The sequence below is a fragment of the Sulfurimonas sp. genome, from assembly GCF_028713515.1.
Lineage (GTDB): Bacteria > Campylobacterota > Campylobacteria > Campylobacterales > Sulfurimonadaceae > Sulfurimonas.
Window position 1 is genome coordinate 171,350 of record NZ_JAQTOD010000002.1, and the last position, 114,142, is coordinate 285,491.

Sequence of the window (114,142 nt, forward strand, 5' to 3'; positions counted from 1 at the left end):
ACTTTTTTGTATAACTTGTATATCCTCAGCAGCTGCTAGTCTTGTGTTAAAAGGCGACACATCTGGTGTAGACACCTCTTCACTTGCCGTTGCAAATGTGTTTAAAAACAGTAGTGCAATTGTAACTGTTAAAAAATATTTCATTTTCTATCCTTATTTATTCAAAAATCCCATTGATTTTTCACTGTCAAAAGAGGCATCTTTCTCTTTTTGTATCTCTAATTTAAAATCATCCAAAGTAAAAAGAGGATTTTTTCTAACTGCCACCCTATATGCTGTGTTTTTTATAACCAAATTTATCTGTCCGCCAGTTAGGGCGTAAGTTGCTAGCTCATCAACACTAAAATTCTCTTCAAACGGCGCATTAACTGGAAGCATCTTTTTCCAAAGTGAGAGCCTCTGCTCTTGATTTGGTTTTTTAAACTCTATCTTGTAATTAAAACGGCGTGAAAAAGCTTTATCTATGTTTTCAAGCAAGTTTGTCGTAGCTATCAAAACGCCTTTAAACTTCTCAATCTGTTCTAAGAAAATATTTTGCATCTGGTTGTGCATCTGATCGGCTCCAGAGGTAACACCGCTTGAGCGAGCGCCTAAAAATTGGTCCGCTTCATTTAGCAAAAGTATAGGTTCTGACTTTGTTTTCTCACACAAATCGCTAAAAGTATCAAATATTTTACGAACATTTTTCTCACTCTCGCCGACATACATCGACAAAATCTTTGAACAGTCAAACGCCAGAACTTCTCTTTTTAGAGATTTTGCAAGCGAATACGCCGTCATAGTTTTACCAGTTCCAGCGGCACCATAAAAGATAATTCTCGCGTCAATACCGCTTTTTTTATCCTTGATGCCCCAGTGAGCAAGTCGGTTAATAACCTCTTTATCAAGCTGTTTCATAAGGTTACCCAGCGTCTCTTGTGTCTCTTTTGCCAAAACAACATCTGTGAGTGAAGTTTCAGGCTCCACAAGCTCAAAAATATCCTGCTCTTGGATAAGTGTATTTAATTTTATACGACGAACTTTTTTATTTTTTTGCGGATGGATTATGCTGTGAAGAACCTCATCAACTATATAAAAAGCTCTTGAAATGCCACCAAAAGGGTTTAGCATCTCTTCATAATCAATTATCCCATCATTTATAAGATTTGAGCCATCCTCTAAAAGTGAACGATTTTTGATTCGCTCATACTCATCAAGCGAAATTAGCTCTATAAGCGAGTTCATATCGCGAAGAGAGGCATCTGTGGCGCTATACTCCTCGCGAAGAAGTGCCAAAAATATAACCTGCTCTTTTGTGCTCATCTTTTTTTGCTTGAAAAATTTATCCAAAACAAGCTTTCCAGTCGTTTGTGCCACGCGCTCTTCTATCCTCTTTTCAAGGAGTTGAAGTTTTTGCTGCATCCTATCAATTCCTAAAGAATGTTCATGAACATTTTGACGAATCGCACTCATTTTTTGATATAAATCAATACGAAGAAACTGATCTTGAAGATACTCTAAATGGTCAGAATATGGCTTAATATCCTGAAGTTCACTCTCTGAAGAACCGTCTTGCAAAATCTTTAAAAGAGATGGGGAAAGCGCAACAGAACTGTTTAAAAGCTCGAGCGGTGTTACTTCCGAAATCTTGATAGGATTAAAACTCTGCTGATGAATCCAACCAAGCTCTAAAAGAATCTTAAACTCTTGAAGATGCTTAACAAAAGCATAATTTTTATCCCCATAAAGCTCTTTTAAAAGCTCAAAAATCAGTACATCATCATCACCACTCATATATCTCTTAACCAAAGCTTGAAGCAATAATGCCTCTGATTTGCTACATTTCAACTGAGCAAAAATAGTAGATTTCTCTACATCTTTTGCCTCTAAAAAATTTATTAATATTTCCAAAACTATATCTCTCTTTTTTATTTCTCAAACGAATAAAGTAACTCTATCTCATCTTTCCAAATTGTCTCATCAATCGTCTCTAGTATAAGCGGAATGTCATTCATTCTATCATCATTCATGATAAATTTAAATGCATCAAGGCCTATTTCACCTTTGCCTAATGAGTTGTGTCTATCCACATGAGACTCAAATTTTGCTTTTGAATCATTTATATGCATCCCCATAAGGTACTTAAACCCAACAATTTTATCAAACTCACTCCAAGTTGCGTCGTATGTTTCTCTTGTTCTTATATCGTAACCAGCGCTAAACATGTGGCAAGTGTCGATGCAGACTCCAACACGGCTTTTGTCCTCTATCTTATCTATGATTTGTGCTAGATGCTCAAACTTAAAGCCAAGGTTACTGCCCTGTCCTGCGGTGTTTTCAATAACTAAGCTAACTCCACTTGTTTTATCAAGCGTAGTGTTCATGGCATCGGCGATTTTAGCCAAACACTCATCTACACTGATTTTTTTAAGATGGCTTCCTGGGTGAAAGTTAAGTCTATCAAGCCCCAAAAGAGAACATCTTTGAACCTCATCTAAAAAAGCTTCCATAGATTTTTCCCTTCCCTCACTCTCAGGATGCCCTAGATTTATAAGGTACGAATCATGAGGGAGTATATGCTTTGACAATATACCACTATGCAACAGCATCTCTTTAAACTTATCAATAGTCTCACTATCAAGTTCTTTGGCGCTCCACTGTCTCTGGTTTTTAGTAAAAAATGCAAACGCTTTTGCACCGATTGCCTCCGCGTTTGCTATGGCATTAAAAACTCCACCACTCGCACTTGTGTGTGCTCCAACAAATTTAGCGCTCATTCAGATCCTTTATTTGAAAAATTATACTGTTCTTTTTGTCTTTAAAATAGACTCCATTTAAGTCCACCCTGTATGTTATCTCAACGCCACTCTCAGCTATAACTTGCTCAAATCCACCATCTTTTTTCTGGATATTTTTTCCACCATAAATAGGCTGAGATAAGATTATATTTTGCAAAATATCTAATGGGTAGTTTTTGTTTAGATACTCTTCGTTAAATGCACCCTTACTCATACATCCGCTATTTGTGCAAATCACATGATTTAGCGTAAAAGTCTGAATACTCTTACCAGCAATAAAAAGTTCAAGTTCTATCTTGTTTTTGCTACTTCGCACATATCCAACATCAGAAAATTTAATCTTAGGTGATTTTATAGTGATGATTTTTGTCTTAGTAATCTCGTAGTTTTTGGTGCTACATGAAGTAAAGAGAAGAGCAAAGATTAATAAAATATATTTCATAGCCGAATTATAGCAATTATATTCTTGACAATTTGTCATACTTTTTAGAGTTTTTTTAAATTTTATCTACAATCACTTTATGAAAATACATATAGATATAGATTGCTTTTTCGTTAGTGCTACTCGCATAAAAGAGCCTTCTCTTGAGGGCAAGGCTGTGGCTATTGGTGGGCGGAGTGATACGAAGATATTTGATAGTGAATCAAAAAATCAGAGTGTAAATTTTGAGAACTCTGGCTCTTTTGTGCCTACTTTTTATAAGGCTTATGAAGAGAGAGACGATATAGACGCTTTTAAAGACGCTGATGGGCGAGTGCGAGGCATACTTACAACTTCTAGTTATGAAGCCAGAAAGTATGGCGTAAAAACAGCTATGAGCATAAGAGAAGCGCTAACTCTCTGCCCTCATCTCATTATAAAAGCGCCAAATATGTCGCTTTACCAACAACTCTCACATGAGCTCCACGAGTTTTTACAAACTAAAATTCCGCTAGTTGAACAAGCTAGTATTGATGAGTTCTATGGGGATTTGAGCGGTTGGGTTGAGGACTCTGATGTGCCTAGTTTTATAGCTGCGCTAAGGGATGAGATAAAGAGTGTTACTAAACTCCCAGTTTCCATAGGTGCCTCAAAAACCCGCTACATAGCAAAACTCGCTACAACCCACGCAAAACCTTATGGATGCAAGGTTATTTTTGAAAATGATCTGAAAGGTTTTATAGAGAAGATTCCAGTTGGAGCATTTGCAGGAATTGGCAAAAGCATGAAAGAGAAACTCCATAGCGCGCAAATCCATACACTTGGGGAACTCAGCAGAAGAAGAGGAACTCTGGAGTCGTGGGGACCTTATGCAAAAGAGCTTTATCTTAGAGTTAAGGGACAGAGCGATGATGAAATCTCAACCAAACATATACGAAAATCCATAGGCATATCAAGAACATTCGACCCACTGTTTGAACGAACTGAACTTAGAAGAAGAGTCCATGTGCTCGCTCGTCATCTTAATTATGCTATTTTGAGGCTCAAAGTAATCCCAACTATTTTTAGTCTCTCCTTAAATTATGAGATGTGCCAAAAATCACATAAAAACATCTCTCTTTGCGAAGTTTTTACAGAGAAAAAATTTGACTCATTATGTCTAAAGCTCTTCAGCGACGCTGATATACATAAACGCCTTCATGTTATTCGCATAAGTATAAACTGCTCAAGTTTTACAAGAGAGTCAAGAAAAGAGCTCTCCCTTATTGGTTTTGAAGATGATCAAAAAATGCACAGGCTAACTAAAGAGTCTCAAAAAGTTAGAGAAAAGTATGGCATCGACATGTTAAAGTGGGGGAGTGAATTGTAATAAATAATGGTAGAATATAATTATGTTAAAGCAAACTCTTCTTAAGCAATTTCGCTCATTTTACTTTAAAAATCCTATCGACGATATGGAAAATCTCATTGAATATTTTTCTGTATTTGGTGGTTTGGATTGGACGATTAACACTAGTGAACCGATTGAGCAACTGATAAAAGAGCATATTTTACATAACTTTGACTCTCTTAGTATAAAGATAGATGAGATAATACTAAAAAAGAGAGAGAACAGAGCGTTGCTTAGAGCTTTTGCAGTTGGAAACAGAGAGATATTTTCCGCTTTCAACAGAGCTGGACTTAATAACGCAAATGGTGGAAGTGCCCTTAACTATCTGCAAGAAAAAGGGATTTTACAGATTGAGTACTCAAGAGAAGAGCCTGCTAGAAGCCTAAACCCACATGGCAAACTAAAAAGAGAGGTTGCAAGACATAGGATCTCACATAAAGTTCTCTTTTGTATCCCATTTGTAAGATTTTGGTTCTATTTTATCTATCCTCACACAAAAGAGATAGCGGTTGGTAAATATGATAATTTTTTAAGAGAATTTAAACTGCAACAGTACAGTTATGCGAGTCTAATTTTTGAAGAGCTCTCAGAGATTTTACTAAACTACCACCTAAGGGATTCACAAATCCTTAGTAGCGGTAGTTATTGGGATGCAAATATCGAGATAGATATACTCACGATAACTGCTGATGAGAAGATATATGTTGCAGAGTGCAAGTGGCGAAACCATCAAGTAACCAAAGTAGAGTGGCTGAAACTACTTCAAAAATGCGAACAACTAGGCATCAAGCCAACGCAAATCATTCTTTTTTCAAGAAGTGGTTTCTCCAAGGAGCTGGCGCAAAATCAAGGAAGCGAGCTTGCACTCTATGATGCAAAGGATTTTATAGCTCTTTTAAAAAATATAAAAGAGGAAGAACTTATAGAAGATCAGTTTTTTAACTAACTACTCTAAGCGCTTCGTATGCCTCTTGTAAAAGCTGGAATTTTTGTGTGTAGTGTTTTATCATATATGGCTCTTCATGAATAATTTTATCTGGATGATAAACTTTAACTAGCTTTTTATAACTCTTCTTTATCGCATCTTGACTAGCCCCTATTGGGCACTCAAGAAGCGCATAAAAAGAGTTTTTTTTATCCTCTTCGTCCTCTTCAAAGTAATCTTTAAAACTATATTTAGTAAATTCGCTATAGAGTTTACTCATAAAATGATTATCATAACTATATTGGATTTGATAGTGCAGAATATGCCGTTTATCTAAAGCTCTTTCTAGTCTGGCCTTTGAGTTAAAGTCTGAGACATCAACGACCAAAGAGATGTCAGTTCCTCTTTCAATATATAGATTGAGTTGCGAGCGAAGGTAGTTGATAACCCAAGAATTAGGGGAGTTTAGGGTGATTAGAACTGTATCTTTATCGTACGCATAAAGATTTACTTTAACAATCTCTGGCTCTTCAAGTCTGTTTAGTTCAATCCTTATAGGTTGATTTCCAAATTTAAGCATTGAGCGCAAAAAGAACTCATGAGAGAAGTCATGCTGGGCTGCGTGGTATTGGCTCAGTTGGTTTATAAACTCTTCTCTTGCACCCTGAAGCGTCTCATTTCTAAAAACAAGTACCGCCCTTGGCAAAAATAGCATACCTCTTGAGTGATGGTTTAAAAAGCTCTTCATCCAGATCGTATTTAAAGCATAAAAGTCCGTAGTTATAACAATGAGATTGTTTCGTAATACAATTTTCATATATCTCTAACCTTGAGTTTTTTTTAATTTAAAGCAAGATTAGTTCCAGTTGGTTATTTACAGATAACCCCATAAGCATCTGGGCGTCTATCTCTTATAAGTCCCCAATAATGCCTCTGTTTTTGGTTCTCTTGTATATTGATGTCCGCATAAATAATCTCTTCTTTATCTCTTGATGCTTCTGCAATTTTTGCACCCGCATAATCCGTTATAAAAGATGAACCATAAAAATTAAGACTACAAGAAGCGCCTTTTTCCTCGCCGTATCTATTTGCAACCACAACTGGAACAGTATTTGTAGCCGCATGACCCATCTGAACCCTCTGCCAATGCTCTTTAGAGTCAAGATGAATCTCTGGCTCACTTCCAATCGCAGTAGGATAAAAAATAATTTCCGCTCCCATGAGTGTCAAAGCCCTCGCAGTTTCACAAAACCACTGATCCCAACAGATGCCAACACCAATTTTAGCATAAGCAGTATCGTAAACTTTAAAACCGCTATCTCCAGGCTTAAAGTAGAACTTTTCCTCATATCCAGGACCGTCTGGAATGTGAGTTTTGCGATAGTTATCCATAACCGAGCCATCAGTATCTGCGACAACTAAAGAGTTAAAATAACCCTCTTCACTCTTCTCAAAATAACTGATAAGCAAAACAATTTTTAGCTCCTTTGCTAAAGTTGAAAATCTCTCTATAAGCCTATTTCCATCTCGTGGAGCCGCCCATGAAAAATATTTCTCATCCATATCTTTACAAAAATATAACCCTTCAAAAAGCTCAGGTAAAAGCACTATTTGAGCGCCATTTTTCGATGCTTCTCTTACTAATCTCTCAGCTTTGTTTATATTCTCATCTTTGTTTTCACTCATGCTCATCTGAATTGCGCTAACTTTAACCATCTGTTGCCTTATCTGTTTTTTTCGTATTTTACTCTAATAATGTACCGCGAGCCAAATAGTCTGTGTATCTGGCTTCGTCCATGAAACTCTATGTTTTTTATGTGCCAAAATATTTAAATAATCTCCCGCCATTAACCTAATATCGCTCTCATCTTGAAATGAAATAACGGCTTCACCTTTGAGTAAAATCACCCACTCATCGCTGTTTTGGTCATACCATTGAGATTCTGGCGTAGTGTGCCCAAAAGAGACAATTCTCTCGATTTTTACTCCGCCTTTAGAGGCGAGTTCTTCAAATAACTCATCTTGTAAAGTCGCTGGAATCAACTCAAATATATTTAATTTACTCATAAAAACAGGCACTCACATATCCAACAACTCTCTTCTCATCGCCACTTGCATCAGCGCTAGTTCTATAATCAAGAATATGTGATTTCATTTTTAGTTTTTTTGCACTCAGTAAAACTGCCTCAATACCGATTTCTCCGCAAGCTTCACAGCCGTTATGGAGCATTTTTATATCCAACTGTTCTATGGCTGACAAGCAGATATTATCAAGTTTGTTGGCATCTTCAAGAGTGTAAAAATGACTTAAATCCGTACTTATGATGACTCCAAAATCTTCTTGTTCTAAGATAAACTCTATAATTTTAGAGAGTTCACTGGCGTCCATACGAGAGTAAACGAGTTCAACAATCTGCACATCCGCGATGTAATGTTTTATAAACGGAAACTGAACTTCCGTGCTATGTTCAAAATGTGCGCCACTTACACAGCCAAGAGAAAATCTATCTTGAAGCTTTTGCGCCATATTTTTGTCCGCTTTAATATCTCCAAATGGAGTCTCATAAGAGTCAAAATCACACAACGAAATGCCAAGAAATGCAACTCTGTGCGATGGTCCGATAACAACAAATTTTTTAACACCACTTTTTTGCAAAACTCTATACGCCACATTTGCCGTATATCCTGAGTAAATATAACCAGCATGAGGAGCTATAACAACCCTACTTTTGATTTTTACTAAAGTGCTATCTTCATCATACGACGCACTAAAATGCTCAAAATATCTCAGTAGCTCTGCACTCTCTTCCGGATAAAAACTACCAGCCACACTTGTTTTTCGCTTCATGTTCGTACTCCTTAAGTTGTAAAACTACAGAGAAAGTATCTCATCAAAATTTTTCTCTATGGCATTAACACGGTATCTATAGATGGTTGGATGCTCTGCATAAATAGATGGATTTGCGCCAGCTTTTAAACTTAGGTGCTCTAAAAACAGCTCAGGAGTCGGGAGTTGTTCCCAAACTTGAGGCAAAAAAGTTCCTTGATGCACACCATGTTTTAGTATCAGTCCATCAACTTTCGGTGTTACTTTTTTGACTAAATCATAAAAATTATCATACTCTAAAACTTCAGGATTACTCAAAACAGAGACTTCGAGTCCAATATGCGAGAGTTCATCTGCGCTTAAAGGTCTAAATCTAGGATCACTAAATGCCGCAGAGAGCGCGTTATAAATGATATCATCAAACAGTCTTCTATGCGCGACAACAGAGCCTATACATCCACGCAGACTATTATCGTATTTCAGCGTCACAAAAGCAGCGCCATTCTCGCTTAGAAATGGATAATCTTTTAAAACGCTATCACTATCAAAATTATAAGAGTCATCAAACTCACCCATTATCGCACTTTTTGCAACTCTTAGCACTATAGCATCTAACATAAAGTACCTCTTTTATGAAAATATTTTTAGAAAACTATTTAAGCTTTTGTAAAACTAAAAGAATTAAGCAAACAATTCTGCAGCTAAGCGAAACCTTAATGAGAGTGTTTTTTAGTTTTGCAAGAATATTATAGATTTTTGAATATAAGAGATTGCTTTTTATAACTCCAACAAAACAGTATCTCGTCTTGTTATTTCAAACTTTTTACATCCGCTCTCAAAAGCACCACTCTCGCCAATTACGATGCACTTATGCTTAGCCCTTGTGATTGCGGTGTAGATTAGTTTTGTATTGTGCATAATGAAGTGCGTAAAACTCATCGGCATCACAACTATATCGTACTCCATGCCTTGGACTTTATGGATGGTTAGCGCGTACGAGAGCATCAGATGTGATTTTAGCTCCTCAAACTCATAAACAACAACGACATCTTCATTTGGATAAAAGACGAACGCTTGTTCATCATCTTCATCTATCTTAAACAGAAGTCCGCTCATCCCGTTAAATATGCGTCTTTGTGCCGAATCTTCGCCATTTTTGTAGCCCTCCGCACTCCATGAGTTCATGTTTTCATTTTTTGTATGAACAACTTTATCCATCAGCCTAAACTCCGAGTCACCATTTTTTACAAACTTTTTTGGGTTTGGATTGAAGTACTCTTGCAGTATTGTGTTTAGATTGTTTGAACCGAGTGTACCATTTTTCATAGGCGTAATGACTTGAAAGTAGTTTAAATACTCTTTTATCTCTCTGTTTTTCAGCCTATATCTCGCTTTTTCTATATGTTCTAAGACTTTATGGAGCATTTCTGCAACAATTGCTTCAGAGTTAGCTTCCCTTAAATCTCTAAGCTCATCATTCGAGAGCTGGTTTTTCAAATAGTGATAATTTTCTATATTTACATCAATAAACTCAAAATCCTCATAAGCTTTTCTATACTCTGGCACTTGCGCTATTCGTATGTCATTTGCAATCAGAGTTATCGCCTTATCTTCACTTTGCCTGTAAATTTTTGTGAGCTTTACAGTTGGACAAAGATCTAGAGTTAAAACATCGCTAAGTACATTTCCGGCACCAATTGGAGGGAGTTGTGCATCGTCACCAACTATTATAAGTATGGCATTTTTGTCTATTTTTACCGCCAATTTTGCAAAGAGAGTTGAGTTAATCATCGAAGCTTCATCAATCAAAACAACGGCGTATGGGAACTTATCTCTATCTTCAAACTTAACCAAAAGTGACTGGATAGTAGCACTCTCAAAACCCGTTGTATCCGCAATCCTTTGAGATGCGATGCCACTTAGTGCGCACGCTATTATCTCTTTGTCATCATATTTTGTACTTAAAAGTGTTAGGATGCTCTTTGAGGTTGTGCTTTTTCCAGTTCCTGCGTATCCAACCAAAAAAAGTATTGAAGTGCCATTGTTAATTGCAACAACCGCCTCTTTTTGCTCATCACCAAGAAGAAGTTTGTTTGTCTTTAAGAACTCATCCAGATTCTCTACAAATCCGCCACTGTCTCTCTTTGCTCTTGTTTTAAAATCATCATATAAAAATTTCTCAGCATTATAGAGTCTTGCTGGAGAAACTCTGTCGTTTTTCATCAAAACGATGCTTTGGTTGGCAACCATTTCAATTAAAATAGACTCATAAATATGCGTTTTATCACTAAAAGTTAAAAGCTCGTCAAGCTCATGAAAAAGCACACTCTTTTTAACACAAGAGTTTCCCTGTTGCTCGCAATAACTAAGTAGAACAAAATCCATAGCAGAAGCTATGCGGTTTTCATCCTCTTTTTTAACTCCCATCTTTAGAGCCAATTCGTCAGCCCTTTTAAAACCAATCTGCTTAATTGAGGTTAAAATATATGGATTGTTTTTTATCTTAGCACAGGGATCTTCAACATCTCTCATGGCGGTTGCAATGGTCGTTAAAAGCGCGGCAGAGACATCATAAGGAGCTAGAAACTCCCCTATATTTCTCATAGAGCGAAACTTTTTCCATGATGACTGAATCTGTTTAAGCTTTTTCTCTTTGATACCTTTAAACTCTAAAAGTTTTTCTATATCATTGTCGAGTATTTCAACTAACTTTTCATTGCCAAAATGCTCAATAAGATCAGTTGTTAGTTTTTTTGTAAACCCTTTTACAATGCGGTTGAGGAAGAAAAAAAGTTGATTTTGATTTACTTTTATATGTTCAAACTTAAACGATTTGCCATACTTTTTATGCTCTTCCCAACGCCCTTTTAGCGTTATGGCTGAATCCATCAAATGAGAAACACTGCTCTCAAAGTAAGTTCCGCTGATTTTATCACCACTCTTTAGTACAGCTATAAAAAATCCATTCTCTTCAAAGAGAATTTTATCAATCTGACCTATAAGAGTTTCGTCTGTTTGCTTGTTGCTCAACTGTGATTTCCTAAAATAGAGAAATATTTTGGCTTTAATTTGTAGAATTTAGTTGATTAATTTTTAAGGGGAGTCTTTATGATTTTGAGAAAAGCCATAAAAATATGGCTATAACTTAGAAGATTATTTTCTTCTAAGTTCTTTGATACGAGCTTTTTTACCAGCAAGATCACGAAGATAGTATAGTTTCGCACGACGAACACGACCGCGACGAATAACTTTTATCTCTTCAATTGAGTCAGAATAAAGTGGAAATATTCTCTCAATACCAATACTATTAGCACCAATTTTACGAACTGTAATCGTTTGAGCCGTACCTTGACCTCTCTTTGAAATACAAACACCCTCATAATTTTGAACACGAGATTTTTCGCCCTCTTTAATTGTTACTGCTAAAGAAACTGTGTCACCTGCACGAAATTCTGGAATAGTTTTTCCAGCAATTTGAGCTTTTTCGAAATTTTCAATATACTTATTTCTCATAAGATTTCCTTCTTCTGTGCTTTAAAAGCTGCTCTGGTCTAAAGAACTTAGTCTTACATTCAGATAGAGCTAATTTTAGTGAGCGAATTTTACTATGATTACCCTTTAAATATTCTGATGGGACTAAACTATTCTCATATTCTGCTGGCTTTGAAAAAGATGGTGCTTCTAAAATATTTGATTCAAAACTCTCTATAATCAAAGAATCACTATTTCCAAGAACACCTTCTATATTTCTAGATATTGCATCACACATAACAAGTGAAGCCAGCTCTCCGCCAGTTAAAATATAATCCCCAATAGAGAAAACTTCATCAGCAAAATTTTCTATAACCCTCTCGTCGATGCCCTCATATCTTCCGCTCACAAAAGCGATATGAGATTTTTTTGCTAATCTTTTTGCATCATTTTGATTAAATTGTTTTGCAACGGGAGTTAGAACAACTATATGTACATCTTTATCAACTGATTTTAATCTGCTAAGTGTTTCAAATAACGGCTGTGGGTTCATAACCATTCCGGCTCCGCCACCGACAGAAGTATCATCTACTTTGTTCTGCTTTGAGTTGCTAAAATCTCTTGGATTGATATATTCTACAAATAGGAGGTTATTTTGAATTGCTCTTTTTAAGATGGAATCTCCAAAATAGCCCTCAACGATATTTTGAAACAGTGTTACAAAAGTGAACTTCATTAAGAAGCCTCTAAAATATCCATAGCGCCGGAAACTGTCATAATCTTCTTTTCTACATCAGTTGCCAGAACAAAATTCTTATGATAAGGAAGTAGAAAACTTTTAGTAAATCCACTATCAACTAGCGTTTTATCAGTTTTTATAAAAAGATAATTAGTAATTGCTATTCTTTCAACATTCTCAACAACACCTAAAACTTTACCATTTTCAACAACAGTACAACCTTCTAAGTCAAACCAAAAAAATTCTCCATTCTCTAAATGGCATTCTTTTCTTGTTTTCTCAATTGTTGTATATAGATCTTTGTTTGTGAATTTTCTAGCACTCTCTGGATTGTCAAAACCTTCTATTCTTATAAGTGTTTTGTCGCCATTTACATGACTTAAAGTTATGCTCTCTTTTTCATTTAGAGAAAAAGTTGCACCAGATATAAATTGTTCGGGGAAATCAGAGTGTATATGGAGTTTTAAATCGCCCTTTAAACCGACTGTTTTGCCGATTGTAGCGATGTAAATAAGTTTGTTAGATTGTTTCGACATTGATACGGTAGCTAACACCATCCTTAGCTTTACAACCAGAAATAAGTGTTTTTATAGCACCAATCATTTTGCCCTCTTTGCCAATAAGCTTACCTATGTCAGCTTGATTTGCAAAAAGTAAAATTTCAGTAACTTCGCCGCTCTCTTTAACTTCTACTCTTACATCATCAGGATATGAGACTATAAGTTTTGCAAATTGTGCGACAAAATCAGATATCATATTAACGACCTGTTATCTTTTTAACGCGGTCACTCATTTTAGCACCAACACTTAGCCAGTAATCTAAACGCTCAGCGTCAACTACCAAAGTTTTCTCAGCTACCATTGGATTGTAATGTCCAATTAACTCTATCCAACCACCATCTCTTCTTTTGCGAGAATCTGTTACCGCGATACGGTAAAAAGGTTGTTTTTTTCTTCCCATTCTAGTTAAACGAATAACTGTTGCCATTTTTTTTCCTTCTCTGCGCAAGTCATATTTCAACTTGCTGTATATATTAGATTTTGCATTTAAATGCAAATTTATAAACTTCTAAAAGCATATAGATTTGATTTTATCTGCCTTGAAATGCTCCAGCACCGCCCATTTGACCCATCATGGCTTGAAGATCTTTCATACCATTTTTACCTGAAAACCTTTTTGCCATTTTACCGGCATTTTTAAACTGCTTTATCATACGGTTAATTTCAACCAAATCAAGACCGCAACCATTGGCTATTCTCTGCTTGCGAGAGTTGTTTAGAAGTTCTGGATCTTCTCTCTCTTTCAATGTCATTGATGAAACCATGGCTTTGATATTTTTTAGTTCGCTTGAATTTTCCATATCAAAATCTTTTATTGCTTTTGACATATTTCCCATACCTGGAATCATTCCAAGAAGCGATTTCATGCTTCCCATCTTCTTCATACTTTCCATCTGCTCTAAAAAGTCATTGAAGTTAAAGCTACCTTTTTTTATCTTAGAGGTGAGTTTTTTTGCCTGCTTTACATCGATAGCGGAAGCTGTTTTTTCTGCAAGTCCTTCAATATCTCCAAATCCCATAAGACGATTTACAACACGCTCTGGCAAGAAAATCTCTAAATCTTCCATCTTTTCGCCGCTACCAATAAAACGAAGCGGAACCTGAACTTGTGATGAGAGACCAAGAGCCACTCCACCTTTTGAATCACCGTCGTATTTACTTAAGATAACTCCGTCAATCCCAATTTTTTCTTTAAATGTAGTTGCAGTTTTGATGGCATCTTGACCTGTTAATGAGTCTGCTACATAAAAAATCTCGTTTGGAGTTGCAACTCTTTTAATATTTTCAAGCTCACTCATAAGCTCATCATCTATAGCTAAACGACCAGCTGTATCTATCAAAACAACATCATATATGCCATCTCTTGCTTTTTTTAGAGCAGAAGCTACAACCTCTACAGGATTTTTTGTGCTCTCATCCTCATAAAGCTCTACGCCAATTTGAGCTGTAATCTGGCGAAGCTGTTCAACTGCTGCTAAACGCTGTAAATCGGCTGCAACTACTAAAACTTTTTTCTGCTTATTTTTTAAGTAGTTTGCTAGTTTTCCAGTAGTTGTTGTTTTACCGGAACCTTGAAGTCCAGTCATCAAAACTACAGTTGGAGGATTTGGAGCAAAAATAAAGCCTCGCTTTCCACCAATTTCTAAAAGTTCATAAAGTCCAGCTCTGAGCGCATCTAAAAACTGATCTTTGCCAATTCCATTTAGTTTTGTTTGTGTTTGAACTTTGAGTACTAGTTCTCTAACAACTTTATGGTTTACATCTGCTTTTAAAAGGGATTTTTTTAGCTCATCAAGAGCCTTAGTAAGGGCTTTTTCGTCGTCATGAAAACGGATTTTTCTAATTGCATTGGTAAAAGAATCCGTTAATACATCAAACATAAGCTCTCCTAATTTTAAAATATTTATAGCGTAAAAAGTTGCGAATTGTAGCCGAGAATTGCTTTAAGTTCGCTTTAAAGATTGGTAATACCAAGCTCAACTATCTTAATCAGCTGAGTTTAGTATAATATTTTTCTAGGAATTTATGCAGTTGATTTGCGAAATTATGAGCATCTTTTTGAGCAAACGGTTTTGGTCCTCTTGTTGCCTCTCCGCTTTCGCGAATTTTTTCCATTAAATTTCTCATTGCCAGATACTGTTTGATATTTTCAACACTATAAAGTTCGCCTCTGTGATCAATTGCGTGTGCTTTTTTGCTTACAACTCTATCCGCAAGAGGAATATCTGCTGTAATAACTAAGTCTCCCTCTAAGACAAGCTCCACAATACGGTTATCCGCCTCATCTGCGCCCTGCTCTACGATTATATACTCTATCTGTTTTGATTTTCCAACGCTTATTGGTTTGTTTGAGACAACAAATGTCTCTATTTTTACTCTCTCGATTGAGCGAATAATTATGGGTTTTAGCAGATTGGGAAGCGCATCGCCATCAATAAAAAGTCGCATCAGCCAACAAGCTCTAATTTTTTAATTTTAGAGAGTTTTTTTATAGCGATTTCTCTCTTTGATGCACTGCTTTTATCGTCACACTTCTCGGAGTATAAAAGCTCAACTGGTCTTCTTGCTTTAGTGTATTTGGCACCTTTTGGCGAACCGTTATGCTCATCCACTCGCCTTAGTAAATCCACAGTTATTCCAGTGTACAGAGTGTTGTCACAACACTTCAAAATATAGACAAACCAGTCACTCTCAAGGCTACTCAAAGCTTATAAATGCCTTTGGTTCTGGCGCTGTAAACTCCATTCCGAGAATTCTTACTTTATACGCATGAAGCATAACTCGCTTTGCTCGTCTGCCTCCGTACTGCTCATCTCCAACAATTGGATGCTCGATATATCTTAAGTGAGTTCTAATCTGATGGGTTCTTCCATGATGGATAATACATCTCACTTTTGTCTTGTTTGCGCTTACAATATCTGGGGTTACTTCAGTTCTCGCAGGTTTTCCTTTACTTGAGACATTTGATGTTGCACGATTATTTTTTTTAGTTGTTAGAATCGGTTTATCGATTTCAACAGGCTCTGAGATAATTCCCTCGACCCAAGCTATATACTCTTTATAAACTCTATCTTTTTTAAACTCCATTATAGCTTTTTCTCTAAACTCTTCATTTTTTACAAGCATCAAAACACCGCTTGTCTCACGATCAAGTCTATGCAGAAGCTGTGCGCCTTTGAATTGTCTCTCTATCTCATCAGAGTTCACAAAAGCAGGTTTATCAACTACAATTAAGTCACTATTTTCAAAAATAGGTTTAATTTTTTCTACTTTTTCTACTTTAAATGTTGTATCAACACTCAAATCACCACGAGCTATCATAACTTTTTTATTGCCAACATAAACCAATCCGCGGTCTATCATGGACTTTGCTTCAGAATTTGAGATTCCCTCTTGTATTGCCAATAACTTATATGCTTTTTCTTGTGTCATTTTAATTCCTTAATTCTAATATTCTCTTTATCACTGGAGCTAGATTTATCTTCTCTTCCACCATGCTGTTTGGCAAATTCTTTGCTATTATCAGAGCTTTGTGAATCTCATCTGGCTCAACATATTGAACATGGTGGACATACTTAAAAAGCTCTCTTTGGTGAAAAAAATGCTTTCCTGTTATTATTTTACATCCAAAAAAAGCTGGCTCTAGCGGATTGTGTCCGCCTACATCATCTTTAAATGCACCGCCTAAAATTGCTATATCACTAATCGCGTAGATATTATTTAACTCGCCCATGGCATCAACTAAAATCATATCTGTTTCAAACTCTCTACTTTGAGAAAATTTACTTAATGTTAGAGCATTTTTTTGTGCATACTCACTCATAAGCTCAAATACTTTTTTAAATCTCTCTGGATGTCTTGGAACTATTACCAATTTTGCATCATAGAGTTTTCTGTACTCAACAAATGATTTTAAGACACTCTCTTCTTCGCCCTCATGAGTGCTTCCAGCAACAATCAACTCACTCTCTGGCTTTGTATACTCTTTTGATTTAACGATTTCACCAGCGAGTTTAATGTTGCCAATAACCTCAATATTTCTAGCTCCAAGAGCAATAAAACGATTTTTATCAACTTCGCTCTGTGCATAAATTATCTCTACTTGAGAGAGAATTTTTTTATAAAACCAAGCAAATTGTAGATATTTTTTTACACTCTTCTCAGATATTCGAGCATTTAAAAGGATAATTCTACTCCCCTTTGCTCTCATTACACTAAAAAGCATAAACCAAAATTCCGCCTCGAGCACCACAAGAACTCTCTGTTTTTTGGTCCAAAATGGCAAAAACATCTCATAAGGCAGGTATCTAACTTCGGCACTGTATTTTTTTGCTTCAGCTTGTCCGGTGTGAGTTATGGTTGTTATTTTTATCTCACTATCACGAAGTTGCTCCAAGATAGGTTTTAACGCTCTAGCTTCTCCAAGTGAGCAGACATGAAACCAGATGCCATCACCGTTTTTAAACCTAGAATTTTTAAAAAGAAAAAAACGAGCAGGGATTGATTCTTTGTATTTTTGTTTAAATGAGAGATAAATCAGAAGAGGAAGCGCTATAAAATATAACGCAACACTCAAGATGAAATAGAGAAGTGTAAAAGGCTTCAAGCCCTACTCTTGTATTTCCAAATAGAGGATACGGCCACAATGAGGGCAAGTTGTAATCTCTTCAGCTCTTATAACATCAGCATAAATTTTATCGCTTATAAGCATATTACAGCCCATACAAGCTTGATCTTCAACTGCTACAACTGTGCTATTTTTAGCCCATCTGCGGATTTTTTGATAAAAAGCTAAACCTTTTTGGTTCATTTCAGATATTAGTTTCTCTTTTTTCATAAAAACATCTTGACGAGAGTTGTTGATTACTTCAAGTTTTGCATCAACTTCTTCTCTAACAGATGTCAAGTTAGCTTCTAAATCAATAAGTGATTTTTTTGCCGCTTCAACTTGCTCTGTTTTTAAATCTATAATTCTCTCAAGTCTATCTATCTCTTCATTTGCAAAAGTTACCTGCTCTTTAGCAATTTCTTCTTCAAGCTGAAGTGATTTCATCTCTCGTTCTGTTTTTATCTCGCCACTTTTTTTACTATTGTCACTTAATTTTTTAGAAAGATCTTGAAGGTGCATCTCATTTTTTTGTTTTTTGATCTGCTCATCTTTAATCTCTTTTGTAAGATTTTCAACATCTGAATCAATACTCTGTTTTTTAGCTAAAGCAGCTTCTAGTTTGTATCTTGCTTCTTCTATTTGAGGCTCAAAAGCATCTATCTCTTTATCTATTTGTGACAAGCTTACTAGCTGTTTAATATGTAGGTTCATTAATCTCCTTTTAGATTATTGCGCTACCTTTTACTTAAATATAAGTAAAAGGATTTTTTGATGATGAAATTATAGCTTCTAAACCTAAATTTTTCAAATGAAGCGATAAAATCTCCGCAAAAAATCTCTCACTCTCAAAATGTCCTATGTCTATAAGTGAGATGTTTATGCTTGCTGCTTCCATTGCGTCGTGGTATTTAATATCTCCTGTTAAAAAGCAGTCAGCATCTATAGATTTTAACAACGAACAGCCGGAACCAGTTACCAAAGCCGCCCTTTTTACAAAATCTGAACTCTTTACACACTTTGCAAAAGGAAGCGAAAAGACGCAAGAGACTTTTTTTGCAAAAGAGTCAAAATCTTCATTTACCTCCAAATATGCGACAAAACCATCTTTGTGTGAGATTTTATATCCCAAAACTTTGGTTGCAACATAATCATTTAGATGTGTTTGGTCAAAATTTGTGTGCATCGCAATATTTGAGATGTTTTTTTGTACCATTTTTTTAATCAAATTTGCAGGATATTTACTAAATTCCAACTGCTTAAGTCCACCAAATATAAGCGGATGATGCGTTATAAGAAGTGAGTTTTCCTCCATCGAATCAACTAGTGCTTCATCAACATCGATACTTAGGACTATTTTTTTGACATCTTGATTAAAATCACCAATAAGTAGTCCTGAGTTATCCCAAGACTCCTGAAGAGAAAACGGCGATAGATTGTTTAAAAAATCATATACTTGTGATATTTTCATTAAGTTCGCTCCGTAGTGGCTATATTTATGTATTAGCAGTTAAAGTATTGTAACCGAACAATTTTAAAAAAAATATACTAAATCATATACATTATCTGTCTACTTCGCTCATAGTTTTTAAGTTCCGTTAATGGGATGTTAAATATATCGCGCACTTTCTCCTGTTTTTCTTTCCAGAAAAGATTCAGCACATCGTTGTCACTTTGGATTACGCCATCATTGCAAAGGCCTCCCTCTAGTGCATTGATAATATCATATATCATTATCTCTTTTGGGTCTTTTTGAAGCATATAACCGCCGCTAGCTCCTCTAACGCTTTTTACAAGACCATCTCGTTTTAAAATAACTAAAATCTGCTCAAGATAATTTTTAGGAATATTTGCTTTATCTGCAATCTCTTTAATTTGGATAGCTACACCCTTATCACTTTGCATAAGTTGATACATTGCGGCGAGTCCATATTTGCCCTTTGAGCTTATTCCTGACATAGCGGATTCCTTAAATTATATTGAAATGTCGTAATATTTGATAAAATTTACAGCCTATGCAGTAGTTAAAAAGTGCTTCCAACCCAGCGCATACAGCCAGAATTATAGCAAAAATAGTTGCGACATCACTTAATCCTAAAACTACACTCACAACAATAATCAATGCAAATACAAATCCAATCTTTGAAGCAAAAAGCTTAGGTCCAGAATCTATAAGCAACTTCTTGATAGCAAAAAATTTTAACACTCCAATAGCAATATGCACAAGAGGGCTTAACTTTGGAGATATAAAAAGCCTTACCGTAAAATCATATAACAATAAAAAAGGGATAGGACTCCATTTTGTACCAACAAATACCACAGCTATCAATGTAATGAGTAGTGCTTGAATTCTAATCTGATTTTCATTGATTTTACGAAAATTAACAGGACATGCTTTTGCCAAAATGCTATCCTAACGCTTTTTTAAGATCAGCAATCAAATCAGCACTATCTTCAAGACCTATGCTTAGTCTTATCATTCCGGGCCTAATACCAGCTTTTAGCTGCTCATCCGTTGCAATCTGCTGGTGTGTAGTTGAAGCAGGATGTATAATTAGTGATTTGGAATCCCCTATATTTACAACGATAGAAAATAGTTCTGTTTTGTTTATCAACTCTTTCGCGGTGTCAAAATCTTCAACATCAAAATTAATAAGTCCACTAACATGCCCTTTAGGAAAATACTTTTTAGCTTTCTCATGTTGAGAATCGCTCTCAAGCCCAGGATAACTTACATTTTTTACTTTTTTATGAGATTTTAAAAACTTTGCAACATCAAGTGCATTTCTTGAGTGCTCTTTCATGCGTATATGAAGTGTCTCTAAGCTCTGAATCAAAAGCCAGCTATTAAATGGAGCCGGAGTGGCGCCTATATCGCGGAGCAGATTCAACCTCACCCTTAAAGAAAATGGTGGAAATGGAAGATCCGTATATACTAAACCATGGTAGCTTGCATCTGGTTCATTAAAGTGACTATATCTGCTGCTGTCCTTAAAAAAATCTCTAAGTCCGTCTCTCTCAACTATTACGCCGCCCAAAGCAAGACCTTGTCCTGAGATATATTTACTTGTGCTGTGCACAACTATATCAACGCCATGCTCTAGTGGGTTTAAGAGTGCAGGAGAGGCAACTGTATTGTCACATATAGTCAAAATTTTATGTTTTTTTGCGATATTGACAATACCATCTATATCAGCGATAGTAATTTGCGGATTAGATATGCTCTCAAAAAATATGGCTTTTGTCTTATCATCTATCAATGCTTCTAGAGTTGTTGGATTATCCACATCAAAAATTTTTGCAGTTATTCCAAAACGCTTCATTGTATGAATCGTAAGTGTTACTGTTCCACCGTAGAGTTTATTTGATATAAGTATATTGTCACCAGCCTCTGCAACATTTGCTAACGAATAAAAAATTGCTGATTGTCCACTTGCTGTAGCAATAGCAGCAACTCCTCCTTCTAGTGCAGCGATACGCTCCTCTAAAAGATTAGAGGTAGGATTTGCAAGTCTTGTATAGATATTACCTAACTCTTTTAATGAGAAACGATTAGCTGCCTGCTCTGCGCTCTCAAACTCGTAAGAGGTACTCTGATAAATAGGAGCAGCCATTGTCATGTTAGAATCCTTGTTATATCCATAATGAATAGCTATTGTATTTTTGTCCATGTTGACTCCTTTAATTTATTAATAGAAGTATAGATAAATAAAAGATTAATGTCAAGTAAACTACTCTGTATTGTTGTTATTAAATAATTATGTTAGCAAACCTAGTGCAGGCAAGGGTTTAAAGTGGTTTGTTGTAACTTTGTAATGCAATATTTTGATTATTTTTATGTGCAAGAAGTTTTAATTTAAAAATAATTGCATAAGTTTTTTGAGTGACTTCAAGTTAATTTTACCAACTCAGCACTAGCTTCCCTAAAGTCTGGATCAATCTCTAGGGCTTTTTTATACATCTCTTTTGCTCCATCAATTTTTTGCATATCAACTAAAAGATTTCCATAGTTATAGTATGTTATTTTGTTTTTGTCATCGAGTGCCAGTGAATCATCAAGATGTATTTTTGCAGATACAAATTCGCCGTTTGCTCTATAAACACTCGCTATTGAGTTATGTATAAACTCATTATTTTTATCAAGTGAAAGTGCTTCTTTATAGTACTTTAGTGCCTCAGTGTTGTTATTTTGCTTTTGTAAAATATATCCTGTTTTAAACAAAATCTCTGAATCATCTGGTTTTTTAGTGGCTGCTTCACTAAGCAGTTCAATTGCTTTTTTCATATCGTTTGCCCCAAACGCCTCATCCGCCTGCTCCACTAAACTATGCGCATCAAAACTAGATGACAAAGTATCACTTTTTACCTCTGGGTCTTGAAGTCCCTGAACATGCTCGTAAATTCTATATGCAAAATAAGCAGAAATTGCCAATAGTACTATTTGAAAAATCGTCATTAAATATCCTTTAAACTTCTAGCGACATCTCGCTTCATATCTTTTTCTTTGAGGTCATTTCTCTTATCATGCAGCTGTTTTCCTTTTGCGATTGCTATCTGAATCTTTACGATATTTCTATCATTAAAGTAGAGTTGAAGTGGCACAATAGTGTACCCATCTCTCTCAACCGCTTTTATCAGTTTAGCAATCTCTTTTTTATGAAGAAGCAGTTTTCTACTTCCTCTTTCTTCATGTGTGTAGAAGTGATGTGTTGTCTCAAGTCTTCCTATGTGAGCATTAAAAAGTATCGCTTCGCCTTTTATAAAACGGATAAAACTATCTTTTATGTTTACTCTTGAAGCCCTGATACCCTTAACTTCGCTTCCCTGAAGAACCAAGCCTGCTTCATATTTCTCTTCTATAAAATAGTCAAAAAAGGCTTTTTTATTTTTTGCTATTGTCTCGCCCATTATCTCTCTCTTTTGTCTTTTGCTTTAAAAAAACTGCTTCCGCTGCCGCTAAAATAGTATCCATCTTTTACATAACTCTTTAACTCGCTATACTCATAAAGAGCAGGCTTAAAAAGGTCGTTTGCTTCGTCTGCACTCATGCTTTCGAGCACCTCTAAAGAGCTCATTTTTTTTAACTCTTGCACTTTAGTATCATCTACAGGAGCATAAAAATTTTCTCTATACGCTTTGTAAACCCTAGGTGTGCTTATCTCTAATTTTGGAGTATATATCTCAAAATCAAGCGCATCTTCTTTAAACTCTTCTACGATTTCTCCGATTCCGCTTACATTTGCACTCTCATAATCATAAACAAAAAATGCAACATCTGCTCCAATGTTTGAACCAATAACAGCTAACTCATCTCTACTTAGCCCAAGAGCTAGGATTTCGTTGCACATTTTTAGATATGTTGCTGCATCACTACTTCCACCACCAAGCCCTGCGAACGCTGGGATTTTTTTCTCTACATGAATGGCATTTTTTTTCATAAAGTCTATAAGAGGTTGCGACAAGGTTACATCTAGTAGCGCTCTGTATGCTTTATATATCGTATTTTGCTCAGTTGTGCAGGAAAAATCGCCAACTATCATAAACTCATCACTCTCTTGTTTTGCCTCAAACCAAAGCTCATCATAAAGCGAATTTACTCTAATAAACCTTGAGATTATCTCATGATAAGCATCTCTTTTACCAGTTATTTTCAAAAAGATATTTACTTTAGCATAGGCTCTATAGTTATTCATAATACTATTTTTTGATAAAAGAACTTAAAAGGTTTAACTCATCCGGCGTCATCTCTTTAGAAGAAGCAATGTTTGCATCTTTCACATCATCAAGCAGTTCACTTCTGACAATAGAGATATTTTTTGGAGCATCTATGCCAATCTTTACAACACCCTTATCAATAGATATGATTTTTATGATTATGTCGCCGTCCAAAACAATCGACTCATCCAATTTTCTAGCCAATACTAACATTTAATCCTGCCTAATTCGTATTTTACTTCTCTGTCAACTACCCTTATAATCGAGATAGCGTCCTCATTTTCAAGCCAATAATACCCATCTTCTTTAGTTTTTAAATCCTCTAAAGCAAGAACTCTTCCATATTTTAGGTTATCACTATTACCTATATAAAAATTTTGTGACATATTTAGAGATTTTTTGATGTCTAAAATTTCCTCATCATTGTAGCGAAATTGTCCCTCTCTTAGTCTCTCCAAGGCACTAAGACTTCCAGAATCCAATCCAAGTCTAGTTGCTATGATTTTACCAAGTGAGCGGATATATGTCCCCTCTGAAACAGTGGCTTCAAAGGTTACAAATGGATGGCAATAGCTAATGAGCTTCGTCTCGTAGATAGTTGAGTCTATTTTGTTTAGCGTAAACTCTTTACCAGCTCTTGCTAAGTCGTACGCTCTTTGCCCATCTATACGCTTTGCACTAAATATTGGCGGATCGTACTTAAGTTCGCCTTCTAAAGATTTGACAGCAGACTCAACTCTCTCTCGGTCAAACTCTTTTAAAATCTCAACGCTCTCTATCATCTCTAGGTCCAGCGTATCGCTCTTTGCGCCCAGCCAAAGGGTTGCACGATACACTTTTGGCGTTTTATTTAAAAAACGAAATAGCTTTGTGTAGGTTCCAAAACCAACTAGAAGCACACCTTTTGCAAATGGATCAAGAGTTCCAGAGAAACCAGCCTTTTTTACGCCGTATTTTCGTTTTATTTTTGATAAAAAAAGATTTGAGCCAATATTTGTTGGCTTGTACGCAACAAAGAGTCTGTTCATAACTTCTCAACAAATGATGCCAAAATATCTCGTGGTGTTCCTGCGAAATTGATACTTAGCTTAACTTCTCTACCTGCCTTGCTAACGCCACTTACTCTGCCAGTTCCAAAGATTTTATGACGAACAAGATCTCCTTTTTTAAAAGCACTGTTTTTCTCAACTATCAAAGAGCCTTCGCAAAGTCCAGCTTCGTTGAAAAATCGACTTTTTTGAAGTTCGCTTCTTCGTCCTTTGTAAAATCTACTACCAGCATGAGAGAGAGTCAAAGTCTCTTTTGCCCTTGTAATCGCAACATAGCCAAGCCTTCTCTCCTCTTCAAGGTTGCTACCATCGCCAAGCAGAGGCAAAAATCCCTCTTCCAGCCCTATGACAAATATATGATCAAACTCCAAACCTTTTGAGGCATGGATGCTCATCATGTATATACTCTCTCCCTCAACCTGATCTTGATCACTTTGGAGAGTTAGTTCATTTAAAAATTCATCTAGAGATGATTCAGGATGGTTTTTGACAAAATCTCTGAAAAGTCCATAAAACTCATCCATATTTAAAATTTTCTCTACCTCATCTGGCATGCCCTTGTAGATAGTTTTAAGGCTAAAAGTATCTTCTAGTGTATCTATAAAGTTATAAACCGACTCATTAACCGTTTTTGCAACAGCCTGTATATCTTTGATAAATTTTTTAACAGTTTTTGCGTTTTTGGCTTTTATAAGAGCTTCCAAATCAGCAATCGGCACTTTTTTGATATACTCAAATATCGATGTATTATTTGCGTGAGCCGCTAACTCTAGCTTATCTACACTCGCTTTTCCTAATCCTCTTTTTGGTTTATTGACTATGCGTTTAAATGAAAAATCATCATGAAAATTTGTTATAACTCTTATGTAGCTAATCAAATCTTTTATCTCTGCTCTATCATAAAAGCGTAATCCGCCAACAAGTTTGTAGTTTATACCGGAACGATTAAGTCCCTCTTCAACAGAGCGACTTAAAACATTGACTCTATAAAGTATCACTATATCCCGCGCTCTTACACCAGAGTTTAGAAGTTTTGTGATTTTTAGAGCTATTTTTCTTGCCTCTTCACTTTCATCATTTGAGTTTAAAACAATGACCTCTTCACCACTTCCACGAGTCGGAATAAGCTGCTTTGATAGTCTTGAACGATTATGCTCTATTAAAGAGTTTGCAACTTTAAGAATTGGCTCTTTTGAGCGGTAGTTCTCTTGAAGTTTAAAAACTGAAGTGCCTATGAAATCTTGATCAAACTCTATGATATTTCTTACATGAGCCCCACGCCAGCCATAAATACTCTGATCATCATCTCCAACCACACAGATATTGTTGTGAGCACTACAAAGTTTTTGTAGAAGTTTTAGCTGCAACTCATTTGTATCTTGATACTCATCAACCATAATGTAGCGGTATTTGAGCGAGGTTGCGTTTGCTAGATCTGGATTTTCATCTAAAAGTCTATATGTCAGAGCAATCAGATCATCAAAATCCACAAGATTATTCTCCAGCAGATAAGCTTCATACTCTTCATACACTTTTGCAATTTGTTGATAGTTAAAAAATTCTGCTTGCTTATAAGCATCATCTGGGGTTAGTAGCGAGTTTTTGTATCTTGAAATCTCACTCGCTATTAACGGCGTTGCTAACTCGGCATTTATTTTTTTTATGATTTTTTTCTTATCATCTGTATCTATTACTACAAAATTGTTTTCTCTGCCAAGAAGATGGATGTTGAATTTTAAAAAAAGCAGACCAAATTTATGGAAAGTACACAGTAGTGGTGGGTAAGAGGCGTCACTCATCATCTCATTGGAGCGCTCGCGCATCTCTTTGGCGGCTTTATTTGTAAAAGTAAGAGTAAGAGTGTTTGACGCAGGAATTCCGAGTACTTCTATGAGATAAGCTAGACGAGAGATAATAGTGGTAGTCTTGCCGCTTCCAGCTCCAGCTAATATTAAAACTGGACCCTCAGATTTTCTGATGGCCTCTGTCTGCGAATTGTTTAATTTTCCAAAAATTTTTTCCATTTTTTACCATTACATAATATTTAATTTGTTTTATTATATCTAAAAAAAAGATATAAGTTATTACATAACTATTGCTTTAATTATAATTATCAGTTATACTTTTACTTATTATTTGAACTTATAGGAATTATTATGTTAAACGATTTCGCTAAATTAGAGACTTTTTTAATGGTTATCAAAGAGAAGAGTTTTTCAAAAGCCTCAGCAAAACTTGGCATATCTCAACCAGCAGTTACGCAGCAGATAAAATTTATAGAAGAGTATCTTGGCACGAAAGTTGTTGATAGAAAGAAAAATGGGATTATTTTAACAAAAGAGGGCGAGGATCTATATAGAATTGCTATGAGACTTGAAAAAGCAATATTGAGCAGTGAAAAAGATTTACTTAAAATCATCAACAAAGATTTTACTTTCTCTATTGGCTCATCAAATGCAATTGGTAACTACATACTTCCAAACTATCTTGGTGAAATCAAAAAAAGAATCAACAACAATATCTACATGAATGTTGCTTTATCAGCAGAGGTTATAGACCAACTCGAAGATAAAAAAATAGATTTAGCTCTTGTTGAATCTCCCGTCTTTAGAGATGGAATCACATATAGAGAGTGGGTTGTGGATGAGTTGGTTGTATTTTCAAATCAACCAATCAAAAAGCATCTATCGGCTGATGATTTGCTATGTTTTGACTGGATTTGCAGGGATGAAAATTCACATACCAGAAAACTTACAAGCGAGGCTTTTGAGGAGATGGAAGTTCAGTGTAGTAACTTCAATGTACTAGGTATTTTAGGAAGCCCAACTGCAATAAAAGAAGCAATAATGTTTGCAGATAGAAATAGCGAGAGACCAATTGTATCGGTTATGTCAAGACATGTAATTGCTCAGGAGTTAAAAGAGGGTAGACTTTTTGAAGCTAGGCTTAAAAACTACAAGCTAGAGAGAAATTTCTATATTGCATACCTAAAAGATAGAAAACATGATGCTTTTGTTGATAATGTGGTAACATTTTTACTATCCATAAATAAAATATAAGCAAAAGTCAACAAAAATAAATTTTGTTGACTTATTTTTTTAAAAATTTTGAATTCTCTGGATTTGATAAAAAAGAGGTCATTGAGTTCTCAACTCCGCATACATCTGTTTTAGCTTCTTTGCTAGTCTCTTGCTTATAGTTTGATAAATTTATAAAAATTGGTGTCTCATCTACAATAATCTGAACAATATCTACCATTGGAACGCTCACTACACTCCCAAAGTTATCAGCTCCAAAACCAGCCTCAAAAACTAAATCATCCTCAACAATTCTTGCTGTCTCAAATGTATAGCCTGCCAAAAAGAAGAGTGTCATTAATCTAAACTCATCTTTTATGGATTTTGGAAGCTCTGGATCAAATACCACTCTATCTATCTTACAGAGCACTCCAAAGTTTTGCTCTCTCTCAAATAGATAAATTACTAATTTTTCTATACTATTTTGCATCAGTTTTGCAAATTTTTTATCTTCAATTATTCTCTCTAACAAAATATATCCTTTTTATTTTGCATAATTATATCAAAATCTATCATGGCGTTTAAAAGAGCTACTTTTGTAAAATTTTTAATATCTTCAGCGTATATATCAGCTTCAAATATTTTACCATCATCAAGTAGTCTCGCCCTTGTTACTCCCATAAGCAGTGGCTTTCTTGGCGTAATCCACTTGCCCTTATCCCAAAAAGCAATATTTGCGATAGTTGTGTCTGTTACTAAATTATCTCTAATTATCAAGATATCATCGCACTTGTCTCTAAGCTCAAAAAGGTCGTTAAGCCCTTTTCTACTCTCATATTTATATCCATAATCTATATCATTACAGTTAATAATTCTCAAGAAGTTTATATCTCTTTTTTTATATTCATGATATGTCACACATATTGTATGTGGAGATTTTGTTATATCATAGACCAATCGACATCTATATACTCCATCTTTTGGTGGATCTATAAAATTCCTTAAATCATATTTTATTTTTATACTAAAATCGTTCAATGTTTTTTCATATCTTTTTTGATGATACTCAAGATGGTATATTTTTCCATTAACCGCCTTTATTGTCTCAAAAAAGATTTTATTCACCAAAAAGTTCTGTACTTAGATATCTCTCGCCAGTATCACATAAAATCGTGACGATAGTTTTATTTTTAAACTCCACTCTTGAAGCGATTTGCATCGCTGCATAAACATTTGCTCCAGAAGAAATTCCAACAAGTAGACCCTCTCTTAACGCTAACATTTTTGCTGTATTTATCGCATCTTCATTGCTCACTTTTATAACTTCACTATAAATTGCAGTATCCAGTATTGATGGTATAAATCCAGCTCCAATCCCTTGAATAGCATGTGCACCAGCTGCTTCACCAGAGAGAACAGCTGAGTTCTTTGGCTCAACCGCAATTATAGCAATAGATGGGATTTCATCTCTTAAAACTTTTGCCGTGCCACTTAGTGTCCCGCCTGTTCCAACAGCAGCAACAAAAACATCAATTTTTTTATCTGTGTCTTCTAAGATCTCTCTTGCTGTTGTTAGCGCATGAATTTCTGGGTTAGATGGATTGCTAAACTGCTGAAGAACTATGGTGTTTGGCATCTCACGGCTAAGCTCCTCTGCTTTAGATATTGCTCCGCTCATACCCTCTTTGGCTGGAGTTAATACAAGTTTTGCACCAAATGCTTTTAATAGTTTTCTTCTCTCAATACTCATAGATTCTGGCATAGTAAGTATGAGTTTTATGCCCTGCGCTGCACAATTTGCCGCTAACGCTACACCAGTATTTCCACTAGTTGGCTCTATAATTGTTGTCTCTTTTGTGATTAGTCCACTCTCCTGTGCTCGTCTTATCATATTGAATGCGGTTCTATCTTTAACTGAACTCGTAGGGTTCATAAATTCACATTTTGCAACTATATTTGCACTGCTCTCATTGGATGCCCAGTTCAATCTAACAAGTGGCGTATTTCCGATAAGTTCTGTTATATTTTTTGCAATTTTCATAAATAATCCTATAAAGTTATTAAATAGAGTTCATTTATTTTATGAAAGAACTCTATTATTTTTATGTTATGCTACCAAAAAAATTATAACAAGAGGCTATTATGTACCTACACAAAAAGTTAAATTTAGTTGAAACAGTGGCACAAAAAGCAGGTAAAGGGGTATCAATGAGGATGTTATTATCTTCAGAGGAGACGCCAAACTTCGCTATGCGCAATTTTATTATTGAAGCTGGTGGACATATGCCACTTCATACGAATGCGATTGAACATGAACAGTATGTTATCTCTGGCTCTGCATTGGTTCAAATAGGTGATAAAAAAGTAACGGCTGAAGCTGGAGATATATTTTTAATTCCAGCAGGAGTTTCTCATAGCTACGAAACCATAGGGGATGAGAGTTACAGTTTTTTATGTTTGGTTCCAAACAAAGAGGACTCCATAGTTTTAGTTGGCTAGGCTTAGTTACTCTGCCAGCCTAGAGCAGTTAACTATAGAGCATCACCATCATCAAGAAGTTTAAGTTTTAGGACATGTCTCTCTGTGATTACAGTCTTAAACTCACCTTCAAAAACTTTTATATCATAAACAAAACCAACTACATGCACATTTCTTTTTCGCCCCTCTTTATGGCGAACTTTAGCAGTAAAATTTACTATATTTCCAATTTTTACAGGTGATAAGAACTGACATTCACTTCCAACCAAAACTACATTTCTCTCATTTACTGCAAGCATTGCAGCATAATCCGCTGCACTAAAAATAAATCCCGCATGAACCAAGCCATGCTCATCAACCACCATCTCTGGAACAGTTGTTAGCATGAGCTCAACATACCCAGCTTCCATTTTCTGAATCTCTCCACAAAGCTCACCATTTATTCTCTCGTGAGTTCTTAAAAGAACGGTTGTTTTACCAGAGGTTTCCTCAAGATGCAACTCATCTAAATCAATATCATCTTCAGTATCTTTTTTTAATTTCACTTCTTATCCTTAGTAAGTCTAACATAGACTCTAGCAGGAGCATCATAACCCTCTACTGTTTTTGTTTTATCATTTTCATCTAAAAAATTCTCTAGGGATTCGCCTTCAATCCAAGAAGTTTTTCTCTGCTCATTTGAGTCTGTTTTAGAACGCTCAAGAACCTCAAAGCCACTAAATCCAGCCCTTTTACACCAATTTTTAAGAGCTTTTATTGTCGGAACAAAATAGACATTTGGTATCTTTGAATAAGATGACTCGGGACATAAACAAAACTCGCCCTCGCCCTCTATATAAAATGTGTCTAAAATAACTTCACCACTATTTTCTAATCCCTTATAGAGTGATTTTAACATCGCAATAGGATCGCTTCTGTGATACAAAACACCCAAACAAAATATAAAATCAAACTTTTTTTCGTAAAACTCCAGATGCTCAACACCAAGTAGTTCATAAACAATTTTACTCTTTACAAAATGATTTATAAAATCAAACTGTGTTTTAAATAGAGGCGATGGATCAAAACCAACGAGCAGTTTTGGCTTATCTTCTTGCATTCTAAACATATAGTAGCCATTGTTGCAACCTATATCGGCAACTCTCTTATCTTTTAAATTAAAATGTTTACGAAGAAGATTGTATTTGACATTGCTTCTCCACTCAGAATCTATATATGTGTCAAAAAGCACAAATGGACCTTTTCTCCATGGCATCATAGATTTTGCAATATCACGAAGCTTCAAGAGATCTTTATACTCTCCACCAATCTCAATAGCATCACCCAGATTGACCTCAAAAGAACCATCTTCAAGGTCGTTTAACTGCTCACGGATGGGAGCAATATTTTTCCATCCCATCCATTTTTCTCTCTCTGCTCTTACGCTATCTATATTCATTGTTGTGCTTTATCTTAATTTTTTTTAATTATAATTGTATCCAAATAGGGAGTTTTATGCGTTTAGAAAAAAAAGCGACTGTTGTCTCAACTTCAACAGCAGCGCTACTTGTTATCATAAAAATGACAGTTGGAATTTTTAGCGGTTCTATTGCCGTAATGGCATCTGCGATTGACTCGTTTTTAGATCTTATCATCTCATTGTTTAACTACTTTGCTCTTAATAGCGCAGAAAAAGATCCAGATGACAAGTTTCACTTTGGACGAGGAAAAATTGAACCCATGGCCGCCGTTATGGAGGGGATAGTAATCTCGTTTTCTGCGTTTTTTATACTCTTTCAGGCACTCTCAAAATTTATAGATCATGAGCCAATGAGTGGAGTCAATGAGAGCATAATTGTTATGGTTGTCTCTTTTGTAATCACCGCTTTTTTGGTTATTTTCTTAAATAATGTTGCTAAAAAAACTGGCAATATGGTCATAAAAGCAGATGCTCTTCACTACAAAACAGACCTGCTCTCAAACGGAGCAATTTTGTTTGCTCTTGGAGTCATTGCTTATACTGGAGAGTACTTAATAGATCCAATATTGGGTATATTAATTGGATTGTATATGATTTACTCATCTGTTCCAATCATCAAAGAGGGAGTTTTAATGCTTCTTGATGCAGCGCTAACCCAAGAACAGATGCAGGATATTGTAAATATACTTGAGAGCGAAAAAGCGATAGTAGCTTTTCATGATTTAAGAACAAGAGAATCTGGCTCGCATATATTTATCTCATTTCATGCAGTATTTAATATAAGTATCTCTCTCTATGATGCACATGCAATCTCGGATAAAGTAGAAGCAAAACTAAGAGCTCTATTTGAAGATAAAAAAGTTCACATACTTATACATATGGATCCATACGATGACTCAGAGATAAATGAGGTAGAAGATCTTTACTGATTATGCGCTAAAACGAATGAGTCCGTTTTAGCGGGAGGGGCTCGTTCGTCCCTTCCAACCTCCTAAAGCTACGAAAAACTAGTTTTTCGAGAATTACAAGGAATTATTAATAAGTTTGTTTTTCTAAAGAAACTTCCTTTTGGCGGGAGAGACTCTTCTTTTATTTAGCAAACTCTATTGCTCTGCTTTCTCGTATAACACTAACCTTTATCTCGCCTGGATATTGGACTTTTGCTTCTATGTCTTTTGCTATCTCTTTTGCCACCAAAATAGCTTCATCGTCGTTAATAAGCATAGCATTAACTAAAACTCTAACCTCTCGTCCAGCATTTATAGCATATGCCTGAACAACTCCCACTCTGCTTGTTGCTATCTCCTCTATCTCTGTTACTCTCTTTAAAAAACTCTCTAAAACTTCCCTTCTTGCCCCAGGTCTCGCTGCAGAGAGGGCATCGGCTGCACAAACAGCTCCACACTCAATTGATAGTATCTCTTCTTGACCATGATGTGCATAAATAGCGTTTATAACTACACTATGTTCATTATAACGATTACAAATAGCAGCACCTAAATCAACATGGCTTCCGGCATGATCATGCGTCAACGCTTTACCTATATCATGCAAAATTCCCGCTCTTCTAGCAAGTCTAGCATCGCCGCCCATCTCAGAGGCCATAATGCCCGCCAAATAAGCAACTTCTAGTGTATGAGAGAGTGCATTTTGTCCATAGCTAGCTCTATATCGAAGTTTCCCTATAAGTTTAACGAGCTCTGGATGCATAACTCCAATATCCAAATCAGCCACTACATCTTCACCTTCAGTAAGTATTGCTGTTTCAAATTCATCACAAACTTTTGTGTAAATTTCCTCTATTCTAGCTGGTTGAATTCTTCCATCTTCTACAAGTAGCTCGATTGTTTTTGTTGCAATTGCTCTACGATAGAGGTTAAAACTACTTACAATAATTGCTTTTGGAGTGTCATCAATGATAATATCAACACCAAGCGTTGACTCCAATGCTCTAATATTTCGACCCTCTTTGCCAATTATACGACCTTTTAGCTCGTCATCATTTAACTGAACAATGCTTGTAAGTTTCTCTGCTGCAAACTCTCCTGCATATCTACTTGTGGCTTGAGCCAAAATATAGTTAGCTCTTTTTTTTGCCTCTTTTTTTGCCTCATTTTCATATCGTCTAACAATATGCGCTATCTCCGCACGAGACTTCTCTTCAACTTTTTCAAACAAAATAGCCTGCGCCTCATCTTTTGTCATTCCCGAATAGTACTCAATCGTGTGAAAAACTTCATCAAGTTTCTCTTCATATCTCTTTTTTAGTAGCTCTAAAGATTTCTCATTTCTTTGCAAATCAACTTTTTTAGCTTTTAGTGCGCTCTCTTCATCATAAAGTTTCTTCTCTTCATTTTGCTTATTGCGCTTAAAACTCTGCTCTTTTCGTACAATATCATCTTCTCTTTGGCTTAAATCTGCTCTTGCTCTGTCTCTTGCACTTTCATACTCTCTCATTGCCTCTAGCTCAATCTCTTGGGCTTTTATATTGGATTTTTGAAGCAGTATGTGCGCTTCGTTTTCTATTGCTCCAGCTTTTGCCTTAGCTTTTTCTATATATATATCAAAATTAGCATTAGTTATTTTTTTAGAGATAATAAATCCAACAAGTCCACTAACTGCGGTTGCAACACCACCTACTAGCATCTCATGTAACATTTTATTTCCTATTTCTAGCCATATACATCATAACTTTTGGTGCGATTAGTAAATCACAATCTATATCATAATCATCACAAATAAACTCTTTTGTGTAACAAAACTCCGATTGTACAAAAATTATATATGCTCTTTTTTTTAACTTCGCAAAGAAACGATCATACATCCCTTTTCCAAAGCCTATTCGTTGTAATTTTCCATCAACACCAACAGCTGGCACTACGGCTATATCAATTTTTTTAATATTTCTTAGACTATTTCCCGCCTCATAAATACCAAATTTACTTTTTTTGAGCGGTAATCTAAATGGTACCATCTTAAAACTTTCGCCTTGCATAAGCGGTATAAATAGATTATATTTTTTACGAAAAAGATTGGTTGTTTTTCTTATATCAGCCTCAAAAAGAAGTGGATTAAAGAGAAGTATGTTTTTGGCTTTTAGCTTTTTAACCACTTTTTGTAAATTAGCGTTAATTTTTGATTTTTTAAATTGTAGATTTCTAGTTTGGTTTTTTTTTAATCTTTTAAGACAATCTTCTCTGAATGTTGTTTTTGTAAGAGGCATATAAATTCTTTATGGTTATAATTTCGCTTATTCTACTCTAAAAACAGAAAATAAGGTTGCACTAATGTTCAAAAAAACTATTTTAATTATCTCAACTCTCTCCATATTCTTGCTTGGAGGTTGCTCTAAAAAAGATGACGCCAATGATATGGTTTCAAAAAACGAGTTCGTTTTAACTGGACTTGACAAAAAAGAGTATGTTGTAAAACAGCAGGGAAGTGGTTTTGTGCTTGATGGCGCAAAAGGGAAAATAGTAATTTTTGATATTTTTGCGACTTGGTGTCCACCTTGTCAGGATACAGCATCTCATCTTACCTCACTTCAGGAAAAATTTAAAAATGATGTTATTATTATTGGATTGACTATTGAGGATAAAGTTGCAAACTCAAAACTAACAGAATTTGCAACTAAAAATCATGCTAAATATATCTTAGTAAACTCTGACCAAAATCGCAGATTGAGTGACGCTATCGTCAACGAGCTAAAACTAGGAGAGAGATACCCTATCCCTTTGATGGTTTTATATAAGGATGGAAAACTGGTTAACCATTTCGTTGGTGTAACTGAAGAGGAATTTATAGAGAGTGAGATTAAAAACGCTCTAGGCAAATAGATATGTTTAGTTTTATAAAAAACTCTCTATCAAAAACTGCGGAAGCCATAAAAGCTATCGTTCCAAAAAAACAGCTCTCTTTTTCAAAAGAGGAGCTTGAGGAGATTTTGCTTGAGGCGGATGTTGAGTACTCTTTGGTTGAAATAATCCTAAACGAAATCTACCAAAGCAAAATAACAAGAGATATTCTTCGCTCAAAACTTCTAGCAACTCTCGCCTATACATCTTATAAAGAACCAGAGTTTAAGGCGCCTTTCGTTGAGTTAATCATCGGAGTAAATGGAGCTGGCAAAACTACAACTATCTCAAAACTAGCATCAAAATATAAAAATGAGGGCAAAAAAGTTTTGCTAGGTGCAGGAGATACTTTTCGTGCCGCTGCGATTGAGCAGTTAACACTCTGGGCAAAAAAACTTAATATTCCAATAGTTGCATCAAAACAAGGACATGACAGCTCTGCAGTTGCTTATGATGCAATTGACTCAGCAAAGGCAAAAGGGTATGATCATGTAATCATTGACACGGCTGGAAGACTCCACACTCAAACAAATCTAGCAAATGAACTTAAAAAAATTCATCGTATTTGCGAAAAAGCCCATAGCGGTGCGCCTCACAGAACTATTTTGATTTTAGATGGAACCCAAGGCAACTCCGCCATAGCTCAAGCAAAAGCATTTCATGAGATGGTTGGAATCGATGGTATCATCATCACAAAACTAGATGGAACCGCAAAAGGTGGAAGTGTATTTAGCATAGCTTATGCACTTGAACTACCAATTCTCTATGTTGGAACAGGAGAACAACCAGAAAACCTAGTGCCATTTGATAAATATGAGTTCGTTGATGGTTTGCTAGATGCTATTTATGAAGAGTAAAATTAAGCGCATTAAATAGTTATATTCTCCAAATGCCAAATTTTCATTGGTGTTACAATCAGTGCATCATACGCATAATCCATATTTAAACCATTTTTTTTAAGATAAATATCTCCGGTTTTTATGAGTTTGGAGAGTTTTTTTGGGGTTATGTTTTGGATGGCCAGTTCGTAATCAAGAGCACTTTTTACCTCTACAAAGTGAAGTACTTTATCTTTTATGGCTATGATGTCTATCTCCCCAAAGCGGGAGTAAAAGTTTCTCTCTATGATACTAAAGCCGCTCTCTTGTAGGAAGCTATATGCTCTATCCTCGGCGAGATTTCCTTTTTCTCTGCTCATCCAACTTTAGCACTCAACTATTTCTACTTTTATGGATTTGAACGCGGCAGTCAATATCAGCTCATCGCACTTGTCACCAAATAGGGCATTTACTTTTGATTTAGCATGATGAAATGTTACAAAAAGTGTTTTAGGCTGGACTTTATCTGTTAGTTTTATCCTAAGTGGAGTTGTTTCGCCAAATTCAGTTTTTAAGATAATGTGAGTACCTCTAAAATCATCAGAATCTCCCTCATAAACCAAGAGAATATCCTCATCATAACGACTATTTAGGCTCTCGCTCTGCAAAGTTTGTGCCGCATTGTTATAGTGAGCTATGACTCTTCCCGTCGTTAGATGGTAGCCTGATAACTTTTTATCTACAATCTCTTTAACCATACCACGGAGTTTGTATTGATGATAATGAAATTCGCCCAAACCATCATCAGTTCTAAAATCTAGTTGATGTAAAATCGGCGTATCTTCTGTATGAACTGGCCATTGGAGGCCTCTTTTTCTATGTCTCTCAAGGCGAGAGTATGAAGCACCGCTAAAACGGCGATATGCTACCTCTCTTACTTCATCCCAGATATCATTTGAGTTTTTGTAAGAAGCAGTTCCGCCCATTTTGTTATCTAACATCTGCAACACTTCCCAATCATCTGGCAAATCTGACTTTACAAGTGGCTGAGATAGATGCAATCTTCTCATAGCATTTATATAAACACCCGTCTTTTCATAAGCGGATTTCACGCCTATGACAATGTCTGCTTTTTTAGCAATATCAGTCATAAATAGTTCTTGAACCATAATAAGCTCTAAATTTTCCAAAGCTCTATCTATTTTGTTTAAGTTTGGGTGGATGTGAGCTAGATCTTCACCTATGTTTAAGACTGCTTTTACACGATTTTCAAGCATCTCGTCCACAAGCTGAGGAGTCATTAGCCCTATCTCTTTTGGCACCTGATAATCTGGGTCAAAGTATGGAAGCATTCCCATATCACAAGCTCCTTGAACATTGTTTTGTCCACGAAGAGGCATAAGTCCGGCACCAACTCTACCTATATTTCCAGTCATTAGAGCTAGATGCGTTATCGCCATAACCGCGTAAGAGCCATCTAGATGCTCGGTGATTCCAAGCCCCCAAAATATCATTGACTTTTTAAGTGCATATTCACGGGCAACTTTTGGAATTATCTTGCTTAGTTGCTCATACCCTTTAATATTTTCAAAATATTTTGGATTTGCGTATGGGTCGTTTATAATTTTTTCTTTAAACTCAGCGAAGCCTTTTGTTCTCTGGGCAACAAAATCAGTGCTATAAAGCTCTTCATCTATAATCACAAACGCCAACATATTTAAAACTAGCAGATTTGCTTCATGTGGCATTATTGCCTTATATTTCGCAAAACGGTGAAGCTTAATCTCTCTTACATCAAATACAGCCAGATTGTCATGCGCCCTTGCTACATCCAAAATGCGATTTGCAATTATGGGGTGAGCTTCGGTTGTATTTGAGCCAATAACTATCATAAATTCAGTGTTGTATATATCGTTGTATGGATTTGTGGCAGCACCTTCGCCGATGGTAGTTTTCATACCTTTTAGTGATGGCGAGTGGCAAACTCTGGCACAATTATCGACATGCGGTGAGTTTAGAGTGTGACGAGTGAATTTTTGAAAGAGATAGACACTCTCGCATGAAGTTCTTGCTCCGCCGATTGAGCAGATACTTTTTTCTCCGTAGCTAGCTTGTATCTCTTTTAGTTTCATAGCAGTAGCTGTTGTAGCGCTATCTAAAGTGGTTTCATACCAAGTTTCATCTAGTTCTACAAGAGTTGAAAAGATTTTATTTTTAATAGAAGGATTTTTATCTAAGAAGCTTTTTTTTATTCTAGGGGTTTTTAATCTCAGAGGAGAATCAACAAAGTCAAAACCATATTTGCCTTTTATGCAGAGTTTTCCTTGTGAGACAACCCCATCTGGACGAGCAAAAATATTCTTGATTTTATTTTCTGCTACATCTACACTTGCTGCAATATCACAACCAACGCCACAATAAGTACACACGCTATCTATTGTTTTAATATTTTCCATTTATGAAACTTCCGGATTTTTTCGAAGATTTTATCATTTTTCTCTTAAAGTGATTGATGAAAAAAACTAAAGAGAAAATGACTTAGATTTATATAACTCTAATCATTACAGGTTTAAAGTTCACAAACTCTAACTCTGCAATACGCTCTATCATATTTTGTATATCTTTTTCTACTGCAATATGCGTGGAGATTAGCAGATTCGCGCTATCTTTAGATGCCGGTCGTTGCAACATGGTCTCAATCGAGATGTTGTTCTCTTCAAAAATTTTACTGATTTTTGCCAATACGCCTGTTTTATCAGAGACATTTATACGAAGATAGTATTTTGATGTTATTGTATCTATGGATTTTAGCTTTAACTCACCCTCAAGCGGTTTATCAAAGCCAAGCATGGGCTTGCTTTTTCCACTTCTTGCGATATCTATGATATTTGCCACAACAGCAGATGCAGTCGCATCGCCACCAGCACCAGCACCATAGTAAAGAGTCTCTCCAACCTTATCTCCAACAACGCTGATGCCGTTCATAACGCCATCAATCTTTGCTATCATCTCATCTTTGCTAATCAAACAAGCATGAACTCTAAGCTCAACTTCGTTGTTAGTTTTTCTAGCAATTCCCAAAAGTTTTATCGCATAACCAAACTCTTTTGCGAATGCTATATCATCGGCGCTAATATTTTGGATACCCTCAATCAAAATATCTTCTGGCTTAGCATCAATCCCATAAGCGATACTAGCAAGGATTAGGAGTTTATGAGCCGTATCAAACCCGCCAACATCAAAAGTTGGATCAGCCTCTGCGTAGCCTAACTCTTGCGCTTCTTTTAGTATAGCATCGTACTCAACATCCTCATTCATCATCTTTGTAAGCATGTAGTTACAAGTGCCATTCATAATGCCCATAATTGACTTTATATGGTTAGCAGAGAGACCATCACGAAGCGCGTTAATAATAGGAATACCGCCGGCAACACTAGCCTCATACTCAAACGCCATATCTTGCGCTATATCTTGAAGTTCGTATCTGTGGTATGCCAAAAGAGCTTTATTCGCTGTTACGACTGCTTTACCGCTTCTGAGTGCTTTTTTTACAACCAAAAATGCCTCATCAACGCCACCCATAAGCTCAACAACAATATCAATCTCGCTATCATCTAAAATATCATCAACATTGTCGCTTAAAATTATTTCTAAACCTCTATCTTTAGAGAGATTTTTAACAACTCCGCTCTTTACAACTATGTCAACTCCAGCTCTTGCAGATATAATGTCGGCATTATCTTTTAGTATATTTATAACACTTTTTCCAACTGTTCCAACACCGATTATACCTACTTTTATCATCTTAACTTCCTACTTATTCTCTGTCTCAAACTGTTTTAAAAAATCTTTTACATTTCTTGCTGCTTGACGAATTCTATTATCATTTTCTATAAGCGCAATACGAACATACTCATCACCATACTCTCCAAAACCAATCCCTGGAGCCACTGCAACATGAGCCTCTTTTAGTAATCTTTTTGAGAACTCAAATGAGCCAAGGTGCATAGCACACGCAGGAATCTTTGCCCAGATAAACATACTTGCTTGATTTTTTCTCATAGGCCAACCAATTTTGTTAAACGCTTCTAAAAATACATCTTGACGATGCTCATATTTGTCTGTAATATCTTGTACGCACTGCTGATCACCGTTGAGTGCGACCGTTGCCGCAACTTGAATCGGAGTAAACATACCGTAATCAAGCCATGATTTTATCTTCTGAAGAGCGCCTATAAGTTTTTTATTTCCAACAAAAAAGCCAACTCTCCATCCAGCCATATTGTAACTTTTTGAGAGAGTAAAGCTCTCAACTGCAACATCTTTTGCACCAGGAACACTCATAATAGAAGGCGTTTTATAACCTCCAAAAGAGATGTCTCCATAAGCGATATCGCTTATAACATAAAATCTTTTCTCTTTTGCCATAGCGACAAGACGGACATAAAACTCTGGCGTAACGGTTGCTGTTGTTGGATTATGCGGAAAATTTACCAAAACATATTTTGGTTTTGGTGTACTCTCTTTAAAAACTTTCTCTAAATCTATAAAAAATTGGTCTTCGTCAACTTTATAATCTTCATCGAACTTCAGAGCAAATTTAACAACATTTCCACCTGCAAGAATAAAAGAGTATGAGTGAATTGGGTAGGTTGGGTCTGGAACAACTATAACATCTCCAGCGTTAGTAATGGCGTAAGCAAGGCTAGTGTATCCCTCTTTTGAGCCAATAGTAGCAACACATTCTGTGCTTGGATCAAGATCACAATCATAACGACGCTTGTACCAATCAGAAATAGCACTTAAGAGCTTCGGAATACCCTTTGATGCAGCGTAGCCATGGGTCTTAGTTTTTTGAGCAGACTCTATAAGTTTTTCACGGATATGCTCTGGTGTATCGCCATCTGGATTGCCCATAGAGAAATCTATAACATCAGCACCATTGCGCCTCTCAGCCATTTTAAGCTCATTTACTTCTGCAAATACATATTTTGGGAGTTTTTTTATTCTATCAAACTGAATTTCATCAAACATTAAAGTTTTCCTATTTAAAAATTGGGCAATTTTAGCGTAAAATAGCTATGTTTACTACTATAATCATCTTATAAAAGCTGGTAAAAAATTACTATTTTTCACCTCTTGAAGTTAAGACCAGAGAATCCTTAATATTTTTTAGCGTGTAAATATCCGAAATTTTAATGTAATAAACATCTTTTTCTATATTAAAGCTAACTTTTCTCTTTTTCTCATCTTCTCTTACAACTCTCAAAAGTTGTAAATTTTTATCATAATAAGATATATATGGGAACCAACTATTTCTATCAGAACTCTCTATCTCAAGCTCTTTTATCCCTGAAACATCAAGCCAATAGGCATATAGGGACCTCTTTAGGGCAACGCCTTCTCCATCTATAAGTTTTTTTGTGTCAATTTTTGCATCTCTCATATCAACAACATAAGTCCAATCGGTTGCGGATTCTCTTATAATATCTGTGATAAAACAGTTGTTTTTTTCCAGCTCACTACTCAACAAAACAGGATCTGTGGCGTATTCGGAAGTTAGACTAATCTTCCATAAGAAATCTTTATCTTTTAAACTAGACTCTTTTGTTATATATTTGTAGTAGCCAATATTTCTAAGTGAATCACTCATAATCTTCATAAAAAGTATAGTTGTTCCATCTGTCTTAAATGAGAGATTTATCTCTGATGGTTGCTTGAAAAACAGATTTATTAACCCTCTGTTTTTTAGAGTTTTTATAATTTTTACTGAATCCACACTATCATTTTCCATATAAAAATCTTTTTTAGGAGAAAGGATGGTCTCTAAAAAAACTCTATCTTTTGTAAATAGTTTTGGGTCTATAAAGCTAACTGCTTTCCTCATTAAAATGTCATCACTCCCTACCGCTAAGTTTTCAGCAATAGCAAGTGAAGAGAAGAGAAAAAAAGTTAAAAGAAGTTTTATCACAAAGCACCTTTACCTAATGCTTTGTACTCATCAAAAGAGATCTCTTTTAGCTCTTTGTTTTTATATAGAAGATGAAGTCTCTCTTTTTTTGAAAAATCTTTAATAACTCCGTTAATCTCTATACCAACAAACCCATGTCCAAAGGATAGTGCCCAATCTTTGTTTGGATCTAGAACTAACTCATCAGAAAAAGTTTTACTACTCTTTTGTGATGTGTTTAAGTCCACAAAACCAACCCACACTTTGTATCTTGGGACTATTTTAAAGGATTGCGCTGCATCTGGTTTTTGATCTTTTGCTGCTATGGTTTTGTTTTGATCTTTTACTAGTTGCGCATGATCTATAATTATGGCTGTTTGATTCTGCTCGTTTGTTACTACTGTTTTATTTTGCTCATTAGAGATATTAGCTTCATTAGAAACCGCATAAATATTGTTTTTTGCACTCTCTATAACTCTGTTATCAACCACCTGTGTCTCACTGTATGAACTACTCAGTGATCTTATACTTACGAATGAGAAGAGAATAAACAACACTAAAACCACAGATATATATATAGGCTTAAAGTTTCTTTTCTTCTTTTGTGTAAATGTCTTATAATTTTCAGCTTCTCTATTATATTTTACTTTTGTACCAAAATACTCAAGCCCTCTATTTCTAAGTCCTTCAAGCTCTACGCCATACTCTCTCTCAAGTATCGATAAAAACCCAAGAAATTGAACTTGATGCATATCTTCAAAATTCTCATGGAAAATAGCTTGAATATATTTGGTTGATATATGAGTTGTTTCATGAATCTTCTGAACGCCGATACTTTTTAGCTTATCCAAACCAATACTCATTATCTCATCCTATCCATTAAAATTGCTCCGGCTGCACTAACATTTAAAGAGTTAAATTCGTGAGACATTTTTATACTTACTATCTCGTTTAACTTAGAACTAACTCTTGCACAAAGACCCTCGCCCTCGCTTCCAAAAACAAGAGCTCTTTTTTGTTTAACTTTTACATCTCTCACATCAGTGCCACCCATATCGGCACCATAAGTATAAAAGCCGGACATCTTAAGGTCGTTTATGACATCATGAATATTTGTCTCAATGCAAAAAGGTATATCAAAAAGCACTCCAGTGCTAGTTCTGATGATTGCTTCTAATGGAAGTGATTTTACTCCGCAAGCAATAACGCCATCAACACCTAGAGCATAAGCAGTTCTAATGATTGCACCAATATTTCCAACATCCGTCAGTCCAGATAGCACAACTATGAAATCACAATTTAAAAGCTCTCTATAATCACGAAGTTTATACTCATCAACTTCAGCCAAGATGCCCTGATGAGACGCATTTTTGCACATTTTACCTGCTGCGTCAGATGGGATTCTTTTTATCTCAAAGCCCATTTTCATAAGCCTAGAGTACTCTTTTTTTTCAATCTCTTTGGCGATATAAAGAGTTTTGATTTTTTGTGGATGATTGTCAATCATATAGTTGACTGGTTGTTTTGCGTATATTAACATGGGCGTATTTTATCCTAAATATAAAAAAATTTATAGATTCAGCAATCTCTGATAACAAGCTTTTATATTTTCACCTGTTATCTTGCTAATAAGTTTTGCTTGAACTTTTTTTGGCAACTCAAGCTCTAAAATGTCGCTCTGGCTTATAGCGCTACTTGCTTGCACTTGCGAAGCTTTTAAAACAACAACCCATTCGCCTTTGTAGTTTCCAGAGAGTTTTTCAAAAATATCTTTTGCAGTACCGTGAAAATAGTTTTGAAACTTTTTTGTGAGCTCTTTTGCTAAGAAAATCTCTCTTTGTGGCTCCTCTTTATCTATCTCTAAAAGAAGTTTTTCAAGCCTATGTGGCGATTCGTACAATATAGTTGTGTAGCCATTGTGAAGTGCATTTTGTAACCCCTCAGCTCGACTGCTTCCTTTATGATCCAAAAAACCAAAAAAGAGCATCTGAGTCTCAACAAAACCACTAGCAACAAAAGCCGTTAAAAGCGCGTTTGCTCCAGGAAAAATATCGTATTTTACGCCGTTATCGATGCAGAAGCGAACCAGAAGTTGTCCAGGATCACTAATGCCTGGCATCCCGGCATCGCTAACATAAACAATATTTTTATCAAAAAAAGATGGAGTGAGTTTTTCTACAAACTCTTTTTCATTGTGTGAATGTAGAGAAATAAACTCTTGATTCTCTTTTTTTTGAAAATTGTATCGCTCTTTTAAGATGTTTAGAAGTTTTTTTGTAACGCGAGTGTCTTCGCAAAGAAGTGTGTCGGCATCACGAAGAGCTTCAATAGCTCTAAGTGACATATCGCCAATGTTCCCAATGGGTGTAGGAACGAGTTGCAGCAAAAACTAGTTCTTAGCGTAACGCTTGTTGAACTTGTCAATTCTACCAGCAGTATCAACCATACGCTCAGAACCTGTGTAGAATGGGTGACACTCATTACAGATGTCAAGTCTTAATTCAGCAGTTTTTCCTTTTGTTTGAAATGTGTTTCCACATGAACAAACAACAGTACAATCGACTAACTTAGGGTGAAGATCTTTTTTCATTTTTTGCCTTTTGATACTCGGAGTTTGCGAATATCTATATATTTTTTGAATCCCTATGGGTGGGGATTTTTGAATTGGAATTGTATCTCAATCTATATTAAATTGCTATTAACTATAAAAGCATCTTACTGCAAACTGCTAAAACTGCACTCTCAGAGCGTAAAACCATAGGAGTATCTAGTCTGAAAACTTCCAAAGATGAGAGCAACTCTTTTTCCGTTCTAGAAAATCCACCCTCGCATCCCACCAAAACTGTCTTAAAATCAGCGCTATTACTTAAAGTTTTATCGCAAAAATCAAACACTTTTGTCTCTGGGAATTTTATTATAAACTCTTTTATATTTTTGTATGTATCAAACTCAATATACGAGTTTCTCCCACTTTGTTGCATCGAAGCTTCCAAAATTCTCTTAAATCTCTCAAAATCAAGTTTAAAACTGTTTTGACTCCTATCACAATTTATAAAGGAGATTCTCTCAACACCTATTTCACAAAGCGATGGCAACACTTTTTCTATTGATTTTGAATCAACAACGCACCATCCAACATGCAGACTCTTCTCGCTCTTAACATCCTTTTCAATCGACGAAACAAGCAAAGCAACTGCATCTCTTGAGTCTATTGTCTGGAGCTTATAAGTGTGCAAATTAAGCAGATTATCTCTCGTTCTAAAGCAGATTTCATCGCCGATTTTATGTCTGCGAACCTTAACTAAGTACTTGTAAAGCTCACCTTTTAGATGCAGAGTCTCGCTTCCTGCGCTATCTTCTAAAATGTATATCAAATCCACATCCAAACTGATATTAAAATAGTAACAGCGACTTCTAGCGCTAAAATCTTTGTTGCGTAAACTCGGTACTGAGCAAACGCATCACTCTTATTTTTATCAAGATATTTAAGTCCGCTTGAGCGTTTTACCTCTAAAAAAATTAAAACCGCAGCAAAAGCTATCATAGCTATGTTTGCAACACTAAACTGCAGATGTTTTGCCGCCATCATGACAACACCTGTAAAAACAACGACACCAATAGTAGTTGCCCCAATAGGAGTAAAAAGCGATACCGCTCTCATATATTTCATTAAACTGTTTATGCCAAAGAGCATTAAAAAATTGATAAAAATCACCACTAAGATGGAGATAACGCCGTAGTTGTGTGCTACAATACTCATATTATACATTTCATTCATAGTGAGATTTTACAACAACTTTAATAAAAGAAGAGACATGGCAGTCACAGCAGAGCAGGCGCTAGAGTATATCTATGCAAACACAAAAGTCAAATCAATTTACATACTACCGATTGAGAATGTTTTAGGTTTCGTTTTAGCCGAAGATATCAAAGCCACTCACAACCTTCCCTCATTTGACAACTCTGCAATGGACGGATACGCCGTAAAAACAGAAGATGCAGGAAAAACCGTAGAAGTAATTCACACTATTTTTGCTGGCGACAATCCAACTATCACACTGCAAAACAATCAAGCTATTAAGATAATGACTGGCGCGATGGTTCCAAAAGGTTCCAACTGCATAGTTCCAATAGAAGATGTGATACAAATTGACAAAAACATAAAACTTCCTCAAAACCTAAAACAGGGCAGACACATTCGCTTATGCGGGGAAGATATAAAAAAAGAGACCACTATTTTACAAAGCGGTCAAAGAATCTTTGCACATCACATCACACTTTTGACATCTCAGGGCATCAGCCATGTGAAAGTTTACAAAAAACCAAAAGTAGCAATTTTTGCCTCAGGAGATGAGCTTAAGATGCACTTCCAAAAGGTTGAATCCTATCAGCTCTACAACACAAACAGCCCAACTTTTTTTGCAAGAGCCGAGGAGCTTGGATGTGAAGTTGACTTTATCGGTACTGCATCTGACACACTTGAGGATATTCAAAGGTACATAAAAAGTGCTCTTGATAGCGACCTCATCATAACTTCTGGTGGCGTAAGTGTAGGAGATGCTGACTTCACAAAAGAGGCATTTGGCAAATTTGGATATGAGATATTTTTTGACAAAGTAGAGATAAAACCAGGAAAACCAACGACTTTTGGTCGAATAAAGAACACTCTGGTTTTAAATCTTCCAGGAAATCCACTAGCCGCCACACTAAATTTTGAACTTTTTGCAAAAAGTATTATTCTTGCTATGAGCGGCGACAAAGAGAAATATATTGGAGTAATTGAGACAAAAATATCAGATGACTTCTATATCAAACCAGGAAGAGTAACCATAACACCAGGCTATTTTGATGGTAAAATATTTGCGCCACTCAAAGACAGCTCTCCAGGAATGATAACGCCAATGGCATGCTCTAATACATACATGATTACGGATGAGAAGTGTGAAATTTTAGAAAAAGATAGTATTGTAAAAATCATACCAACAAGATTTAGTTTCAACTCTACACAGACTATCGACCTTCTAAACAGACGCTAAATATATAGCTTAGGTAACGAAGACAACCGGCACGCTAAGCTTTATATCATTATGATTTCGTCTGCGCACCATTTTGCTAACGCCAAATCATGAGTAATCAGCAACATTCCAACACTACTCAAATTTTTTACTAACATACCCATAATCTCAAGCTGGATAACATTATCAAGGGCTGAGGTTGGCTCATCAAGAAGCAGTAACTCTTTTTTCATCAACAAGGCTCTTAGGATTGAAGCTCTCTGAAGTTGTCCGCCTGAGAGTTCGTGAGGAAGCTTCAGAAGTAGTTCATGTTCTAGATTAATTTTTTGCAAGTAATCATCTAAGTTTTCAAGAGTTGCCACATCACTTATCTGATTTAAGAGTGAATAACTTGGATGAAAAGAGCTATACGGGTCTTGAAAAACTTGTGTGTAGGATGATGATTTTATAGAGCCGGAGAGTGGTTTTATATTTTTTGTAATCAGGTCAAAAAGCGTACTTTTACCAGATCCGCTGGCCCCCACAATGGCTTTGATTTCACCTTTTTTTAGAGTGATAGAGAAGTCTCTAAAGAGCAAAAAATCTTTTTTGTAGCCAAAAGAGAGATTATCTATCTCTAAAATTTTGTCCAATTTATTCGCTCTTATTTAGTGCAAAATATAGCTTTGTTAGCTCTTTATATAGTGCATCTGGTTTTAAATCGCCATTACTTTGCCAAACTCTCTTCATAACCACATTGTCCTCTTCACCTGCCCATACTTTTATGTATTTGCCATCTTTATAACCATGATCTTGGCGAAACTGATTTAAGATATTTTTACCAACATATAGTTTGTAGAGAGAATCCAGATTCAAACCACTCATCAGAGTCAAATCAAAGAAATCTGATATTAATTTTTCAATATTGAGAGTATTTCTACTTAAAACATCAAGCATAATTATCTCAACTTTTTCTATAATTTCGTCCTGTGACGCAAATGCTTCATGAGTGGTATCTATCTTCAGAAAACTCTCCATCAGCGAGATATTTATAGCAAGGTCGTCAACTGTACCTTTGAAAGTTTTTGAATAGTTCTCAATCGCCAAACTCATAACAAAGTGCCAAACATCAACAACTTCAATCTGTAAGTTATCTAAATCTGCTTCTTTGTCGATGTTTTTCCAATGTTTCCATGAAAAACTATCTATCATCTCAGCACACTCCATATAGATACATCTTTTCCAGTTGATGATTTTGCCATTTTTAGTTACGCCACCAACCCAATTTTTACCATTTGTTGATTCGTTTAACTCCGCTTGAAGCTGTAGCATTAGTAATATTTTATCCATTATTTCTCTCTCTAATTAGTTAGCCCATTGTACCAAATATGCTAAAATACATTTCTTAATGCGAGGATTAAATGAAGCAGATTAATTGTAGAAAATGTGAGTACTATTTTGTAACTTGGGAAGCGCAAAGACCGCATGGATGCAGAGCTTATGGATTTAAGTCGCCACAAATCCCTTCGATTGTGGTTTTTCAAAGTAGCAAGAGTGATTGCACTATGTTTAAAGAGAAGAGCCCTGCCAAATAATCTTTTTTCCAAATCCCAAGTTATTGTCCGTAAATTTAAAATAGTTTATTTTTATCTGCCAAAGTTTTGGATTCATAGCAATCGCATATGGAAATCTACTAAAATAACTTTTTTTAAGCGCTTCATCTTCAAGAACCAAAAACTCTCCTCTAAATTGCACTCCTTGGATTTTACCGACTATTTTTGTCTCAAAAACAACAGCTCCTGCAACACTGCTGTTTTTAGAGATATTTTCTATATGAGTTGTCTCATCACTGCTTGCCACCACAAACGAGAGTTTTTCTAGTTCAAAAACATAAAAAAGATTGCAAACACTAAGCTCTTTTAAATTAGAAGTTGCCAAACTAAGAACATGATGCTCTTGTAAAAAGGTATCTATCTTATGTAAATCACTACTCATTGAAGTATTTAAAAAGATGCTTTTCTAGATCTTCCACACTATGAAACTCTCTTTTTCTTAACATTAACTGCGCTATATCATCATTTAGCATTGTCTCAAAGAGCTCTCTAGGAGATGTCATATTGTAAAAACTCTTTAAAAAGTCCAGCAATATCTCAAAATTATCACCTTTTTTACTACTATACGCCTTAAAAGTTTTAAACTCTTCCCAATTAATACTAACCATAAATTTCCCCACACCCTCTTGAAGCTTTTTCTAGATTTTCTATTATCTCAAAAATAAGATTAAAAGTTATATTATTTTATTTTTCTTCTTACAAATTATATTTAAGCTCATTTTCTATCATTTCAGCCTCCCTAAAACTTCTAAAGCCTCCATCTCAAACTTTGAAAATGCAAACCACTTTTTACCCAAATCTTTCAAACTTGCTCCGATGTGGTAAATCTCGGTACTGTCGATTATCAAAAATCTATCGTGAGCTTTTTTGAACTCTTCTAGCTCTATGTTTGCATATTGTGCTTTGTATTTCTGAAAATCAAGTTTGAGTTGCTTAGATATGCTCTGAGTAAAAATCTTTATTTTTAGTTTTGGATATTTGCTAAAGAGTGTAAAAACAGTATCATCTATGTAGTTGTCCATAAGCACTACTTCACTTTTTGCACTTTTAAGCAAATCGTTTATAAAAACATAAGCATCATAAATCTGCCCATCGAAAAAAATCCCCTCACTTGGCTTTTTTGTTTTATCTTCTAGGGCTTCAAAAAGTTTATCAAAGTTTTTATCATGTAAGGATAATCTTTGTTCAATTCTTTCAAATCGTTCATAATGAATAATATTTTGTGATATAAATTTTCTCATCTCTACAAAAGCTTTTATAATTTGAATGCTTATAGTAATAGCAATTTTACTTTTCAAAACAGAAGCCAACATTGACACACCTTGTTCAGTAAAGACATATGGTATTTTTCGTAAACTCATTTTATCATTGGATGTCGCAAATTGCGATTTCCAATTTTCAAACTCTTCTTTTGAAAATTGAAACATAAACTCTTCAGGAAATCGCTCTATATTTCTTTTGACTTGTTCATTCAATCTTCGTGTTTCCACCTGATAAAGCTCCGCCAAATCCCTATCAAGCATCACTTGCAGCCCTCTAATGGTATGGATTTTGTCTTGTAGATTGTGTTTATCTATGGCTTGTAGTTCATTTGTCATTTTAAATTCCTAGTATTCATTCCGTTGATACTACCAAAATAATTTATTTTCATTGAAAAATATGTCATTTTGCAATCTATTTGTTGCAACCTCTGCCACTATACCAAACTTGCGACTGATGTGTCACAAACGCATTGGTACGATTTAATACACATACAATTTTCATGCCTTGACTTTGTACTGTGAGGTGCTCCTATTTTGTTCCTACATAGATATTTAGGTTCTCTATTTTTTGCATTAAGACTCTATACTTTTAAGATTTTTATTTAATTTCCCATTTATACACCAAGAACGAAAAAGTGGAAATTCACTCACTGGGGTTATGCTCGTAAATAAAGCCCTCTTTGTCAGAATTTGCTATTAAATTATGCAGATTACTTTCTATTTTTAAGAGAGTCATTTATTGCCTTATAAATTCTATAAAACATTATACTATAATCACTCTATGCGATTTTATCATAGTAAAAAACTAACCTCTTTCTCAAATCTGACTCATGCTTTTACGACAAAAGAGAGTAGGAATCTGGCTTTTCATGTTGGTGACAATCAACTGAGCGTGGAAGAAAATCATCAAAACCTAGCAAATGAACTTCTCTATAACAGAGACTCGCTTGTTCACATGAAGCAGATTCACTCGGATTTGGTGCATATTGTAAGTGGCGAGGATGATTTTCTCAATCCACCAACTTGTGATGCGCTTATTACTGACAAAACAGATACTCCGTTGATGGTTATGGTAGCTGACTGTACTCCTGTTCTTTTTTATGATGACAAGCAAAAAGTCATAGCAGTGGCTCATGCCGGAAGGGCTGGGGCTTTTAAAAATATAGTCAAAAATGTAATTGAGTGTTTTAGAGATGCATTTAAGAGTGATTCCAAAGATATATATGTAAGTGTTGGTGCGAGCATTGGGGTTTGCTGTTATGAAGTTGGGAGTGATATTTTTGAAGAAGCCTCCAAAATAGGGCTTTCGTATGCGTTTGAGAAAAGAAACAACAGCTACTATCTCGATATAAACAAAATTCTATTAAATCAACTTCTTGAGTGCAAAATCAAAAAAGAAAATATTGAAATCATAAACGAGTGCAGTTGTTGTAACACTCAAAAATACTTCTCATACCGTGCAGAAAAAAACACTGGAAGATTTGCTGGTGTTTTGATGATAAAAAAATAGATAAATTTATATATTATTTATGCAACTAAAGATACCATTTACTAAATTTAATATAAAGGTGTTGCATGAAATTTCTATCACTACTGTTAATTGGAGTTACACTATCATTTGGAGCTGTTGACATCAACAAGGCAGACAAAAAAGAGCTTATGAGTATCAAAGGTATAGGCGATGCAAAAGCCGAAGCTATTATAGATTATAGAAAAAAGAGTGGCTGTTTTGGTAGCGTTGAAGATATTAAAAATGTAAAAGGTCTTGGGGATAAGTTTGTTGAGAGCAATAAAGCAAACTTAACGGCTAGTGGGTGCAAGAAAAATACAAAAGGTCTCGGTGATAAGCCTATGGACAACAACAAAACAAATCCTAAAAAATAGCCATCTTTAATCTGTTTTTCATAAACATAAAAGCAAAAGGTTAGGGATTAATTTCCTAATCTTAGCTTTTCTGCTCTTTTTCTCTCTAGTAGCATTCTGTCTCGGAACTGTTTACTTTTATCTTTTGCAAAAGCTTGCATATCTTCTACTTCATCCATCTCATCAACTATTTCAACACCCAAAAGTGTCTCAATTGCATCCTCTAAAGTAACAACACCACTTGTCTGCCCATAGCCGTCCTGAACTATAAATAGGTGTGTTTTTCTCTTTATAAAAAGGTCAATTAGCGCCGATACAGATACTGTTTCAGGTATTTTATGAACAGGCAACATAATTTCTGAGAGTTTTTTATACTCTCTCTCTTCAACGCTCTCTTCAAGTATCGATTGGTTAAATACCATACCAACTATATCATCAATTGAGTCACTATATATAGGTATTCTTGAGTGTACATACATCGTATCATCTTCTATAGCTTCACCAATTGTTGTGTTAGCATTTAGCGCAAAAACAACGCTTCTGGGAGTCATAATATCTTCGGCTTTTATTTTTTTAAGCCTTAAAAGATTGGCTATCAACATGCTCTCTCTAGCCAAGATTGAGCCCTCTTTTTCTCCCATAGCAACAACAGCCATTATCTCATCTCTTGAGAAATTTGTATGTTTTGCTTTTCCTTTTGATATATAGTTTGTAATAAGTCCAGAAAACCACACCAAAGGATATGTTACCTTTACAAGAAACGAGATTAAATAAGCTGATGGAACAAGCAGTCTTTTCCAGTAAATAGCGCCAATTGTTTTAGGGATAATTTCTGAAAGATATAAAATTATAAGAGTTAACCCAAAAGCAATTGCTGTTTGCCACTCTTGCCCAAACAGAACCTGAGCCTGAGCACCAACACCGGCAGCACCCATAGTGTGAGCAAATGTGTTTAGTGTCAAAATAGAAGAGATTGGCTTGTCTATGTTTGATTTCAGCTCTTTTAACATACGAATAGCTTCTTCATTGCCATCTTTTGGCAATGTTTCTATGTAGTGGTTAGTGCTTGATAGTAAAACGGCTTCTAAAACAGAGCAGACGAAAGAGACAAAAAGAGCGATAAATAGATAAAGAAGGAGGAGTGTCATATAGTTTTACACCCAAGATTGACAAAAGATAAATAGCACCTACTGTCTGAATCGTTTGAATTCATATTTAATAATCCTTTTAAAAGTTTAATGGCATTTTACCATAATAATATCAAGCTAAACCTAACCAAATTAACTATCAAGAATGGCTAAGTTCTTTAACCTTTATTGCTAGTTGCAATGGTAAAAGTCCAAGTGACTCTTCCACTTTTTTAGTGTTTCCATGAGTAATAAAGCTATCTGTATATTCAAAACTCACAACATCAACAGTTTTGATTTTTTCATCTGAAAGAAACTCCAAAATAGCGCTTGCTACTCCACCCATCTTTGCGCTATCAGAAAAAACGAACCATTTTTTATGTTTTTTTGCCATATCTCTTAGCATCTGAACATCTAACGGTTTTACAAATCTTAAATCCAATATGCTCACATCAAAATCCAGAAGTTCCGCTGTTTCATAAGCACGCCCCACTCCGTTTCCATAACCAACAAACAAAATATCACTCTCATTTGAGCGAAGTAGTTGTGACTTTGCTAACTCAAAAGGAAGCGACTCTGGCAACGATGTATCAGTAAAAGAGCCTCTTGGATAGCGGAGAGAACATGGTGTTTGAAACTCTGAAGCAAAGAGCATTGCCTGATGGAAGCTAAGCTCGTCTCTTGGAGCAAAAAGTGTCATATTTGGGATAGCCCGCAAGAAGCTTATATCAAAAGCGCCCTGATGTGTCTCGCCATCCTCGCCAACAATCCCAGCTCTATCAAGAGCGAAAACGACTGGCAGATTCATTAAACAAGTATCATGAATAACCTGATCATACCCTCGTTGTAAAAATGTTGAGTATATTGTACAAAATGGTTTAAAACCCTCTTTTGCTAAAGCTGACATTGAAGTAACGGCGTGTTGCTCTGCGATTGCCACATCCCAGAATCTTGTAGGATATGCTTCGATAAGCTCACTTAGCCCAGTTCCACTCGGCATAGCTGCTGTTGCTCCAACTATTTTATTATTATTTTTAACTAGCTCCATAAGTGCTTCTGTATAAATTTGTGTAGCACTTTTGCCTGAGCTTTTTTTTGAAGAATTACCACTATCTAAATCAAATGGACCAACTCCATGCCACTTCTCATCTTTACCCTCAGCTATCTCATAACCCTTGCCTTTAAGAGTTTGCACATGGACAAGTACAGGTTTCTTTAAGGCTTTAGCTTTTTCTAGGATTTCAACAAGATAGGTGAGATTATGTCCATCAATTGGACCAATGTAGTTAATCCCCATCTCCTCAAACATAATGCCAGGAGTAATCATCTTAAGACTCTCCTCCATCCTTTTTGCTATATAGTGGGCTCCCTCTCCAAAATTATCTACAAAATTCTCGGTATGCCTTTTAAAACTTTGATAAAAGGGAGATGCCATAGCCGAGCTAAGCATTCGGCTAATAGCTCCTATTGGTTTTGATATACTCATCTCATTGTCATTAAGTATTATTACCATTGGATATTTTCTATCACCGAGTTCATTAAGTGCTTCATAAACCATACCGGCAGTCATAGAACCATCGCCTATAAGCACAACTGGCACTCTGGAGTTTTGTTCATTTTTCAACGCTATGGCTTTTGCTGCACCAACACCCAAAGATATGGAAGTCGAGCTATGCCCTGCCACAAAATAGTCATCTTCACTTTCACTTGGCTTAGTGTATCCACATAAACCGTTAAATTGACGAAGAGTATCAAACTTCTCCCATCTGCCAGTTAAAAGCTTATGAGCGTAAGATTGGTGCGAAACATCAAAAATAAATGGATCTTTTTTTGAATCAAAAACTTCATGCATAGCTACTATTATCTCTGTAGCGCCCAAAGTTGAACTTAGATGTCCACCATTTTTGCTCACAACCCTTAAAATTTCTTCTCTTATATCTGCACAAAGAGCTTCTAGCTCTTTAATATTTCTTAATTTACTGTTCATATATTTAGTTACTCACTTAGAGCGGCTTTTTTTATTCGCTCAAATCTTTTTGAAATCTGTGCATCTATATTGCCGGCATCGCTTATAGCAATTACACCGCCCTCGCTCACTGCGCTATCTGAAATAAGTTTTACATTTTCCATCAAGCCAACACTTTGGGATATTGCTCCGTGATCTTTTGGATTTACTTTTAGAGTTATTTTTGAAGCATTTTGTAGCTCTTTGATTAGCTCACCAGAGAGATGAGATGCGATTTTAGTTGAATTTTCACTAAGCTCAATGCCTACAACCTCTTTTGATATATCCAAAGCAGCATTTATTAGCTCTTTTTTTATCTCTTCTAGTGCGGTTTGAAACTCTTTGGCACTTTTTTCAAGCGTAGAAACAGATGAGGAAAATTGAGCCATGCCACCTGCAAGATTTGTTTCCGCCTCTTTTGCTGCCTTTGCTACTCCTGCTTCTAAACCCTCAGCATATGACTCATTTTTAATTCTTGCAATCTCTACTTTATGCTCTTCACCCATCATCTCTAATTTCATCTGAAGTTTGATAAAGTTTGATGACATCTCATCAGTTTTTTGCAACAATGACTCTATCAGCGAATCTTTGGAACTTTGGCTGATTGAATTAGAATCAACACCGCTAGGTCTGTCTTGTTCTACCTCGTTATCAACTGGCTGGATTTCATCGTATTGTTCTTCCTTGGAGTCAAAAGATATTATTTTAAAATTATATTTGCTAACGCTATGCGATAAGGCTTGATTGCTACTTATAATACTAGACAAATTACTCCACCATCTCTTCTGATGAGGTTCCTAGTTGAATTGTTCCAGCCTCAGCAAGACCGTTGACAACCTCAACAATTCTTCTTTGTGCGCTCTCCACCTCTTTCATTTTTACAGATCCCATAAACTGCATCTCTTCATTAAATGCTTCTCTAGCTCTCTCACTCATAGCAGCCATAAATTTCTCTTTAAGCTCATCTGGTGCACTTTTTAAACTTAGCATCAAGTCAGGTTTTTCTATATTTTTCATAATTTCTGAGATTGCATTTTTATCAAGTTTTGATATATCTTCAAAAGTAAACATCATCTCTTTAATAAGATTAGATAACTCTTCATCTCTCTCTTCAATTTTCGCCAATGTCTCTTTAGATGCTTTGGCACCGAGACGATTAAAGATATCTGCAACAGATCTCGGTCCACCAACTTCAACTTTATATGATGCAAGAGATTCGAGTTTAGATTCAAGAACAGCCGAGACTCTCTTGATTACAGATGGAGAAATATCACCTAATCTTGCCATTCTCATGGCAACTTCACTTCTTAAATCATCCGGAAAATATTGAAGTGTATCAGCAGCCTCAGTTGCGTTCATGTGAGCCAAGATAAGTGCTATTGTTTGTGGATGCTCATTAATAATAAAGTCTGAGAGTTGCTGAGGTTTTATTTTTGAAAGATATGCAAAATTTTGAGATTCTTGCATACTTTTTGCTAATTTTTCTAAAACTTTTTTAGCCTCTTCTGGTCCAAGAGTTCTATATAGAAGTTCTCTTGCATACTCAAGACCACCAGATGTTATAAACTGACCAGATTGCAATATTGCATGAAACTCTTCAAGAATTGCAGTAGCAATGGCTTTTTCAACGGTTCTGTTGCCAGCTATATGCTTTGAGACTTCAGTTATTGAATCAATATTCATAGACGAAAAAAGAGCTGCTGTTGTATCTTCACCTAGCTGCATAAGTAAAATAGCGGCTTTTTCGCCCATACTCATCTCATCAAAAAGTGCCTGTTGCGTTTGATTTAATGCCATTTTATCTCTCCCATTATCTTTCTACTTCTTCAGTAACTAAAGCTTGAAGAACAAGAGCTACGGCCTCTGGTGTCTCTTCTATCATTGATTTTATCTTCTCAAGAAGAACATCATGCTTGAGTGAATCCTCATTAAATCCTTCTCCAACTCCAAGCTGATCTTCCACTTTTTTACGCATAGATTGAACTTTTTCTATCAGATCTTCACCTTGATCATTATCAATATTTAGATAAGGTTTTGAGACATCCTCTTCCTCTTTTGAAATCTCAAGCATTCTTTGAGCAAACGGACTGATAACTTTTTTATAGACAATAAGCAATAGCAGCAGAACAAACAGATACTTAAATACTTCACTAAACGGCGCTAAATATGTTTGAGAGAATGAGATAGCTTTACTTACACCGTCTCCGCCAATTACACCACTCTGCTTAAACTGTAGATTTTTTACACTTATCTCATCCCCTCTAGCTGGGTCCACTCCAATAGAGCGACTCACAAGCAGAGTTAAAGATTGTAAATCGGCTTCAGATAGTGACTCATACTCCAGCTCTTCTGTTGGTTTACCACTTTTATCCAATTTATTTTTATATCTTCCATCAACTACAACGGCGGCAGTTACTCTTTTTATTGTTGCAAATTGTGATTTTGTAGTTGATACAGTTTTTCCAACCTCATAGTTTGTTGTTCCCGAATTTTTCTCATACTTTTCAGCTTTTTGATCACTCTTTAGTCCCTCTACTGGACCGATATTACTAACCGTTCCAGGGACGCCACCAACTTCTGGAGGCGTTGCACCCTCTCTCTTCTCTTCATTTACCTGCTCACTTCTTACAACATTTTCAGGGTCATATTTCTCTGAAGTAGAATTTACAATTGAAAAATCATAATCAATTGTAACTTGAGCCACAACTTTGTGTTCTCCTCCGACAAAGGGAGAGACAACCTCAATGATTTTTTTCTGCTTTTTTTTCTCTTCTATTGTCTTGAATTTCTGCTGAGTTGATGAGAGTTCGCTCATTTGAGCCATCTCATCCTCATCTCCAAGAGTTTCCCCTTCTCCATCAATAAGCGCAACATTTGCTTGGGTTAAGTTAGGCACCGCTGCTGCTATTAGATTTTTTATCCCTCTTATCTGTTTAGGCGTAAGCTTTTCGCCCTCTACAATTTTAATCATAACAGAGGCTGTTGGTTCTATTTTTTTCTCGACAAAAAGTGTCTCTTTTGGCAGCGCTAAACTAACTGTTGATGCTTCAATTGGGGCAAGTGAGTTGATTGTTCTCGAGAGTTCACCCTCTAGGGCGCGGATATATTTAACATTTTGATCAAAAGAGGTTGAGCCAAATTCCTGCTTATCAAAAAGCTCAAAACCAACACCAGTTTTCTTTGGAATTCCAAGAGCTGTTATTGCTAATCTCTCTCTATAAACAACCGTTTTTGGAACCTTTATAACATTTTTATCAAGCAACTGATAAGGAGTATTGCTTTTTTCTAGTTGTTCTACAACTTTAGCTGAATCCTCTGAATCAAGAGAGTCAAAAAGCACAACATAACCATCGGTAGAATCTTTTTTAGCAGTATAAACAACCAAAAATAGTAAAAATGCGACTATTCCTATGACTGCAACAGATATGATTGTTTTTTGTTGCTTTGTCAGCTTAGTATATAGAGCAACCAACTGTGAAAAAAGTGCTTTAAAGTCCATTAGTTTCCCATTTTAGATTATAGAAGTGGTGTTATTAGTTCAAAAAAACGACTATTTTGCTCATCGGTTCCTATCGTAACTCTGATCGAGTTCATCCCATAACTACTTAGATTTCTAACAATCATCCCTTGCTTTAGAAGCGAATTTGATATCTCTGTCGAATTTTGACTCGCATTTAGAGATAAAGTTACAAAATTTGTATAGCTATTAATTATATCTATATTTTTCTTTTTTGCAAACTCTTCGTAGCGTTTCATCTGCTCTAAATTTAGCGTTACACTCTTTTTAACAAACTCCTCATCCTCAAGTGCAACTGACGCTGCTTCTAGGGAGAGCGTAGTTATATTAAATGGCGGTCTTAGTTTGTATAATTCTTTTATGATTTTAGCATCAGCGATACCATAACCGACCCTCATACCGCCAAGTCCGTATGCTTTTGAAAATGTGCCGAGATATATTACATTATCAAACTGCTCAATCAAATCTTTTATCACTATCTCTTTTGATTTATCTTTAGCAATTGCGTACTCCATATAAGCACTATCAACCACAACCAAAGTATCGCTGTCTATTTTTTTTATAAAATTCAGTACATCGGTCGCATCTGCACAATCACCAGTCGGATTGTTTGGCGTACATAAAAATATAATCTCAGGTTTCTCTTTTTTATATATCTCAAAAAATTGCTCTAAATCATGCTCTTGTGAAGTAGTTCTTATAACCTCTGCGCCTACATGCTTTGCGTATATCTCATACATTGCAAAAGTTATGCTGTTCATCAAAATCTTAGAGTTTGAATTTGCTTTTGCATGAATCAGAAACTCTATAACTTGGTCACTTCCTGAACCAATTATAATATTTTCATTTTTTACATCAAATTTTTTGCTTAGCGCATCTTTTAGTTTAATCATAGAGTCATCTGGATAAAGGGACATTTTCCCAATTATAGCTCTTACAGCATCTTGAACTTTTGGCGAACAGCCATAAGGATTCTCATTTGATGCAAGTTTTACAATATCTTTTGGCTCAATTCCAAACTCTCTAACGACTAGTTCTATTGGTTTACCTGCTTCATATGTTGTTATATTTTCTAATTTTTTATTAAATTTCATCGTCTTCTCCTTTTGCGTAACTTCCTAGCCAAGTCACTTCCTCTTTATATTTTGATATTATGCTTTGAATTTCTACATCGTCAATGTGCCCATAAAAATCTATATAAAACCAGTGTCCAAATCCACTCTCATCTTTTGAAGGTCTTGACTCTATTTTCGAGAGATTTATATTTTTTTCATCAAAATCCCGTAAGAAGTGCACCAATGAACCAGCTTTTAGTGTATCTTTTAGTTTTACCAATATTGAAGTCTTATCACTTCCGCTGATACCGTTTTTAAAATCACTAAGTATCACAAATCTAGTCTCGCTTCCTATATCGTCTTCAACAAAGTCAAACATTGTTGGAACACCATAAAGTTTCGCCGCAATATGACTGCATAGAGCAGCGGCACTCTCATCTGCAGCCGCTAAGATTGCCGCTTTTGCTGTTGATTCTACTGGAATTTGCTCTACATTTTCAAAGCCGTGCTCTTGCAAAAACTCCCTGCACTGTCCAAAACCTTTATCTTTTGAGTATATTTTCTTAATATTTTCAAGTTTTTTTGCCTTTGTGGCGAATGATACATGAATAGGCATATAAAGCTCGGCAATAATTTTTACAGAACTCTTTGCAAGCAGATCGAGTGTTTCCCCAACGATTCCATCTCTTGAGTTTTCAATAGGAACAACACCAAATTTAGCTCTTTTTGCCTCAAGCGTCTTAAATACAGAAGCGATGGAACCCAAAGAGAGATAATCACTCATAGCACCAAAACGGCTCTCCGCTGCTTGATGAGTAAAACTTCCCTCAGGTCCGAGATAGGCTATTTTCTCTGGAAGTTCTAGATTTCTTGAAACTGCAAAAACTTCTAAAAATATTGCTTCTATTGCATTTTTGTTTAGCAAGCCATTCTGCTCTACGCTTTTTTGTGTTAAGCGCTCAATAATTGATTTCTCTCTCTCTGGCCTATAGATAGTTCCGCCACTATCTTTTTTAATCTCTCCAACTCTCTCAACAACTCTCATTCTGCTATTTAGAAGGGTTAGTATCTCATCATCAATTGCATCAATTGCACCTCTGCACTCGTCTAAAGTTTTCATCTGCTCTCCAAAATCTCTTGCATATCTGCATAAATAAAATCAGGTCTTAGTTCAGGTTTTAAAAATGGAATTATCTCTTCTTCGCTCTTATATTTTCCACTTGTTACAAATATAGTCTTCATTCCCATCTCTTTCGCTCCGCCTAAATCGCCCTTCACATCATCACTTATTATCGTGATATCGCTAAATTTTGCAGTGGGATTTTGAAGCTGAAGCATCTTTAGTCCCTCTTCATAAAAGGCTTTGCTTGGCTTACCAACAACACTATACGCCGTCGATGTAGCAAACTCAAGCATCTTCAAAATTGCGCCAACACCAGGGTATCGCTTTGAGTTTTTAGCATATATAGATGTTTCGTGCATTCCAACCAAAGATGCTCCGCTGAGTAAAAAATCTATCATTTGAGCAAACTCTTCATTTGTAAAATTCTCTTTTATGGAAATAAGAACTGTTTTTGGATTTTTATAATCAAACACAAAGCCCATGTTGATGAGATTTTTTAAAAACTCATCCCCACCATAAGCTGCAACTGCGTCTTTGCTCACATGAGATTCCAAAAGCATAAGAGGATCAAGATATGATGAGAAGTTAAAATTAAAACCAATAGATTTTAAATAGAGATAAAAATCGTTTGAGCTTTTTTTAGTGTTGTTCGTAATAATCATATATGGAATATTTTTTTTATTTAGTGCATCAACAAACTCTATACTCCCACGAATTGGGCTTTTGTCTATATCACTAATCAGAGTACCTTGAACATCTAAAAAATACAACTCAATATCTCCAATTAATCTTGTAAAAATTCTAGTTCGAGAGCCACTAAATCATCAAAAGTTTCTCGTTTACGAATTAATCTTGCCTTGCCATCGCTAATCGCAATTTCAGCACTTCTGCCTCTGGTGTTGTAGTTACTTCCCATACCAAAACCATATGCCCCAGCACTATGAACCACAAGCAAATCATTATGTTCTAAAATTGGAAGTGAGTAATTTTTTGCAAGAAAATCACCACTTTCACAAACAGGACCAACAATATCAGCTATTGTCGCCTCAGTTTTACTATCAGTAATTGCCTCTATCTTATGGTAAGCACCATAAAGGCTTGGACGAATCAAGTCGTTCATCGCCCCATCAACCACAACAAATCTTTTCAAGCCATTTTGTTTTTCATACAGAACTTTTGTTAAAAAGTATCCTGCATTTGCTGTTAAAAATCTACCCGGTTCACAGATGACAGTTAAATCAAGACCCTTGAGTGTAATTAAAATAAGTTGAGCATAATTATATGGATCTATAGTTGTTTCGTCGTTATATTTAACACCAAGGCCGCCACCGATATCAAAAAACTTTAGCTCTATCTTAAGTGCCATTAAAGAGCGAACCAAGTCAGCAACAATCACGGCCGATTCATAAATAGGCTCCGCTTGGGTTAGCTGAGAACCTATATGAAAATGGATTCCAACTGGGTCTAAATGCTCAGAGTTGTTGGCACGAATATACATTCTTTTTGCCATATCTATCTCAACACCAAACTTATTATCATGAAGTCCTGTTGAGATATATGGATGGGTTTTGGGATCGATGTTTGGATTTACTCTCACGCTAATTCTACAAACTGTGTTTAACTCTTTTGCTATAAGCTCAACTCGTAAAAGCTCTGCTTCGCTCTCGACATTGATGTATAAAATGTCTCTCTCGATAGCCTCTCTAATCTCATCATCACTCTTACCAACGCCAGAGAAAATAATCTTATATTTTGGAACACCTGCTAAAAATGCACGACGAACTTCACCGATAGAGACACAATCTGCACCGCTTCCAAGATTTGCAAAATGCTTAATAACACTAAGATTTGAATTTGATTTGACAGCAAAAGCCATAATTGATTTTCTACCTTTAAAAGCCACTTTTAGCTCTTCGTACTGCTTTGTCATATAGTCAAAATCATAAACATAGAGTGGGGTTTTGTAGGTTTGGGCTAACTCTTTAAAATTTATCACAAAAAAGTCCTAAATATTTTTTGCTTATTTTATCTAAAATGTACTTATACCAAACTCAACTAACGGCGCACATACAAGCATAGTTAATTTTCGGATTCTCTAACTATATTTTCTCCACTGCCTAATAGCCACAGCGCTTAAAATTATCTGCGGAACTATGATTCCAATCTCACTATATATGGTTTTATTATTTGATAATTCAATAAGAATAAACAAAATAGCCCAAGCAAAAAGCGATGATACGATAGCTGTAAAACTAAAGAGAGATACATTTAAAAATCTAATACTTACTGGGACAAAAAAGAAGATTATAATTATTAGGCTTGGTACAAAAAGTGGATAAATAAACATCTTATACAAAACACTCTTCACAACATCGGTATTAATTTTTTGAGCCTTTAGAAGTATGAAAGCATCAACAGCATCTATAACAGTAAAGTTTACTTTTCCCTCATAAACTTGATCTAACATTTTTGGACGAAATCCATGAAGAATTTTTAATCCATCCTCTTCTTTAACTCTTATACCAAGGGATTTAAAATCTATATTATCTGGCTTTGTTATAATGTCCGCTTTTTTAATATACCATGACTCATCAACATATTTAGCTTCTGTTGCCATTAGAACTTCTTTTAATGAATTATTTACTAGTGTAAAAACTCTAATACCTTCAGCTCTCTCTTGAAGTGGCAACAGGCTTGAAAAATAGACAAATTTATCTTCATATGTAAAAAAAAGATTGCTTGATGGATTTAGATATTGTGTGTTTTTGCGAATATTTTTAGCAAATTCATCTGCTCTAGCAAAATTTGGTAATGAGTGAAGTGATATAAAAATAAGTATAGTAACACTTGAGACAACAACAAAGGGCCTTAAAACATCAATTCTCGAATAACCAAGAGAGTAGAATGATACAAGAGCATTTGATCGGATTAGAAAAATCTTTGTAGTTATCATAGCAAAAACAAGCGAAAGAGGAAGAAGAATATCAACTGCATAGAAAGATTTATATACCAAATATATAAGAAGAAGATTTGCAGAAATATCTAATTTTTCTGTATTTCCCATATAGTCAAATCCAACCATAAACATGACAAGAGCAAGTAAAATAATAGCGAAATACTTGATGTAGTGCAGAGAGATATAGTTAAATGCCAACATGTAGATCCATTTAGTAGTTTGGGTTATTTTAGCTGAAAATTTTTAATTGTATATTTAGAGCTTGTATCTTCTAGCGAATTTTTTAGCAGATATTCCACTGCCTCAGATGCCGAAGATATCCACTCTTTCAGATATTTCTCTTCATCTATAGAAAAGGGACTAAGAACAAAAGATGCCACTTCACCCTTATGTTCGGGTTTTCCAATGCCCATACGGATTCTTATATACTCTTTAGATATCTTTTCATCAGCGGATTTAAGTCCATTATGTCCGCCATGTCCGCCACCTCTCTTAAAGCGAATGGTTCCAAATGGGAGATCTAAATCATCATGTATTACAACAACTTCATCGATTTTATAAAAAGATTTTACAGCTTCAATGGATTCGCCCGAAAGATTCATAAAAGTAAGTGGTTTTAATAAAAAATGATTTGAGAATTTGAAAAGTTCACCCTTAAATGATGAGGAGCTTATTTTTTGAGAGTTTGTTTTTTTTACAAGATTATCGATAACCATAAAACCGATATTGTGACGAGTTTTTTCATAGTTTTGGCCTGGATTTCCCAGGCCGACTATTAGCATAATTATTTTGCCTTAATTACACTTAATACAGATACACGATCAGAATCAGTAAATGTAACATTAGGTATTTTTGCTAATTCACGAATTAGCATTGAATCACCAACATCCATTGGAGAAACATCAACATATATTGCATTTGGAGTATTTTCGATTGCCGCTTTTACTCTTAAACGAGGTTTTGCAACATGAACAAGACCTTTATTTTTTAGACCGATTGCATCACCTTGTGGCACAACTGGAACATGATAGTGAGTTACAACACCTGATTGTGCAACCATCAAATCTACATGTAAAAGCAGTGCAGTTACTGGATGTGCCTCATATGATTGAACTACAACATTCATCTCTTTTCCACCCACAGTAATCGGGAATGATAAAGTATCTTTGTTGCGAACAGTACGGATATACTCATTCATTTTGAACGCAGCATGAATATTTTCAAGCCCTTTTCCGTAGATGTTTGCGATTAGATATCCATCACGGCGAAGTGCTTTCGTACCCTTCTTGCCAATACTCTCTCTAATTATGCCTTCTAACATATTGAATCCTTAATAAAAAATGTTTGGAATTTTACCTTTTTATGCTTTAAGCAGAGTTAAATATACTACTTTAAATCAAAAATATCATCATCCCTACTATTTCTACTCTCTTTTACTTCATGTTGCTCACTATGGGATGGGTTTTTACTACTGTTAAATCCATTCATTTTAAGCTCCAAATCAGATGGGCTTGTTGCATAATCTTTTGCTTTTTCTCTTGTGATAATACCGTCGTTGTATATGTCAAGTATGTGTTGATCAAAACTTTGAGATTTATAGTGCTCTCTGCCTTTTTCTATTGTCTCCTTAATCTCATAGTCACGATTTTCCATTATCAACTTCTCTATGGTTGCCGTCTTAACTAGAACTTCCATAGCCGCAACTCGCTTGCCCTCTATTGTTGGTATAAGTCTTTGAGAAATAACACCTTTTAAAACACCAGAAAGTGCTAAACGAACACGATTTTGCTCATCTGTTGGAAACATTCCGATAACACGATTTATTGTCTCTTTTGCATCTATTGTATGGAGTGTTGAAAAAACAAGATGCCCAGTATCTGCCGCGTGCAGTGCGAGCTCCACCGTCTCTCTATCTCTCATCTCTCCAACAAGTATGATATCTGGATCTTCACGAAGTGCGGCTCGTAGTGCTCTATCAAAAGAGAGGGTATCTTGTCCAACTGAGCGTTGGTTTATGATACATCCTCTATCTTTATGTACAAACTCGATTGGATCTTCTATGGTTATGATATGTTTTTTTGCTGTTAAATTAATCTCATTTATCATGGCTGCAAGAGTAGTTGACTTTCCACTACCAGTTGCTCCAGTTACTAGAATAAGCCCGCGAGACTCTTTTGTAAAAGCTTCTATAGCTTCTGGAAATTTCATCTTTTCAAGTGTAGGAACTTCCATTGGAATAACACGAAAAACAAAAGATGGTCCATCTGTTTGAAAGAAAATATTTACACGAAAACGGTTTTTTTCGTCAAATTGGTAGACTAAATCTATCTCCTTATTCTGAATAAACTCACCATATCTACCTCTGAGAATCTCTTTTGATAAAGTCATAGCCATCTCATGAGTAAATATCCCGCCAGAAAACTGAATAATACTTCCATTTATTCTAGCACGAATAACACCATTTGCTTTGACATGCAAGTCACTTCCACCAACTTCTATCAATTTTTTAAGGTATGCCCTAATCTTTTTTAACTCTTCAAAAGTTAGCAGACTAATATCTACTGCGTGCTCGCTACTACTCATAGTGCCTCCAAAATATCTTTAAAAGCAATTTTAAATGATTCTAAACCATCTCTTATTTGCCCATCTAAAACTGCTTCAAAAGCTATGCCCAAATCACTAACTTTTTTAAAATGCTCTTTAATAATAGCTGATGAAATTGGTAAAACACCATCTCTTAAACTACTCTCATTATAAAATGATTCTATTGTATCTAGCGGTGCAGTATTTACACTATTGTATGCTAAAAGATTTTCAATATAATAGTGTGGCTTTAAGGAGTTGCCCTTTACTCCAGTGCTTGCAAAAAGTACTCTACAACCTTCTATCCTCATTTTCTCTATTTCCGAATATATCTCTGAACTGTTATAAATTCCGCAAAGTGCCACGGCTACGCCACCTGCTGCTAACCTCTCATCTAGCGCTCTATCGATTCTGCTTACAAAAACACTTATAACGGTATCAACTTTAGAGTTATGACTCTTTAAGCCCTCAATAAAAGCATTTGCGCAAGATAGTGCCTGTGACTTCTTAAATATAAGTGTAGCGTTAACTGGGATTTTACTTTTAACTAGCTCTCTCATAGCAATATAACCAGCCTCGGTTGCAGGAATTTTTATCATAACATTTTCTCTACCAATTTGCTTAAAGAGTCTCTTTCCTTCCTCTATGGTAGCATCTGCATCATCGCAAAGGTATGGATCAACCTCTATACTAACATAACCATCGTTGCCTACATCATAAAGTGGTTTTAGTATATCTGCTGCCTTTTGAATATCAAATATTGCAACTGCTTCATATTTTTGTTTTGGAGAAAGAGATTTAAGAACACTTAACTGCTCTTTATAGGCACTCGATGTTAAAATCGCACTCTTAAATATTGCCGGATTAGATGTTGCACCATTTATAATCCCTTTTTTAATCAAATCTTTAAACTCATTATCAAGATACTCTCTCTCGATAAAATCTGCCCATAAAGAGAACTTTAACTCTTTTATATACACACCAACCCCTTTTTATAGTTTTTTTTCAATTTACAATAAATCAATTACGGCAAATATATCTTATCCAATAATTCATTATATTCGCTTTTTGCATCACTATCTAGCGTTATGCCTCCGCCACTCTTATAAATAAGTCCATCTGCTGTTTTTTCTATATAACGAATCATTACTCCGCTATCAAAACTCTTGCCATCATACACACCAAAGACTCCACTAAAAAAACCTCTTTCATACATTTCGACTCTATGTATAATATCCAAAGTGCTTTTTTTTGGGGCTCCACTTATGCTCCCAGCTGGAAGCATTGCTTTTAAAATATCGCCTATTTTTTCATGCCAATTGCCAAAAAGGCTCCCGCTTATATGAGAGCTTACTTGAAGAAGCCTCTTTTCTCCGGCATCTATACTTTTTACATATCTAAACTTCTCTACCCTGACATCTGAGGCTACAATTGAGAGGTCGTTTCTTAGTAAATCTACAACCATAATATGTTCTGCCATCTCTTTTTTGTCGCTTAAGATTATGTTTTTGGCATCTGGTATCTGGGCATCAATTGTACCTTTCATTGGAAAAGTATGGATACGGGACTCTCTTATGCAGATAAACTGCTCTGGAGAGAAACAAACAAACTCATCCTTGTATCTTAGCTTATAGTGGGCATTTGCATTTGCATAAATCTCTTTTAGTGTGAGACTTGTTCTAATCTTTGATGGCTGAGTGAGATTGAGAAGATATGTATTTCCAGATTTTATATCTTCCATTACGGAGTTAAATTTTTTTTCATAGTCGCTAAAATTTGAGGCAAGCTTCTCCAAAGTGTGACTATGTTTTTTCACTTCAAAATGCTCATTTATAGAAAACTCAATGTCATTATCATCAAGCTCATCTAATGCTATTATTTTTAAGTTTTGTGCTTTAAAATCAGATATAAAAAGAAAGGGTTTGCGTTTTTCCCCAAAAGAGTTTAAATCATCAAATGTCATAAATAAGTTTTTTTAAAACTGCCATTCTTATTGGAACACCATTTGAGACCTGCTCTAAAACTTTACATCTTTTATCGGACAATAAAACATCATCAATATCAATATTTCTATGGACTGGTCCAGGGTGAAGGATTATAATATCCCTATCTCCTACAAGTTCAGCAGTGATACAAAAATCACTTGCATAATCCTTCAAAGAGGCATAACTTTGAGATGAGTGTCTTTCAGTCTGTGTTCTAAGACTCATAATCGCATCAACTTCATCAATTATCTCATTTAAAAAGTGGGTTGTTCTGAGTTTTGTTTTTGGCAAAAATTGAGGAGGTGCAACCAAAATAACCTCCATTCCAAATCTGCCTAAAAGCTCAATATTTGAGTTTGCAACCCGCGAATTTATAATATCACCAACAATAGCTATCTTTTTACCAACCAGATCCCCAAAATGCTCCCTAAGGGTAAAGAGGTCTAAAAGGGCTTGTGTTGGATGGGCGTGTGCTCCGTCTCCAGCGTTTATTATGGAAGCTCTTGTATTGCTTGAGAGTATGCTTGGAACGCCTGAGTTTTGGTGCCTTACTATTATCGCATGGGGATACATCGCATCAAGATTCATGGCGGTATCTATGAGTGTCTCGCCCTTACTTGTAGAGCTCTTTGTTACATCAAGATGAACAACTTCTGCCCCCAATCTCTTAGCAGCAATCTCAAATGAACTTCTTGTACGAGTTGAGTTTTCAAAAAAGAGAGTAATAATCACCTTATCTTGAAGAATTTTTTCAAACTTTTCACCATTTTTTATCTTCTCGTTAAAAATTTTTGCATCTCTTAAGATGCCCTCTATCTCTTCATTGTTAAAATCATCCGTACGAAGTAAATGTTTCATAATGCTCTTTTTTGAATATTTATTGATTATGCAACATTATACCAAACTCAACTAACCACATATACTTAAGAGTTAAATCAAATTTCCAATAAAATATCACATATCTCTTTTATATTTTCGCCAACTTTTAACACATCTAAATTTGATTTTAAAAAATAATCCTTCGAAGTTATCGCAAAATCATTATCATTTTCTCTGCAGTTAAACGCTACTGTATATTTTATATTTTTATCATCTAGTGCTTTTTTACTAAGAAGCGTATCATTTATACATCCCAACGAGCAATGCGTAACCAAGAGAGCCGAAGCACCAAAGTGAGATATCAAATCAATCATCATAAAATCTTTATCAATTGGCGTGTAAAGTCCGCCAGCACCCTCAATGATTAGTAAATCACATAATTTTTCAATTTTCTCCACCGCATCATCAAGTAGCTTTAAATCCAAAGGAGCATTTCCTGAAGCAACAAAAGGAGCTGCTGGAAGTTTGTAGGTTATTGGAGCAATATCGTCTATTTTTATATCTTTAAATTCATTATTTAGTCTTTTCAAAGATGTCAAAATCTCTTGCGCATCCAAAGGAAAACTAGCAACCCCTGTCTCTATTGGCTTTATTGCCCCAACCCTAATGCCACGAAATGCGAACTCTTCTAAAAGCAATTTTGTTGTATATGTCTTTCCGATATTTGTATTTGTAGCCGTTATAAAAATTCGTTTCATACCGCTCCAGCTTATTTTAGTTAGTGAATTTTAGCCTCTTTATATTAAATCATCACTACAGATTTATACACCAGTCAATCTCTTTTTTATTGTGAGCTTTTAGATATAGATTGGTTTTTGAAAAAGGTTTTGAGCCAAAGAAACCTCTATAGCAAGAGAGCGGAGATGGATGTGGAGCCCTCAAAACAAGATGTTTGTTTTCATCAATAAAAGACGCTTTTTTTTGCGATGAGTTTCCCCATAAAATAAAAACTATATTTTCAAACATAATTGACATAGTCCTAACAACGCAATCTGTGAATTTTTCCCAACCAATATTTTGATGCGAGTTTGGCTTTGACTCAACTACGCTCAGTACGCTGTTTATGAGCAAAACACCATCCTCTGCCCACTTAGTTAAGTCACCATAACTTGGCACAGCACACCCAACATCATCCTCAAGTTCTTTAAATATATTTCGCAATGATGGCGGAATAACACATCCTTTATATACAGAAAATGCTAAACCATTCGCTTGATTCTCACCATGATACGGGTCTTGACCCAATACAACCACCTTAACTTTATCAACAGCCGTTATATTAAAAGCCCTAAAAACATCCTCTTGTTTAGGAAATATCTTTTTAGTTTTATATTCCGACTCTATAAATGATAAAAGCTCAACAAAATACTCTTTATCTAGCTCATCTTTTAAAATAAGCTGCCAATCACTATTTAATCTCATGTTTATTCCTAAATATTACAGCTAACTAATTTGTAAAAATACCTCAGTATAGAGGAAATTTAATATTTTCAACCACTAAAGCATATCACTTTAGCAATATTATTCGCTTATATTACCAAATTTTAATTTTTTTGAAACACAAAAAGATGCTCATGCATGATAAGCAGAAAATTTGCTTCTTTACTCTTGTTTACCCAAAAACCAGTCGCTTTGCAGTTATGCTGATGCTTGATGATGTCTTCTTTTAGTTCAAAACCAACTTTTAAGAACCTCTGCATAACCATAAAAGCCATAGGTTGATACATCTTATTTCTTCTAGTATCACCTATCAATATTGCACAATATTTATCTTTTTTCAAAACTCTGTAAAACTCATTTGCAACTTTTTCCATCTCATCGCAAAATTTTTCTAAATTATGGATATTTGATAGGTCTTCTTCTATCTTTCTATCACTGTATTTTATAATATCTGCATAAGGCGGATGATTTAAGATAAAGTCTATTGTTTCATCTTTTAAGATTGACAAATCTCTTGCATCATTTAACTCAACTCTTATCTTGGGATTATATTCACACTCGAAATTAAGCGCGCTTTTTGTCAGCTCTATTGCATTTGGATTTATATCTAAGGCTAGAAGATGGCGATTTAAAAGCTTACACTCAACAGCAGTCGTTCCTCCGCCAATCATCGGATCGAGTAAACAATCTTTCTCTTGCGAATATCTAAGTACAAGATTGCGCACAACCTCAGGAGCCCAATTTCCTCTATATTTTGAGTTATGAGTCGCCCAATTTCCACGCCGTCTGAAACTCCAAACTGTTGTACACTCTTGCTCAAACTCTTCGGGATGAAGTTTTTTAATCTTTGCCATTGGCAACCAATATAAAATACTTATTTAGTTCATGAACATGTTCTATTGAATAATCTATAATATGATTATTTTGCAGATTATTTTTAAACTCTGATTTTTCATCAAACTCCCAAAGTGAAACATTCTTAAGCAATTCAGGTTCTAAAATTGGGATAGCTTCTAAAAAATACAAATCCCAATTTTTACTTCCTTGAAAAACAAAACCTTCTGCTATTTCTTCATTTCCTTCTAAAACATCAATATCTACTACATAAAGTGACTCATAATAGGTTTTTTTCATGGTTTATCCTTAAATAATATTAAATACATAATATCAAGTTAAGTAATAAATATTAAAAAATATTGCAATTTGTCATATAATTAACTATAAACAGATTTGTTTTAAAGCTCCGTTTTTTAACATATCTAGATTTATCACATAATCATTATGATTAAAAGTTTCTTCAAGTGGGCGTAAAGAAGTAAGCCAACCTTTACCGTCAGTTATCCAAATAAAATCAATATTTTGAGCTTTAACAAAATCATTTAGATATTGATATTCGCCCGCGGTAGCTTTAAGCTTTGAACCGCCGCCGCTATAGTAATTTACCTCTATTAGAAAGAGTTTGTTTTTTATTTTGTCAAACAGTGCAAAATCAAATCTTCTACTATTTTTATCTATCTCAATATCATAGTCAAAAGCAGACTTGATTCTTTTTTGTGTAGCTTGTTCTATGAATTGTAAATTTTTATTTTCCTCACAAAACCCTTCTAAAAACTTAAACACAAGTTTTTCCATAATATCGCCAGTTCTATTTTTTCTCGCATTTGTATCGAAACCAACTTCCACACCAAAGCAATAATCAACTAAATTTTTAACTGCTTTACTTTCAAAAATATCTTTCAAGCCACTCTCTTTAAAAAAGATTAACAGCTCTTTTTTAATATTTTTATCTATTGGATCATTAAAAATATATTTTTTATTTTCTGGTATTAAAGTTTCCAAATCTGTGATAATTGGTGTGCATGACAACTTATCATCTCTGATAGCTATAAGTATCGGAAGTATTTTTCTAACCTTTGGATACTCTTCCACTAAAGATAAAAATTCCTCTTCAATATTTTCTTTACCTATTAAATAGTTAAGTAAATTTAACTCTTTTTCTATTTTTTTCACATTAAGTTTGGCTTTTTCAAAGTCTGTGAAATAATCCCATGTAAAGATTGAGTCTTGAAGTGTGTTTCTCAGTATAGTAAAACTCATATTTACTTCCAAACTTCACTATATAATGACATAATAAGATCTTCTTTCCTCTCGTTAATTACTTTGTTATCCCAATTGTTATATTTGTTAAAAACATCATTCGTTGATAATATTGTATTTTCCGCAAGTATAGTTTCTCGTTTATTTTGATAGTTTTTTTGCCCTATTCTTGAGTTTAAATTAGAATCTAATAAAACTAAATTGGCAATATTAATCACCAGTTTTTCATCGATTTTCGACCATTCTTGCGTTCTAGTTTCTGGACACACATGTTCAATACTAACATTGAAAAGCTTTACATTTCCATTTTGTTTTTTGTACTCTATCTTTTTTAGTGCATACTGAACTAATTTTTTATTTTTTTCTAATTCTTTATTTTTACCTTTTGTATCAGAATAAAATAACTTTGAATCGAACTTTGCCTTAAACTGCTCGATTGTTGGCATTTTATTGTTTAAACTTACAATAAATTCATCTATTTTTTTATGTACTGCCTCTTTGTCATTAGCAAGATAAATGTTTTTAGATATTTTTGCATACATAGTATCCATTCCCGAAGATCGTAATGAACATATTGCATTATGAATAAAATGAAACTTTTCAATAACTTGCATAGTTTTTATACAATATGCTTCAGATATTTTTTTTTCATTCAGTGCTCTCAATAAAGCGATAATAATTGCATTTGCTACTTTAACTTTAAAAATAGAAATCGCTTCAAGTGAAATATATATGGACATTAATTTATTATTTTTCCAATCAGACTCTTCAGGCATGATTATTTTATGATATATTTCTGAATCTGAGACAAGTTCTGCTAAGAAAGTTTTGTAGTTAAATCCATCTTGCTTGCTAGTTCTAATAAATTCTTTAAAAATATTCTTATCTGAAACTTTTTTGTACCTTGACGCCCAAAAGTTATTTAAAAAACTAAGTGAACTGCCCTGCGTATTATCTACGATTTTTTTCCAACTGTCTTTTGGTTCTTTTAAGTGAGCTTCTTTTGGGTAAAGCTTAAAAACTTTATTCTTAATTAAATCAAAAGCATCTAAATCTTTTCCTTTAGCATTTAATGTTTCAAATACATTATGTATATCAGCTTCATCTTTTACTGCTACAAAAATTAATTCTAAATTCAAAACTTTATCCCTGAATGTTACAAGTTGAATATGTAATAATTGTTTAAACTCTAAAAGACACTGATTATAAGCATCTTTTATTTTTTTATCACCACTTTTTTCTGGTATTACTTTAAAATCTTTTTCGCTTGGCTTACTTTGTACTAACTTTTGGAATAAGGGGTAAGGCATTTCACTATTTAAAACAACAAATCTTTTATTATTTCTATCTTTATTAAATATATATTTTTCATCAATTGCATTTGCATATTCTACCATTTCTTCTTGTAATGCTTTATCTAAAGTTTCATCTTTAGCTCTTTCAATGAATATATCTCTAATAGCACATAACATAATTGTAATGGTCGTTATCCTTTGTTGTCCATCAACTACTTCAAAAAAATTACCATTAAAATCACCCTGTAAAACCATATGCCCAATAAAATAATTTTCTTGAGGGGTGCTTTCGCTTATATCACTAATTAACTCTTTTATATTTTCAACATTCCATGCAAATTCTCTTTGATAATCAGGAATGATATAACTACCCTTAGTTAATACATTCTCTATTGTTAAATTTTTAGCATCAACATTCATTTTGAATATCCCTTAGTTAATTTAATTTTGTTTGAATAATTACTTCACTAATTTTCCCACGACCACTACTTTTACTGTTTATAAATCTATTTGCCTGAATATTCTTAATTTCAAAATCTCTATATAGCTCATTTATAAAATCAGTATCCGAATTTGAGTGCATGACATGACTTTTTTGTTTTGCTAAATTATCAAAAACCTCAAAAAGCTCTTTTTGCTCTTTATCTAAAAAGCTATCTTTGTTGTATGAAGTAAAACTTGATGTTGATGTGAGCGGATAGTACGGAGGATCGAAATATACGAAATCATTCTCTTTTGCATGTAAGAGTACATCTTTATATGAGCTGTTAAAAATTTTAGCATTTTGCAGAGCTTCACTAGCATTGTGGATAACAAGTTCATCACAAATATTTGGATTTTTATAACTCCCTATCGGTACATTGTGATAGCCTTTACTGTTTACTCGGTAAAGTCCATTGAAGCAAGTTTTGTTGAGATAGATGAATCTTGAAGCACGCTCTATATCGCTTCTTTGTAAAAAGCTTTCTTCTCGATCCCAAGCTCTTACTTCATAATAAAACTCTTTGGAGTGTTTTTCTTTAAATTCTTGAAGATTTTTTATAAGTTCTGCGGGATTATTTTTTACAATATTATATGTATTGATAAGCTCCGCATTAATGTCAAAAAGATAAATTTTTTTATCTTTTAAAAGTCTTAGTGAATAGAGTTCAAAGAAAAGTGCACCACCGCCTACAAAGGGCTCAAAGTAATTATTAAACTCTTTTGGAATAAGCGGAATGATTTGAGAAAGCAACCCTCTTTTACCGCCAACCCATTTTACAAATGGTTGATATTTTGTAAAGTTAGATTGGTTTAGAGGTGCGGTCATCTTACCCCTTAACTCTCTTATTTCTATCCTCTTCCTGAGCCTTGTAAAGTTCTGCACACCCTTTTGAGAGTTCACGGATTTTTAGGATGTAGTTTTGTCGCTCTGTTTGGCTGATAGCTTTTCTGGCGTCTAGTACATTAAAAGTGCTTGCTGCCATCATACATAAATCATAAGCGGGAAGCGGAAGTCCCATTTCAAGTGTTTTTAGACATTCGGTACTTTTAGCATTAAACTCCGCAAAAAGCATAGCGGTATCTGCTACTTCAAAGTTATATTTTGAAAACTCTATTTCACTCTCTTTGTGAACATCGCGGTATAGAGTTTTTCCATGCTCATTCTCTCCCCAAACTATGTCAAAAACGGTGTCCACGCCTTGCAGGTACATCGCAAGTCTCTCTGTTCCGTAAGTTATCTCAACTGCTACAGGATTGCATTCAATTCCGCCGACTTGTTGGAAGTAGGTAAATTGTGTCACTTCCATGCCATTTAGCCAAACTTCCCAGCCAAGCCCCCATGCTCCAAGCGTTGGAGACTCCCAGTTGTCTTCTACAAAGCGAATGTCATGCTTGCTTACATCTAGCCCTAAAAATTCTAAAGATTTGAGATAGAGTTCTTGGATGTTGTCAGGGGAAGGTTTTATAAGTGCCTGAAATTGGTAGTAACTTCCCAGACGGTTTGGATTTTCGCCATATCTTCCATCAGTTGGTCTGCGAGACGGCGCAACATAAGCCACCGACCATGGAGTAGAATCTAGTGAACGAAGAAATGTAGCTGGATGAAAGGTTCCTGCTCCTGCTGGGATGTCGTAAGGCTGAACAATATTACACCCCTGCTTCATCCAAAATTCTTGTAGTTTTAGTAACATTTCGCTGAAAGTTATCATATTTGCCTCTTTTAAAAATTATGAGATTATATCAAAGCAAAACTTTATCCTTTTAGACAATAATAAGAATCACTTCGTATAATACAAAAAAACCAAAGGGAAAAAATGGCACATATAAAACTACCAGAATTTGAAGATATGACTCCGGCTATTCAAGAAAAAGCGCGTCCTATTTTAGAAAAAACAGGAAAACTCGGCGATATATTTAAACTTTTAGCGGTAGATGAAAAAATCTATTTTGCAACGGATGTAATGATTCAAAAATATCTTCTTGATGAAACTACACTCTCTTATGACACAAAAGAGGCTATCGCGCTTCTAGTTTCAAAAGAAAATGGATGCAAAATGTGTGTAGATGTCCACAAAAGCATCGCGAAAATGCTCGGTCTCTCTGATGAAAAGATTGAGAAAATCTTAGAGGGTGTTGATGCAATAGATACCGACGCAAAAGAAAAAGCTCTACTAAATTTCTGTCTAAGAGCTGCTCAAAAAGATAACTACAAGATATTAAAAGAAGATATCGACACTATCAAAGCCTTAGGTTATAGCGATGTGCAAATCATTGAAGCAGTTGCGATTACTGGATACTTTAACTATATAAACACACTCTCAAATGTTTTTGGACTAGGCGCTTAGGCTAGACTATTTTACAGACTATATCGCCAATCTCTTTTTTTAGAGAATTGGCAACGACACTACATTTTACTTTTAGCAAAAAACAGATGTTTTTTCTGTGTGATGGACTCATGCACTCATAGTTTCCCATGCCTTTGCTGATAACCAAATCCACACTATCAAAAAGCTCTCTTGAGTGCTTATTTGCTCTATTGTAAGTGAATCCAGGAGTATTTACACCGCTATCCACAAGCTCACAAAGCTCAGCAAAACCAGCCTCTTTTGCTTCTTTCATTGTGACATCATTTATAATCGGGCAACCTCGCACCATATATGAATAGGATACTTTTGGATAAAGTTTTTTTAACTCTTCAATAAATATATAGTCGAAAATATGCTCTCCAACATTATCACCAATAACTAAAACTGTTTTTGCGTTTTGTAACTTTTCTTCAAATATATCAAAATCACTATCCGCAAACTCCGTATGAAATATCTTCTCAAGTTCCTCTTCCAAGTCAAACTCCACAGCTGCAGCCAAATCTATTACATTGCCGGCAACTGCGATTTTTGTAGCTGTGAGGAGTCTGTTTTGCGAATAAAAAAGTTTTTCTTTTAGCAGAGGAGTAAACGAAAGAGCTTTTTTTGTAGAGGACTCTTTTAGTTCATCATACAGATCTATTTTGTTGGCGATTTGTGCCATTTTCTCATAGACAAAAGATGCGATTTCTGGAGGGGAATTCTCAGGAGAAAACTCTTTGCTCATAAGTTCCACTGTCGAAGTTAGCTCATCAGACAAAGATTTTGAAGCATTTATGGCATTTGCAACTTTTATGCTTTGGTTGATTATGCAACCCACACACTCTTTGTCAATAAGCATTAATTAGTGTGTTCTTCTATCGCTTTGTTCCACATAAGCTTATACTTTCTTCGCATAAACTCAACTTCCTGCTGAGATAGCTTTAGCTGTTGCGTAAGTGTTGCTATGGTATTTCTATCTTCGTCATAAAGCTCTTGAAGAGAAGCAAGCGCCTCTCTTAAAAAAGTGTTTTCTATCCTAACTGCCTGAAGTGTCTCATCTTTTGCATCAAGGACTTTCTCGTGAAGATTTATGATAGTACCGATTGTTTTTTCAACAAAGTTTGGCTGAACCAGCATCTCCGAAGAGCCGCCAAGAGAGAGAGCTTTAAGTTGTGCCGGAACAACCTCTTGCGTACCTTTTGATGGGTCTATATATCTGATACCATCTTCCATTTTAGTGGTAAGCTTGCCTCTCTCTACCAACTCTTCTAGTGCAAAAGCATCCAAACCCGTAAGCTCCATATACTCATCATCACTCATCCACTTCATCTGCGTTCCTTTGTTCTAAAGAATAGTTTCAATCTCCATCGAATCCATTTCAACTTTTTTAGCTTTTGCGATTCTATCTTCTTTAAGTTTTACAGATAGCTCTTCATTATTAAGCGCCATTATCTGCATTGCCAAATATGCCGAGTTAATAGCTCCTGCTTTTCCTATTGCTACTGTAGCAACTGGCATTCCAGCTGGCATTTGAACGGTTGAGAGAAGTGCGTCTATCCCAGAAAGTGCTGATGCGCTCATTGGAACCCCTATTATAGGCTTTACAGTTTTAGAAGATAAAACACCGGCCAAATGTGCAGCCATACCAGCAGCAGCTATAAAGACTTGAGCACCTTTTTTCTCGGCTGTTTCTATGTACTCTTTTGTTCTCTCAGGTGAGCGGTGAGCTGATGAGATAATTAACTCATACTCAACCCCAAAAGACTCTAATGTATCTGCGCAAGATTTCATAACATCATAATCACTTTTACTTCCTATAACAATTGAAACAAACTTCATCTATACCTCTTTTTTTTTAATTAAATTATAACTATTTTTTAGGATAAGTTCCCATATCGTCATGTGCTGGTATCCTAAAAAAAGTGTATGGGGGCATTTTTGTTGGCAGAGCAATAGGATTTACATTGCCACTATGAACCTCATCCCACACTTTTCTATTTTGTGCTAAAAGTTGTTTCAACTTCAGATACAGTCTGCCGTCTCTCTCATACGTTGAGCCTATCTCATTGTCCACAAATTCTATCTTGGAGTTAAGCGGTGCAACAATCTCTAGCTCATCATTTGGCAGAGTTTTATATTTGCATAAGAAGTATAAACCGTCCTCTTCTACTTGTCCACTAACCTGATGCGTTCCAAGCTGCATCGTAAAATCCAGACTTTGAGTATCATGCTTCTCGAACGGTCTTGAGATAAGATAAGCATCTGTGTAACCACGATTTTGAAGAGATTCTAGCTCATACTGATACTTGTTCACATCATAAGTTCCCTCATAATAGTCATCGATCGCCATTCTATAAGCTTTTGCAGTTACAGCAGCATAATAAGCCGTTTTTGTCCGCCCCTCTACTTTTAGAGAATCAACGGCTCCACTATCTAAAATTTCTTTTATATGCGAAGCAAGATTCAAATCTTTTGAGTTCATGATGTAAGTACCAACTCCCTCATCCTCTTCAAGTCTAAAAAGTGTTCCTGTTTCTGGATTTGCTGCAAAAATCTCATAAGGAAATCTGCAATCATTTGCGCAACTTCCGCGATTTGGAACGCGTCCGCTTTGCAGAGTAGAGATAAGGCATCTGCCACTATAAGCAAAACACATTGAACCGTGAACAAAGACTTCAAGTTCAAGTTTTGGGAGTGCTTTTTTTATCTCAACTAAATCTCTAAGTGCAATCTCTCTGGCTGTAATTATACGAGTAGCGCCCATTTCATAATAGATTTGTGCATCTAAAACATTCATAACATTTGCTTGAGTCGATAGGTGTAACGGGATTTGCGGAGCCAATTCATGAGCCAACTTTAACACGCCCGGAGTCGCAACTATAAAAGCATCTGGTTTCAACTCAGCCATCGCTAAAATATGTTTCTTTAGAAGATTAAGTTGAGAGTTAAAAGGAAATCCGTTTATAGTCGCATAAACTTTTTTGCCTCTAGCATGAGCATACTCAATACCCTCAGCAAACTCTTCCATACTAAACTCTTTTCCAGAACGAATACGCAAAGAGAAGTGACTAACACCGCCGTAAACAGCGTCTGCTCCAAAGTCTATTGCAATTTTAAGCTTTTCTAAAGTCCCAGCCGGGGATAAAAGTTCTGCTTTTTGCATTATTTTCCAAACTGCGCTAAAAGTGCCTCTATATCATCATCGGAAGCTAAATCATTGTGAGTATCCCCAGCTATATGTTGCGCTGAAGAGACTCTTTTTTCATCAGAAATTCTGCCCTCAAAAAGTGTATTCATATATTTCGAGAGTGCACGCATAACATTTATAACGCGCTCTATCTTTTGACGATGAATATCTTGATACTGCATAATATCCATAACGCTCATCATGGAGTCGCCATTGTTTTGAAGCATATCAGCAACCTCATTGGCATCATTCAAAGCATTTTTATTTGTCTCAAGTCCTGTTTTAAAAGCTTCTACATCTGGAAATTTTGCATTAAGGGTTGTAAACAACTTGATATTACTAGATAAAACCTCAAGTATATTTTTAGCGTTTGACTCTTTTTCCATTAAATCATTACTAACTGCTTCTATAATGTCAAAAATTTCAGTAGCTTTTTCTTCACTCTCTTTTGTTACATCATCAAGCTGATGAACCATCTTATTTTCATCTGTTGCTGGCAGTGGCCAATGATGCGCGGTTTCTTTACTGTAACCAAAAGGTTTCCCCTCATCATCCTCTTTTAAATGCTCTTCTTCAAGGATACCACCAATCTCTTCATCCGATGAGTCGTCTAAATTATCTAAATCTTCTACATCTTCGCTCATTAAAGCATCCAATTCTTCTTGAGTCATAACAAGTCCTAGTCAAATTTAATTTTTAACATTATAATATCATAAAATCCTATAAGGCTTATAAATGTTAGTAGATTTACACAACCACACTCCGCTATGCAATCATGCGGAGGGCGAAATCAGCGAATTCATTGAAAAAGCCATAGAGTGTGGCACTAAATATTTTGGTTTTTCTGATCATGCACCTATGAATTTTGACCATAAATATAGAATGGATTTCAAGCAGATGGAAGGCTATGAAAATAGCGTGTTGGAGGCCAAAGAGAGATATAAAGATAAGATAGAAATTCTGCTCGGATATGAAGTTGACTATCTAAAGGGCTACATGGACGAGAGAGTTTTAAATGCTAATGTTGATTATCTAATTGGCTCTGTTCACTTTATAGATGAGTGGGGGTTTGATAATCCTGAATTTATAGGTAACTACGAAAATCAAGATATAGATGAAATATGGCAAAAATATTTTGATGCCATTAAAGAGATGGCAGAGAGTGGACTTTTTGACATAGTTGGACATCTTGATTTGATAAAAATATTCAAATTCCTGCCAAACAAAAATATAGAATCTTTAGCGCATGAAGCACTTCTTGCAATCAAAAAAGCCAATATGACGCTTGAGCTAAATATTGCAGGATTTAGAAAACCAATTGCACAGGCATATCCATCAATCTCTCTGTTAAAAGAAGTATACAAATTAGGAATCCCGATAACATTTGCCTCAGATGCACACAAGCCTGAACAAGTAGGGCTGTTTAATGATGAAGCCATGAAAATGGCGAGAGAAGTTGGATATACGGAGTGTGTTTATTATCGTAAAAGAGTAAAATATTTCATAGATTTTTAGATTATTTTTCTACCAATCTCCATAAAGCAATTTTAAAGAGTTAGATTTGTATAATGCTCCAAAATTAAATATAACAAGGAAAAACGATGGCTAAATACATAGAATTAACTGCATCAAACTTTGAAGAAACTCTAAATGAAGGTGTATCTCTAGTTGATTTCTGGGCACCATGGTGTGGGCCTTGCCGTATGATTGCTCCAGTTATTGAAGAGTTAGCGGCAGATTTTGATGGTAAAGCAAAAATCTGCAAGGTAAACACTGACGAAGAGCAAGATATCTCTGTTAAATTTGGTATCCGTTCAATTCCTACAATCATGTTTTTCAAAGATGGTAAAATGGTAGATCAAATCGTTGGAGCACAATCAAAAGCTGCTTTAGCTGAAAAAATCAACGCTCTTTTAGCATAAATTTAAAATTAACCAAAAAGAGATAATACTCCTTTTTGGTTATTCTCTTATCCTCCTATTTTTCTCTTTATAATCACTTTTTTATAACTTTTTAAACTGATTTTATTGATAAATCACTATCTATTTTTTTTACAGATAAAACAAAAGAGTACCTTTATAAACAAGATAGTACTATACAAAATTAGAGAATTTAGATAAATTATTAAATTATAGTGAGGGTATTTATATGATTTTAGATTGCGCAATTATTGGTGGTGGTCCGGCTGGACTCACCGCTGGATTATACGCAACCCGTGGTGGTTTAGACAATGTTGTGATGTTTGAAAAAGGTATGCCTGGTGGGCAGATAACTTCTAGTAGTGAGATTGAGAATTATCCTGGAGTTACTGGCGAGATTAGTGGAATGGATCTTATGATTCCATGGCCTGCACAGTGTCAAAAATTTGGTCTAAAACATGATATGGTTGAGATAAAAAGAGTTAGCAAAGATGGTGATATTTTTAAAATTCACAAAGAAGATGGTACAGTAGTAGAAGCTTATAGCGTTATAGTTTGTACTGGCTCCTCACCAAAACATGCTGGGTTTAAAGGAGAGAATGAACTTTTTGGAAAAGGTGTAAGTAGCTGTGCGACATGCGACGGTTTTTTCTACAAAGGAAAAGAGGTTGTTGTTGTCGGTGGTGGAGACACAGCCTTGGAAGAAGCGCTTTATCTGGCTAAAATATGCTCAAAAGTTTATTTAGTTCATAGAAAAGACTCTTTTCGCTCAGCTCCAAATACAGTTGCAAGAGTAAAAAAAACTCAAAATATTGAACTTGTTTTAAATTCTATACCACAAGAGGTATATGGCGATAATATGGGAGTTACTGGGATTCTAGTAAAAGATAGTAGTGGAGAAATCAGGGACATTAAAGCGCCTGGTGTTTTTGTTTTTGTAGGAAACAATGTAAACAACAGAATTCTTCGTCAAGAAGATGGCAACTTCTTATGTGACATGAACGAAAAAGGCGAAGTTATAGTCGATATAACTATGAAAACAACAACTCATGGGCTTTTTGCAGCTGGAGATATCCGTCTCTCTGCTCCAAAGCAAGTAGTTTGTGCTGCTGGGGATGGAGCAATTGCTGCACTTGGGGCAATTTCATATGTGGATGAGTTATTAAATCATTAAAAGGGGGAGTATATGGTAAGAGTTGGTGTTTTTGGTGTAAATGGAAGAGTTGGAAGATTGCTAGTTGATGATTTGAAAAAGAGTGAGAATATTAGCCTTAGTTCTGTATATGTAAGGAGTTCTCTAGATTTTTCAATTGACCCGTCAGTTTTAGTTACAACAGAGATTAAATCATTTTTAAATGGTTGTGATATTGTTATAGATTTCTCTCTTCCTGAGGCTTGTGAAGTTTTACTAGAAGCTACAATCGATACACCAAAACCGCTAGTGATTGGGACAACTGGGCTCAATACTCATCAACTAAATCTTTTAAAACAAGCAAGTGAGAATATGCCTGTTCTTTATGCTACAAATATGTCTTTAGGAGTTGCACTTTTAAACAAACTAGTTTATCAAGCATCAAGCGCACTTAATGGATTTGATATCGAGATAGTTGAGATGCATCATAAGCACAAAAAAGATGCTCCGAGCGGAACAGCTCTAACGCTAGCCGAATCTGCCGCAAAAGGTCGTGACTTGGATTTAAACAAAGTAAGAGTTAGTGGCAGAGATGGTAATATTGGAGAAAGAAGCAGAGATGAAATCGCCGTAATGGCTCTTCGTGGTGGCGATATCGTTGGACGACATACTGTTGGCTTCTATAATGATGGCGAGTTTATAGAGCTAAATCACACAGCAACTTCAAGAAACACTTTTAGCAAAGGCGCCATCAGAGCTGCGCAGTGGCTAGCCAACAAAGAGAGTGGTTTGTACTCCATTTCCGATTGCTTAGAACTGTAAACTTTAATTTAATTTGACTTTAGTATAATTCGGCTTATACTTTGATGTTGCGCACTAAAGCGAACAAGTCCGTTTTAGTGGGATGGACTACTTCCCTTCCAGCCCCCTAAAGCTACAAAAAACAAGTTTTTGAGAATTACAAGGTGTTTTATACTCTTTTTTACAAGAGCGTGTAACATCAGCTATGCTTAAAGACGCTTATAAAAGGAAATCTTTTGCTAGAAAATATTAATGAAAAATGTGCAGTTGTTGGAATTTTTGGTCATAAAGAGGCTTCTAAACTAGCTTATTTTTCTCTTCATGCGCTTCAACATCGTGGACAAGAAGCAGCAGGCATAAGCTCATCTGATGGTCATAAACTTCGCATCATCAAAGATCGTGGTTTAGTTATGAGGGTTTTTGATGGTACAAAACTCTCTACACTAAGCGGATCAAGCGCTATTGGACACACTCGCTACTCAACTGCTGGGGATGACTCTATCCTAGATGCACAACCTGTTTTTGCAAGATATGATCTGGGTGAAATGGCGATAGTTCACAACGGAAATCTAACAAATGCAACAGAAATCCGTGATGCACTAATCAAAAAAGGTGCAATTTTTCAGACATTTATGGATACCGAAAATCTTATCCATCTTATAGCAAAAAGTGAAAAAGAGCATCTACTAGATAGAATTATAGATGCGGTTAACAGAATCGAAGGCGCATTTTCTCTAGTATTTTTAAGCAGAACAAAAATGTTTGCCATGAGAGACAGACATGGTTTCCGCCCACTAAGTCTTGGTCGCTTAAAAAATGGTGGTTATGTTGTTGCAAGTGAGACTTGTGCTTTTGACCTTATTGCCGCAGAGTTTATCCGTGATATTGAGCCTGGAGAACTACTTGTTTTTGAAGAGGGCAAAGCTCCACAATCAATAAAAGTTTTTGAGCCAACGCCAAAAAGATGTATTTTTGAGTATGTTTATTTTTCAAGACCTGACTCTGTTGTTTTCGGACAAAGTGTTTATCAAACAAGAAAAAATATGGGAATAGAGTTAGCAAAAATTGCACCGATAGAAGCTGATATTGTTATTCCTGTTCCAGATGGTGGTGTTCCTGCGGCGATTGGATACTCACAAGCAAGTGGGATTCCTTATGAAGTTGGGATCATGAGAAATCACTACATTGGTAGGACTTTTATAGAGCCTACACAAGAGATGCGCGACCTCAAAGTAAAAATGAAACTCTCTCCAATGACTGAAATCATCAAAGGCAAAGTAGTCATCGTAATAGATGACTCAATTGTCCGTGGAACAACCTCTAGAAGAATTGTTAGGATGTTAAAAGAAGCTGGTGCAAAAGAGGTTCATATGAGAGTATCGTCTCCACCAACCACTGATCCATGTTTCTACGGTGTTGATACTCCGGATAAAGATAAACTAATTGCAGCCAATATGAGTGTTGATGAAATCTGTAAATATATCGAGGCTGATTCACTAGCTTATCTGGATGAGGCATCTCTACTTAGAAGCGTAAATGCAACGGAAGATAACTATTGTACGGCTTGTTTTACAGGAAAATATATAATTTAATGAAACAACTATATACCTTTGGCAACTATCTAAGAGATAAGTTTGGGTGCAAAGTTCATAAAGTTGGTATAAATATATCTGGCTTTACCTGTCCGAACATCGATGGGACTGTTGCTTATGGTGGTTGTACGTTCTGCGAAAACGACTCTTTTAGTGCAAGTAGTGGCGAGGTTCAAGAGCTTAAAGGTTTTTACCTGAATCTCAACTCAAAAGAGAATCCTCACTTAGAAAAACAGTTACAACAGCTTGAAATTCAATTTAATGCAATCAGTAAAAGACAAAAAGATGAGTATGGGGCAGAAAAATTTATCGTCTATTTTCAATCTTTCACAAACACCTACGCACCATTTGAAACCCTAAAAGCTCTTTATGAAAAAGCTCTCTCATTCCGTGATGTCGTGGGTCTGAGCATTGGAACAAGATCTGATAGTGTAACGGATGAGACACTTGAGTATTTGGCACAACTAAGCAAGCATAAAGAGATCTGGATAGAGTTTGGCATACAATCTATTTATGATGAAACACTAAAAAAAATAAATCGCGGTCATGACAGTGCAAATGTAAAAGAGTTAATACTTAGAGCTAAATCCAAAGGGTTAAATGTCTGTGGTCATCTTATATTTGGGCTTCCTGATGAGAGCAAAGAGATGATGATAGAGACTGCAAAAGCGGCCTACGCATGGGGAATAGACTCTGTTAAATACCACCCTCTTTATGTTGTAAAAAAAACAGCTTTGGCAAATGAGTTTTTAAGAGGCGAGTTTACTCCTATAAGTGAAGAGGAGTATCTCGAAGTTTTACTTGAGTCCATCAAGCTAAAGCCAAGTAGCATATCGGTGCAAAGGGTTACGGCCGGAATAGACAACAATACCCTGCTTTCACCAGATTGGTGCAGGGATAAAAATAGTCAAATTAAAAATATAAACAACACACTAAAGCAGTTAAATTTAAAATACTAGTGTGAATGTATTTTGATATGTTCAGCACTTCCACTAAAATTAGGTGGGTATGGCATGTAAACCACAAACTCCTCACTCTCTCCAGCTTTTAGGTTCTTAGCTATGACAAACTCTTCTAAAACTTGCTGTGGCCTGATTAGCTTATTTTCTTTAGTTTTAAAAAAATCAGCTATGCTTCCCTGCTCAAAAAGTGCACCTGTCTTCATGCTACCAGATTCAAGTCCTCTATTTACTAATTTTATCTCTAAAGTAACCGTTCCAATTTCATGTTTGCCCTCATTTCTAACAACACCACTATACATAACTTGTTCTCTGACAAGTACTCTTTTACTTTTTAGCCTATGAATTTCTGCAAATTTGGTTAGTTTATCCACTGCATAAAAACTAAAACCACCTATAATCAAAGAGATGACAGAAAAAGATATAATCATCCATATTTTCGACTCCTTCTCCTCTTGTTTTGTTGCTAAAAAAATTCCAGCTAAAACAATAATAAAAGAGATAAATAGAACTATATAGTGCCAGTAGTTTAGCGTTGTCATCTACAATCCGCCTCCACAAAGAGAGTATAATCTTTTAAATATGTAAATGGCTCTACAATCATCTTAAAATCCCTCTCTTCATTTATGGCTATACTATTCTCTATTATCGTCATTTTGTTAATTGGTTTAAAACTAAATATAAAATCCTTAATCTCATTTTTAGTAGATTTAAATACTTTTGCTGTAATTTTACATCTCTTAAAATCTCTATTTGATTCATTTTTAACAGAACCGTTCAAGACAATAGCTTTTGTAAATGTTAATTTTTTTTGATTTATGATGGTGGTTTTATTTTTGTAGAGATAGTTGTGCATCTCAACATATCCAAGAGTAGGCCCTAAAATAAGAGTCGCAAATGCAATAAGAACAAGTGGTATAGCTATATAAGTCCGTCTTCTAGCTACAATTCCTAAAATAACAAAAAAGATAAATAGAAAAAAAACAACGCCAAATAAAATGTAGTCATATAATACTAAATCATATATAAATGCGTTTATTTTTCCTGACATATTTTATTTGTCTCTTGAGTTTTTCTCAGTTATCCCACTCATATCAAATCTTCGAGCTAGCTCCTGCTTAATTCTATCAGGAGAGATATTCTTAGCAGCAAGAGCAACCAACACATGATATGTCAAATCAGAGGCTTCATAAATTATCTCAGACTCATCATCATCTTTATATGCAAAACAGAACTCCCCAGCCTCTTCTACAACTTTTTTCAAGATTGTATTTTCACCTTTACTTAAAATCTTTGCCGTCCAAGAAGTCTCAGGATCTGCATTTTTTCTCTCTTGAATTGTATGATAAAGTGTGTCAATTACACCATACATTGCCTCAGGATTTGCTTGGATTTCAGAGGTTATCTCTCCACTATCTAGTTCTGTGAAAAAACATGAACTGCGCCCAGTATGACAAGATATACCGCCTTTTTGAGTTACTTTTATAAGAAGTGTGTCATTGTCACAATCAATGTTAAAAGAGTGGATAGTCTGCGTGTTGCCACTACTCTCGCCTTTCATCCAGATGCGTTGCTTGCTTCTTGAGAAATAGTGAGCAATTTTTGTAGTTAAAGATAAAGATAGTGCCTCTTCATTCATATATGCCATCATTAAAACTTCGTTGCTTGCTATATCTTGAACGACAACTGGCAAAAGCCCTATCTTTTGCCAATCTATTTTTTTGATTATCTCTTTCATCTATTTGTTTACGCTTGTCATCTGTTTTGGATCTTTCATATCGACCCAAATATTTGGAGTTGAACCACCAGGAGTTAGAAAAATCTTGGCATCTTTATTCTCTTTTAGGGCCTCATTAAACTTACCTTGAACATGAACCTGCTCCAGTTGTATAAGCTGATTAGTCAAAGATTTAGCGATAAGAGTATTTGCTTTTGCTTTTGCATCTGCTTCGATTGTTACTGCATCAGCTATACCTTTTGCTTCTATTCTAGCTTTTTCTGCAACTTGCTTTGCTTTTTCTACCTCTTGTTCAGCTTTTTGAACTTGCTGTTTTGCGATTTGAACATTCTCAATCTGCTCTTTTACTTTTGCAGGTAGAAGAATCTCACGAAGTTGAACGGACTCTAAAGTTGCAGGTGAGTTCTCTTTGCTCTCTATACTTTTTCTAATCTCAAGCTCTATCTCTGTTGCGATAGCATTTCTCATTTGAGGCAACATCTCTGCATCGTATTTACCAATAATATTTCTAACAATATCTCTTACAACAGGATTGATAATTTTATCTTCCCAGCTAAATCCCCAGTTTGAAACTGTTTGAGCAGCGTATTGAGAGTTAAGTCTATATTGAACTGTAAGCTCAATTGAAACAGGTAATCCTCGCTTATCAAGAACAGTTATAGCAGGTTTTACAACAACACCATTTGCGTTACTTGTGCCAGCATCAGTGATTGATGCGTAGTTTATTATACGAACTTTTGTATCGACGATATAAACTCTTTGAATAACTGGAATTATAAAATGAAGTCCAGGAAGAAGCGCTTGGCTAGAGTACTTACCGTTCGTGCTTAAAATCCCTCTCTCTCCCTCTTGGATAATAGTAAAAGGTCTAGCTAAAAGCAGTAAAATAACGACAGCGATAACAAAAATTATAACACCATTTTTACCACCACTAAAGTTAAAATCTACTTTTGGTATCTGAGGACCACTTCCACCGCTATTGCCGGTAGATTTTCTATCAAAATTGCTACTCTCGTTTTTCTTCTTATTGAAATAATCATTCATATCTGATGCCATTATGCCGTCCTTCGTTTTTTTATCTATTTTTATTAATTGACATAAGTTAAATAGTGCTCAAAATCTTTATTGCGGCCAAAAACTATATCAAAATATGCACTTTGAAGTTTTTCTGTCATCTCTCCGCGTGCACCGCAACCAATATCTCTGCCGTCAACATGGCGAACCGGTGTAATTTCTGCTGCCGTTCCGGTTAAAAATGCTTCATCTGCGATGTAAACTTCTTCTCTTGTGATACGGCGTCTCTCAACCGGTATACCCATTTTCTCAGCCATCTCTATTACTGTTTTTTGAGTGATAGATTCTAGTGAGTTGTCGTTTGGAGGAGTTAAAAGAACGCCATTTTTTACCATAAAAAAGCTAGCTCCGCTTGCCTCTGCCACATAGCCTTGATCATCAAGTAGGAGCGCCTCGTCATAACCGCAATCAATTGCTTCATATTTTGCCATTTGAGAGTTTAGATAGTTTGCCGTTGCTTTTGCTTTGCCCATATTTGAAGTATTTGCAGGTCTTGTCATAGAGACAATTTTAAGTTTTATTCCTTTTTTCATACCCTCTTCGCCAAGGTAAGCACCCCATTCCCAAGCAGCTACAACAGTTTCAACCGGAGCATGTTTGTGATAAACTCCCATAACTCCATAGCCCAAAAATGAAAATGGACGAATATAAACATTATCGCCTTTAAAATCGTTTCTTCTTAGCAGTTCAACTTGAGCTTCATTTAGCTCTTCAATGCTGTATGGAATATCAAAAAGTGTCATTTTTGCAGACTCTTTTAATCTTTTTGTATGATCATTTAGACGAAAAATAGCATAACCTTTTGCTGTTTTATAAGCCTTAGTTCCCTCGATAACACCGTTTCCGTAGTGGATAGTATGAGATAAAACATGAACCTTTGCATCATCCCAATTTACAAATTCACCATTCTTCCAAATATATTTAGCTGCATCCATAAAAAATCTCCATAATATCGCGTTTAAAATTTTTGTATTCTATCTAAAGTGTTGTTTACGCTGGCTTAACAAAGTGTTGTTTAAATTCTAAGAGTGTATGCAAGTTGAGAAGACTTGCATACTAAGGAGAAATGAGAAAAATGAGGGTCTAATTTAAGCTATATATTTACCACTTAACTTCTGTTGTAAGCATATAAACATCTTTGGATTCACCAGTGTCACCACCATTTGCTTTCTTTTCATCAATGAATTTTGCTGAACCAACGAAGCTTACATTTTTGTTATACTTATATGCTAAACCTGCAATAATTTTAGTGCCATTAGCTGAAACACTGTTTACTCCAGTTCCCATTGCAACTGTATCAATTTTATAATCATCATATCTTCCGATAATCGTCCAATCTTTTATTGGTCTAATTTCGGCATTTATTGAAAATGCATCATACTCTTTACCATTTGTAATTGCACTGTTTCTTGCTTTATCTTCTGCTATTACATATTGTGCTGCAACTAAGAATAGTGGCTGATTGTAAACAGCATGGATACCATAAAAAGAGCGATCATATTCACCAGCCGCACCAATAGCTACCGTATCATCTTTATGGTTTTTAGAAATTAGACCATATGTTGAAAGATGCGCATAAGTATCCTTTAGACGATCGTTATGACTAACTTTTTCACCGCTTCCAATAAGGTGAGCAGTTAAACGCCACTCTAGAGACATGCCAGAACTATTTTGTTGGTTTGCAGCGGCTTTATCTGCATGGTAACCCTCGCCATTAAATATACCGATTTCTGAACTGAACGAATTTGTTTTAGTTTTAAAATTTACCCCTAAATCAGCTGAGTTTACAAGGTCAAGTCCAGATTCTGTAGCAGTTCCTTTCTCTTCAAGTAAAACTTTATTGAATGAACGATAGTACCAACCATTGTGTTCTTCGTAATCAATCCAAGGACGGTGAGCCATACCCAGTTCCACTCCTGTATACGGAAGGATTCCATCTAAATATAGATAAGCGTACTTAAAATAAACATTTGCATAACTTGTAGTTGAAGCAAGCTCTTTAGTTGCATCAAGCGTTACGCGCCAGTAATCTTTATCATTGAAAAAACCTTTTACTTGGACATAGTTTCGGCGAAGTTCAAAACCGTTTGAATTTCCAGCATACTTAGCAGTATCACTTCCTACAGCAACAGTTGTACTAGTATCAGCATTTGCTGTAGGCGCTGTTGTGCTTGGATTAGCAGATGTAAAACCAAAGTAGTGGAGACCGCTAAACTCAAGCTTGTTTGAGTTTGAGAAAACTGAACTCTCTTTACTTACTAAAGGTTTACGACCCTCACCTTCTGTTGTAAAAACTTGACCTTTTTCATCTACAAAGAATGGAGTAGCACTCAGGCTTGTTGCACCTATTGCTAGAGCAGCTAACGATGATAAAACGATTTTTTTCATATTTTGTTTTCCTTTTTTTTGGTTGAGAAATTATATGGTGTGTTGATTACAAAATGATTACAAAAGATAAGAAACAGTAATATAGATATTAAACTAGAAAAGCCCTCACAGTAGTAGCTGCAAGGGCTTTTAGAAGAAGAAATTTTTGGAGAAAAACTCTATTAGTTACTGATGTTACGCACTTTTATAAAAAATAGCGTAACAAACCTTGAAATTCTTGAAAAACTTGTTTTTCATAGCTTTTAGGTATGCTAACCAATGGCATACTTCATGATAATGGGGTTAGAAGGGACGACAGTCCCTCCCACTAAAACGGACTTGTTAGTTTTAGTGGGTAACATCAGTTGGTTATTTAATATTAGCTGCCCAATACTCTCTAACCATTTTCTTAACATCCTCAGGAAGTGCAATATATCCTAACTTTTTAGCAGTTGCATCACCTTTACTAAAAGCATACTCATAAAACGCTACTGTCTTTTTGTTTGTATCTAGCTTCTCTTTTGGAAGAAGAATGAATGTAGCAGCAACCAACGGATAAGATGTATCACCTTTTTCAAGGGCTAGTACTTCAAAGAAACTATCCTCTTTTGTCCAAGTTGCATATTTTGCAGCAGCTTTAAAATTTGCCTCATTTGCAACAACCCATTTGCCGCTTGCTGTTTGTAAAATCGCAGCACTTAGATTGTTTTTTTCTTTGTATTCAGTTTCAATGTAACCAATGGAGAATGGAGTCTGTTTAATTATACTCGTAACGCCCTCGTTGCCTTTTGCTCCAATTCCAACAGCCCAATCAACAGATTTTGATGCTCCGAAATTGTCACTCCAGTTTTTAGAAACTTTTGAAAGATAGTATGTAAAGTTAAAAGTTGTTCCAGATCCATCAGCACGATGAACTACAATAATTTTTTGATTTGGAAGATTGATGCCTTTGTTGTCAGCTGCAATAGCCGCATCATTCCATGAAGTAATTTTTCCTGCGAAGATGTCTGCTACAACACTGTTTTTAAGTTTTAACTTCTCATCTGCAATACCAGCTACATTAAACGCCACAACAATTGAACCGATAGCTACTGGAAACTGTAAAAGTTTTGCTTCTTCAAGTTTTTTAGGGCTAAGAGCTTCATCTGATGCACCAAAATCTACAACACGAGAAGTTATCTGCTTGATGCCTCCGCCTGAACCGATTGATTGGTAGTTGATAAGATTTTGAGTATCTTTTTTGTAGTTAAATGCCCACTCATAGTATAACGGAGCTGGAAAAGTAGCCCCCGCGCCATTGATTTTATCCGCACCAAAAAGTGAGCCAACAGAGATTGTCGCAACCAAAGCAGTTATTGCTAATTTTTTAAACATTTGAATCCTTGCATTTTTTAAGATGGCGAAATTATATGGAACAAATATTACAGAGTTATTACAGCCTATTTTTAAAAAACCAATCTCACATTATGCTAAAACAATAAAGCAGTTGTAATCTTTTTGTAACCTTAATCTAGTAAAATCGCAAACTTTTAATAAGGAGTGATTTTGAATAATCTCGCAGATAAGTTATTTTCAAATATAAGTAAACTTGTTGCAATTTCTGTACTACTTTTGGTTGCTTGGATATTTACCACCCTTGTACAAAACTCAATGGAATCAATCAAAGCTCTTGGATTTGATTTTATTTTAGGGAATAAATGGGCGCCAAATATAGAAAAATTTGGTGCGCTTCCTGCTATTTACGGCTCTGTTATCTCGACATTTATTGCCATGATGTTAGCTGTTCCTGTGGCTATTGGAGTTGCTATATTTTTAAGTGAACTAGCCCCTGCAAAACTAAAAACTCCAGTTGGCGTGAGCATCGAGCTTCTGGCTGCAATTCCATCAGTCGTCTATGGAATGTGGGGACTTTTTTACTTTGTACCTATTGTTCGTGATATATTTGGCGGCGTTGGTATAAGTATGCTCACTGCTGGAATGGTTCTCTCAATCATGATTTTGCCATTTATGGCGGCAGTTACAAGGGATGCCATGAACACGACTCCAGATATACTAAAAGAGTCAGCTTATGCACTCGGTGGGACAAAATGGGATGTTATAAAAGATATAGTTATTCCATACGCTAAAGCTGGAATTATTGGTTCATTTATATTGGCTCTTGGTCGTGCTATCGGCGAGACGATGGCGGTTACATTTGTTATGGGTAATGTTCATAAAATATCATTTGATTTAACAAAGGCGGCGACTTCCATTCCTGTAACGCTAGCAAATGAGTTTAATGAAGCAGATAGCGGAATCTACTACTCATCTCTTTTTGAACTCTCACTTTTACTTCTTGTTGTGAGCTTTACGATTATATCTATAGCAAAATTTTATTTTCTTAGACGAAAAAGGATTGCATAATGACTCACACTCAAAAAAGAGTTTTTATAAATAATGCGGTAATGGTTTTATCTACTCTTTCAGCTCTTGTTGGGATGGGATTTTTACTTTGGATTTTATCCGTCTTGGTTATTAATGGCGTTGAAGCGCTAAACCTCAACATCTTTTTAAACGAAGGAGCTCCTTCTGGAAATCCAGATGGTGGCTTAAAACATGCTCTTATTGGTCAGCTATATCTTGTTGGAGCTGCTACATTCATAGGCGTGCCTCTTGGTATTTTAGCTGGAACATACCTAAGCGAGTATGGGCAAAAATCAAAACTATCCGAGACTATTCGTGATATTTCAGACATTATGATGAGTGCTCCAAGTATTGTTATTGGCGCGTTTGTTTATGCTATAGTTGTTCATCCTATGGGACATTTTAGTGGTTGGGCTGGTTCAATCGCACTTACGATCATTATGCTCCCGATTATATTAAGAACAACCGATGATATGCTTCAACTTGTCCCCTCAACTCTTCGCGAAGCAGCTTTTGCACTCGGCGCACCAAAATACAAAGTGATAACTCAAGTAGTATATCGTGGCGCAAAAGCTGGTATATTAACAGGTGTTCTTTTAGGTGTTGCTAGAGTTGCGGGAGAGACAGCACCGCTTCTCTTTACATCTTTTAATGATAACTTTTTAAACACAGACATGATAAAACCAATGGCTTCACTTACGGTGACTATGTACAACTATGCGACAAGTCCTTATGAAGATTGGCAAAGGCTCGGTTGGGCAGCAGCATTTATTCTCAGTATGTTTATTTTAATTCTAAACATAATTGGACGACTATTTTTACTAAAGAAAAAAGGCAGATAATGGCAACAATCATTGAAATAACAGAAAACAAAGCACTTGAAGTTAAAAATTTTGAATTTTCGTATGCAGGAACAGATGCTCCAAGCATTAGAACACTAAATATGCCAATAGCAAAAAACAGTATAACGGCACTTATTGGACCATCTGGATGTGGCAAAACTACGCTTCTTAGAAGCTTTAACCGTATGCATGACCTTTATCCCGGAAACAGATACAGTGGCGAAATTTTATTTCATGATAGAAATATTTTAAGTCCAAAAGAGGATCTTATACATCTTAGAATCCAAATAGGAATGATTTTCCAAAAACCTACAGCTTTTCCTATGAGTATTTTTGATAATGTTGCTTATGGAATGAGACTTCAAGGGGTTAAAAACAAAACTGAGCTTGCAGATAGAGTTGAAAAAGCACTCAAAGATGCGGCAATTTTTAAAGAGGTAAAAGATAGACTAAAACATGACGCAAATGGTCTCTCAGGCGGACAGCAGCAGAGACTCTGCATCGCAAGAGCAATTGCCGTTGAACCAGAAGTTCTACTTTTTGATGAACCAACAAGCGCTCTTGACCCAATCTCTACGGCTGGAATTGAGGAACTTATTGTTGAACTTAAAGATAGAGTCTCCATTGTCATAGTTACACACAATATGCAACAAGCCGCGAGGGTAAGTGACTACACTGGATTTATGTATATGGGCGAACTAATAGAACTTGGCATTACAGAAGAGCTTTTTGTTACGCCAAGAGAGAGACTAACAGAAGAGTATATAACTGGCAAATTTGGTTGAAAAAACAGAACATTAAGGAGATAATATGATAAAAAAGTATGATAAAAAGACTGACGAAATAAGAGAGAAAATATCTTCACTTCTAAAAGAGATGACGGTCGCAAATGAGTTATCTTTGGAAGCTTTTAAAGACAACGATGAGGCTAAGTTTAAAGAAGTCAAAAATGTACTAAGTAAAGTAAAACTTAGAGGCGACATAATCGACAATGAGATTATAAAAGTCTTTGCTCTATATGCTCCTGAGGCAAAAGAGCTTCGTTTTTTAGTTGCATTTCTGAAAATGACAGGTGAGATTGTATCCATCGGAGAGGGAATACAAAAGTATGCAAAGCGCATGAGAGAACACCTTGGCAGTGGGTTTGATATTGAGTTTTTTAAGCCAAGCATCGCTCTTTTGCACAAAAGCAGCATAAACGCTCTTAGATATATCACAGAGTGCTTTGATAAGCATGATGAGTGCAATTTTGACGATAACTATCGTAAAGTAGTCATAGAAGAGAGCATGAATGATGATCTTTTCTCTGTGATAGAAAAAGAGATTTTAAACAAAATCATAAGCGAAAAAGAGCTCTCAGCTGAGTATGTGAAAATACTAGGAACACTTAGAAAACTTGAGAGATCATGCGACAGATCGGTAACCATAGCAAATCTTATGAGATATGCTCAAAGAGGTGGAGAGATAAGCACTTTTAACTAATCTTACCTCTATTTAGAATCTTGTTTATGGTCTTGTGCGCAAAATTTAAGCACTAAACTTATTTTTTTATGTACTTATTAGATATACTGTTTGCAAAATTTCAGGAGACAATTAATGGGAAAATTTGTTAATAATGTAGAAGAATTCTTTGCTTTTTGTGAAGAGAATGATGTTGGATTTGTAGATTTAAGATTTACAGATTTAAAAGGTACATGGCATCATGTTACTTATAGAGCTAGTGCGGTAAATAAAGATAACCTAACAAATGGCTTCCCTTTTGATGGCTCATCGATTGAGAAATGGCAACCAATCAACAGATCAGATATGCTTTTAAAAGCTGATGTTCCGACTGCATTTCTTGATCCTTTTACTTCAGACCCTACCATCATTGTTATTTGTGATGTATATAACATCTATAAAAATGAACTATATGAGAAGTGTCCTCGCTCAATCGCTAAAAAAACATTAGCGCATGCAGAGTCTCTTGGTATTGCTGATGCTGCTTATTTTGGACCTGAGAACGAATTTTTTGTTTTTGATGATGTTAGAATCAAAGATAGCATGAACGAATCAGGCTATAGAATAGACACCGAAGAGGGTGATTGGAACTCAAATACTAACTACAAAGATGGCTACAACACAGGTCACCGTGGTGGCGTTAAAGGTGGCTATTTTCCAGTATCTCCAATCGATACACAAGTTGATTTAAGAGCTGAAATGATGCAAGTTTTAGAGCAAGTTGGCTTGGAAGTTGTACTTGGTCACCATGAAGTTGCACAAGGTCAAGGTGAAATCGGTATCGTTTTCTCTGACATCATAACTGCCGCTGACAATGTACAAAAACTAAAATATGTTGTAAAAATGGTAGCTCACTTAAATGGTAAAACTGCAACATTTATGCCAAAACCACTATATGGTGATAATGGAAACGGTATGCATGTACACCAATCTCTATGGAAAGATGGTAAAAATCTTTTCTACAAACAGGGTAACTATGCTAATCTTTCAGAGATGGCTCTACACTACACTGGCGGTGTTTTTGCTCACGCTAAAGCAGTTGCGGCACTTACTAATCCATCAACAAACTCATACAAAAGACTTATTCCAGGGTTTGAGGCTCCAAGTATCTTGACTTACTCTATGCAAAATCGTTCTGCATCTTGCCGTATCCCTTATGGTGCTGGCGAAAAAGCTACTCGCATTGAGATGAGATTCCCAGACTCAACATCTTGTCCATATCTTGCATTTTCAGCTATGATGATGGCTGGTTTAGATGGTATCAAAAACAAAACTGTTCCTGTTGGACCAATGGATGAAGACTTATTTGAACTAAGTTTAGATGAGATTCGTGAAAAAGGTATCCCTCAAATGCCTCACACTCTTCGCGAAGCAACAGAGGCACTGATTGCTGATCATGATTTCTTGAAACCTGTATTTACAGATCTTTTCATCACTGATTATCAACACTATATGTTCGAGAGACAAGTTTGGCCAGACGAGAGTCGCCCAACTGCATACGAGTTCAAAACTACTTACTCTTGCTAAATCTCTAATTTTCTCGCTTTCTGCGGGGAAATTAAATCTTCCCAATTTTAAGATTTCCATACACTTTTAAACAACATCAAACTTAGCGTTAAATTTCCACAACCATTAATTTGCTATAATTCCATCCACAATAGTCATGTAAGAGTGCGCTATTGAATTTTTAAAAAAAGGTTCATAATGAATCAAGCTATTATTGGGAAGTATTGCCCATATCCACAAATTAATTTGCCAAATAGAGAGTGGCCAACCAAAACTATAACAAAAGCTCCAAAATGGTGCAGTGTTGACTTGCGTGATGGAAATCAGGCGTTAATCACTCCCATGGATATAACTAAAAAACTCTCACTTTTTGCACTCTTACTAAAACTCGGATTTAAGGAAATTGAAGTTGGTTTTCCGTCGGCTTCTAAAGTAGAATTTGACTTTTTACGCCATCTTGTTGACCATAAACTTATCCCTGATGATGTGACAATTCAGGTGCTTGTTCAAGCAAGAGAGCATCTTATTGCCAAAACTTTTGAGTCGTTAAAAGGCGTAAAAAAGGCGACTGTGCATATTTATAACTCAACTTCGGTTGCACAAAGAAAGATTGTTTTTGGCAAAAGTCAAGACGAGATTATTGCACTTGCATTAGAGGGTGTTGATTTGGTCAAAAAATATGAGAAAGAACATGACGGAGAGATATTTTTAGAGTATTCGCCTGAGAGTTTTACGGGAACTGAACTAGAGTTTTCAGCTCGTATATGTAACGCCGTGACCGCTCGCTGGGGAATGAATGAAAACCGAAAAGTTATCATTAACTTGCCTGCAACCGTTGAGATGGCAACTCCAAATATTTATGCTGACCAGATTGAGTGGATGAGCAGACATTTAGATAATCGCGAAAATGTGATAATCTCAACACACACTCATAATGACAGAGGCACTTCGGTGGCTGCAACCGAGTTAGCACTTTTAGCCGGTGCAGACAGGGTTGAGGGAACACTTTTGAGCAATGGTGAGAGAACCGGGAATGTGGACATCATCACTTTAGCTCTAAATATGCTAACTCAAGGAGTAAATCCAGAGCTTGATTTCTCTGATATTAATGAAGTTTTAGAGGTTGTTGAGAGATGTACAGAAATGCCAACCCATCCTCGACATCCCTATGTCGGTGAATTAGTTTACACTGCATTTTCTGGTTCACATCAAGATGCCATAAATAAGGGCTTGGCGCATCAAAAAGCAAAAGAGGACAGCTTCTGGGAAGTTCCTTATTTACCGATAGACCCAGCCGATGTTGGAAGAACTTATGAGAGTATTATCCGAATCAACTCTCAATCAGGAAAAGGCGGAGTTGCGTACATTTTAGAGAAGAATTATGGCTATCAACTTCCAAAAGCAATGCATCCCGAGATAGGGCGATATGTACAAACTCTAAGCGATGAAAAGGGCAGAGAGCTTGAGCCTAGCGAGATTTTAGAGACATTTAAAAAACACTACTTTGAGATGCCAGAACATATCTCGTTAGTGGATATATCTCTCTCGTCTGGCAAGAAAGTATCAACTTGTACTTTGACTTATGAGTACAACGGGAAAACTATTATTTCTAACGGTGAAGGAAACGGTCCGATTGACGCATGCAAAGATGCTTTAATGAAAGATTACAAAAATGAGTTTAAGATAAATTCCTATTCTGAACACTCATGCGGGGATAAAAGTTCTGCGCAAGCCGTAGCCTATATCCAAATTCAGAGCAAAGATGTTCTCTCATGTTTTGGAGTAGGAATTGATAGTGATATTGCAACAGCATCCATAAAAGCGCTATTTTCCGCACTCAATAGAGCGTTTAACTAGAGTGTTTTACCAAAGGATAGCCTCCTTTGGGCTAGACTAAACTCTCAATCAAAACGACAAACTCCACTTAAAATAGTATCTATTCTCGAAAGCTCCAAATTCACTCTCATTTTTACCATTTTGTATCTGAGCGCCTATCATAAATGAGTTGTAATCATTCAGCGTATATTTTAAAGTTGGCGATACAAAGCGTGAATTTCTGCCACTAAAACTCTCTATATATAAAATAGAAGCGTCCAAAAAGAGATTAAAGCTATATGAGAGTGTGGCTCCGGTATAAAAATTTGAATAAACAAGATTTGATAAAATATCAGAGTTTAGATTGGACAAAACCTCATCATATGAAAATTTCTTTGAACTATATAGTGATTCAAGTACTAGAGTTACGCCATTTTTAAATCCATATTCGGCGCCCACTACCCCTTGATAAAACTCTTTTTTATTCTCTTTATAGCTTGTATCAAAGAGAGTGCTTTTTATATATGCTGCCTCACTCCTAAGTTCTACCCCAGTATCAGCCAGATTCCCCTCTATCTCATAAGCTATCATTTTAGTTCTATCTGAAGATACAACATTCAAAGCAACATCTGCAAAGTTTAAAAAACTTTTATATTGCCCTGCATACTTATAACTATGTTCTGAGTTTTGACTTGCTACAAATGTCACATGCGAAGTTTCATCCAAATATCTCACATAAGAGAGTGCGCTTACTCCAAAGACCTCATCAGGCTCCAGAGCATAGATATTTTTTGGGTTAAATATATTTGTCGGCGTCCATATTCGCCCTACCCCCATAGAGATATTTTGCAAACCGACTACAACCCTATTTTTAGCATCTTCATAGCCTCCGTACGCTCTATAAAGTTTTGCATAAGCTGAACCATTACCGTAATCTTTAAAATTTGTCTGTGTTTTAAAAGTGGTATCAGAACGAGATCTTTTCAGGTACTCAAAATCATTTGAGTTTACATAAGCACCGCCTAAATAGTTAATGCCATCGCCGATAACAGTCCCAAAAAAACCATTATCAGTATAATCTGTTTGAACTCTCAATCTATCATAATTGTATATATTGTTTTTTTCTTTTTGAGTCATTGAACCGCCAGAGAGTGTAATATTTGTGTTGCTGATTTTATAATCAAAATCCGCATATAACGAGCCAAAGCAGATAATTAGGGCAAAGAATAACCTTTTATAGCTTGTGGTCATTAATCAAAATACCATCATTAAGTGTTATCACTCTTCTAACGCTGTGCATAATCAACTCATCATGAGAGGCAAACAAGATACTTATACCCTCTCTCTCATTTAGCTCCCTCATCATGTTCATAAGTATCTGTGAATTGTTAGAATCAAGATTTGCTGTCGGCTCATCAGCTAAAATTATCTTAGGTTTTGCGGCAACAGCTCTTGCGACTGCAACTCGCTGCTGCTGTCCCCCGCTGAGTGTATTTGGAAGTGACTTTAATTTATTGTCTATCTCCAAAAGTGCTGCAACCTCTAATACCCTTCTTCTTATCTCCTCATCACTAAAACCACGGAGCCTCATGACAAAACCTATATTCTCCTCAACGCTAAGTACTGGAACCAAGTTATATGCTTGAAAAACAAATCCCAATTCATTGAGTCTAAGGGTTGTGCGCGCATCTTCATCGAGCGAGCCTATCTCTGTCTCATCAAGATATATCTCTCCGCTATCTATACCATCCAGCGCACCTATGGCATTCAAAAGTGTTGTTTTTCCGCAACCTGAAGGACCACTCAAAAGCGTAAACTCCCCAGCCTCTATTGTCAAGCTTATATCACAAAGCGCATGCACTTCTCTTGGTTCACCTCTGTAAAAATATTTGTTTACATTTTGCAGTTTTATCATTTCTCAGCCTTAATTACTTCAATTGGATTTAGTTTTTTAATTTTTCTAAGCGGAATTATTACACTCAAAAGCGATGCGGTTATAATCGCCACAAAAGTGGTAGTAAAATATGAGATTTTTATCGTTCCATGTATTATCGCTTCATAGCCCCACATCTCCAGAGCATCAGAAAATGAGCTTAAATCAACTCCATAATCTCTTAAATATATTAGCAAGATTGCCCCAAAAATAGCTCCACCAAGATATCCAATAAGCCCGACAAACATAGCCTCTATAAAAATCTGCAATCTTATATATTTATAGTGCATTCCAAGACCAAGCATAATACCAAACTCTCTAATTCTGTCAAGAATTGAAACATACATGACGCCAAATATACCAACAAAAACAACACTCATAACTATAAAAAAGGTAATGGAGTTAAATATAAACATAATATCCTGCATCATCTTCATCATGGGCTGCAGTTCTAGGAAACTCTTAACATCGAGCCCTCCGTATTTTGTCTGAAGTCTGCCTATAAGCCCTTCATCTTTGCAAACAACTGCTATCTGCGTTGCGTCACCAGAACTCGTACCCAAGAAACGGTGTATATCTTTAATATCTATAAATATTGCGCCATCATCAAGCTCGATATTTGTAGTCTGGACTATACCTCTAATCTTCAGCGCAACCGAGTTTATCTCACCCATCACATCTTGTGTGGAAAAAACAACCTTAGAGCCGATGTGAAGTTTAAGTTTTTTTGCTAGCTCTAGCCCTATGACCGCATCTCCATTTTCTAGTTTTATTTCACCCTCTTTTAGAAACTCGCTAAATCTTCCAAAGTGATTCTCTTCTTTAATATCTATCCCCTGCATAAAGGAGAATGATGACTTTCGAGCAGTCGAAAGAAGTCCATCGGCACGGACCCTTAGAACAACGCTCTTTACACCCTGCATATTTTTCAGTTCATCTTTTATAGCAGAGGCATTTTTAATTCTATATTTCAAATCCTTCTGAACTCTATACTCTTTTGCATAAAAAGTTATATCACCGCTTCCACTTCTTCTGTTTTTATCAATCATATTCTCAGCCATACCATCATATAGCCCCTGAATACCTAGCATCATGCTCATACTCACCGTAATCATGGCCACAACAAGAAGCGTGCGAGCTGGTCTTAAAAATGAGTTTTTCCAAGCCATCTTAACTATTAAACTATACATGTCTTGTCGCTTCAATCGGTTTAAATGAGTTTATATAGAAGTATGGGTACAAAATACTAAGAAAATTAAGAAGATATATAATCGAAAGATTCCATAAAATAGTAGGGATTGAAAAACTAAAAGGTATCTCATCCGAAACGACTCCATAATCCCTATACATTTCAGCAATCCCATTGATAACAATAGGATTTATGCTGTAGTAGTAGCAGATACAAGTGGCTATTGGCGCAGCGATTACTACTGCCAAACTAGAGAGAATAAAAATCTCATAAAAAAGAAGCGCAAAGATATTTTTTTTCGACAGACCTACGCATCGCAAAACACCAAACTCTTTTATACGGGAGCTTATATTTATAAAATCGTAAATCATAATAACAAAAAAGATTACCACAAGAAACAAAGAGAGAGAAATATATCCAAAAATATTATCAACTTCCATAGCCTCAACCATAGTGTCCATAAGAGTTTTCCAAGTGAGTGATTCCAAGTTCTTATCATTAATTATTCTTACAATCTCGCTATTTACTCTATCTAGGTCATCCAAATTTTTTAACTTTATGTTTATATATGAAGCTCTATTTTTTGCATACATCAGCTCATCAAAATAACTCCTAGAGAGAAATGAGACACTAGAGTCAAACTCAAATAAACCAGTCTTAAATATACCGCACACCCTAAATATATCGGCCGCAAAAGAGTTATCGCTTGCACCTCCCACAAAAGCAACCTCATCACCGACATGAAGCTTTAATTTTTTTGCTAGCTCTGAGCCCATATAAATAGAGTTTCCTGAGTTCTCGTCTAAAAACTTACCCTCTTTTAATGCCAAGTGAAGCGAACTTAAAACCATCTCTTTATTTGGGCTCACTCCGGCAACCATAGAAGCCGCAGAGTGCTCACCATTTGAAAGTAGCCCATAAGTCTCATATCTTGAGCTAAAAGCTTCAATCGCATCTATTTTGGCAAGCTTCTCCATGATGGATTTTGTATCTTGAATGAGATACTCATTTCCACCAATGTCACGATAACCTTTATGATAAATCTCAATGGCGCCCGTATAAATTTTAAGTGAATTTTTCAACATGGAGTTGTGCGAGCCATCTTGCATTGATATAAAGAGTATCAAGAGCACCGAAGAGATAAAAGTGAGTATAAATGTTGCAATTGAACGACCTCTATAAAAGAGTATATTTTTAAGTGCAAACTTAAACATCACAAAACCTGAACTTGATTTCTACCATTCTCTTTTGCTCTATAGAGTGCCGTATCAGCTCTATTTATTATGGTTTCTATACAATCTTCTTCTCTATATTGTGTAACTCCAAAACTGCTTGTTCTATTTTTAATATTTGCAAATTCAAAATTTTCAATTTGTTCTCTAAGATATTCGGCAACTTTTTTTGCTTCACCAACATTTGCTTCAGGAAGAATTATCAGAAACTCCTCTCCACCCCATCTACCGACAATATCAGATTTTCTAACTTTATCTTTTAAAATATTAGAAAAATCTCTTAAAACTGTATCACCAACAAGATGCCCATAGTTGTCATTAACGCTCTTGAAATTATCAATATCCACTAAAATAACAGAAAAAACTCTTTTGTAGCGCTCTGCTCTATTCATCTCTTCATCTACAAAAAATTCAATCTTAAATCGGTTGTATAATCCAGTTAGTCTATCAGTTGTTGCCAACTTCTCCAACTGCTGATCATTTAAAAAAATAATTTTATTTGACTTTTCTAAAATAAATGCGCTTAACAAACCAAATGAAAATGCGGACAACATCCATAAAAAGTGCATTAAAAAGAGCTCTTTTGTCATGGGAAATAAATAATAGCCGATTAAAATAACCAACACAAGTGTAGTCGTTGCGCTCAGTACTGCATATGAGAGACGCAAACCAGACACTATAAATATCCAAATAATTATAAGATATATTTCAGAGAAATAGATTGTAGACTCTTTTAAGCTAATAATTAAAAACATATTTCCCAGCGCAGCACCGATGGGTGCCACCAAAAATAAATAATTTACTGTCTTGTAAAACTTATTCCAAAAAGTAAGAAGAGTGATAAAAAAAAGAGCAGTCGGTAAAATATATAGATGTAAAAGAGTCATAACAGGTAAAATTGATGTCGGAGCAACTAGCTTATCTACTTGAGCATAGAGCAAATACAAAATTCCCGTCAACAGAGTTACGGTGCGGATTTGTATAATTTTTGAACTCTCATACCATTTATTAAACTGCTTTTTTATCTTCTTTTCTTCAAAATAGATAGGATTCAGATAAGACAAAATACTTTTTTGCCACTCCAGCATAAACATAACCTTTTTTATTATTAGCACTTAAGCAAATTGTATCAAAAAACAATCTACTTAGAAAATCTCTTTAGAGCATTTTTTGTGAAATACTCATCATAAACTCCTGTATCATACTCAATCTCTTCTAACACTATCTCAGTAAATTTATCCAGGGCATCACTTGAACCCACCTTCCAATAGGTGGGAATATAATATTTACCTACTTTTTTTACCTTCTCATATATAAAAAATCTAACTTCTTTGTTCTCTTCATCATAAAAAATATCTCTATTTGATGTATATGTTGCCGTATCTACATTGGTAATGATTTTTCCCCACACAACCGGAGCACCCAACTTTGGCAGCAGTTCAATTGTTACAACGGTGCCTGCTCTTTTGATAATTCTGGGCTCATAATCCTCTACTATAGAACTTTGCCTTACCATATCATCATTTGTTATGTCGCTTCCCATCCATTTTTGTAGCATCATGGATGGTGGAATTTTAATTACTCTCTCAATTTTTGGTACATACTGCCACATTTGATTATCCAAACTAAGAAATGTTATACCACTATCTTTTGGAGGATAGATAATTTTTACAAAACTTTTCTTATTTCCCTGTGAAAAGCTTTGCATTCTCATAACTCTTTCATGGCCCATTGATACTACTTTCATGCTAACCTGCATATAGACATTTCGACCTCTGAAATTTTCATCAAGTTTTTTAATAATATCGTGAGCTTCATCAGCCATCAACTGCGTCATAATTATAGAAATTAAAAAAATAATTTTGTTCATAAAATCATCTCCCTTTGGCAGATGTCTTATTCTACTATCTATTTTCTTTTTTATAAATTATTTTTTAAATAAAAACATTTCAATAAAACATTAAAGAATCTATAATTAAATCAAAAAACATCATGCTACAATCAGTAATAATAAATTAAGAATTAGATATGTCAAAAAAACAGCAATAATTGCTATGGCGGCGCTATTGTTCAATTCTTTATCGGCGTATGACTTATGCAACTTTTAAACACAGAGCTTAGCGAGGTACAGAGAAATCTTATAGCAAGCGTCAGGTTGCCGTAGAGAGTTCAATAAAACAGTTTGCAAAAGATGCGCAAGAGCTTTTAGGAAACAAAGAGAGGTTTGCAGCAATGTTGCCGGCGGATAAAAAAGCAAAAGCAAGTGAAGAGGTTATGAGTGCCCAAATTATAGACCACAATGTTAAAATCATTCTAGATGCTACTGAAAACAAAGATAATAAATCTGGAAGAGTTCGCAGAGAAGCAGCTCAAACAGCTTATACATTTATTGAGCATACATGCTTTCGTTGCCATAACATAGTTCGTGACAAACACTAGAGTGTAATGTGAAACTAATTAACTCTGCCACAAAAATTATATGGCAGAGTTTTTACTAAAAGAGTAGTTTTTCCTCAGTAGTTACCTCACTATCTTTATGAGGCGGTTTTGAAACATCTGTAAAATACTCTCTTGTACCATTAAACATCATCTCACTTACACCACTTGGAACATCAAACTTTCTTTGAGTCTGCGGATAGAGCTTTAGTAAGCTTTGGTAGTACATAGCAAAAGCCGGAGCGGATATTCGCCCTCCAGTCTCACTTCTGTGCATCGGTGAGTTATCATCATTTCCAAACCAAACAATCGTCTCAATAGTTGGCGAATATCCAGCGAACCAAGCATCCACATTGTTATTTGTTGTTCCTGTTTTTCCAGCTAAATCTATCCCAGGAACTCTTGCGTTTGTAGCTGTTCCTTTCTCTACGACATCTTTTAATATTGTTGTCATTAGATATGCTTGAGATGGAGTTGTTATCTGACGGCTTTTCTCTTTTTTCTCAAACAGAAGCTTACCTTCTCTTTTAATATTTTTAATCAAATTTGGCTCCATCTGCACACCAGAGTTTGCGAAAGAGGTGTAATACTTTGCAAGTTGAAGCGGCGACAGAGTAATACTTCCAAGAGAGAAAGAGAGATCTTTTGGGATATTTTGCATATTAAACTTTTTAATCTCATTTTGCATATCTCTAAAACCTATCTCCTCTACAAGAGAGATGGTTGCGAGGTTTCTTGAGTGAACAAGAGCATCTCTAAGAGTAACAATCCCCTTGAATCCCTTCTCGTAGTTTTTTGGCTGCCATAAAACTTCTTTACCATTTTGCATATAGGTATAAGTTCTAGCAATATCCGCAACTTCACTAGCACCTGAATACCCAAGATCAAGAGCAACTTGATATATAAATGGTTTAAATGCTGAACCGGCTTGTCTTACGCCTTGTGTTATACGGTTAAATGAACTTTTTCTATAATCAACACTACCAACAAGCGCCAAGATATCTCCACTTCTTGAATCCAAGGAAATCATGGCACCATTTAGCTGAGAAGCGTTTGCGTTTAGCGTTCCGCCCTGACTCTCTTCATCTCCAACATCAGCGATAGTGCCTTTTTTATATCCACCGATTCTATCCAGTGATGCTTTATAAGCCTTTTGAAGTGACTCAACAGCTGCCTCTTGAAGCCTCATATCTATTGTAGTATAAATCTCATATCCACCAGTTCTTATATCATCAATACCCAACTCTTTTGCTCTACGAATGACCTCATCAACAATAAAAGGAGCGCCATTTTGACCCAAAGACTCATCATAAACTTTAGGATTTTCTGTAAGTGACTTACTATAATCATCTTCCTCAATCCAGCCTAGAGCGTGCAATCTATCAAGCACTCTATTTGCTCTTCCCATAGAAATTTCATAATTTTTTGTTGGCATATAAGTATTCGGTGATTTTGGTAATCCTACCAAAATAGCTATCTCTTTAGATGTTAACTCTTTTAGCTTTTTATGAAAATATCCATCAGCTGCAGTTTTAATCCCATAATATCCATGACCAAAATAGATCTCATTTAGATATCTCTCTAAAATCTCCTCTTTTGTTAAACTAAGTTCTACCTTCATAGAAAAAATAGCCTCTTTAATCTTTCTAGATAATTTTTTATCTCTTGTTAAAACTCTATTTTTTACCAACTGCTGAGTTATGGTGCTGGCTCCCTCTACCATTTTTCCGGCTGAGACATCTTTTATGAGAGCCCTAAAAATTGCATCTAAGTTCACCCCTTGATGTTCAAAAAAAGTTGTATCTTCTACTGCCAAAAGTGCCTCTATGACAGCTGGTGGTATCTCACTGAACGGGGCATAATATCTATGCTTCTCTTCGAAAAGATTTGCTATTTTTTCACCATTCTTGTCATATATTCGTGATGAGACCGCTGGGTTGTATGTGATGATTCTTGATATATCGTAGTCGTCTTGCTTTAGATAATAAAGCAAGACTAAAAATGGAACTGATATTCCAACCGCTAAAATTGATAGTATTACCTTGGTGCGTTTTTTCATATTCTAAATTTCCTATTTGCAAAATTTGCGTCTATTAAAGTTTTCGTGTACTCATTTTGTGGATTTTGTAAAACTTCGCTCATTTTACCACTCTCCATAACCTTGCCACCTTTTATAACACAGATATCTTCACACAAACTCTTAGCTGAATTCATATCATGCGTTACAAAAAGTATTTTAAATCCAAACTTAGCTTGAAACTCTTTTAGTAGTTCCAATATAGCGACTCTTGTTTTTGGGTCAAGTGCCGTAGTTGGTTCATCAAGCAAAATCAACTTTGGCTTATGCTCCAATGCCATGGCAATAATCACTCTTTGAAGCTGTCCACCTGAGAGCTCAGATGGAAATCTCTCCAACAATTCTGCATCTAATCCAACCTGAGCAAAAAGTTCTTCGACCCTCTGCCGTGGTACAAAAAACTGCTTTTTTATTCTAGTAAGAGGAGATAGTGCCGTAAAAGGATTTTGTGGAACAAAAGATATTGCCCACTTTGCCCTTAGTTCAAACTCCGCATCATACTCCATCTCACATCTCATATCACTAGGCAACATCCCTAAAATTGCCTTAAGGGTTAAGCTTTTTCCACTTCCACTCTGCCCGACAAGTGCGAGCGAAGAGGAGATTTCAAAACTTATATCTACTAAAACTTTCTCATCAATAGTAACGACAAGCTTTGATACTTTCATTCTCTTATTTTAGCTAAATTTAGAGATAAATCCTTTAGCTCCTCACAACTATTTCCCACTCTTGCAATTAATCTTATAATTGCTTTTTCTACCGTTGGTGGTCTTATAGCACCAACTGCATATCCCAAACTCTTTAGCTCATCTCTTATATAAATCGCTCTCTCGCTATCGTTAATCAAAATAGGAACAATCAAACCATCAACCCTCAAGCCAAACTGCTCAAAAATTATATTTTGTCTTGCTCTTATCTCCTTTTTTAAACTCTGCGCATTTTCTAAAATATACACGAGTGCATTATGAGCCAGGAGTGTGTCATACAAAGAGAGAGATGTTGCATAAATGATAGGTTTTGCACGGTTTACAAGATACTCAACTATATGTGATGAAGCAAGTATAAAAGCACCAAAACTTCCATAAGCTTTTCCAAGAGTTCCCATTTTTATGTAGTTTGGTTTTATCTCAATGTTATAATAATCGAAAGCACCCATAAGTTTTTTTCCAACAACCCCACTGCTATGAGCTTCGTCTACTATCAAAATTGCATTATGAGTGTCACAAATCTCAAAAACAGTACCATCTACTAAGTCGCCATCCATTGAGTAAATTCCCTCAACTGCAACAATTTTTCGTTTTGCGGTTGATGATTTTAGTAAATTCTCTAACTCTTTCATGTCATTATGAGAAAAAAACTTAACACTCATTCCATTGAGTTTAGATGCCAAAATACCAGAAGCATGGTACTTCTCATCCATAAAAAGTTCATCATCTCTTCTCACTAAAGACTCAATGAGTGCTATGTTTGCATTAAACCCACTTCCTAAGATAACGCCATCCTCAAAACCATTTGCCGCGCACAAAGCCATCTCAAAATCTTTATGGATTTGATGATAGCCATTTACTAAAAATGATGCTTTAGAGCTATGTAGTGGGAGTTTTGAGAGAGTGGCGCAAGTAGCTTCATGAAGCTCTTTTTTATGAGCAAGCCCAAGATAGTCGTTAGATGCAAAATCCAAGATAGCGTTATCTACAACTTCTCTTTTTCTATATCTATTTGCTTTTTTTAAAGCTTCTATCTCATTCTGATACTGCATTATCTCACAACTACTCTATTTCGTCCATTATGCTTAGCTTCATAAAGTGCTTCATCTGCTCTTTTAAATGTAAACTCTAAATCTTCACCTTTTTTGTACTCAACAACACCAAAACTCATAGTTATAGAAGCTATTTTTTTATGCGCTTCTACTTTTATTCTAAGTGAATCAGCTATCTTGTATGCACCTGCCCTGTCTGTATGTGGAAGTATCAAAGCAAACTCCTCTCCACCGATTCGGCAGAAAATATCGCTCTCTCTTAAATTTGCACCAATAAGTTTTGAGTACTCTATCAAGACACTATCACCGACATCATGCCCATAAGTGTCATTTATCTTTTTAAAGAAGTCCATATCAAGGATAACAAGCGAGAGCGGATAGAAATATCTGTTTGCCTCAGCAGACTCTTTTTTTATCTGAATGTTATAGAAATATCTATTTCTTATTTTTGTTAATGGGTCCGTTATAGTTGTCTCTTCAAGTTCTTTGTTGTGCAGTTCATCTTTTGTTACATCAGAGAAAACAGCACTGTAGTGAGAATCTTCTTCAGAAATTAGCGATACACAAACAACAAAATAGTATATTTTTTCATCATAAATAAGCTTTACTTTTGCACTTTTGTTATTTTTTACTAAATATTCTATCCAATTCAATCCATCAATATTTGCACGCAGATAATCATTCTCATCCGTAAAGAAGTCAGAGATTGATGAGTGTTTCTGCTTAAATTCTTCAATATCTCTATACCCATAAAAATATTTAAAAAATGCCCTATTTACATCAATCATCCTATTTTTATCAACAATAACTACAATATTTGATGATAAATCGATAATATTTTTATAATATTTTTTCTGCTTTTTACTTCTGTGGTAACCCATATAAATAATAACCATAGTTAAAATTAAAATCCCAAATACAGAGAGAGCCGACCATTTAAAAATAAAAAAATCTAAACTCTCTTTTAATTTGGAGTTAATATTTTTAGATAATAAAATATTAGCAACAACAACATTGTCTATATCCGTAATCTCGTACAATACGATTATCTTGTCATCCTTAATCTCATAAAGTTCATTTGGATATTTTTTTAATTTATCTTTTTTTATTACTATCTTAGTATCAATATCAAAGTTTTTTAACTCTTTTATTGTTGAGTTGAGATTAGATATAACCTCGATTGCCCCTATGTTTTGAGCCTCATTAAAGAGTGGTACAATCTCTCTAATCAAAAGACCATTTAAGTCGCCCGTCACAGAAAAGAGTGGCGCTCGCAACTTTACAGCTATATCCACATCTTGTCTAAATCTACCATCATCTTTTATCGATACATTACTCCAACTTTTATATGGAGTCTTTAACTCTTTATCAAAAATTTCTATCCATATATTTCTACAAAGTGCATTTCTATCAAACTTTAGAATCAAATCTTCATAATAGTGTTTATCAATATTGGCGTTTAGAATATCATCGTGCATTTTTTTATCATTAGCAATACTAAGAGCAATAGTTGTAATGGTTTTTTGTTTTTCCGCAATGAGAGAGATTAGTTTTTTTCGCATAAAAAGAGCTTCTGCTTCATAGTTAGTATTTTTTATCTTCGCATGTTCGTTTGTCAAAAATTCAAAATAAAAAGAACCTGCTAAAACAAAGAGGGCCACTAAACCAAAAATATAATATTTAACACTTTTCAAGCTATATCCTTCTCATATTATAAATCTTTTTAAAATTTCTAAACTAAGTCCCATAGCGGTACTTTCGTAGCCCTTTACGCTTTTTATATATGGCTTACAAAATCCCTCAACCATACATGCCCCAGCTTTACCTATCCAATCTGTGCCTTTTAGATATGCTTCTAGTTCAACTGTGTCAAAATCTGCAAAGAGATACTCTGTTGTAGAGATATCAATAATTTTGATTTTTGGAGATTGGTAGATCATACAGGTGGTGATAGTTACAGAATTTCCGCTTTGCATTAAGAGAATCTCTCTTGCTTCATCGACAGAGTTCGCTTTTCTAAGAATTTTGCCATTAGCACTCACGACTGTATCCGCAACTAAAAGAGGAAAATCACTACATCCAAATACTTTTAAATTTACCTCATACTTGCCAAGAGTTGCCTTGTAAACAAAGCTTTTTGGTGATGAGGCAACTATGCTATCCTCATCAAAATCCACGCTCTCTTGTAAAAACTCAACTCCAGCTTCTCTTAGTATCTGTGCTCTAGTTTGTGAAGAAGACGCAAGTCTTATCACTACAGACTACCCGATAGGTATGTACCCAAGAAGATAGCAACCACACCAAGACCAATATTTACTGGCACCATAACGCTTCCTATGAGTGCGAGTTGATTTTTAGCACCAACAAAATCTCCTTTATGAAGAAGTTTTTGCGCTAGATTTTTTCTATAAATCATAACCATAATATTTATAAACATCATGCTCCAAATACCCTCTTTAGCATGTGAAAAAACCGACAAATCGCTTTGTGATAACGAATAGCCTTTTATCATAATAATGGCCGTAATTATTAGTGTTATGACAAATGGGATAACGATTTTAAAGAGTCGCCCAAGTGCGTCTGCTATTAACTCTAATCTTTTTGCAGGAGACTCAATCTTTATAAATGATGGATGGGCAGCATAGCGCATAGCAACCATTCCACCAATCCATACAACACCGCTTATAACATGTAAAAAAACTATAATTGTCTTATATTCATTAAAAAATGCTTCCATCTGTTTTTCCTTGTTTTTTGGTTTTTACTATGAAAGAAGAGCCGTTATATAGTCAAGTGAAGCCTCTTTTGCCTCTGCTATTTTAGTTATATCTTTTCCACCTGCTTGGGCAAAATCAGCTCGACCACCGCCACCACCACCTAAAATTGGAGCAATATTTTTTATCCAATCTCCAGCTTTTGCATCACAGCCTTTAACGCCTGCGGCAATTATCACTTTGTCATCTTTTACTTGAAAAAGCATCGCGCAAAGTTTTTCGTTTTTGTTTTTAAGCTCGTCAATCTTCTCTTTAACATCTCCGCCACCAACAAGTTCATCCACGACAACACAAACACCATTTAAAAGAGTTGATGAAATCTCTACTTTTATGCTGTTTTGAGCATCATGAAGCTCTTTTTTAAGCTCTTGAATATTTGTTTTTAGTCTTGTGATTCCAGCTAAAACATCCAGGTTTTTAACTTCAGCCTGAATCTCTTTGATAAGCACTCTTTGTTGCGCAAAGTGCTGATACGCTGCATTTCCGCAAACTGCTTCGATGCGTCTAACACCGGCTGAAACTCCACTCTCTTTTGTGATGATAAATGAGCCGATAACCGCAGTGTTATTTACATGAACACCGCCACAAAACTCGACGCTTGTATCGCCAAAGCTAACAACTCGAACCTCATCGCCATATTTCTCGCCAAATTGAGCTTTTGCACCAGATTTTTTGGCATCATCTATGCTCATAACCTCTGTTTTTCCTGCTACTGCCCTCAATATCTCATTGTTTACTCTTGTCTCTATCTCGACTAACTCTTCGTGTGTCAGAGCTTTTGGATGCGAGAAGTCAAATCTAAGTCTATCTGCTTCCACAAGCGAACCAGCCTGAGAGATATGGTCGCCTAAAACATCATATAAAACCGCATGAAGAAGGTGTGTTGCTGAGTGATGTTTTGTTATCTCGTTTCTTGAAATATCTACAACCGAATCAACACTATCTCCGACTTTTATCTCATTTGTAACTTCTACTTGCGACAAGTTAAGTCCAAAGAATTTTTTTGTATCCACTACTTTTGCAAGACCTTTAAGTTCTCCTAAATCACCACACTGTCCGCCGCTTTGGGCATAAAAAGGAGTTTTATCTAAAAATATCCACCCTTTTTGATTGCTTGAGAGTTTCTCTACATGATGATATTGCTCGTCTAAAAGTGCTTGGACTTTTCCTGAGTGGTTTACAGACTCATATCCAACAAAACTATTTTCACCGAACTTCTCTAAAAGCT

Annotated in this window: 128 protein-coding genes (2 of these 128 cut by a window edge); 25 read left to right on the top strand and 103 right to left on the bottom strand. The window is 35.5% G+C overall.

Annotation, left to right across the window (positions count from 1 at the left end):
- The 4 genes in view from PHV22_RS04995 to PHV22_RS05010 are tightly spaced (at most 17 nt apart) and all read right to left on the bottom strand, a layout consistent with a single transcriptional unit that may run on beyond the window.
- On the bottom strand, positions 1–144 hold the 5' end (the start) of the coding sequence (locus PHV22_RS04995; RefSeq protein ID WP_295022039.1) for a rhodanese-like domain-containing protein. The gene continues 771 nt to the left of window position 1, outside the view; the window shows 144 of its 915 coding nt (coding positions 1–144); its start codon is at positions 142–144; its stop codon lies off the left edge, out of view.
- Between the two features lie 9 nt (positions 145–153).
- A complete protein-coding gene (locus PHV22_RS05000) occupies positions 154–1,890 on the bottom strand; it encodes an ATP-binding protein (RefSeq protein WP_295022037.1) in 1,737 nt (578 codons plus the stop codon).
- 17 nt (positions 1,891–1,907) lie between these two features.
- Positions 1,908–2,756, bottom strand: coding sequence for a deoxyribonuclease IV (gene nfo, locus PHV22_RS05005; protein ID WP_295022035.1), 849 nt, complete (start codon positions 2,754–2,756; stop codon positions 1,908–1,910).
- On the bottom strand, positions 2,746–3,219 hold the full coding sequence (locus tag PHV22_RS05010) for a hypothetical protein (protein ID WP_295022033.1): 474 nt from the start codon (positions 3,217–3,219) through the stop codon (positions 2,746–2,748). Before PHV22_RS05010 ends, nfo begins: the two co-directional genes overlap by 11 nt.
- Before the next feature lie 79 nt (positions 3,220–3,298).
- Here PHV22_RS05010 and PHV22_RS05015 point away from each other — a divergent pair, with 79 nt between their 5' ends.
- Both PHV22_RS05015 and PHV22_RS05020 read left to right on the top strand, forming a co-directional pair.
- A complete protein-coding gene (locus tag PHV22_RS05015; protein WP_295022031.1) occupies positions 3,299–4,567 on the top strand; it encodes a DNA polymerase IV in 1,269 nt (422 codons plus the stop codon).
- 22 nt (positions 4,568–4,589) lie between these two features.
- Complete coding sequence (locus PHV22_RS05020; protein WP_295022029.1) at positions 4,590–5,534, top strand: DUF234 domain-containing protein; 945 nt, start codon at positions 4,590–4,592, stop codon at positions 5,532–5,534.
- Here the strand turns inward: PHV22_RS05020 and PHV22_RS05025 are convergent.
- The 27 genes from PHV22_RS05025 to PHV22_RS05155 all read right to left on the bottom strand — a co-directional run bounded on the left by PHV22_RS05025 (position 5,527) and on the right by PHV22_RS05155 (position 26,505).
- Entirely contained in the window at positions 5,527–6,330 is an 804-nt protein-coding gene (locus PHV22_RS05025) for a J domain-containing protein (protein ID WP_295022028.1), read from the bottom strand. The genes PHV22_RS05020 and PHV22_RS05025 overlap by 8 nt on opposite strands.
- A 53-nt stretch (positions 6,331–6,383) precedes the next feature.
- Positions 6,384–7,229, bottom strand: a complete 846-nt coding sequence (aguB, locus tag PHV22_RS05030) for an N-carbamoylputrescine amidase (protein ID WP_295022026.1) — start codon at positions 7,227–7,229, stop codon at positions 6,384–6,386.
- Positions 7,230–7,262: 33 nt separating this feature from the next.
- Positions 7,263–7,580: a cupin domain-containing protein gene (locus PHV22_RS05035; RefSeq protein ID WP_295022024.1), complete on the bottom strand. Its 318-nt coding sequence runs from the start codon at positions 7,578–7,580 to the stop codon at positions 7,263–7,265.
- Complete coding sequence (amrB, locus tag PHV22_RS05040) at positions 7,573–8,361, bottom strand: AmmeMemoRadiSam system protein B (RefSeq protein ID WP_295022023.1); 789 nt, start codon at positions 8,359–8,361, stop codon at positions 7,573–7,575. The genes PHV22_RS05035 and amrB overlap by 8 nt, the downstream gene beginning before the upstream one ends.
- Before the next feature lie 24 nt (positions 8,362–8,385).
- Positions 8,386–8,958, bottom strand: coding sequence for an AmmeMemoRadiSam system protein A (amrA, locus tag PHV22_RS05045; protein WP_295022021.1), 573 nt, complete (start codon positions 8,956–8,958; stop codon positions 8,386–8,388).
- 159 nt (positions 8,959–9,117) lie between these two features.
- Positions 9,118–11,370, bottom strand: a complete 2,253-nt coding sequence (locus PHV22_RS05050) for an AAA family ATPase (protein WP_295022019.1) — start codon at positions 11,368–11,370, stop codon at positions 9,118–9,120.
- A 123-nt stretch (positions 11,371–11,493) separates the two neighbouring features.
- Positions 11,494–11,853, bottom strand: coding sequence for a 50S ribosomal protein L19 (gene rplS, locus PHV22_RS05055; protein WP_295022018.1), 360 nt, complete (start codon positions 11,851–11,853; stop codon positions 11,494–11,496).
- A complete protein-coding gene (gene trmD, locus PHV22_RS05060; RefSeq protein WP_295022016.1) occupies positions 11,843–12,547 on the bottom strand; it encodes a tRNA (guanosine(37)-N1)-methyltransferase TrmD in 705 nt (234 codons plus the stop codon). The genes rplS and trmD overlap by 11 nt, the downstream gene beginning before the upstream one ends.
- Positions 12,547–13,086, bottom strand: coding sequence for a ribosome maturation factor RimM (gene rimM, locus PHV22_RS05065; RefSeq protein WP_295022014.1), 540 nt, complete (start codon positions 13,084–13,086; stop codon positions 12,547–12,549). The genes trmD and rimM overlap by 1 nt, the downstream gene beginning before the upstream one ends.
- Positions 13,070–13,306, bottom strand: a complete 237-nt coding sequence (locus PHV22_RS05070) for a KH domain-containing protein (protein WP_295022013.1) — start codon at positions 13,304–13,306, stop codon at positions 13,070–13,072. Before PHV22_RS05070 ends, rimM begins: the two co-directional genes overlap by 17 nt.
- 1 nt (position 13,307) lies before the next feature.
- Positions 13,308–13,538, bottom strand: coding sequence for a 30S ribosomal protein S16 (gene rpsP / locus PHV22_RS05075; RefSeq protein ID WP_295022011.1), 231 nt, complete (start codon positions 13,536–13,538; stop codon positions 13,308–13,310).
- Between the two features lie 103 nt (positions 13,539–13,641).
- Positions 13,642–14,991, bottom strand: coding sequence for a signal recognition particle protein (gene ffh / locus PHV22_RS05080; protein WP_295022010.1), 1,350 nt, complete (start codon positions 14,989–14,991; stop codon positions 13,642–13,644).
- A gap of 109 nt (positions 14,992–15,100) precedes the next feature.
- Positions 15,101–15,559 carry a YaiI/YqxD family protein gene (locus PHV22_RS05085; protein ID WP_295022008.1) on the bottom strand — a complete coding sequence of 153 codons (459 nt, stop codon included), beginning with the start codon at positions 15,557–15,559 and terminating at the stop codon, positions 15,101–15,103.
- Positions 15,559–15,816 carry a GIY-YIG nuclease family protein gene (locus tag PHV22_RS05090; protein ID WP_295022006.1) on the bottom strand — a complete coding sequence of 86 codons (258 nt, stop codon included), beginning with the start codon at positions 15,814–15,816 and terminating at the stop codon, positions 15,559–15,561. Before PHV22_RS05090 ends, PHV22_RS05085 begins: the two co-directional genes overlap by 1 nt.
- The gene (locus PHV22_RS05095) at positions 15,809–16,543 is read right to left on the bottom strand and encodes an RNA pseudouridine synthase (protein ID WP_295022005.1); all 735 of its coding nucleotides are present in this window, start codon (positions 16,541–16,543) and stop codon (positions 15,809–15,811) included. Before PHV22_RS05095 ends, PHV22_RS05090 begins: the two co-directional genes overlap by 8 nt.
- Before the next feature lies 1 nt (position 16,544).
- On the bottom strand, positions 16,545–17,717 hold the full coding sequence (gene waaA / locus PHV22_RS05100) for a lipid IV(A) 3-deoxy-D-manno-octulosonic acid transferase (protein WP_295022003.1): 1,173 nt from the start codon (positions 17,715–17,717) through the stop codon (positions 16,545–16,547).
- 3 nt (positions 17,718–17,720) lie between these two features.
- Positions 17,721–18,431, bottom strand: a complete 711-nt coding sequence (locus PHV22_RS05105) for a zinc ribbon domain-containing protein (protein WP_295022001.1) — start codon at positions 18,429–18,431, stop codon at positions 17,721–17,723.
- A gap of 34 nt (positions 18,432–18,465) precedes the next feature.
- Positions 18,466–19,188: a Nif3-like dinuclear metal center hexameric protein gene (locus tag PHV22_RS05110; RefSeq protein WP_295021999.1), complete on the bottom strand. Its 723-nt coding sequence runs from the start codon at positions 19,186–19,188 to the stop codon at positions 18,466–18,468.
- Positions 19,189–19,265: 77 nt separating this feature from the next.
- On the bottom strand, positions 19,266–19,676 hold the full coding sequence (locus PHV22_RS05115) for an Rrf2 family transcriptional regulator (RefSeq protein WP_295021998.1): 411 nt from the start codon (positions 19,674–19,676) through the stop codon (positions 19,266–19,268).
- 10 nt (positions 19,677–19,686) lie between these two features.
- The gene (locus PHV22_RS05120; RefSeq protein WP_295021996.1) at positions 19,687–20,121 is read right to left on the bottom strand and encodes a DUF4395 domain-containing protein; all 435 of its coding nucleotides are present in this window, start codon (positions 20,119–20,121) and stop codon (positions 19,687–19,689) included.
- Positions 20,122–20,125: 4 nt separating this feature from the next.
- A complete protein-coding gene (locus tag PHV22_RS05125; protein ID WP_295021995.1) occupies positions 20,126–21,388 on the bottom strand; it encodes an O-acetylhomoserine aminocarboxypropyltransferase/cysteine synthase family protein in 1,263 nt (420 codons plus the stop codon).
- A 218-nt stretch (positions 21,389–21,606) separates the two neighbouring features.
- Positions 21,607–22,173 carry a tetratricopeptide repeat protein gene (locus PHV22_RS05130; RefSeq protein ID WP_295021993.1) on the bottom strand — a complete coding sequence of 189 codons (567 nt, stop codon included), beginning with the start codon at positions 22,171–22,173 and terminating at the stop codon, positions 21,607–21,609.
- Positions 22,173–22,625: an SsrA-binding protein SmpB gene (smpB, locus tag PHV22_RS05135; RefSeq protein ID WP_295021992.1), complete on the bottom strand. Its 453-nt coding sequence runs from the start codon at positions 22,623–22,625 to the stop codon at positions 22,173–22,175. The genes PHV22_RS05130 and smpB overlap by 1 nt, the downstream gene beginning before the upstream one ends.
- Entirely contained in the window at positions 22,625–23,410 is a 786-nt protein-coding gene (locus tag PHV22_RS05140) for a 4-(cytidine 5'-diphospho)-2-C-methyl-D-erythritol kinase (protein ID WP_295021991.1), read from the bottom strand. The genes smpB and PHV22_RS05140 overlap by 1 nt, the downstream gene beginning before the upstream one ends.
- Before the next feature lie 4 nt (positions 23,411–23,414).
- Complete coding sequence (locus PHV22_RS05145) at positions 23,415–23,645, bottom strand: carbon storage regulator (RefSeq protein WP_295021990.1); 231 nt, start codon at positions 23,643–23,645, stop codon at positions 23,415–23,417.
- Positions 23,639–24,460, bottom strand: coding sequence for a tRNA pseudouridine(55) synthase TruB (truB, locus tag PHV22_RS05150; RefSeq protein ID WP_295021989.1), 822 nt, complete (start codon positions 24,458–24,460; stop codon positions 23,639–23,641). The genes PHV22_RS05145 and truB overlap by 7 nt, the downstream gene beginning before the upstream one ends.
- Positions 24,457–26,505: an ATP-dependent helicase gene (locus PHV22_RS05155; RefSeq protein WP_299946177.1), complete on the bottom strand. Its 2,049-nt coding sequence runs from the start codon at positions 26,503–26,505 to the stop codon at positions 24,457–24,459. Before PHV22_RS05155 ends, truB begins: the two co-directional genes overlap by 4 nt.
- 132 nt (positions 26,506–26,637) lie before the next feature.
- On the opposite strand from PHV22_RS05155, the gene PHV22_RS05160 reads away from it, so the two are divergent.
- Positions 26,638–27,540, top strand: coding sequence for a LysR family transcriptional regulator (locus PHV22_RS05160; protein ID WP_299946180.1), 903 nt, complete (start codon positions 26,638–26,640; stop codon positions 27,538–27,540).
- Between the two features lie 31 nt (positions 27,541–27,571).
- On the opposite strand, the gene PHV22_RS05165 is transcribed toward PHV22_RS05160, so the two are convergent.
- The 3 genes from PHV22_RS05165 to cysK are packed head-to-tail and all read right to left on the bottom strand — an operon-like array spanning position 27,572 to position 29,539.
- Positions 27,572–28,030 (bottom strand): hypothetical protein, encoded by a 459-nt coding sequence (locus PHV22_RS05165; protein ID WP_295021983.1) that lies wholly within the window; start codon positions 28,028–28,030, stop codon positions 27,572–27,574.
- Positions 28,024–28,623, bottom strand: coding sequence for an aminotransferase class IV (locus PHV22_RS05170; protein ID WP_299946184.1), 600 nt, complete (start codon positions 28,621–28,623; stop codon positions 28,024–28,026). The genes PHV22_RS05165 and PHV22_RS05170 overlap by 7 nt, the downstream gene beginning before the upstream one ends.
- Positions 28,616–29,539 (bottom strand): cysteine synthase A, encoded by a 924-nt coding sequence (gene cysK / locus PHV22_RS05175; protein ID WP_299946187.1) that lies wholly within the window; start codon positions 29,537–29,539, stop codon positions 28,616–28,618. Before cysK ends, PHV22_RS05170 begins: the two co-directional genes overlap by 8 nt.
- A 167-nt stretch (positions 29,540–29,706) precedes the next feature.
- Between cysK and PHV22_RS05180 the strand changes: the two genes are divergently transcribed.
- Complete coding sequence (locus PHV22_RS05180; RefSeq protein ID WP_299946190.1) at positions 29,707–29,997, top strand: cupin domain-containing protein; 291 nt, start codon at positions 29,707–29,709, stop codon at positions 29,995–29,997.
- A gap of 32 nt (positions 29,998–30,029) precedes the next feature.
- Here PHV22_RS05180 and PHV22_RS05185 read toward each other — a convergent pair whose 3' ends face one another.
- Entirely contained in the window at positions 30,030–30,521 is a 492-nt protein-coding gene (locus PHV22_RS05185; RefSeq protein WP_295021975.1) for a PaaI family thioesterase, read from the bottom strand.
- Positions 30,518–31,414, bottom strand: coding sequence for a tRNA 5-methoxyuridine(34)/uridine 5-oxyacetic acid(34) synthase CmoB (gene cmoB, locus PHV22_RS05190; protein WP_295021973.1), 897 nt, complete (start codon positions 31,412–31,414; stop codon positions 30,518–30,520). The genes PHV22_RS05185 and cmoB overlap by 4 nt, the downstream gene beginning before the upstream one ends.
- 56 nt (positions 31,415–31,470) lie before the next feature.
- On the opposite strand from cmoB, the gene PHV22_RS05195 reads away from it, so the two are divergent.
- Positions 31,471–32,364 carry a cation diffusion facilitator family transporter gene (locus PHV22_RS05195; RefSeq protein ID WP_295021971.1) on the top strand — a complete coding sequence of 298 codons (894 nt, stop codon included), beginning with the start codon at positions 31,471–31,473 and terminating at the stop codon, positions 32,362–32,364.
- Between the two features lie 160 nt (positions 32,365–32,524).
- Here PHV22_RS05195 and rny read toward each other — a convergent pair whose 3' ends face one another.
- Positions 32,525–34,093 (bottom strand): ribonuclease Y, encoded by a 1,569-nt coding sequence (gene rny / locus PHV22_RS05200; RefSeq protein WP_299946195.1) that lies wholly within the window; start codon positions 34,091–34,093, stop codon positions 32,525–32,527.
- Position 34,094: 1 nt separating this feature from the next.
- The gene (locus tag PHV22_RS05205; RefSeq protein WP_295021968.1) at positions 34,095–34,658 is read right to left on the bottom strand and encodes a 5-formyltetrahydrofolate cyclo-ligase; all 564 of its coding nucleotides are present in this window, start codon (positions 34,656–34,658) and stop codon (positions 34,095–34,097) included.
- 64 nt (positions 34,659–34,722) lie between these two features.
- On the opposite strand from PHV22_RS05205, the gene PHV22_RS05210 reads away from it, so the two are divergent.
- Positions 34,723–35,271, top strand: a complete 549-nt coding sequence (locus PHV22_RS05210) for a TlpA disulfide reductase family protein (RefSeq protein WP_299946198.1) — start codon at positions 34,723–34,725, stop codon at positions 35,269–35,271.
- A gap of 2 nt (positions 35,272–35,273) precedes the next feature.
- A complete protein-coding gene (ftsY, locus tag PHV22_RS05215) occupies positions 35,274–36,146 on the top strand; it encodes a signal recognition particle-docking protein FtsY (RefSeq protein ID WP_299946201.1) in 873 nt (290 codons plus the stop codon).
- 11 nt (positions 36,147–36,157) lie between these two features.
- On the opposite strand, the gene PHV22_RS05220 is transcribed toward ftsY, so the two are convergent.
- The 11 genes from PHV22_RS05220 to PHV22_RS05270 all read right to left on the bottom strand — a co-directional run bounded on the left by PHV22_RS05220 (position 36,158) and on the right by PHV22_RS05270 (position 45,835).
- Positions 36,158–36,487 carry a YraN family protein gene (locus PHV22_RS05220; RefSeq protein ID WP_295021962.1) on the bottom strand — a complete coding sequence of 110 codons (330 nt, stop codon included), beginning with the start codon at positions 36,485–36,487 and terminating at the stop codon, positions 36,158–36,160.
- A gap of 6 nt (positions 36,488–36,493) precedes the next feature.
- Positions 36,494–38,563 carry a molybdopterin-dependent oxidoreductase gene (locus tag PHV22_RS05225; protein WP_299946205.1) on the bottom strand — a complete coding sequence of 690 codons (2,070 nt, stop codon included), beginning with the start codon at positions 38,561–38,563 and terminating at the stop codon, positions 36,494–36,496.
- An 88-nt stretch (positions 38,564–38,651) separates the two neighbouring features.
- Complete coding sequence (locus tag PHV22_RS05230) at positions 38,652–39,911, bottom strand: homoserine dehydrogenase (protein ID WP_295021959.1); 1,260 nt, start codon at positions 39,909–39,911, stop codon at positions 38,652–38,654.
- A 9-nt stretch (positions 39,912–39,920) separates the two neighbouring features.
- Positions 39,921–41,141 (bottom strand): LL-diaminopimelate aminotransferase, encoded by a 1,221-nt coding sequence (locus tag PHV22_RS05235; RefSeq protein ID WP_295021957.1) that lies wholly within the window; start codon positions 41,139–41,141, stop codon positions 39,921–39,923.
- Between the two features lie 91 nt (positions 41,142–41,232).
- Entirely contained in the window at positions 41,233–42,078 is an 846-nt protein-coding gene (locus PHV22_RS05240) for a hypothetical protein (protein WP_299946209.1), read from the bottom strand.
- Positions 42,075–42,920 (bottom strand): hypothetical protein, encoded by an 846-nt coding sequence (locus PHV22_RS05245; protein ID WP_295021954.1) that lies wholly within the window; start codon positions 42,918–42,920, stop codon positions 42,075–42,077. The genes PHV22_RS05240 and PHV22_RS05245 overlap by 4 nt, the downstream gene beginning before the upstream one ends.
- Positions 42,920–43,597 (bottom strand): 23S rRNA (guanosine(2251)-2'-O)-methyltransferase RlmB, encoded by a 678-nt coding sequence (gene rlmB / locus PHV22_RS05250; protein ID WP_295021952.1) that lies wholly within the window; start codon positions 43,595–43,597, stop codon positions 42,920–42,922. Before rlmB ends, PHV22_RS05245 begins: the two co-directional genes overlap by 1 nt.
- A 30-nt stretch (positions 43,598–43,627) precedes the next feature.
- Complete coding sequence (gene rsmI, locus PHV22_RS05255) at positions 43,628–44,443, bottom strand: 16S rRNA (cytidine(1402)-2'-O)-methyltransferase (RefSeq protein ID WP_299946213.1); 816 nt, start codon at positions 44,441–44,443, stop codon at positions 43,628–43,630.
- A gap of 3 nt (positions 44,444–44,446) precedes the next feature.
- A complete protein-coding gene (gene rpmE, locus PHV22_RS05260; protein ID WP_295021949.1) occupies positions 44,447–44,647 on the bottom strand; it encodes a 50S ribosomal protein L31 in 201 nt (66 codons plus the stop codon).
- A gap of 112 nt (positions 44,648–44,759) precedes the next feature.
- Positions 44,760–45,437, bottom strand: a complete 678-nt coding sequence (locus tag PHV22_RS05265) for a 16S rRNA (uracil(1498)-N(3))-methyltransferase (protein ID WP_295021947.1) — start codon at positions 45,435–45,437, stop codon at positions 44,760–44,762.
- Entirely contained in the window at positions 45,428–45,835 is a 408-nt protein-coding gene (locus tag PHV22_RS05270) for a hypothetical protein (RefSeq protein WP_295021945.1), read from the bottom strand. Before PHV22_RS05270 ends, PHV22_RS05265 begins: the two co-directional genes overlap by 10 nt.
- Positions 45,836–45,872: 37 nt before the next feature.
- Between PHV22_RS05270 and glp the strand changes: the two genes are divergently transcribed.
- Positions 45,873–47,093 (top strand): gephyrin-like molybdotransferase Glp, encoded by a 1,221-nt coding sequence (gene glp / locus PHV22_RS05275; protein ID WP_299946218.1) that lies wholly within the window; start codon positions 45,873–45,875, stop codon positions 47,091–47,093.
- A gap of 41 nt (positions 47,094–47,134) precedes the next feature.
- On the opposite strand, the gene PHV22_RS05280 is transcribed toward glp, so the two are convergent.
- Positions 47,135–47,704, bottom strand: a complete 570-nt coding sequence (locus PHV22_RS05280; RefSeq protein WP_295021942.1) for an ATP-binding cassette domain-containing protein — start codon at positions 47,702–47,704, stop codon at positions 47,135–47,137.
- A 1-nt stretch (position 47,705) separates the two neighbouring features.
- Positions 47,706–48,401, bottom strand: coding sequence for a dUTP diphosphatase (locus PHV22_RS05285; RefSeq protein WP_299946223.1), 696 nt, complete (start codon positions 48,399–48,401; stop codon positions 47,706–47,708).
- A 71-nt stretch (positions 48,402–48,472) separates the two neighbouring features.
- On the opposite strand from PHV22_RS05285, the gene PHV22_RS05290 reads away from it, so the two are divergent.
- Entirely contained in the window at positions 48,473–48,646 is a 174-nt protein-coding gene (locus PHV22_RS05290; protein WP_295021938.1) for a uracil-DNA glycosylase, read from the top strand.
- Here PHV22_RS05290 and PHV22_RS05295 read toward each other — a convergent pair.
- From PHV22_RS05295 to PHV22_RS05305, 3 genes are all read right to left on the bottom strand, one after another.
- On the bottom strand, positions 48,621–49,046 hold the full coding sequence (locus PHV22_RS05295; RefSeq protein WP_299946226.1) for a pyridoxamine 5'-phosphate oxidase family protein: 426 nt from the start codon (positions 49,044–49,046) through the stop codon (positions 48,621–48,623). The two genes, PHV22_RS05290 and PHV22_RS05295, sit on opposite strands and share 26 nt — an antisense overlap.
- Positions 49,039–49,272 carry a hypothetical protein gene (locus tag PHV22_RS05300; RefSeq protein ID WP_295021935.1) on the bottom strand — a complete coding sequence of 78 codons (234 nt, stop codon included), beginning with the start codon at positions 49,270–49,272 and terminating at the stop codon, positions 49,039–49,041. The genes PHV22_RS05295 and PHV22_RS05300 overlap by 8 nt, the downstream gene beginning before the upstream one ends.
- Positions 49,273–49,389: 117 nt before the next feature.
- Complete coding sequence (locus tag PHV22_RS05305) at positions 49,390–50,262, bottom strand: ORF6N domain-containing protein (RefSeq protein WP_295021933.1); 873 nt, start codon at positions 50,260–50,262, stop codon at positions 49,390–49,392.
- 445 nt (positions 50,263–50,707) lie between these two features.
- Between PHV22_RS05305 and pgeF the strand changes: the two genes are divergently transcribed.
- Positions 50,708–51,436 carry a peptidoglycan editing factor PgeF gene (gene pgeF, locus PHV22_RS05310; protein WP_295021931.1) on the top strand — a complete coding sequence of 243 codons (729 nt, stop codon included), beginning with the start codon at positions 50,708–50,710 and terminating at the stop codon, positions 51,434–51,436.
- A gap of 65 nt (positions 51,437–51,501) precedes the next feature.
- Positions 51,502–51,810, top strand: coding sequence for a helix-hairpin-helix domain-containing protein (locus PHV22_RS05315; protein ID WP_295021929.1), 309 nt, complete (start codon positions 51,502–51,504; stop codon positions 51,808–51,810).
- A 47-nt stretch (positions 51,811–51,857) separates the two neighbouring features.
- On the opposite strand, the gene PHV22_RS05320 is transcribed toward PHV22_RS05315, so the two are convergent.
- From PHV22_RS05320 to glyQ, 24 genes are all read right to left on the bottom strand, one after another.
- Positions 51,858–52,937: a CNNM domain-containing protein gene (locus PHV22_RS05320; protein ID WP_295021928.1), complete on the bottom strand. Its 1,080-nt coding sequence runs from the start codon at positions 52,935–52,937 to the stop codon at positions 51,858–51,860.
- A gap of 139 nt (positions 52,938–53,076) precedes the next feature.
- Positions 53,077–54,903, bottom strand: coding sequence for a 1-deoxy-D-xylulose-5-phosphate synthase (dxs, locus tag PHV22_RS05325; RefSeq protein WP_295021926.1), 1,827 nt, complete (start codon positions 54,901–54,903; stop codon positions 53,077–53,079).
- A gap of 8 nt (positions 54,904–54,911) precedes the next feature.
- Positions 54,912–55,688 (bottom strand): flagellar assembly protein FliH, encoded by a 777-nt coding sequence (fliH, locus tag PHV22_RS05330; RefSeq protein ID WP_295021924.1) that lies wholly within the window; start codon positions 55,686–55,688, stop codon positions 54,912–54,914.
- A 1-nt stretch (position 55,689) separates the two neighbouring features.
- A complete protein-coding gene (gene fliG / locus PHV22_RS05335; RefSeq protein WP_295021922.1) occupies positions 55,690–56,718 on the bottom strand; it encodes a flagellar motor switch protein FliG in 1,029 nt (342 codons plus the stop codon).
- Between the two features lie 13 nt (positions 56,719–56,731).
- On the bottom strand, positions 56,732–58,420 hold the full coding sequence (gene fliF, locus PHV22_RS05340) for a flagellar basal-body MS-ring/collar protein FliF (protein ID WP_295021920.1): 1,689 nt from the start codon (positions 58,418–58,420) through the stop codon (positions 56,732–56,734).
- Between the two features lie 17 nt (positions 58,421–58,437).
- Positions 58,438–59,532 carry a histidinol-phosphate transaminase gene (gene hisC / locus PHV22_RS05345; protein ID WP_295021918.1) on the bottom strand — a complete coding sequence of 365 codons (1,095 nt, stop codon included), beginning with the start codon at positions 59,530–59,532 and terminating at the stop codon, positions 58,438–58,440.
- The gene (pheA, locus tag PHV22_RS05350) at positions 59,522–60,613 is read right to left on the bottom strand and encodes a chorismate mutase (RefSeq protein WP_295021917.1); all 1,092 of its coding nucleotides are present in this window, start codon (positions 60,611–60,613) and stop codon (positions 59,522–59,524) included. Before pheA ends, hisC begins: the two co-directional genes overlap by 11 nt.
- Positions 60,610–61,386 carry an HAD-IIA family hydrolase gene (locus PHV22_RS05355; protein WP_295021916.1) on the bottom strand — a complete coding sequence of 259 codons (777 nt, stop codon included), beginning with the start codon at positions 61,384–61,386 and terminating at the stop codon, positions 60,610–60,612. Before PHV22_RS05355 ends, pheA begins: the two co-directional genes overlap by 4 nt.
- 14 nt (positions 61,387–61,400) lie before the next feature.
- The gene (gene lysA, locus PHV22_RS05360; RefSeq protein WP_295021915.1) at positions 61,401–62,612 is read right to left on the bottom strand and encodes a diaminopimelate decarboxylase; all 1,212 of its coding nucleotides are present in this window, start codon (positions 62,610–62,612) and stop codon (positions 61,401–61,403) included.
- 99 nt (positions 62,613–62,711) lie between these two features.
- Entirely contained in the window at positions 62,712–63,773 is a 1,062-nt protein-coding gene (locus tag PHV22_RS05365) for an LptF/LptG family permease (protein ID WP_295021913.1), read from the bottom strand.
- 23 nt (positions 63,774–63,796) lie between these two features.
- Positions 63,797–64,354, bottom strand: coding sequence for an aminoacyl-tRNA hydrolase (pth, locus tag PHV22_RS05370; RefSeq protein ID WP_295021910.1), 558 nt, complete (start codon positions 64,352–64,354; stop codon positions 63,797–63,799).
- A 2-nt stretch (positions 64,355–64,356) separates the two neighbouring features.
- Positions 64,357–64,893, bottom strand: coding sequence for a 50S ribosomal protein L25/general stress protein Ctc (locus tag PHV22_RS05375; protein WP_295021908.1), 537 nt, complete (start codon positions 64,891–64,893; stop codon positions 64,357–64,359).
- A gap of 65 nt (positions 64,894–64,958) precedes the next feature.
- The gene (locus tag PHV22_RS05380; RefSeq protein WP_299946240.1) at positions 64,959–66,155 is read right to left on the bottom strand and encodes a type IV pilus twitching motility protein PilT; all 1,197 of its coding nucleotides are present in this window, start codon (positions 66,153–66,155) and stop codon (positions 64,959–64,961) included.
- Positions 66,152–67,135: a transaldolase gene (locus PHV22_RS05385; protein WP_295021904.1), complete on the bottom strand. Its 984-nt coding sequence runs from the start codon at positions 67,133–67,135 to the stop codon at positions 66,152–66,154. Before PHV22_RS05385 ends, PHV22_RS05380 begins: the two co-directional genes overlap by 4 nt.
- Positions 67,136–67,179: 44 nt before the next feature.
- On the bottom strand, positions 67,180–68,118 hold the full coding sequence (locus PHV22_RS05390) for an aminodeoxychorismate synthase component I (protein ID WP_295021902.1): 939 nt from the start codon (positions 68,116–68,118) through the stop codon (positions 67,180–67,182).
- Entirely contained in the window at positions 68,108–68,998 is an 891-nt protein-coding gene (locus PHV22_RS05395; RefSeq protein WP_295021900.1) for an aspartate carbamoyltransferase catalytic subunit, read from the bottom strand. Before PHV22_RS05395 ends, PHV22_RS05390 begins: the two co-directional genes overlap by 11 nt.
- A 77-nt stretch (positions 68,999–69,075) precedes the next feature.
- Entirely contained in the window at positions 69,076–69,717 is a 642-nt protein-coding gene (gene bioD, locus PHV22_RS05400) for a dethiobiotin synthase (RefSeq protein ID WP_295021899.1), read from the bottom strand.
- 55 nt (positions 69,718–69,772) lie between these two features.
- The gene (locus PHV22_RS05405) at positions 69,773–70,441 is read right to left on the bottom strand and encodes a uracil-DNA glycosylase (protein ID WP_299946245.1); all 669 of its coding nucleotides are present in this window, start codon (positions 70,439–70,441) and stop codon (positions 69,773–69,775) included.
- Between the two features lie 122 nt (positions 70,442–70,563).
- On the bottom strand, positions 70,564–71,313 hold the full coding sequence (locus PHV22_RS05410) for a DNA methyltransferase (protein ID WP_299946248.1): 750 nt from the start codon (positions 71,311–71,313) through the stop codon (positions 70,564–70,566).
- A complete protein-coding gene (locus PHV22_RS05415; protein WP_299946251.1) occupies positions 71,300–71,593 on the bottom strand; it encodes a hypothetical protein in 294 nt (97 codons plus the stop codon). The genes PHV22_RS05410 and PHV22_RS05415 overlap by 14 nt, the downstream gene beginning before the upstream one ends.
- An 84-nt stretch (positions 71,594–71,677) precedes the next feature.
- Positions 71,678–72,556 carry a type II restriction endonuclease gene (locus tag PHV22_RS05420; RefSeq protein ID WP_299946253.1) on the bottom strand — a complete coding sequence of 293 codons (879 nt, stop codon included), beginning with the start codon at positions 72,554–72,556 and terminating at the stop codon, positions 71,678–71,680.
- 2 nt (positions 72,557–72,558) lie between these two features.
- Positions 72,559–74,271 (bottom strand): DUF262 domain-containing protein, encoded by a 1,713-nt coding sequence (locus PHV22_RS05425; protein WP_299946256.1) that lies wholly within the window; start codon positions 74,269–74,271, stop codon positions 72,559–72,561.
- A gap of 16 nt (positions 74,272–74,287) precedes the next feature.
- Entirely contained in the window at positions 74,288–75,160 is an 873-nt protein-coding gene (locus PHV22_RS05430) for a DNA adenine methylase (protein ID WP_299946259.1), read from the bottom strand.
- 1 nt (position 75,161) lies between these two features.
- Positions 75,162–76,043 (bottom strand): glycine--tRNA ligase subunit alpha, encoded by an 882-nt coding sequence (gene glyQ / locus PHV22_RS05435; protein WP_299946262.1) that lies wholly within the window; start codon positions 76,041–76,043, stop codon positions 75,162–75,164.
- Positions 76,044–76,148: 105 nt separating this feature from the next.
- Here glyQ and PHV22_RS05440 point away from each other — a divergent pair, with 105 nt between their 5' ends.
- On the top strand, positions 76,149–76,679 hold the full coding sequence (locus PHV22_RS05440; RefSeq protein WP_295021889.1) for a carboxymuconolactone decarboxylase family protein: 531 nt from the start codon (positions 76,149–76,151) through the stop codon (positions 76,677–76,679).
- A 1-nt stretch (position 76,680) separates the two neighbouring features.
- Here the strand turns inward: PHV22_RS05440 and PHV22_RS05445 are convergent, their stop codons facing one another.
- The 5 genes from PHV22_RS05445 to PHV22_RS05465 are packed head-to-tail and all read right to left on the bottom strand — an operon-like array spanning position 76,681 to position 80,537.
- A complete protein-coding gene (locus PHV22_RS05445) occupies positions 76,681–77,538 on the bottom strand; it encodes an ARMT1-like domain-containing protein (RefSeq protein WP_299946266.1) in 858 nt (285 codons plus the stop codon).
- Entirely contained in the window at positions 77,538–78,008 is a 471-nt protein-coding gene (locus PHV22_RS05450; RefSeq protein WP_295021886.1) for a DUF3972 domain-containing protein, read from the bottom strand. The genes PHV22_RS05445 and PHV22_RS05450 overlap by 1 nt, the downstream gene beginning before the upstream one ends.
- Before the next feature lie 15 nt (positions 78,009–78,023).
- On the bottom strand, positions 78,024–78,518 hold the full coding sequence (gene purE / locus PHV22_RS05455) for a 5-(carboxyamino)imidazole ribonucleotide mutase (RefSeq protein WP_295021884.1): 495 nt from the start codon (positions 78,516–78,518) through the stop codon (positions 78,024–78,026).
- 31 nt (positions 78,519–78,549) lie between these two features.
- Positions 78,550–79,842 (bottom strand): peptidase U32 family protein, encoded by a 1,293-nt coding sequence (locus tag PHV22_RS05460; protein ID WP_295021883.1) that lies wholly within the window; start codon positions 79,840–79,842, stop codon positions 78,550–78,552.
- A complete protein-coding gene (locus PHV22_RS05465) occupies positions 79,842–80,537 on the bottom strand; it encodes a chemotaxis protein (protein ID WP_295021881.1) in 696 nt (231 codons plus the stop codon). Before PHV22_RS05465 ends, PHV22_RS05460 begins: the two co-directional genes overlap by 1 nt.
- A gap of 64 nt (positions 80,538–80,601) precedes the next feature.
- Here PHV22_RS05465 and PHV22_RS05470 point away from each other — a divergent pair, with 64 nt between their 5' ends.
- The 6 genes from PHV22_RS05470 (at position 80,602) to PHV22_RS05495 (ending at position 86,269) form a co-directional block, all read left to right on the top strand.
- Positions 80,602–81,381, top strand: a complete 780-nt coding sequence (locus tag PHV22_RS05470) for a histidinol-phosphatase (RefSeq protein WP_295021880.1) — start codon at positions 80,602–80,604, stop codon at positions 81,379–81,381.
- Between the two features lie 86 nt (positions 81,382–81,467).
- The gene (gene trxA / locus PHV22_RS05475) at positions 81,468–81,788 is read left to right on the top strand and encodes a thioredoxin (RefSeq protein WP_299946272.1); all 321 of its coding nucleotides are present in this window, start codon (positions 81,468–81,470) and stop codon (positions 81,786–81,788) included.
- A 229-nt stretch (positions 81,789–82,017) separates the two neighbouring features.
- On the top strand, positions 82,018–82,959 hold the full coding sequence (locus tag PHV22_RS05480) for an FAD-dependent oxidoreductase (protein ID WP_295022342.1): 942 nt from the start codon (positions 82,018–82,020) through the stop codon (positions 82,957–82,959).
- Positions 82,960–82,971: 12 nt separating this feature from the next.
- Positions 82,972–83,739, top strand: coding sequence for a 4-hydroxy-tetrahydrodipicolinate reductase (gene dapB, locus PHV22_RS05485; protein WP_295021876.1), 768 nt, complete (start codon positions 82,972–82,974; stop codon positions 83,737–83,739).
- A 215-nt stretch (positions 83,740–83,954) separates the two neighbouring features.
- Positions 83,955–85,310, top strand: a complete 1,356-nt coding sequence (gene purF, locus PHV22_RS05490) for an amidophosphoribosyltransferase (RefSeq protein ID WP_295021874.1) — start codon at positions 83,955–83,957, stop codon at positions 85,308–85,310.
- Positions 85,310–86,269: a TIGR01212 family radical SAM protein gene (locus PHV22_RS05495; protein ID WP_295021872.1), complete on the top strand. Its 960-nt coding sequence runs from the start codon at positions 85,310–85,312 to the stop codon at positions 86,267–86,269. The genes purF and PHV22_RS05495 overlap by 1 nt, the downstream gene beginning before the upstream one ends.
- On the opposite strand, the gene PHV22_RS05500 is transcribed toward PHV22_RS05495, so the two are convergent.
- The 7 genes from PHV22_RS05500 to pstS all read right to left on the bottom strand — a co-directional run bounded on the left by PHV22_RS05500 (position 86,266) and on the right by pstS (position 92,822).
- Positions 86,266–86,811, bottom strand: coding sequence for a DUF2393 family protein (locus PHV22_RS05500; protein WP_295021871.1), 546 nt, complete (start codon positions 86,809–86,811; stop codon positions 86,266–86,268). The two genes, PHV22_RS05495 and PHV22_RS05500, sit on opposite strands and share 4 nt — an antisense overlap.
- A complete protein-coding gene (locus PHV22_RS05505) occupies positions 86,808–87,320 on the bottom strand; it encodes a DUF2393 domain-containing protein (protein WP_295021868.1) in 513 nt (170 codons plus the stop codon). Before PHV22_RS05505 ends, PHV22_RS05500 begins: the two co-directional genes overlap by 4 nt.
- A 3-nt stretch (positions 87,321–87,323) precedes the next feature.
- Positions 87,324–88,007, bottom strand: a complete 684-nt coding sequence (gene hisIE, locus PHV22_RS05510; RefSeq protein WP_295021866.1) for a bifunctional phosphoribosyl-AMP cyclohydrolase/phosphoribosyl-ATP diphosphatase HisIE — start codon at positions 88,005–88,007, stop codon at positions 87,324–87,326.
- On the bottom strand, positions 88,008–89,063 hold the full coding sequence (locus PHV22_RS05515) for a prohibitin family protein (RefSeq protein WP_295021865.1): 1,056 nt from the start codon (positions 89,061–89,063) through the stop codon (positions 88,008–88,010).
- A 32-nt stretch (positions 89,064–89,095) separates the two neighbouring features.
- On the bottom strand, positions 89,096–90,016 hold the full coding sequence (locus PHV22_RS05520) for a branched-chain amino acid transaminase (protein WP_295021863.1): 921 nt from the start codon (positions 90,014–90,016) through the stop codon (positions 89,096–89,098).
- A gap of 166 nt (positions 90,017–90,182) precedes the next feature.
- A complete protein-coding gene (locus PHV22_RS05525; RefSeq protein WP_295021861.1) occupies positions 90,183–91,469 on the bottom strand; it encodes a hypothetical protein in 1,287 nt (428 codons plus the stop codon).
- Between the two features lie 348 nt (positions 91,470–91,817).
- A complete protein-coding gene (gene pstS / locus PHV22_RS05530) occupies positions 91,818–92,822 on the bottom strand; it encodes a phosphate ABC transporter substrate-binding protein PstS (RefSeq protein WP_295021859.1) in 1,005 nt (334 codons plus the stop codon).
- A gap of 171 nt (positions 92,823–92,993) precedes the next feature.
- On the opposite strand from pstS, the gene pstC reads away from it, so the two are divergent.
- The 6 genes from pstC (at position 92,994) to leuA (ending at position 99,556) form a co-directional block, all read left to right on the top strand.
- The gene (gene pstC / locus PHV22_RS05535; RefSeq protein WP_295021857.1) at positions 92,994–93,851 is read left to right on the top strand and encodes a phosphate ABC transporter permease subunit PstC; all 858 of its coding nucleotides are present in this window, start codon (positions 92,994–92,996) and stop codon (positions 93,849–93,851) included.
- The gene (gene pstA / locus PHV22_RS05540) at positions 93,851–94,693 is read left to right on the top strand and encodes a phosphate ABC transporter permease PstA (protein WP_295021855.1); all 843 of its coding nucleotides are present in this window, start codon (positions 93,851–93,853) and stop codon (positions 94,691–94,693) included. Before pstC ends, pstA begins: the two co-directional genes overlap by 1 nt.
- Positions 94,693–95,478 carry a phosphate ABC transporter ATP-binding protein PstB gene (pstB, locus tag PHV22_RS05545; RefSeq protein ID WP_295021853.1) on the top strand — a complete coding sequence of 262 codons (786 nt, stop codon included), beginning with the start codon at positions 94,693–94,695 and terminating at the stop codon, positions 95,476–95,478. The genes pstA and pstB overlap by 1 nt, the downstream gene beginning before the upstream one ends.
- A 25-nt stretch (positions 95,479–95,503) precedes the next feature.
- A complete protein-coding gene (locus PHV22_RS05550; protein ID WP_295021851.1) occupies positions 95,504–96,175 on the top strand; it encodes a PhoU domain-containing protein in 672 nt (223 codons plus the stop codon).
- A 114-nt stretch (positions 96,176–96,289) separates the two neighbouring features.
- Positions 96,290–97,720, top strand: a complete 1,431-nt coding sequence (glnA, locus tag PHV22_RS05555) for a type I glutamate--ammonia ligase (protein WP_295021849.1) — start codon at positions 96,290–96,292, stop codon at positions 97,718–97,720.
- 177 nt (positions 97,721–97,897) lie between these two features.
- Positions 97,898–99,556, top strand: coding sequence for a 2-isopropylmalate synthase (gene leuA / locus PHV22_RS05560; RefSeq protein ID WP_295021848.1), 1,659 nt, complete (start codon positions 97,898–97,900; stop codon positions 99,554–99,556).
- 48 nt (positions 99,557–99,604) lie between these two features.
- Here the strand turns inward: leuA and PHV22_RS05565 are convergent, their stop codons facing one another.
- From PHV22_RS05565 to PHV22_RS05590, 6 genes are read right to left on the bottom strand one after another with little or no spacing between them, the layout of a single operon-like run.
- Positions 99,605–100,765 carry a hypothetical protein gene (locus tag PHV22_RS05565; protein WP_299946285.1) on the bottom strand — a complete coding sequence of 387 codons (1,161 nt, stop codon included), beginning with the start codon at positions 100,763–100,765 and terminating at the stop codon, positions 99,605–99,607.
- Positions 100,749–101,429: an ABC transporter ATP-binding protein gene (locus tag PHV22_RS05570; RefSeq protein ID WP_295021845.1), complete on the bottom strand. Its 681-nt coding sequence runs from the start codon at positions 101,427–101,429 to the stop codon at positions 100,749–100,751. The genes PHV22_RS05565 and PHV22_RS05570 overlap by 17 nt, the downstream gene beginning before the upstream one ends.
- Complete coding sequence (locus PHV22_RS05575) at positions 101,426–102,637, bottom strand: FtsX-like permease family protein (RefSeq protein WP_295021844.1); 1,212 nt, start codon at positions 102,635–102,637, stop codon at positions 101,426–101,428. The genes PHV22_RS05570 and PHV22_RS05575 overlap by 4 nt, the downstream gene beginning before the upstream one ends.
- Positions 102,630–103,850 carry an FtsX-like permease family protein gene (locus tag PHV22_RS05580; RefSeq protein ID WP_295021842.1) on the bottom strand — a complete coding sequence of 407 codons (1,221 nt, stop codon included), beginning with the start codon at positions 103,848–103,850 and terminating at the stop codon, positions 102,630–102,632. Before PHV22_RS05580 ends, PHV22_RS05575 begins: the two co-directional genes overlap by 8 nt.
- Positions 103,850–104,956 carry a GGDEF domain-containing protein gene (locus PHV22_RS05585; RefSeq protein ID WP_295021840.1) on the bottom strand — a complete coding sequence of 369 codons (1,107 nt, stop codon included), beginning with the start codon at positions 104,954–104,956 and terminating at the stop codon, positions 103,850–103,852. Before PHV22_RS05585 ends, PHV22_RS05580 begins: the two co-directional genes overlap by 1 nt.
- A 53-nt stretch (positions 104,957–105,009) precedes the next feature.
- Complete coding sequence (locus PHV22_RS05590) at positions 105,010–105,738, bottom strand: outer membrane lipoprotein-sorting protein (RefSeq protein ID WP_295021838.1); 729 nt, start codon at positions 105,736–105,738, stop codon at positions 105,010–105,012.
- A 362-nt stretch (positions 105,739–106,100) separates the two neighbouring features.
- Between PHV22_RS05590 and PHV22_RS05595 the strand changes: the two genes are divergently transcribed.
- Entirely contained in the window at positions 106,101–106,307 is a 207-nt protein-coding gene (locus tag PHV22_RS05595; RefSeq protein WP_295021837.1) for a hypothetical protein, read from the top strand.
- Positions 106,308–106,362: 55 nt separating this feature from the next.
- On the opposite strand, the gene PHV22_RS05600 is transcribed toward PHV22_RS05595, so the two are convergent.
- The 7 genes in view from PHV22_RS05600 to alaS are tightly spaced (at most 27 nt apart) and all read right to left on the bottom strand, a layout consistent with a single transcriptional unit that may run on beyond the window.
- Complete coding sequence (locus PHV22_RS05600) at positions 106,363–108,363, bottom strand: penicillin-binding protein 1A (RefSeq protein WP_295021835.1); 2,001 nt, start codon at positions 108,361–108,363, stop codon at positions 106,363–106,365.
- Positions 108,360–109,049, bottom strand: a complete 690-nt coding sequence (locus tag PHV22_RS05605) for an ATP-binding cassette domain-containing protein (protein WP_299946292.1) — start codon at positions 109,047–109,049, stop codon at positions 108,360–108,362. Before PHV22_RS05605 ends, PHV22_RS05600 begins: the two co-directional genes overlap by 4 nt.
- The gene (locus tag PHV22_RS05610) at positions 109,046–110,140 is read right to left on the bottom strand and encodes a pyridoxal phosphate-dependent aminotransferase family protein (RefSeq protein WP_299946295.1); all 1,095 of its coding nucleotides are present in this window, start codon (positions 110,138–110,140) and stop codon (positions 109,046–109,048) included. Before PHV22_RS05610 ends, PHV22_RS05605 begins: the two co-directional genes overlap by 4 nt.
- The gene (locus PHV22_RS05615; protein ID WP_295021831.1) at positions 110,140–111,834 is read right to left on the bottom strand and encodes a GGDEF domain-containing protein; all 1,695 of its coding nucleotides are present in this window, start codon (positions 111,832–111,834) and stop codon (positions 110,140–110,142) included. Before PHV22_RS05615 ends, PHV22_RS05610 begins: the two co-directional genes overlap by 1 nt.
- Positions 111,835–111,846: 12 nt before the next feature.
- Entirely contained in the window at positions 111,847–112,395 is a 549-nt protein-coding gene (maf, locus tag PHV22_RS05620) for a septum formation inhibitor Maf (protein ID WP_295021829.1), read from the bottom strand.
- Positions 112,395–112,877, bottom strand: coding sequence for a hypothetical protein (locus PHV22_RS05625; protein WP_295021827.1), 483 nt, complete (start codon positions 112,875–112,877; stop codon positions 112,395–112,397). The genes maf and PHV22_RS05625 overlap by 1 nt, the downstream gene beginning before the upstream one ends.
- Before the next feature lie 27 nt (positions 112,878–112,904).
- Positions 112,905–114,142: the end of an alanine--tRNA ligase gene (gene alaS, locus PHV22_RS05630; protein WP_299946300.1), read on the bottom strand. It continues 1,315 nt past the right edge of the window; only the last 1,238 of its 2,553 coding nucleotides appear in the window; the start codon falls outside the window, past its right edge — the gene reads right to left on this strand; the stop codon is at positions 112,905–112,907.

What these genes read in the sequence shown, in the direction of transcription:
- nfo (WP_295022035.1), bottom strand. Translation starts at nt 2,756, where the DNA reads ATGAGCGCTAAATTTGTTGGAGCACACACAAGTGCGAGTGGTGGAGTT.
- PHV22_RS05010 (WP_295022033.1), bottom strand. Translation starts at nt 3,219, where the DNA reads ATGAAATATATTTTATTAATCTTTGCTCTTCTCTTTACTTCATGTAGC.
- PHV22_RS05015 (WP_295022031.1), top strand. Translation starts at nt 3,299, where the DNA reads ATGAAAATACATATAGATATAGATTGCTTTTTCGTTAGTGCTACTCGC.
- PHV22_RS05020 (WP_295022029.1), top strand. Translation starts at nt 4,590, where the DNA reads ATGTTAAAGCAAACTCTTCTTAAGCAATTTCGCTCATTTTACTTTAAA.
- PHV22_RS05025 (WP_295022028.1), bottom strand. Translation starts at nt 6,330, where the DNA reads ATGAAAATTGTATTACGAAACAATCTCATTGTTATAACTACGGACTTT.
- aguB (WP_295022026.1), bottom strand. Translation starts at nt 7,229, where the DNA reads ATGGTTAAAGTTAGCGCAATTCAGATGAGCATGAGTGAAAACAAAGAT.
- PHV22_RS05035 (WP_295022024.1), bottom strand. Translation starts at nt 7,580, where the DNA reads ATGAGTAAATTAAATATATTTGAGTTGATTCCAGCGACTTTACAAGAT.
- amrB (WP_295022023.1), bottom strand. Translation starts at nt 8,361, where the DNA reads ATGAAGCGAAAAACAAGTGTGGCTGGTAGTTTTTATCCGGAAGAGAGT.
- amrA (WP_295022021.1), bottom strand. Translation starts at nt 8,958, where the DNA reads ATGTTAGATGCTATAGTGCTAAGAGTTGCAAAAAGTGCGATAATGGGT.
- rplS (WP_295022018.1), bottom strand. Translation starts at nt 11,853, where the DNA reads ATGAGAAATAAGTATATTGAAAATTTCGAAAAAGCTCAAATTGCTGGA.
- trmD (WP_295022016.1), bottom strand. Translation starts at nt 12,547, where the DNA reads ATGAAGTTCACTTTTGTAACACTGTTTCAAAATATCGTTGAGGGCTAT.
- rimM (WP_295022014.1), bottom strand. Translation starts at nt 13,086, where the DNA reads ATGTCGAAACAATCTAACAAACTTATTTACATCGCTACAATCGGCAAA.
- PHV22_RS05070 (WP_295022013.1), bottom strand. Translation starts at nt 13,306, where the DNA reads ATGATATCTGATTTTGTCGCACAATTTGCAAAACTTATAGTCTCATAT.
- rpsP (WP_295022011.1), bottom strand. Translation starts at nt 13,538, where the DNA reads ATGGCAACAGTTATTCGTTTAACTAGAATGGGAAGAAAAAAACAACCT.
- ffh (WP_295022010.1), bottom strand. Translation starts at nt 14,991, where the DNA reads ATGTTTGATGTATTAACGGATTCTTTTACCAATGCAATTAGAAAAATC.
- PHV22_RS05085 (WP_295022008.1), bottom strand. Translation starts at nt 15,559, where the DNA reads ATGCGACTTTTTATTGATGGCGATGCGCTTCCCAATCTGCTAAAACCC.
- PHV22_RS05095 (WP_295022005.1), bottom strand. Translation starts at nt 16,543, where the DNA reads ATGACACAAGAAAAAGCATATAAGTTATTGGCAATACAAGAGGGAATC.
- PHV22_RS05105 (WP_295022001.1), bottom strand. Translation starts at nt 18,431, where the DNA reads ATGAACCTACATATTAAACAGCTAGTAAGCTTGTCACAAATAGATAAA.
- PHV22_RS05110 (WP_295021999.1), bottom strand. Translation starts at nt 19,188, where the DNA reads ATGAAAATATCACAAGTATATGATTTTTTAAACAATCTATCGCCGTTT.
- PHV22_RS05115 (WP_295021998.1), bottom strand. Translation starts at nt 19,676, where the DNA reads ATGTCAGGAATAAGCTCAAAGGGCAAATATGGACTCGCCGCAATGTAT.
- PHV22_RS05125 (WP_295021995.1), bottom strand. Translation starts at nt 21,388, where the DNA reads ATGGACAAAAATACAATAGCTATTCATTATGGATATAACAAGGATTCT.
- PHV22_RS05130 (WP_295021993.1), bottom strand. Translation starts at nt 22,173, where the DNA reads ATGACGATTTTTCAAATAGTACTATTGGCAATTTCTGCTTATTTTGCA.
- smpB (WP_295021992.1), bottom strand. Translation starts at nt 22,625, where the DNA reads ATGGGCGAGACAATAGCAAAAAATAAAAAAGCCTTTTTTGACTATTTT.
- PHV22_RS05140 (WP_295021991.1), bottom strand. Translation starts at nt 23,410, where the DNA reads ATGAATAACTATAGAGCCTATGCTAAAGTAAATATCTTTTTGAAAATA.
- PHV22_RS05145 (WP_295021990.1), bottom strand. Translation starts at nt 23,645, where the DNA reads ATGTTAGTATTGGCTAGAAAATTGGATGAGTCGATTGTTTTGGACGGC.
- truB (WP_295021989.1), bottom strand. Translation starts at nt 24,460, where the DNA reads ATGAACAGACTCTTTGTTGCGTACAAGCCAACAAATATTGGCTCAAAT.
- PHV22_RS05155 (WP_299946177.1), bottom strand. Translation starts at nt 26,505, where the DNA reads ATGGAAAAAATTTTTGGAAAATTAAACAATTCGCAGACAGAGGCCATC.
- PHV22_RS05160 (WP_299946180.1), top strand. Translation starts at nt 26,638, where the DNA reads ATGTTAAACGATTTCGCTAAATTAGAGACTTTTTTAATGGTTATCAAA.
- cysK (WP_299946187.1), bottom strand. Translation starts at nt 29,539, where the DNA reads ATGAAAATTGCAAAAAATATAACAGAACTTATCGGAAATACGCCACTT.
- PHV22_RS05180 (WP_299946190.1), top strand. Translation starts at nt 29,707, where the DNA reads ATGAGGATGTTATTATCTTCAGAGGAGACGCCAAACTTCGCTATGCGC.
- cmoB (WP_295021973.1), bottom strand. Translation starts at nt 31,414, where the DNA reads ATGAATATAGATAGCGTAAGAGCAGAGAGAGAAAAATGGATGGGATGG.
- PHV22_RS05195 (WP_295021971.1), top strand. Translation starts at nt 31,471, where the DNA reads ATGCGTTTAGAAAAAAAAGCGACTGTTGTCTCAACTTCAACAGCAGCG.
- rny (WP_299946195.1), bottom strand. Translation starts at nt 34,093, where the DNA reads ATGTTACATGAGATGCTAGTAGGTGGTGTTGCAACCGCAGTTAGTGGA.
- PHV22_RS05205 (WP_295021968.1), bottom strand. Translation starts at nt 34,658, where the DNA reads ATGCCTCTTACAAAAACAACATTCAGAGAAGATTGTCTTAAAAGATTA.
- PHV22_RS05210 (WP_299946198.1), top strand. Translation starts at nt 34,723, where the DNA reads ATGTTCAAAAAAACTATTTTAATTATCTCAACTCTCTCCATATTCTTG.
- ftsY (WP_299946201.1), top strand. Translation starts at nt 35,274, where the DNA reads ATGTTTAGTTTTATAAAAAACTCTCTATCAAAAACTGCGGAAGCCATA.
- PHV22_RS05220 (WP_295021962.1), bottom strand. Translation starts at nt 36,487, where the DNA reads ATGAGCAGAGAAAAAGGAAATCTCGCCGAGGATAGAGCATATAGCTTC.
- PHV22_RS05225 (WP_299946205.1), bottom strand. Translation starts at nt 38,563, where the DNA reads ATGGAAAATATTAAAACAATAGATAGCGTGTGTACTTATTGTGGCGTT.
- PHV22_RS05230 (WP_295021959.1), bottom strand. Translation starts at nt 39,911, where the DNA reads ATGATAAAAGTAGGTATAATCGGTGTTGGAACAGTTGGAAAAAGTGTT.
- PHV22_RS05235 (WP_295021957.1), bottom strand. Translation starts at nt 41,141, where the DNA reads ATGTTTGATGAAATTCAGTTTGATAGAATAAAAAAACTCCCAAAATAT.
- PHV22_RS05245 (WP_295021954.1), bottom strand. Translation starts at nt 42,920, where the DNA reads ATGAGTATTGGTTTGGATAAGCTAAAAAGTATCGGCGTTCAGAAGATT.
- rlmB (WP_295021952.1), bottom strand. Translation starts at nt 43,597, where the DNA reads ATGTTAATATACGCAAAACAACCAGTCAACTATATGATTGACAATCAT.
- rpmE (WP_295021949.1), bottom strand. Translation starts at nt 44,647, where the DNA reads ATGAAAAAAGATCTTCACCCTAAGTTAGTCGATTGTACTGTTGTTTGT.
- PHV22_RS05270 (WP_295021945.1), bottom strand. Translation starts at nt 45,835, where the DNA reads ATGAATGAAATGTATAATATGAGTATTGTAGCACACAACTACGGCGTT.
- glp (WP_299946218.1), top strand. Translation starts at nt 45,873, where the DNA reads ATGGCAGTCACAGCAGAGCAGGCGCTAGAGTATATCTATGCAAACACA.
- PHV22_RS05285 (WP_299946223.1), bottom strand. Translation starts at nt 48,401, where the DNA reads ATGGATAAAATATTACTAATGCTACAGCTTCAAGCGGAGTTAAACGAA.
- PHV22_RS05290 (WP_295021938.1), top strand. Translation starts at nt 48,473, where the DNA reads ATGAAGCAGATTAATTGTAGAAAATGTGAGTACTATTTTGTAACTTGG.
- PHV22_RS05295 (WP_299946226.1), bottom strand. Translation starts at nt 49,046, where the DNA reads ATGAGTAGTGATTTACATAAGATAGATACCTTTTTACAAGAGCATCAT.
- PHV22_RS05300 (WP_295021935.1), bottom strand. Translation starts at nt 49,272, where the DNA reads ATGGTTAGTATTAATTGGGAAGAGTTTAAAACTTTTAAGGCGTATAGT.
- PHV22_RS05305 (WP_295021933.1), bottom strand. Translation starts at nt 50,262, where the DNA reads ATGACAAATGAACTACAAGCCATAGATAAACACAATCTACAAGACAAA.
- pgeF (WP_295021931.1), top strand. Translation starts at nt 50,708, where the DNA reads ATGCGATTTTATCATAGTAAAAAACTAACCTCTTTCTCAAATCTGACT.
- PHV22_RS05315 (WP_295021929.1), top strand. Translation starts at nt 51,502, where the DNA reads ATGAAATTTCTATCACTACTGTTAATTGGAGTTACACTATCATTTGGA.
- PHV22_RS05320 (WP_295021928.1), bottom strand. Translation starts at nt 52,937, where the DNA reads ATGACACTCCTCCTTCTTTATCTATTTATCGCTCTTTTTGTCTCTTTC.
- dxs (WP_295021926.1), bottom strand. Translation starts at nt 54,903, where the DNA reads ATGAACAGTAAATTAAGAAATATTAAAGAGCTAGAAGCTCTTTGTGCA.
- fliG (WP_295021922.1), bottom strand. Translation starts at nt 56,718, where the DNA reads ATGGCATTAAATCAAACGCAACAGGCACTTTTTGATGAGATGAGTATG.
- fliF (WP_295021920.1), bottom strand. Translation starts at nt 58,420, where the DNA reads ATGGACTTTAAAGCACTTTTTTCACAGTTGGTTGCTCTATATACTAAG.
- hisC (WP_295021918.1), bottom strand. Translation starts at nt 59,532, where the DNA reads ATGAAATTTAATAAAAAATTAGAAAATATAACAACATATGAAGCAGGT.
- pheA (WP_295021917.1), bottom strand. Translation starts at nt 60,613, where the DNA reads ATGAAAACTTTAGACGAGTGCAGAGGTGCAATTGATGCAATTGATGAT.
- PHV22_RS05365 (WP_295021913.1), bottom strand. Translation starts at nt 63,773, where the DNA reads ATGTTGGCATTTAACTATATCTCTCTGCACTACATCAAGTATTTCGCT.
- pth (WP_295021910.1), bottom strand. Translation starts at nt 64,354, where the DNA reads ATGCTAATAGTCGGCCTGGGAAATCCAGGCCAAAACTATGAAAAAACT.
- PHV22_RS05375 (WP_295021908.1), bottom strand. Translation starts at nt 64,893, where the DNA reads ATGTTAGAAGGCATAATTAGAGAGAGTATTGGCAAGAAGGGTACGAAA.
- PHV22_RS05380 (WP_299946240.1), bottom strand. Translation starts at nt 66,155, where the DNA reads ATGAGTAGTAGCGAGCACGCAGTAGATATTAGTCTGCTAACTTTTGAA.
- PHV22_RS05390 (WP_295021902.1), bottom strand. Translation starts at nt 68,118, where the DNA reads ATGACATTTGATGATTTAAACTCTTTTGGGGAAAAACGCAAACCCTTT.
- PHV22_RS05395 (WP_295021900.1), bottom strand. Translation starts at nt 68,998, where the DNA reads ATGAAACATTTACTTCGTACGGATGATTTTAACAATGAAGAGATAGAG.
- bioD (WP_295021899.1), bottom strand. Translation starts at nt 69,717, where the DNA reads ATGAAACGAATTTTTATAACGGCTACAAATACAAATATCGGAAAGACA.
- PHV22_RS05405 (WP_299946245.1), bottom strand. Translation starts at nt 70,441, where the DNA reads ATGAGATTAAATAGTGATTGGCAGCTTATTTTAAAAGATGAGCTAGAT.
- PHV22_RS05410 (WP_299946248.1), bottom strand. Translation starts at nt 71,313, where the DNA reads ATGGCAAAGATTAAAAAACTTCATCCCGAAGAGTTTGAGCAAGAGTGT.
- PHV22_RS05415 (WP_299946251.1), bottom strand. Translation starts at nt 71,593, where the DNA reads ATGAAAAAAACCTATTATGAGTCACTTTATGTAGTAGATATTGATGTT.
- PHV22_RS05420 (WP_299946253.1), bottom strand. Translation starts at nt 72,556, where the DNA reads ATGAGTTTTACTATACTGAGAAACACACTTCAAGACTCAATCTTTACA.
- PHV22_RS05425 (WP_299946256.1), bottom strand. Translation starts at nt 74,271, where the DNA reads ATGAATGTTGATGCTAAAAATTTAACAATAGAGAATGTATTAACTAAG.
- PHV22_RS05430 (WP_299946259.1), bottom strand. Translation starts at nt 75,160, where the DNA reads ATGACCGCACCTCTAAACCAATCTAACTTTACAAAATATCAACCATTT.
- glyQ (WP_299946262.1), bottom strand. Translation starts at nt 76,043, where the DNA reads ATGATAACTTTCAGCGAAATGTTACTAAAACTACAAGAATTTTGGATG.
- PHV22_RS05440 (WP_295021889.1), top strand. Translation starts at nt 76,149, where the DNA reads ATGGCACATATAAAACTACCAGAATTTGAAGATATGACTCCGGCTATT.
- PHV22_RS05445 (WP_299946266.1), bottom strand. Translation starts at nt 77,538, where the DNA reads ATGCTTATTGACAAAGAGTGTGTGGGTTGCATAATCAACCAAAGCATA.
- PHV22_RS05450 (WP_295021886.1), bottom strand. Translation starts at nt 78,008, where the DNA reads ATGAAGTGGATGAGTGATGATGAGTATATGGAGCTTACGGGTTTGGAT.
- purE (WP_295021884.1), bottom strand. Translation starts at nt 78,518, where the DNA reads ATGAAGTTTGTTTCAATTGTTATAGGAAGTAAAAGTGATTATGATGTT.
- PHV22_RS05460 (WP_295021883.1), bottom strand. Translation starts at nt 79,842, where the DNA reads ATGCAAAAAGCAGAACTTTTATCCCCGGCTGGGACTTTAGAAAAGCTT.
- PHV22_RS05465 (WP_295021881.1), bottom strand. Translation starts at nt 80,537, where the DNA reads ATGACTCAAGAAGAATTGGATGCTTTAATGAGCGAAGATGTAGAAGAT.
- PHV22_RS05470 (WP_295021880.1), top strand. Translation starts at nt 80,602, where the DNA reads ATGTTAGTAGATTTACACAACCACACTCCGCTATGCAATCATGCGGAG.
- trxA (WP_299946272.1), top strand. Translation starts at nt 81,468, where the DNA reads ATGGCTAAATACATAGAATTAACTGCATCAAACTTTGAAGAAACTCTA.
- dapB (WP_295021876.1), top strand. Translation starts at nt 82,972, where the DNA reads ATGGTAAGAGTTGGTGTTTTTGGTGTAAATGGAAGAGTTGGAAGATTG.
- PHV22_RS05495 (WP_295021872.1), top strand. Translation starts at nt 85,310, where the DNA reads ATGAAACAACTATATACCTTTGGCAACTATCTAAGAGATAAGTTTGGG.
- PHV22_RS05500 (WP_295021871.1), bottom strand. Translation starts at nt 86,811, where the DNA reads ATGACAACGCTAAACTACTGGCACTATATAGTTCTATTTATCTCTTTT.
- PHV22_RS05505 (WP_295021868.1), bottom strand. Translation starts at nt 87,320, where the DNA reads ATGTCAGGAAAAATAAACGCATTTATATATGATTTAGTATTATATGAC.
- hisIE (WP_295021866.1), bottom strand. Translation starts at nt 88,007, where the DNA reads ATGAAAGAGATAATCAAAAAAATAGATTGGCAAAAGATAGGGCTTTTG.
- PHV22_RS05515 (WP_295021865.1), bottom strand. Translation starts at nt 89,063, where the DNA reads ATGGCATCAGATATGAATGATTATTTCAATAAGAAGAAAAACGAGAGT.
- PHV22_RS05520 (WP_295021863.1), bottom strand. Translation starts at nt 90,016, where the DNA reads ATGGATGCAGCTAAATATATTTGGAAGAATGGTGAATTTGTAAATTGG.
- PHV22_RS05525 (WP_295021861.1), bottom strand. Translation starts at nt 91,469, where the DNA reads ATGAAAAAAATCGTTTTATCATCGTTAGCTGCTCTAGCAATAGGTGCA.
- pstS (WP_295021859.1), bottom strand. Translation starts at nt 92,822, where the DNA reads ATGTTTAAAAAATTAGCAATAACTGCTTTGGTTGCGACAATCTCTGTT.
- pstA (WP_295021855.1), top strand. Translation starts at nt 93,851, where the DNA reads ATGACTCACACTCAAAAAAGAGTTTTTATAAATAATGCGGTAATGGTT.
- pstB (WP_295021853.1), top strand. Translation starts at nt 94,693, where the DNA reads ATGGCAACAATCATTGAAATAACAGAAAACAAAGCACTTGAAGTTAAA.
- PHV22_RS05550 (WP_295021851.1), top strand. Translation starts at nt 95,504, where the DNA reads ATGATAAAAAAGTATGATAAAAAGACTGACGAAATAAGAGAGAAAATA.
- glnA (WP_295021849.1), top strand. Translation starts at nt 96,290, where the DNA reads ATGGGAAAATTTGTTAATAATGTAGAAGAATTCTTTGCTTTTTGTGAA.
- leuA (WP_295021848.1), top strand. Translation starts at nt 97,898, where the DNA reads ATGAATCAAGCTATTATTGGGAAGTATTGCCCATATCCACAAATTAAT.
- PHV22_RS05565 (WP_299946285.1), bottom strand. Translation starts at nt 100,765, where the DNA reads ATGACCACAAGCTATAAAAGGTTATTCTTTGCCCTAATTATCTGCTTT.
- PHV22_RS05570 (WP_295021845.1), bottom strand. Translation starts at nt 101,429, where the DNA reads ATGATAAAACTGCAAAATGTAAACAAATATTTTTACAGAGGTGAACCA.
- PHV22_RS05575 (WP_295021844.1), bottom strand. Translation starts at nt 102,637, where the DNA reads ATGTATAGTTTAATAGTTAAGATGGCTTGGAAAAACTCATTTTTAAGA.
- PHV22_RS05580 (WP_295021842.1), bottom strand. Translation starts at nt 103,850, where the DNA reads ATGTTTAAGTTTGCACTTAAAAATATACTCTTTTATAGAGGTCGTTCA.
- PHV22_RS05585 (WP_295021840.1), bottom strand. Translation starts at nt 104,956, where the DNA reads ATGCTGGAGTGGCAAAAAAGTATTTTGTCTTATCTGAATCCTATCTAT.
- PHV22_RS05590 (WP_295021838.1), bottom strand. Translation starts at nt 105,738, where the DNA reads ATGAACAAAATTATTTTTTTAATTTCTATAATTATGACGCAGTTGATG.
- PHV22_RS05595 (WP_295021837.1), top strand. Translation starts at nt 106,101, where the DNA reads ATGTTGCCGGCGGATAAAAAAGCAAAAGCAAGTGAAGAGGTTATGAGT.
- PHV22_RS05600 (WP_295021835.1), bottom strand. Translation starts at nt 108,363, where the DNA reads ATGAAAAAACGCACCAAGGTAATACTATCAATTTTAGCGGTTGGAATA.
- PHV22_RS05605 (WP_299946292.1), bottom strand. Translation starts at nt 109,049, where the DNA reads ATGAAAGTATCAAAGCTTGTCGTTACTATTGATGAGAAAGTTTTAGTA.
- PHV22_RS05610 (WP_299946295.1), bottom strand. Translation starts at nt 110,140, where the DNA reads ATGCAGTATCAGAATGAGATAGAAGCTTTAAAAAAAGCAAATAGATAT.
- PHV22_RS05625 (WP_295021827.1), bottom strand. Translation starts at nt 112,877, where the DNA reads ATGGAAGCATTTTTTAATGAATATAAGACAATTATAGTTTTTTTACAT.